This window comes from Streptoverticillium olivoreticuli subsp. olivoreticuli, assembly GCF_003391135.1.
GTDB lineage: Bacteria > Actinomycetota > Actinomycetes > Streptomycetales > Streptomycetaceae > Streptomyces > Streptomyces blastmyceticus.
This window is the reverse complement of sequence record NZ_CP031455.1, coordinates 285,888-400,268: the sequence shown is the minus strand read 5'-3', so window position 1 is coordinate 400,268 and position 114,381 is coordinate 285,888. Positions and strand designations below refer to the sequence as shown.

The window sequence follows — 114,381 nt, the reverse complement described above, 5'->3', positions numbered from 1 at the left end:
AAGGTATGGCGACGCTGTGGGTATGACCGAGGATGCTGGACTTCGCGCGTGCGAGATCGGTACGAGAATGGCAGCAGAATTAAGGGAGTTGGCCATGCTCAGCTTGATCGCAGGACGCAAAGTCGCTTTGGGGCTGTCCGCTGCCGTACTGGCCGGCGGCGGAATCTTCGTGGTCTCGGCACCCGCAGGAGCGGCGGCCGCTACCGGACAGGCGGAGGTCATCGATTCGCCGACAGGGGTTCCAAGTGGCTGTATAACCTGGAAGGACTCTCGCGGTCCCGGGCACGGAGACCGTCGGCACGCCCAGTGCTTGGGGGCGGCTGTGCTGGTGGAGATCTATTGCAACACAGGCACCTCGTTGAGTGCCTCCTATCGTCCTGACTACAACAAAGCGGAATGTCCGGGATACGGTGGCAAGGAAAGGAGCTTCAATATCGACGTGCTGAGGTGAACAGTCGGCTCCGGGCATGGGCTGGAAGCGCTACGCTTTCGGGCTGCCCGGAACTTCCGCCGACAGGCCCCGCCGAGCCGCCTGTCTCAGCCCTTCCAGCACCCGCCTGAGCGCGTCCGCCCACCGGACGCTGAGCATGTGGCCGTCTCGTGCGCGAGCACCTCGGCCGCCACCGTGCCGGAGAACCTGGAATTGCGGCCTCGAGCCGGTAGATCCGCTGCCGCCCCGACCACTCCTCCGAGACGAGGCGGGCCTCCCGCAGCACCTTCAGATGCCTTGAGAGGCTGGGGCAGCGTCAGAAGCCTTCCTTGGAGCTGGTTCATGAACGTCGACCACTCCCGGTCGCTCATCTCCATGCTCATGCCTTGTCCTTCTACGTTCCTCAGGTCGAAAGACGGGTTCTTATCCACCTGGACTCCGAGCGGGAGATCCTTGTGATCAGCGGTGACTCCGCCGGCAGGGCGGTGCTCGCGGACAATCTGCGCGGCATGGCCTCTGCCGAGGACGGCGGTCACCTCGTCGAGTACCCCGGGTACGACTACCTCGTCGAGGAGTCTCGGCCGTTGGCGGTCAGCAGCCCGCACGGGGGCATGCCCCCCCGGTGAGCTGGTGGCTGCTCGACGCGAAGTTCTTCCGCCAGCAGCCGGAGGACAAGCCGCGGGCCGCCGCCGCGGTGGACGCCGGGTACCCGGACAACGAGGGCCTGGTCATCGACCTCGAGACGGGCTACCAGGGGCGGATGAGGACGGTGCCGACCTTGCCGGGCCGTACCGCGTGTTCCACGGCCTCTGCCAGGTCGCCGAGACCGTAGGTGGCGGCTACGTCGAACTGGTCCTTGAACGCCATCGCGATCAGCTTCGCGGCGGCGACGTCGGATGCCTGCCTCTCGGCGGAGGTGTCTGACATCCAGCGGCCGATGCTCCTGCCGCGCAGCGTCAGCGATTTGTGCAGCAGCGTCGACGCGGGCAGTGAGATCGGCTCCGCGGCCATCTGCCCGTAGCAGATGAGCTTTCCGCCCGGCGTCAGCAGGTCCAGAAGGCTCTTGGCGAGTTTTCCGCCGATCGGATCGAGGGCCACGCTCACCGGACGGCCGCCGGCCGCGCTGCGGACGTCATCGGCCCAGCCTGCATGCTCCGTCGCCACCACCGGCACGTCCGGGAAGCGTTGACGCAGTTCCGCGGCACCGCGTTCGCTGCGGACGGCGTTGACGATCGAGATGTTGTGGGCCAGGCACACGGCCGTCAGCAGTCGTCCGACCGACGAGCCGGCGGCGGTCTGCAGCAGAACGCCGTCGTACCCGATGGAGGCGTGTGCCTCCGCCTCGCGGCGCAGCATCACGGCGGTGATCGGGTTCACGAGCATCTGCGCGGCGGCCTCGTCCGGCACTTCTGCCGGTACGGCGGCCACCACCCGGGCGGCCGCCATGATCCACTGGGACCAGGCGCCCGGGTGCGGGAAGACCGTCACCCGCGCGCCGGGTTCGACCCCCGGTGCCACCGATGTGTCCGGGCCGATGGCCTCCACCACGCCGGTGGCCTCGATCCCGGCCGGGGCCGGTTGTCCGCTGTTCCCCGGATACGCCTCGACGGCCTGGAGATCACCAGGGTGCACGGGGAAAGCGGTGGTGCGGACGAGTACTTGACCGGTCTGCGGCGCTGCCGGCTCCGGTTCCTCGATGACGGTCAGGACATCGGCGGGCGACCCGCCGCGGCTGTAGACGACACGACGGCTCATGACGCTCCTCCTGTGTGTGCTGGGCGTGCGTGCCCGGGGCGGCCGAGGTCTGGGTCGTCAGCCAGCATCCTGAAGCAGGAAGTGCCGTGCGCTGAGCGGGCCGTCGAGCTGCATCAGCCGCCCGCCCTCTCGCAGACCACCGAGGTCCAGTGCGGCGAACCCGAACTCGTCCAGCAAAGCGGCCACGGCCGCCTTCGCGTCGGCGTCGTCACCCGCGTAGAAGACCACCTGGCGGCCTTCCTCATGCCGGGGGTCCCCGGCGATGAACGCGGCGAACAGGGTGTTGAACGCCTTTACGATCCGCGCTCCGGGAAGGCGCTCGGCGACCCACTCGCTGCCCGTGAGATCACCGACGTCGTACCGGCCCCGCCAGGGGTTGGCCGCGGCGAACTGATTCGTCGTGTCGACGACGATCTTCCCGGACCAGTCGGTAAGGCCGGTCAGGTCCGGTACGGCGAAGAATGGCACCGCGAGGAAGACGAGGTCCGGCTGCGCCGCCTCCTCGGCCGTCACCGCGTGGGCCTTCGGCCCCAGCTGTGCCACGACGGCCTCGAGTGTCTCCGGGCCCCGGCTGTTGCCAATGAGTACCTCATGTCCGTGACGGACGGCCTTGTCAGCGACGGCCCGGCCGACCTCTCCCGCGCCGAGAATGCCGATGGTGCTGTGTGCGGTCATGCTGCTCATCCTTGATCGTGTGTCGGCAGCCGTTCCGGCTGCCCTGCGGAGCGCGGGCGGCAGGGTGAACCTGGCGATGCACTACAGCGCGGGCAGGGGTGGCGCTCGACATCGTCGGCTTCGGACGCGAGGGCGGTTTGAGGGTCCGTCACGACCCCGGATGCTGTCACAAACATTTCCCAGAACATGCCTGGTTCCACTTTTGAGTGAGAAGCTGTCCCATCTCACGAGATCTTGTCTCTGTCTCACTTAACCTTGTTCAGTTCGCATTCCGGGGACAAGGTCAAGTGAGACTGTCCGTATCGGCCTCGGACTCCAAGCCGCGCGGCGCCCTGTCGGGCCGAACGGGTGAGGCCCGGAGCTCAGTTCCTCGTCGACGGTGCTGGGGTGTCCGCCGGTCCTGCCACATGCACAGGTTCCAGTACGAAGACGGGGATCACACGATCAGTCTTCTCCTGGTATTCGGCGTACGGGGGATACGCGGCCACCGCGCGCTCCCACCACTCGGCCTTCTCGTCCCCAGTGATCTCACGGGCCGTCATGTCCTGGCGTACGGCCCCGTCCTGGAGCTCCACGTGCGGGTCGGACTTGACGTTGAAGTACCAGAGCGGGTGACGGGGGAAGCCGCCCTTCGAGGCCACCGCCGCGTACTGCCCCTCGCGCTCCACGCGCATCAGCGGGATCTTGCGGATCTTGCCGCTCTTCGCGCCGCGCGTCGTGACGATGACGACGGGCAGGCCCGTGTCCCAGAGCGTCGTTCCCTGCGTGCCGCCCGAACTCTCATACAACTCGACCTGCTCGCGCACCCACTGCGCCGGACTCGGCTCGTACTCGCCCTCAAGAGGCATCGTGGTCACCCCGTCGCCGCTCACGGATTATGTTGCGCAGTCCACCACAAGCCTACTGCGGAGGCGAGACCGCCGTTCCCGCTCTGCCGCCAGACACGGACAGAGACCGGAGCCGGGTCAGGGCGCTGCTTTCCGGCGGTCGGCAGCCCCGGAAATGGGCCTGGCCGACAATTTCAAGTGAGACGGCAAGGTTCCGGTGTCTCACCCGACTTTGTCTCTCCGCAGATCAGGGCGTCGCATGGCGGCAAGATCGAATGAGACGGGACAGTGGCGAGCTACGGCCCCTGCGCGACTCGGCTGTCCCGTCTCGGTCGATCTGGTCCGATTGCTCAGGGTCTCCAACGATCTGGTCTGTCGGAGGCCGCTTCGGTCCATTCTCAGTGAGCACGGCGAATCTTCAGGAACGATGTCTTACAGGTCGACCAGCCACCCTGAAGCGCATGTTGGGCCGATGTCACCTGGAACTTCTCGAAGTTCTAACACCACATCAAGTCGCTGACGATGTTGACTAGTTGGCGTCGACAGGGCTCCTCAGATCCGTCGAGGGGTGATAGCCCAGTAACGGTTAGCCGTGGCAGGATCGGTACGGGTCGACACCGTGTCGACCGGAAGGAGGAGACATGGCCGAGGACAGCAAGGTGACGGTGTCCGCCAAGGACAAGACTCCGTCCGACAAGTACGCAGGCACCGAAATCAAGATCGACGGCGAGGAGCACATCATCATTCGCGAGGATGAGGTCCCGGTAGCCACCGACACCGAGTGATACGCCCACGCTTCGGCGCGGGCTGATCTTCGCCCGTGCTGGAACGGAGTGCTGTCCAGCTATGCGAAGGGCCCCGTCGGTCGCCTTGAGTTCTAGCGGTCGTCGCAACACCCCAGCTCGGGGAGTGCGATGGACTTCGAGGTCCGGGACCGTTCGGTTGTCCGGGGTCGTCGGTCTTTGACCGAAGAGCGGCGCGTCTACCTTCAGCTCGTGCAACAGGGCGTGAGCAGTCAGGAAGCGTGCAGGATCGTCGGGGTCAACTACCGGACGGGGAAGCGGCGGCGGGCGCGGATGCCCGAGCGGCGCGGTCTCGTCTTCGGCGATCGGCCCGCTGTTGACCGTCCGCCGAGAGGTGTCGGCGGGCTCGGGCGGTGTGTCGATGCGCACCGCCCGAGCAGCACGGTGCCTATTCGGGCAGGGGGAGGTGTCCGATCACCTTCTGGCCGACGAACGCGGACATCCGCACGGCGTGGTAGGCGTAGTCGCGCATGGTGTCCTCGTAGGTGCCGATTCCGTCGAGGAGCGGTTTGTCACCGCGGGCGATGGCGAGCAGTTGGTCGCCCAGGGTGTGTGCGTCGCGCAGCGCGGTGTTGGCGCCGATGCCCAGGGCCGGACTCATGGCGTGGATCGCGTCGCCCATGACGGTGACGTTGGAGGGCTCCCAGGCATCGACGGGTACGCAGCTGCGGCACTTGAGGGCCTGGACGGTGGCGGTGTCCCACAGCCGGACCGTGTCGACCAGGGCCGGGTGCCAGGTGGCGACGCGCTGAAGGGCGTACGCCTTCAGCGCGTCGGGGCCGGCGGTGAACAGCTCGTCGTCGGGGAGCATCCGGTCGGCGAGGGAGTTGAAGATGCTCAGCGCGTAGTCGGCGGTGGCCTCACGCTGGAAGCCGGGCTCCTGCTCCGCGATCAGCGGCGAGGTGGGGTCGGTGCGCTCCAGCGGCCCCAGGGTCAGCCCGGTGAAGTCGGCGTCGTAGGCCAGCGAGAAGGCGTTGAACATCTGCGCCGGCAGCTTGGCCTTGGCCTCGTCGGTGAGGCGGATCTTCGCGGCGATGTGCCGCGAGCCGAGATCGGCGACCCTCACCTGGGGCAGGCGCTGGGCGCGCACGGAGGAGTTGATGCCGTCCGCGGCGATGAGCACGTCGGCCTCGACCGTGGCCCCACCCTCCAGCAGCACGGTGATCGTCGAGTCGGGATTGGTGCGGTAGCCGGTGACCCGGGAGCCGAAGTGTACGGCCTTCTCCAGGCCGAGGTAGAGGATGCGGCGCAGGGTCGAGCGGCACACCACCAGGTGCTCGGGAATGTCGGTGGGCACCCCGGTGCCCTCGGTGGCCGACTTGTCCCGGCCGGGACGGAGGTTGAACTGCTCGTCGAACAGCAGCATGTCATCGCTCGGCATGCCGCAGGTCGCCAGGAACAGGTCCCACAGGCGCGGCTCCAGCGCCGCGTGCAGCGCGGAGGTGCCGGTGGAGTTGATGTGGATCCGGTACCCGGCCTCGCGCGCCGCCACGTCGGCGTCGCGCTCGTAGACGGCCACGTCCAGGCCGTTCCGGTTCAGGTAGTGGGCCAGCGTCAGCCCGGCGAGCCCGCCGCCGGCGATGACGATACGCATTCCAGACACAGTACTCCCAGTGCAGATTTCTTCTCGTACTCGGAGCACACCAGGACTCCCCTGAAGGGGAGGACGTTGACGCAGCAGAGCGGAAAACCGGTGACTGCGGTCCGGACTACCAACCGGAAAGCAATTTCGTGTGCCCTGGAAGCGTACACCGAAATCCTGTCATTAGTAGCGGATCGGGCCTGTGATATGCGAGTTTCTCGCCGACCTCGCACCTCCTGCGGCGACTGTCGAGCCAATGACGAGTCCAGCCTTGACGAATCGATGGAAGTCTGGTCAGGGAATAGGCGATTTGGCCATCCCGGGAATTTCTGCTCGCATTCGCACAATTATTTTTCGGCGCATATCGGAGAGAGTGGAAAGGTTTTCCCCGCCGGGAGCCGAGCAGGAACGGAAAGGAAAACCGGCTGCCCCGGCGCTCTGCTCGTCGAGCTCGTCAGACTCACCGGGCAGGTCACCAGGTGTCACGCCGGGGCTGCGGCTGTCTCCCCCCCCCGCGGGGTGCTTGGGCCGGGCACCGTCGCCCGGACGGACAGGTCCAGATCGAGGCGGGTGTTCATGTCCAGCCCGAACCGGCCGTACGGGTTCACATGCGTCCTGTCCCGTCGCATTCCAGGTGACAGGTGGCATCGCCCTGAACTGCGCAGTTGCCAGTTAGATGGGGAGCCCAGCCCGCCCAAATCTCAGTCGAGTTGGCTTTCGCGGAAGTGGGGATCTCCCGGTCGGCAGCAGGCGGAGGGCCGGGCTGGGTCCGTGGTCAGTGCTGACCATGTGTGTGGCGGCGTGAGCTCGAACGGGCTTGGCCGAGGGGATGCGCGTCATGACGGCCGAGCTGGTGATTTCAGCGGATAGGGGAAGCATGTGCGAGGGCGGGCTCGATGGCCGACTCGTGTCGGCGGTACGGGCAGGGGATGGCGAGGCGGTACGGGCCCTGTTGGAAGAAGGCGCGAGCCCCAACGCGGTGGACACCGACGGGCTGCCGGTGCTGTGCGCGGCTGTGGCTGCGTACGACGCCCCGGTGGCCGAGGCGTTGGTGCAGGGTGGTGCAGACCCCGACCGGACGCTGCCCGACGGGACCACCCCGCTGTGGCGTGCCGTTGACGGCGGCTCCCCGGCGGTTTTCTCGGCGGTACTGGGCGACGAGGCCCGGCTGCGGCTTCCGGAAACTGTCCGTGAACAACTCCTCGCCCTGGCTCGCAGCTGGTACGAGACGGGCGCGGCCGAACAGCTGCGGCGCCGCACCGGTGCGCCGGGCCCCGCCGTGACGACCCCGGTCCAGGATGGTGAGGACGTTTGGGAGTCGGTCGACCAGATCTCCTTGGGCGGCCTCGTCACGCGGGCCGGACACGGTGCCATCCTGACCTCGCTGGAATGGGCCTTCCGCATCCTCACCCCAGTGGACGAGCTGATCGCCCGCGCCGCCGAGCAGCCCCATGAGGACCATGTGATCTGGTGGACGGTCTCCTCAACCCTCAGTCAGCGCCGCAGTTTCGAGACTTGGTCGGCGGTGGTGGCCCATCGCCACCACCCCGACCCCGCGCACCGCCGCGTCGTCGCGCGCTACCTGTGGATGCGGGGAGTTACCGACTGGGCCTCGTCCTACGCGACGAAGGAGAGCGAAATACTGGCCGCCTGGGCGGCTGAAGAGACCGACAGCACGGTGCTCGCGGACGTACTCAACGCCTTCACCGAGTATGAGCACCCCGGCCAAGAGGCCGTCGGCCTGCGATACGCCGGCCATCTCGATCCCCGCGTACGCCGCGAAGTCCCCGTCGCCCTTTCCGGCAACGGCGCTCCCCTCACCCGTGCGGCCAGGGCCGCACTGCTTTCCCTCACCCGCGACCCGGACGCCACAGTAAGGATCAACGCGTGCCGGGCCTGCAAAGAAGACGACAGCCTCCTCCCACACGTCACCCAGGCGCTACTGCTCCTGGCCGAAGACCCGGACGCCGACCTGCGGGGTGCGGCGGCAGCTGAACTCGCCGCCTCCCCAGACCACAGCCCCGCCGTCGCGGACGCCCTGTGGGCGCTGCTCGACGAGGACAACCAAACCGTCCGTCTGGAGGCCGCCTACGGCCTCGCGCGGCGCGACGATCCGCGCACCGCCAGGGCCATCGAGCGAGTCGGTTCCTTCACCGGCCGCTTCGAGCACGATCACCGTGCCAACGCGCTCTGGGACTGGACATGGCAGAGAACGAACCCGTCCGCAGAGTGACCACCCTGGTCCCCGGCGGATACCGCAAGATCCAGATCAAAGTGGCCACCATGATCACGAAAGGGCGCGTGAACCTGCCAACTGAACTGCGACAGGACACCGATTGTCCTGTCGCAGTTCACTTGGCAGGCAGAGGGCTGCTGACCTGCTAAGGTGCCACGTCGTTTGAGAACATCGCCCCCGGCGTTCTCAAACGACATGGCTCTCGCGGAAGTCTGCTGCCGGTTCAACGACGACGGTGCGGACCCGCGGCGAGGCCCGGCCTTCTGCTGCTGTAGCCGTACTCCCCCCGCGTACTCGGTCGCGGCGCCTTGCTGCGGCGATTTATGCTCACTCGCGTGCGTCGGAGGCCCCTCACGGGGGACCTATCCTCGTTCAGCCCAGCATCCTGCCAGGAGGTGCGTCCATGATCACGGCGACCGTACGCGAGTGGTACGAGGAAGAAGGCTGGGGAGTGCTCGACTCGGCTGAAACGCCCGGGGGTTGCTTCGCGCACTTCAGCGACATCGAGATGGCCGGCTTCCGCACCCTCGACCCGGGTCGGCAGGTCCAGCTCGAATGGGAGGCCCCCGGTTTCCAGCAGGACGGCTACGATTTTCGCGCCCGCCGAGTGGTTCCCTGACACCTCGGCCGTCGGTGGTCGCAACACGAACCACCAGTCCATCGCCACAGAAACCGAGGGTGACGGGTGCAGTGAGAACGAGGCCAGCAAAGTGAGATCAAACCCTACGATCGAAGGCAAAACCTCCGCTCCGGCCGCGTGCCACTGAGAATCCGACACATCGCTTGAGACTGCGTGAGAATCCGCCAGCTTCAATGCGACAGGACACGTCCGGAACAGGGGTGCCGTTAACGAATGGCGAACCAAGTGGCAAGTAGCTGAGCGTGATGTTCTCGGGGTGGAGTCGCTGGCCGTATGGAACGGGGCGCCTGTACCCGGACACCGCCGAGGACACCGACGGCGAAGACAGAGGTCCGAGAATCCCGTGGTGCTCGCGCTTCTCCTTTGATTGCCCGGTAAATGAACCGCGCGAGGAGCGGCCGACCAGCGGAGTTCCAGGTGGCGCTCGCCGCTCGCGTTGCTCATGCTGGTGCCGGGGTCACGAGAGAGGTCTTTCATGGCTCCTGCGGATGCCCGCGCTGACGGACCGAGCGTGGCCGAGGCGGTTTTCGCGGTACTGCGCGACTTCGATGTCACACGGGTGTTCGGCAATCCGGGCTCCACCGAGATGCACATGTACCTGCATTGGCCCGACGATCTGGAGTACGTCCTGGCGCTCCAGGAGGGCAGCGCGGTGGCGATGGCCGACGGTCTGGCGCAGCGTACCGGCCGGGCCGGGGTCGCGATCGTGCACTCGGCGGCCGGTGTGGGCAACGCGCTGTCCGGCGTGATCGCCGCGTGGCGAAACCAGAGTCCGCTGGTGCTGCTGGCCGGACAGCAGACGCGGGCCATGCTGCCCACCGAGCCGTATCTGTCCGCGCTTGATGCGGACCAGTTTCCCCGCCCGTATGTGAAGTGGGCCGTCCAGCCCGCCCGTGCCGCCGATGTCCCCGGTGCCGTCGCACGTGCCCTGCTGACCGCGCTCACCCCGCCGTGCGGGCCGGTGTTCGTCTCCGTCCCCGAGGACGACTGGGCCGAGCCGGCCACGCCGGTGCCGGCCCACACGGTCGTCCCGGTGCTGGGCGCCGAACCGGCCGCCATCGCCCGTTTTGCCCGAGTCCTCGCCGACGCCCGGCATCCGGCCCTGGTGCTGGGCCCCGCTGTGGACGGCGACGGCGCCGCCCTCGACGCGGTACGGCTGGCCGAGCGCCTCGGCGCCGCCGTCTACGGTGCCCCCTGGAGCTCTCGGGCCAGCTTCCCCGAACGCCATCCCCTCTTTCAGGGCTACCTCACCGCGACCCGCGAGGAAGTGGTCCGGCGCCTCGACGGGCATGACGTCGTCCTCGTCATCGGCGCCCAGGTCTTCACCTACCACGTTCACACCGAGGGCCCCTTCCTGCCCGCCGGTGCCCAGTACCTGCACCTGACCGACAATCCCGTGCACGCGTTCTCCGCCCCGGTCGGGGAGAGCCTGATCTGCTCCGCCCGCACTGGCATCCAGGCCCTCCTCGATCAACTGCCCGACCAGCGTGCCCACCGCACACCCCTCACCGCGCCTCCGCGCCCCGAGCCCGCCCCCCTGGCCGCACCGCTTGAGGCGTCCGCCGTCCTGCACCTGCTGCGCGAGCTGGTGCCGGCCGCCAGCCCGGTGTTCGAGGAGGCGCCTTCCTACCGGCAGGAGATCCGCGCCCACTTCCCGATGGAAGCCAGCCAGTACTACAACGCCTTCAGCGGGGGCCTGGGCTGGGCCCTGCCCGCCGCCGTCGGCGCCGCCCTGGCCGACCCCGGCCGCCGCACCCTGTGTCTCATCGGCGACGGCTCCCTCATGTACTCGGTCCAGGCCCTGTGGACCGCCGCCCGCCACCGGCTGCCCCTCACCGTCGTCGTCCTCAACAACAGCGAGTACGGCGCGATGAAGGAATTCACCGCCCTCTTCGGCATCGATGCCTTCCCGCCGCCGATCCAGTCCGCCCTCGACCTGCCCGCCCTCGATCTGGTGACCCTCGCCACCGGCCTCGGCGCCACCGCGAACCGCGCCGACGACCCGTACCGCCTGCCCGACACCCTCACCACCGCTCTCACCGCCCCCGGCCCCACTCTCGTCGATGTCCCGGTACAGGCCCTGCGCGGCACCGGCCCCCTGTGACCCCTTCAAGAAACGTTTAATGAAGACCGCCGGACAGGCCGTCGCGGGCCGCCCGGAGCCTTCAAAAACTCCTTCAAAAACCTGGGTGGTTCAAGAACCGCACGCGCGTCCACCGGCGGACAGAAACTCGACCGGCAGATCGACGCCCTGAAGGCGGCCGGGTGCCGGAAGATCTTTGCGGACAAGAAGTCCGGCAAGAACGACCTCCGTCCCGAACTCAAGGCATGCCACGCCTTTCTCGACGCCGGGGACACCCTCGTGGTCCCCGCCCTGGCCGCTACGGCTGGTCCCTCCAGGACCTGATCAACATGGTGGCCGAGCTCCGCCGCCGCGAGATCGGCTTCACCTCGCTGCACGAAAACCTGGACACCACCATCCCCGGCGGCCGGCTCGTCTTCCACGTCTTCGCCGGCCCTGGCGGAGTTCATCCGCGAACTCATCGTCTCCGGCACCCGCGAGGGCCTGGCCGCCGCCCGCGCCCGCGGCAAGGTCGGCGGCCGGCCCACCGTGGTCGACGAGAAGATCCTCAACATGGCCCGGGACCTGCTGCCCAACCCCGAGCACTCCATCACCGCGATCGCCAAGATGCTCGGCGTCTCCCCGGGCACGCTCTACAACCACATCCCGGACCTGCGTGAGCTGCGGGCCAGCCGCATCCCCGCGCAGCTCGAAGGCGGCAACCGGTGATCCCCGGGTACCACCGGGCCAAGGGAGGGCGCTTGCCCTGTCGGCCACGCGCTGCGACATCACCCCGTACTGCCTGGCGCGAGCCGCCTGATCTGCGCAGGTCCAGGAACCGCACGTCGTCCGGCCGACCGCAGAGACCAAGCCCTGAGCCCGGTTCCGGCTCACAGCTTGAACAGGCGTACGGCGTTGTCCCGGCCGATTTTCTGGAGGTTGGGTTCGCCGAGTTCGATGGCGTCGTACCAGTTCGCTGCTTCTTCCATGGATTCGAAGGGGTAGTCGGTGGAGAAGAGGATGCGGTCGGCGCCCATTTCGATGATGGCGTCCGCGAGTGACGGTGTGTGGAAGTTGCCGCTGGTGGTGACGTAGAAGTTGTGGTGGAGGTAGTGCGCGAACTTCTGTTTCACCGCGATCCCGCGCGGGGACATCGGGATGCGGTGGTCGGTCCGCCAGATGTTGTACGGCAGGAGTTCGCCTAGGTGGCCAAGGATGACCTGGACCTTGGGGTAGGTGTCGAACAGTCCGCTGCCCATCAGGCGCAGGGCGTGGGTGCCGGTCTCCACGGAGAAGGCCCAGGCGGAGCCGAGGAGCCAGGGGTGTCCTTCGTAGATTTTCTGCTGGTCCTCCAGCGGGTCCCGCGGGTGCAGGTAGACGGGGACGTCGAGGCGCTGGACGGTCTCCCAGAAGGGCCAGTACCGCCTGTCGTCCAGGTAGACCGCGGTGCCGGGGTCGCCGACCTGGGAGAAGCCGTTGACCAGGGCGCCGACGAAGCCGAGGTCGGTCACGCAGCGTTCCAGCTCGGCGCAGGCCGCGTCCGGGTCCTGCATCGGCAGTGCGGCAAAGCTGGAGAACCGGTCGGGGTGCTTGGCGACTTGCTTGGCGGCGTGGTCGTTGAGGCGGCCGGCCCAGTCGACGGCCTGCTTGCTGTCGTACATGCTCTGGATACCCGGCGCGAGGAGGGAGACGATGTTCCGCTCGATGCCCAGGGCATCCATCTTCCGCAGCCGGATGTCGTTGATGTCCAGCAGCTGCTTGCGGGCTTCCGGCCAGGTCTCGGGGGTGAAGTGTTCTTCGGACTGGCCCACGATGTCCGGGTCGGTGGCGCCGAAGTGCTCTTCGAGAGCGATCTTGTTCCGCATCATGACCACCTTGAGAAGCGCAACGCAGTCCCCCTCCGGACTTTCCTATGGTGTCTACAGCCGAGCGGATGCCGCAACCGATCAGTAATCGCCCCGCCCGCTGCTCGACGGCGTCCGGCACGGTAGCGCCGCCTGCACGGTGGACGGCGATCATTCGCTGTCCACGTGACAGATGACAGACTGGCCTGTCATGTCGGGCTCACAAATGGGGCACTGAATCCATGACGGTCGAGTGCGCCGGTGCCGGTGGTACCGAGAGCCGATCCGGGCGGCTGCCCGCTCGGAGGCGATCTACTGCGGCCTCTCATGTACGGGCCGGGCACGACGCGACCGGCGCCGCTGGGGCGCGGGAGCCGCGATCGGGCTGTACATGATCCTCAACGGCCCCGATGCGATCGCTGTGCGCTGCCCCGTGTGCGGCCGCCGCTTCCTGCCAGGCCGCGGACACCGCCGCGACGCCGTCTTCGACCGGCCGGCCTGCCGCATCGCCGCACACCGCGCGCGCAGGTCCCGCAAGCCCCTACGCGAAGGCGTTACACCGAACTCGCCGGTACACAGCACCGTCGGCCCACTGACCAGCACAGACACGCTCGGCTGGCAGGGGACGGCCCGGTCGCGACCGGGAAGAAGGGCCCCCTTCATCTCTGATCATGTCCGCCCGTTGCCCGGAAGTGGATCACCTCATTGAGCTGAACGAGTGAACACCGCACACGGCACACCGGCGGTAACCCGCCGCCGACCCCGGGTGCGTCGGACGGCACGGAGAAAGGGGCGGGCCCGGTGGGGCGGGATCTTGGGCTGGACGCGGTGGTCGAGCACTTCACGCTGAACGTCGACGAGCTGGACTGGCTGCGGAACAAGAGCGGGGCCACCCGCCTGGGCTTCGCCGTCCAGCTGAAGTTCCTGCCCTTCCGGTGCCGCTTCCCCAAGACCCGCATCGAGCTGCCCGCGGACGCGGTCGCCCACGCGGCCAACCAGGTCGGTGTCCCAACGGCAGACATGGCGCTGTACGACTTCACCTCCCGTACGGCCAAGCGGCACCGCAGCGAGATCAGGGAGCTGACCGGCCGGCACGAGTGCTCGGTCACCGACCAGATCAAGCTCGCCTCCCATCTGGTCGACGAGATCTGGCACGACGAGCGCCGGCCCGAGCAGGTCCGGGCCGAGCTGTACCGGCAGATGCGCCAGGCCCTGTCCACGCTGGACACGGCCCTGCCGAAGCTGCCGTGGGTGACCATCGACGGCAAGCGCAAGAGCGGGGCGATCAAGTTCACCGAGCCGGAGCCGCAAAAGGAGCCGAAGAATCTGGGGCGTCTGAAGAAGGCGATCCGCAAGCGGCCGCGATCGCCCGGTTCCAGGCATGCCAGATCCGTTCGATCTCCGCCCCCGGGAACGGCGGCATCCCGGCGCTGTTGTCGGCCGCACGCTTCCGCTTGCCCTCCAGGCCTGCTTCGCGCGCTTCGCGTCCCGTCCCAAGGCGGTTCCTCCTCGCCGATCAGCCCCCAGCCGACCAACGAACACCGCCACACCGAGAGTGTGAGCCCACCACCCGCACAGCCCAGACCCGAGCAAACCGCCCGTAACAGAGCCCTCTTCGAACCGAAGGCTACCGGCGGGTTACTTGTCGCTTGGTCGGCTGCTCGTTAACGGCACCCCAACTTGCGGTTGTCGGAGGCGCACGCGGTGCCGGTGCCCCACCACATCTCATCCCGGACGGCGAAGGTGGCGTTCACCAGCTTGCGCAAGGCCGCGCGCATGTTGGCGCGGTTGACGAACAGGTGCCGCACCCGCCGCAGCGTCGGCTCGCTCTCGCCGTGCTTGCCGGTTACCGCGACCCGCTTGATCCCCATGTTCGTGCCCAGCCCGAACAGGATCAGCAGTAGTCGGCGCCGCAGCACGTCCTTCGCCGCCTTGTCCTCTCGTGCTGCGGCCGGGCAGACGTCAGACTTGCCTTGCGCTGCTGCCTACTTCGGGCAGTGGGCCGCACCGGGCGGAAACCAGGGGGAGGTTCGGTGAAGGTCGGTTCCTGGAACGAGTGGGATCCGCTGAAGCATGTCGTCATCGGCCGGGCGGACGGCACCATGGTGCAGGCTCCCGAGCCGGCGGTCGTCCGGGACTGGCCGGAGCACGGTTTTCCGCGCGGTACGTACGGGTCGTTGCCCGAGGAGATGACGGCTGCCGCGAACGAGCAGTTGGACGGCTTTGCCCGCGTCCTCGAAGAGCGCGGGATCCGCGTCGACCGGCCCCGGCCGTTGGACTTCAGTCGGCCGGTCGCCACCCCTGAGTGGTCGCAGCAGAGCATGTTCGGTGCCATGCCGGTCCGGGACGTCCTGGTGGTGATCGGGAACGAGCTGCTTGAGGCGACCATGTCGTTTCGCAGTCGCTGGTTCGAGTACCTGGCTCACCGGCCGTTGATCGAGTCCTACTTCCGCGCCGACCCCGGCATGCGCTGGGAGGCGGCCCCCAAACCCCGGCTGACCGAGGCGTCGTACCGGCCGGGCTTCTGGGAGGAGTACGACGCCCTGCTGCACGAGGCGCAGATTGCCCGGGTCAGGGCCGGGGAGCTGGTGCTGACCGAGACCGAGCCGCTTTTCGATGCCGCCGACATCGCCCGCTGCGGCAAGGACCTGTTCGTCCAGCAGTCCCTCGCCACGAACGCGGCCGGGATCCGCTGGCTACGACAGCACCTGCCGGAGCACCGTGTGCACGGAGTGACGTTCGGCAACGCGCACCCCATGCACATCGACGCCACCTGGGTGCCGCTCCGTCCGGGACTGGTTCTGCACTGCGCCGAGCGGCCCGCCGAGGAGGAGCTGCTGCACCATCTCAAAGTCAACGACTGGCAGGTCGTCCACGCAGCCACCCCCGGCCGGGAGGCACCACCACCGCTGTCCGCATGCAGCCGCTGGCTGTCGATGAACGTGCTGGTATTGGACCCCGCAACCGTCTGCGTGGAAGCGAGCGAGACCGCACAGATGGAGCAGCTCGACCGGCTGGGCTTCGAAGTCGTCCCGATGCCGTTCTGGAACGTGGCCCCCTTCGGGGGCGGACTGCACTGCGCCACGCTCGACGTCCATCGTGAAGGCGTGCTGGAGGACTACTTTCCCCGGCGGTCCGGCAGGTTCTGAGGCCGAGGGTCAGCGGCCGTGGTGCACGTCCTCGGTGATGCAGGTGGTGTCGCTGAACACGGCGACGTTCGGGTTTCCGCAGTTGTTGCTGTGACCGGTCGCGTTCCAGGCGGCGACATTGGACAGCAGCCCACTGTCCACCCGCTCGCTGCCCGACCGGTCATGGTCGGCATGATCGTGCCTGGCCCGACAGACCGACTTCACTTCCACGCTGCCGATAGGTGCTCCACACTGATTGGCGTGCCCCGTGCTGGTGCTGCTGCCCACCACCGACAGGACACCACTGACGATGTCCTCATTGCCCGCGCCCTTGCCCCCGTCCGCATAGGCGGCGCTTCTGCCTCCGCACAGGGTCATTGCCGAAAGTGCCAGTACGGCCAGGATCCTGCCGCCACGAGCCATGGGTAACCGCCTCTTTCCTCGAGCATCCCTGAGCCAAGCGGACCGCCCTGCGCGGTCCGCTTGCACTAACCTCCGAAGATCCGAAAAGACACGCCACTGCGTGAGCTCCTTCCGCCAGCAGCGACGATCACCCACCGGTCCCCACGTCACTCACCCGGCGCGGTGGCCAGCGGTGTCCATAAGGCGCGCACTGAGCGCATCCGTCGGCTCCTGAGCGGGGAGCACAACCGGCCGCGCGGGGGCCGCAGGTGGGGAATGGGCTGCCATACGTGGGAAAAGACCTTGGCCGCCGACATTGGCTCGCCGGTTCCTGCTCGCTGTGGCCGGAGGCCTTCTACGATCCGGTGCATGCTGGATCCCGAGCTGCTGGAACGGATCACCGCGCGGCGCGCGGAACTGGACGAACTCGAAGAACAGCCGGCCAAGCGGCTGGCGGAGATGCGGGCCGAGTGGGACGAACTCGCCGTAGCCGAACGGGTCCTTGAGCGGATGAGTGAGCAGCTCGCCGACGAACGCGCCTCGGCGGAACCGATGCCCGGGCGGCAGGTGCAGGAGTTTGCCGGGTCTTCGAACTTGGGCGGTGTGTGTCGGCATGTGCGCTGACTGACTGTCACAATCCGTGACAGTCGGGGTGGTTGCCGGTCCCGGATGCAAGGCGCCCGTGGTCCTGGGTGATCATTTCTGTTCTCTACGCAGAAGGATCACTGGGGAGCCACGGGCTTGGTCAACGATACGACCTTGCTGCTGGACCTCGACGGGGTGTCCGTCATACGGGTCGAGCGGTGCGAGGACGGTGGCCACCGGGTCCACCTGGCCACAGCGGACGTCTCGGCCCGGGCCTGCCCGGCCTGCGGGGTCTTCGCGTCCCGGGTGAAAGGATCCGCCACCACCCGGCCCCGTGATCTCCCTTATGGGGAGCGCGGGTTGGAGTTCTTCTGGCACAAGCGGCGCTGGTTCTGCCGCGAGCCGACCTGTCCTCGCGCATCGTTCACCGAGCAGATTCCGCAGATCCCGGCCGGCGCCCGGCTGACCGGGAGGCTACGGAGTACGGCCGGACATCGGATACGGGATGCCGGCTCCACAGTCATCCAGGCCGCCCGCGATCTGCGTCTGTCCTGGCCGACGGTGATGGACGCCTTCCCGGCAGTTGCCCACGAGGTCGTCGAAGCGCCGCTGCCCGAGGTCGGGGTGCTGGGCATCGACGAGACCCGCCGGGAGCAGGACCTTGAAACGGGCAAGTGGCAGCTGGTCCGGGACCGGTGGCACACCGGGTTCGTCGACGCGCTCGGTGTCGGTGGCTTGCTCGGCCAGGTTGAGGGCCGCACCGTCGCCGACGTGCTGGCCTGGCTGTCCACCACGCCCCTGACCTCGCGCAACAACATCCGGCATGTGGCCATCGACATGTCGGCCACCTACCGGGCCGCGATCCGCACCGGCCTGCCGAACGCCGTCGTCGTGGTCGACCACTTCCACATCGTGCAGCTCGCGAACAAGATGCTGTCCCTGGTCCGGCGCCGTACCACCGCCGAAATCCGGGGTCGGCGCGGACGCGCCACCGACCCCGAGTGGAAGGCCCGCCGACGACTCCTGCGCAACCGCGAGGACCTCACCGACGAACAGTTCGCGAAGATGTGGAACCCGCTGCTGGCCGAAGGGAAGATCGGCCGAACCCTGCTGACCGCATGGATCGCCAAGGAGTCCCTGCGCAACCTTCTCGCCCTGGCCCGCACCGGCGCCAACCGGCACCAAGTCGACCACGCACGATGGAAGTTTCTCACCTGGTGCGCGGACGCCGACATCCCCGAAGTCCGCACCCTCGCCACCACGGTCGACCGCTGGTGGCCCGAGATCGCCGCGTTCATCGACAGCGGACACAGCAATGCCAAGAGCGAGGGCATCAACCGCGTGATCAAGCTCGTCGCCCGTGCCGCCTTCGGGTTCCGCAACGCTGCCAACCAGCGCCTACGCACACGCTGCGTCACCACCCGCCGAGCCCGCGGACACCTCCGCACCGCTCACCTACGAAGATCCGCGAACCGCGCGATCCCGGCCAGTGTTGTGGCGCCGCCGAGGACTGCGAGCAGGCGCAGAGCGAGTATGGCCCCCAGCCGGTAGCGGCGGCCCCGCACGCGTTGGGGACCGGGGATCCGGTCCAACACCTGGGCCAGCGAGGATAGGGCCGGCAGATCGGCTGGCGGGGGCGGTAGCCAGGCAGTGGCGCCGCAGGACTCTGACAAGGGAGGATGGCATGCGAACGCGCCCCTCATTCATGGGCAAAGGCTTCGACCACCTTGATCGTTGCTGGTCGTGTTCATCGTCACAGGGATCCGCCCTGTCTGCATCACCGTACACATGCGCGACCGCCCGATCTCGTCGGCCGAGAACACGTCTGTCGCGCCTCGTCCGCCAGGCCCGGTCAGGAAGGTCGAATTATGGGCTGGGTGCGTATCTGCGGGACGAGAGAGCTGTGTTGTTCTGGCCGAATCCGTTCAGCGGTAATTCCGGAAGAACTACCTCCCTGTTGACCCGGTGAGAGACTGACCTGACGATTCATGCACGCTGGGCTGACCTGGCCGGCGCGCATTTTGATCGCTTCGAGCTTTCTTGTTTCCTCACGATTGGGCATTGCCGTTCGGGCTATCTGCGAGCGTGACGAGCACCTCGCTGTCTGCTGTCCGGCCGCACCGGGTGAAGCACTGCGGTGCCTGGTGACGGCTGGGGCCACCGAGAGGAAGGGCACATCATGAAGGAACCCGTATGGGTGAAGCCGGAAATTCTTCCGATTGAATTCTCGCCGGACCAGCGGTGCTCATGCGGCTGTTCCGGCGGCGGAGGCGCCGGCTCCGGCAACGCCGAGGACGAGTCCGAGCTCGCAAGCTGACGCTTGGCTGCCTTCTGTATGCCGCAGGCGGGGTTTCGACCCGGTTCGGAACCCCGCCTTCCTTCTCATTGGGATCTTGTTGGGGTGGTCGATGAAGCTGCTGGAGCAATGGGATGAGCTGGTTGTCCCCGAAGACCTGGTGTACTTCCGTAACTCCGAAGGCCATGAAGGCCACTTGGTGACCAATCCGGAACTGGCCGCCTGGTGCCTGCTGACCGCTCCAGAACTCAAGGTCCTCCAAGCACTCGCCCAGCCCGGAGCAGGCCTGCCGCAAGGAACCGCCCCCGCCGAGGCCGAGCGGACCCTGGCCAGGGTGATACTGAAGTTCATCGTGTACCTGCCCGGCCGCCGCCCAAAGGTCCGCCCGCCCGATCCGCAGCTCAGCACGGTCTACTACGCGATCACCGACGGCTGCAACCTCCGCTGTCCGTACTGCTACGCCTCGTCGGAGAAGTGTCTGCCGGGGGAACTGTCCACGGAGGAATCCCTGGACCTCATGGACCAGATCGCCGCGATGGGCGTACGGACGGTCATCTTCACCGGCGGAGAACCGATGCTGCGCAAGGACCTCTTCCGGGTGGCCGAGTACGCGCGCGGGCTGGGACTGGCCGTCAATGTGATCTCCAACGGCACTCTGATCCGACGGCCGGAGACCGCGCGGCGGATTTCGGGGATCTTCCACACGGTCACGGTGAGCATGGACGGCGGTACCGCTGAGACGCATGAGCAAACGCGCGGCAGGGGCACTTTCGCCCGGACGGCCCGAGGGCTGCGCCTGCTGAACGATGCCGGTGTCATCCCGACCATCAATCATGTAGTGACGCCCGACAACGTCGATGTGCTGGACAAGCTCTGTGAATTCGCGGCCGATCTGAAGATCCGGCAGGTGCGGTTGATGTATCACTCCGACCTTGGCAGGGCCGCCTCGGACGAGTACGACTTCGGCTGGACCGAGTTCCAGAAGATCGAAGAGTTCATCTGGACGAACCCGATGGCCAAGAATCTGCTGCCTGACGGCCCGAAAGGGGCAAAGCCCTGTTCCATCAAAGGAAACTGCGGCATGGGCGGCAACGAAATCTACGTCAACTCACTGGGCGACGTCTATCCATGCAAGCTCGTCACCAAGCCCCTGCACAGAGCCGGCAATGTCCGGCACCAGCGGCTCGCCGACCTTTTCACCTCCCCGCTCCTGGAAAACCTGCGCGGAAGCAACGTATTCAGTGGCGAGAATCTCCGGGACTGCCGTCACTGTTACATCCGCGCCGCCTGCGGTGGCGGCTGCCGCGCCTATCACATGGCCGAGACCGGGGACATCCATCGCAACGGCCGACACCTCTGCCGGATCCTGCGCCGCTCAATGATCACCAACTGGTGGGTGGCAGCCGGGGCGACCGGACGGCAACTTGCGGAGCACCGCGATGAGATGTTCCGGCCCCTGCTGGTGCGCGACGACAGTGTCCATCCCGTCCACGAGGACTGGAAGACAGGCGGCCGCCGCCTCCTCCCGATCGTGCCGGCGTGAACTGACTGAAGGGGGATCGCTGATGCGTTACCGGATAGCCAGTGACGTTGTATGGATCCCGGACGACGGCGAGGTACGGCTGTACGACGCAGGCTCGGGCGAGTTCCAGGCTCTCAACACCACCGCGGCCGAAGTGTGGCTACTCATCTCCGAGGGCTGCCCCGCCGATGACATCGCCGGAGAGATGGCCCGCCGCTACGCCGGTACGGCTACCGAGCGACAGACCCAAATCAACCTGGACGTGAGGAAGTTCCTGGAGTCGCTCCTCAAGCAGGGGCTTGTACTGGCCGACGAGGGAACGGCATGAACCAAGCGGTCCAGGCACGGAACCTTGTCAAACGCTACAAGTCCATGCAGCGCAACGCCGTGGACGGCCTGACTTTTCACATCGCTGCCGGAGCCGTCATCGGGCTGCTCGGGCCCAACGGCGCAGGAAAGACCACACTGATCAAGCTGATCTGCGGTGTCACCGTCCCCAGCCAGGGCAGCGTCGAGGTGTTCGGCGCCAACCCTGCGGCCCACGGCGGAGCGGCCAAACGCGGCATCGGCGTCGTCCACCAGTCTGGGCCCTTCGACATGATGCTGCCCGCAATCGACAACCTGCGCATCGCCGCCCGGTTCAAGGGGCTGCGATGGCGGGACATACGTCACCGCGTGGACGAACTACTCGCCGCGTTCGGACTCGACACGGCTGTCTCCCAGCTGACCTTCACACTCTCCGGCGGCGAACTGAAACGTCTGCAGGTGATCCGGGCGCTGCTCGGCGACCCTTCACTCCTGCTGCTCGACGAGCCGTCCGCCGGGCTGGACGTCAACGGCCGCCGGCAAGTGTGGGCACTACTGGACGAATTGCGCCGACAGTATGGCACTACCGTGCTGTGGACCAGCCATTACGTCGAAGAACTTGAACGCAACTGCCAGCAGGTATTGATCGTCAACCACGGCCGACTGGTGAAGTTTGCCGCCCCACGCGACCTCGCCGAGCAGTTCGGCGGCCATGCCGCACTGCTGAGCCTGGCCCGCCCGCACGACACCAACCGCCTGGCAGCCCTGCTTGGACAGCCCGAACTGCAGGTGACCGTCAGCGGTCGACGAGTCGAGGTGAGCGGCCGCGACGTACGAGCCCTACTGCCCACACTCCTCACCGCCGCGCGGGCACTGGGCATCGGCATCGACACGATCGAATACCGCACCCCGTCCCTGGAGGACGCCTTCCTTGAACTCGTGGGGACCGGCCATGACACCTGATGCCGGCCGAAGTATTCGACGCTCCCTGCTGCACAGCGACGCCGCCGCCGTCATGTACCGCGAGTACCACTTACTCACCCGCAACCGCACCAACCTACTGCTGGCCATCACCCCAAGCGCGGTCTACCTGCTGCTCTTTGCGACCTCGCTGTCCCGGCTGATTGGGCACGTGCAGTACGGCGGGCAGGTCATCGACTACACCGAGTTCGCCGTGCCCGCCCTGCTGCTCTCCTCAATGCTTGCGGCATCCACCACCGTCGGCACCTCGCTCTTCCAGGAACGTCTGGGCCGGATGGACATCGAACTCTGGTCGCACCCACTGCGCCGCAGCAGCTACATCACCGGAAAGATCCTGGTCAGCACGGTACTGATCCTGGTTCAGAGCCTGGCAGCCCTCGGCGTGGCGCTGATGGTGTTCACCTTCCACTGGCCAGCCGGCCACTGGGCGGCGGTCCTCTGCGGAACAGCCGTGGCCTCTATGGCCTTCAACGGCCTCTACCTGCTGCTCGCCTCGCTGTTCACCGACTTCCAACGCTTCACAGTGACCATCAACGTCGTGGCCCCCGTACTGCTCTTCGCCAGCCCGTCCTTCTATCCCGCAGCCCAGATGGCACCCGTACTCCAGTGGCTGTCGTGGGCCAACCCCGTCACCTACGGCATCACCTGCATCCGCGACGGAGCCCTTTTCGGCTTCGGTGAGGCATGGCCCTGGATGTTCCTGCTCCTAAGCATCGCCGCGATCACCTATCTGCTCATCGGGCATTCCCTGATGGCCCGTTCTGCCGAACTCTGACGGACATGGGCAACCTTCGCTGAACCCTCCACACAGTCACGCACCGTGACGAGCCGTGAGGACGTGAAGTCGGGCGCACCGCTCAACTTTGAAGACCCAGTTTGCCCACCTCGTCGGCCCGTCCGCCCAGCCGCTCGTCGCCCTCAGCAAGGCGGCTCTCGCCCACGGCATCACCCAGGCGTCGATCGTGCTCGCCGCTATCACCACGGCAGGAGTGATTCTCGTGCCCCTGTGGGCTCCCGGCAGGCGTCCTCAACTGGGCAACGGGGCCTTCCTGTAGGAGATGAGGAAATTTGTCTACTCGACGAATCTGATCGAGTCGACCAACGCACGGCTGCGGAAAGCCACCCGAAACCTTAGGCACTTCCCCTCCGAGCAAGCGGTGTTGAAGGTCCTCCATCTCGCCGTCCGTGAGCAGATCCCCCCCCGAAGCGCGCGATATCAACCACGTCGCGCCACGCTGGAAGAAGGCGCTGAACCAATGATTGCAGAGTGGGGTTGACGGGTTCGAGGATGCAGCAGGTAAGGGATCGATGACTTCGTCATTGCGGGCGCTTGCATTTTCAAGATCTAGTGGTCCGGGCGAAGAGTGGACCGTTCAGACACCGCAGCACCCGTCGGCGTGGGGAGAGGAAAACCAACATTCGAGTGTTCGGCGATTAAACCCTCCGGTGTATCCATGGCTTCCAAGAGCAAGAGCGATGGGCGGACCCCTAAGAACATGGACCGTTGAAGGAGACGATTAAAGGTGGCCCGTAACGCAGCTGTGCCCATCAGTTGGTGTCTGTCTGAGGGCGAGCCGGTACTCGGCCGTTCTACGGTGCTGTCGGTGCTGTTGGGGGAGCGGGTGGCTGGCCGGGGTTGCCTCTGGAGACTGGCTGTTGCCGCCAGGCGGTGGGTCGCGGCGGCCCCCCCGCTCCCTTCAGCCAGGGCGGAGCTCCTGGTTGAGAGAGGTGGTCGGAAGGCTTTGAGTTATGAGGCTCACAGCCTGTTTTCCCTGGTAGACACATTGATTTGTGAGGCTGTGAGCTGTGAGAAGCCTCGGCTGGTGGCACTCTGGCTGCGGTATGGCCGATACCCCAGGGCGTGGCCGTGCCTGACGATCCGTCCGGGGCGGCGGCGCAGGGGGAGAATGTGGGGCTATGCATAGCCGACGGCGAGGCATCTTTGCTGTTTGACATAAAGCTAAGCCCCAAACTGGTAAGGAAGGTGATGTGGTCGGCGGATTGGAGGTGCGTCACTCCATGAAACGGTCGACCTTCCAACGTTCGCTCGATCGAGGGGCACAGTAAGGGTGCCCTGCTGGGTGGTAGTCACCACGTCCGGTGTTGTTGCTCTCGCGCATGAGGATTTGGTCGCCCGGCGGGGTGATCTCCATGCAGCTCTCTCCGCCAGTCCCGGAGAAGGAGGATTTTCGTCACTGGATCTTTGTGCTCATTCTGTGGTCTATCGCAAGTCTCGGGTTATATGGTGGATGAACTGTCTTGACTTTTCAGTGTAGAGCGCGGCCCGTTCAGTGATATCGAGCAGTTTTCGATGCCTCTGAAGCCCCATCTCGGCCAGATTCCAGGCTCGCCCGTGGGCCCGGATCTATTTGGGTCACTGAGTGTTTTTACTCTTGAGAGTGAGGGCGGTTTGGGTCTTGAACTCCGAACCCTGAACATGTCTTATACGGTTTCGATCAGTGTAGTTGAGCTTGATTCTGACGGGAATCTCGGATCGGTCGAGGTCAGCTGCCGAGGGTTCGCCAGGATTTTGTCCGGGGGCGGGGGATCCCGTGTTGGTCCAGGAAGTTCTGGAAGGCGGTCGGCGGTCGTGGTGAGCGGGGTTCCTCGACTGCTGTCAGGCCGCTGAGCCGCTCGATATTCACGGCGATTGCCGTGAATACGTGTTGCAGATGGGCTTTGGGCTGTCCCCGGAAGTGGCAGTGGCGCATGCAACCAGATCGGGGTGCCGTCCGGCCGCGCCAGGACTTGGACGTTCATGCCGTGGTGACGGTGCTTCATCGAGTAGTACGGCTCGTCGACGGCCACCCGATCCGTCCTGATCAGGGTGTCGGCTGATCATCGGCGTCGTCGTCCTGGCCGCCTCCGCACATGACAACGCCGCCGGCACCGTACTGCTCGACCAGGCCGCCGAACGGTGCGGGATGCGTCTGGAGAAAGCCCTGGACCAGGGTTTCAAGGACGAAGTGGTCATCCGCGCGGCGCGTTGTTGGACATTGTTGTCGAGGCCGTCCGCCGCAACCGGGCCGACCAGGGCGAAGACTTCGTCCCCTGCAGCCGATGCGATGGGTGGTCGAGCAGGTCAACGGCACGTTGCTGCTGCACCGGCGCCCGGCCCGCAGATACGACCACCGCCCCGACAACTCCGCCTCGCGCGTCTACCGGGCCTCCACCGCGAACATGGTCCGCCGCCTCACCACCCCTGCACCGGCCTGGCGTGACACCCTCGGGATGGCCGCGTGGACATCGCCGAACTCCTGAGGGATCTCCAGGCGCGGCGCGATGAGGCCACCACCCGGGCCGGTGAACTGCGCGACCAGATCGACTACTTCACAGCCGCTCTCTCACCGGGATCGGGGCACGTCTCGCGGATCTGGCCACCACCTGGAAGGTCATCGCCGAACTCGAGGCGACCGGGTACTCACCGGATCCGGCCGAGTCCAGCACGGCCTACCAGGCCATCGTGAACGTCTTAACCAACACCCCGACCAGGCATTCAGAGTCCGCGACCGCACGAACTTCTCGGCATGCCCACCGACGACCCCGCCCTGAACGTCAACCGCAGCCGCCTCGGATGCCCCACCAGCCAGGGCTTCCTCACTCAACCCGGATGAGGCCGCTACCAGAAACGGATTTAATGTCCTCTCATATGGCCGGAATGCTCCTCTCGATATGTCATGTACGCATTGACCCTGTAGCGCCATCGCGGTTGGATCTCTGCGGTCCTCCAGTGGGGAACTGGAGGAGAGACGTGTCCTGCCTGGGGGGAAAATGAGGAAAAACGCGAACCGGAGCACCAGCAGACGTGTGCGGGCCGCCCTGAGCATGGCGGTCGCGGTCTGTGCGGTCACGGCGCTGCTGCCCGCAGCCGCCTCGGCCGAGCCCACGGCCGTGGCGGGCGGTCTCGGAGCCGGTGTCGAGAGGGTCAGTGTCGCGGCCGACGGCACCCAGGCCGACGGCAACTCGGCCGGCGCCTCGATCACGTCCGACGGCCGCCACGTCGTCTTCTCGTCGTCGGCGAAGAACCTCACCCCCGGCGGCACGACGGGGGGCGACCGGGTGTACGTCCGCGACCAGCGGACAGGGCAGATCAAGCAGATGGGGGACCTGACCCCGCTCCAGCCCCCGGTGATCAGCGGTGACGGGGAATACGTCGCCTATTCGCTGCGGTGGATGAAAAACGTACGGGTTCGCCAGTACGAGGTGAGCACTGGAAGGACGGCTTCCGCCGACTGCTGGGCTTACAGCTGCAACCAGCCGTCGCTGAGCGCGAACGGCCACTCCATCGCCCTGGCCATCCTCATCAAGCAACCGTCGTCGCCCGAGCGCCAGCGCATCGAGGTTCAGGACTGGAACAGCGGCGGCGTCAAGGTGACCGTCGCCGAACTCGACCACACCTCCCCGTCCCAGCCGTCCATCAGCGGCGACGGCCGCTATGTCGCTTACCAGGACGGCGAGGCGGGGGACGTCTTCGTGTGGGACCGGACCAGCGGCACCACCTCCGGCCCGATCGAGGACTCGTCCGCGGGGGCGACACTGGTCCAGCTCAGCAACGACGGCAGCAAGGTCGTCTACCTCTCGGGCTCCGACACCTACGTCTACGACGTGCACTCGGGCTCCGCCCAACTGGTGCCGAATGCGCGGGGCGTGGCCATCGATCCCACCGGCCGCTATCTGCTGTACGCCCCGAACGGCACGAACGGACCGTCGCTCACGCTGCGAGACCTGCAGACAGGCACCGACGAGATCGTCTCGAACCAGCCCGCCTCGGCCGAGACCAACGCGGTCAGCGCCGGTGGGCACGACGTGGTCTTCCAGTCCACGGCCGGCGACATCGTGCCCGGCGACACCAACGGCAAGTCGCACATCTACGTCCGCCACCTCTTCTGACCGCCCCGGCACCCGCAACGGAGCAGGCGGCCGAGGAAGGTCCCACTCGGGAACCCGGCTCGGCTGAGGATGGAGCGTGATGTCCTCAAGCGATCGGTGGTCCTGTGGGTCCAGGAGGCGACTGGTGAGCGTGGCCGAACTCGTCATGCTCGGCGTCCCGCACGGGTTGGCCGAGTACGTCTCAGGGTCTGATCTGCGCCCCGAAGATGTGAGCTGAACTCCTGCTGACGCAAGGCCGGTTGTTTCCGACAGGCCCTACTGTCCCTGGTGCGCCTGCGTACGAACGAGACACTGTCGAAGCCGGAATTCGGCTGACGCCGCGTATGTCCTGCCCCTCATACCGAGAGGGGCAGGACACACCACCCCGGCGGTCCGGGACCCGGCGGTGGCTCCGCCTCAGCATTATCCAGGGCCTGGACCGGAGCGGGCCGCGGGCAATGGGTCCCGTGCAGTGGTGACCGCCACTGGTATCACCGAGGACGGCGGCCGGAAGGTCCTCGGCGTGATGGTCGGCGACAGCGAGACCGAGGCATTCTGGACCGATTTCCTGCGTCGCCTGCACGAACGCGGCCTGAGCGGAGCCGTCTGGCTCCTCGCCGGTCATGACACGGGTCTGGTTGCCGCGATCCGCAAGGTGATGATCAGCGCTGCCTACCGTCTTTCCCCGGCCGCTACGTCCCCGAAGGCGGCATGGATGAGCTCTACCCCGAACTCCCTGAAAGCGCCCCAGCTACCCAACACCACCAACACGCGCACTAGCTGATCCCCTACACCACGACAAGGGACACGATCCGTCGTCACTCTGTACTGCGTACTGCAGTTGCGTTTGAGGTGACGAAGGCGCTGGTGGATCGTTGGTCGGGGCATGACTGTGGACTCAGTGGACTCATCCGCACAGCGTTATGGCGATGTGCTGTTCTCCTCCGGATGCGACGGCGAGCGGGAGCGTCTGGGCGGCATGGCCTGCGGATTGGACCCGGTCAGCCAAGACGTGCTGCTGGGGCTCGGTGTCGGGTGCGGCTGGCACTGTCTGGACATCGGAGCGGGGACGGCACCCTCAGTCACTGGCTGAGCTGGCAGGTGGGGGCACGGGTCACTGTGGTGGACCGCGACACGGCGTTCCTCCAAGAATGCTCCGGCGAACTGGACGTGCTCCAGGCGGATATCACCGATCCTGGATTCCAGCCGGGCCAGTTCGATCTGGTGCACGCACGCCTGGTGTTGATGCATGTACATGAGCGTGAAGACCTACTGCCCCGGATGCTCTCCTGGCTCAAGCCGGGCGGACTGCTGGTGCTCACCGACGCCGTCATGCTTCCCGGAGCGCAGCTGCTGCACCCGCACTACCGCGAAGCGGTGACAGGGCACTTCCGGATGATGGCCGAGGTGATCGGCAGCGACCTGCACTTCGCGAACCGGTACCCGCAGGCGTTTGCCGGTTTGGGGCTGACTGCGACCGGGACACACGCGTACCAGCCAGTTGTCGGCGCGGACCATAGGTTCACCGAGTTCGTCGAGGGCACCCTGCGCCAGTCCCGGCACTTCCTCCTCACCAACGGCATGCGGCCGGCCGCGCTCGACGAGGTACTCGACTACGTGCGCCGGCCCGACACCCGGGAGCGATTTTTCGAACTGCGCACGGCATGGGGACGCAAGCCGCTCCCCTCGCCCCAGGGTCAGTACCCGGACCACCCCTGACGCATCCCCGACAGCCCTGACGTACGAACACCCCACCTCCCAGCGAAGGTTGCCCTCGTGCACCAGACGGCCCCCGCCGTTCCCTCACCCCTTCGTTCCCACTCGGAGAACCTGGACCCACGCATCGCACAATTCACCTCCCCGGCCACCCGCATACTGCTGGCAGGAGACGGCCTGACCACGGTGCTCCTCCAAGCCGCGTCACAAGCGCTGCTGGACATCCGCACCGACGCCATCGAGCAGACCCGCGCGAACGCCCTCGGCGACACCGAAGCGGTGTCCGCACTGCACCTGCAGGATCAAGAGCTGTGCTGGTTGCGCCACAGCCGCCTGCTCACGCCAGGCGGTGCGACGATTTCACTCAACAAGGTCGTCGCGCCGACAGCACGTGACCCCCGTTTGGACGCGGCCATGGGAGACCCGGAACGGCCCCTCGGATTCGCACTGAGCCGGGCCGGGCTCACCACAGTACGGCGACTGCACAACGTCGGCCGTGCCCGGTGGCCCGCAGGCGGCGATCAGCTCTGTGCGTTCAAGACGTACACCATGCACGGCCCCGGGGGCGTACTGGTCTTCGTACACGAGAGGTACAGTCCCGACTGGTTCTCTGCGGCCCCCGACGTCCCGGCAGGCTGATGGACTGTCAACGGACGTGCTCTGGCTCTTCGGAGCTTTCGTGAAGCGGCCTGCGGCTGGTCAGCGCGCGAGCAGGATGCGTCTCCGGAGAAGGCCGAAGCCGACCCGGGCGTTGTGCTGGCGTTTGAGGAGCTCGATTCTCGTGACGTTGCCTTCGACGGCGCCGGAGTTCAGGGGGAGGGTGAGGCCGGCGGTGACGGCGTCGAGGTCCTTTGCGGAGCCCGTTGGTGAAGGTGCAGGTTTCCTTGACCTGGGATTCGTCGGCCTGGGCGAGCCAGGCGCCCAGACGGTGCCCGTCGCGGCGGCGGATGGTTCCGTGCCTCCAGCGGCAGGCCACGCAGGAACAGGGCGATTCCGTCGACGGGATGACGGCAGATGCGGACAGGGGTTGCAACGGCATGGCAGGGCTTCTTGTGCGTCCGGATGGTTTCGTCACCCCTGGACTACCAAGAGGCCCTGCTTCTGCACGCAGCTGTCGCTGAACCGGCCCACCCGCCGAAAACTGTGGACCAGCTTGTTCACGGACACTCAGGTGGCCAGCGGGATCAGTATGAGGAGCGGGATGAACAAGGTCCATTGCGGCAGGGTGAGGACCGCTGAGCCGAAGGCGTCCAGGTCGATGGCGAAGAATACGCCGGTGAACGCGGCGGCGATGAACCAGACATAAGCCAGAAGTGGCCGCGCGGTTCGGCGGTCGGCACGTGCGGCCCAGGCCAGAGCCACGGGGAGCGAGGCCAGTAGCAGGGTGCATAGGTGCCAGAGCACGCGGAAGAGTTGTTTGACCGGGGCGTCGAGGTTTGAGTGGACCAGGGGGCCGACGAACTCCGGGGTGCCGCCGAACAGGTGGAGGGCGGCGATCGCCGCGGCGATGGTGGCCGCCGTCCAGAGCGGCCATCGGCGGGAGGTCGCGGTGCTGATGTCGGGCATGAGGGTCTCCAGAAGTGATGGGATCTGGCCGGCGTCTGTCGGCCGTGGCACTCGGCCCGGGCAGACGGGTGGCTTGCCAGGGGTAAGCCGTCGGCGTATCCGTGCGGGCAGCGGCGAGGCGGCGGCGCGAAGTCCTGCGAGATGGAGCAGTCCGGTTGTCAGCGCGAAGCCGGAGAAGGCGAGCTCTCGCAGTGGAAGAGATGTGGGGGAGAGTGCTCTGGTCGGGATCTCGGGGAGCAGGGCGAGCCCGCGGAGCAGATAGATCGCGGTGATCACCGTCAGTGCCGGCGCGAGTCCGGGCAGCAGGCGGAGCAGCCCGGCCGCCGACCACGCGTATGCCGCCGCGACGGCGAGCAGCGCGGCTATGCCGACCATGGTCACGGTCGGGATCGGTGACTGATGGTCCGCCAGGCGGGCGAGGTGTTCGCCGGCGCCGAAGTACCGGAATCCAGCGCCGCCGTAGAACGGCAGCGCGAGGTGCAGTACGCCGACGGCCAGGCTCAGTGCGCCGGCGGCTGCGAGGGCTCGGGTGCGGAGGTCGTCTCGATCGGGCTTCGTCGGTGCCGGCGGATTGGGCATGGTGTCTCTGCACCTCCTGAAAGCGAGGAAGAGTTCTAGAATCTGGATTCTAGAACATGTCGCCTACCATTGGTGGCATGGGTCGCCCGTCGAAGTTCACCGAGGATCAGTTCCTGGACGCCGCACTGCGGTTGGTCTCCGCCGGAGGGCCCGACGCGGCGACGGTCGCAGCTGTCGCCGGGGCCCTCGGGGCACCGGTAGGCTCGGTCTACCACCGGTTCGACTCCCGCGACCTGCTCCTGGCGAAGCTGTGGCTGCGAACAGTGCGACGGTTCCAGTTGGGGTTTCTGCAGGCCCTCGCGAGCGACGATCTGGACGAGGCGGCCCTGGGCGCGGCGCTGCACGTGAACACATGGGCGCGTGGGCATCTCGATGAGGCACGCGTGCTGCTGCTCTACCGTCGCGAGGACCTGGCAGCCCGTTGGCCGGCCGAACTCGGCGACGAGGTCGCCACGGTCAACGCGGCCGTCTTCGACGCACTGCACGACTACGCGTCGCGCCGGTACGGAAGCGCGGATCCGGAGCACGTCCAGCGGGTGACCTTCGCGGTGGTGGACGTGCCCTACGCGGCCGGCCGCCGCCACCTCCTCGCCGGTGAAGCGCCGCCGATCCTCATCGACGACTTGGTCGCCGTCACCTGCCGTTGCGTGCTGGCCGATCGCGATTGACCCGCTCGGCTCGGTGGCGACCTCGATTCACGCTGCCTACGCCCAACACGACAATGGCCGCAGATCTCACCACGGCCGGGCCACCCCGCCGCCGGCGTCACCGGCCACGAGTCCCGCCGCGTTCAGGGGGTCCAGCCAAGGTAAGCCGAAAAGGGGCAGCGGGATGATCTTGGAGCTCCGAGACGGCGGAGGGAGAGGCTGCCGGCGTTCTCATAAACGGGGGGGGCCTTTGCCCGAGCAAGATCAAAATGGGCCGTGTGGAGATCGCGGAACACCGGATCGGTTCGCAGAACTCGTTCTCTCGCAAAGGTGAGTTCGGGGCACTTCTGAGAATCGTTTGTGACAGCATCCGTGGGCATGACGGTCCCTCAAGAGGCTTCCCCGAGCGACGCCGACGACGTCGAGCGCCACCCCTGCCCCCGCTGCAAGGCCGACCCCGGCTCGCCAAGCTCCTGCGCGTGCCCACCCCCGCCGACCGTGGTCCCGGCCAGCCGTGGCGCCCCGGCACCCCGGTCCCGCTCGCCCTCGCGCCGGACACCCCGACCGCCGACATCCGCATCGGGTACGCGCGCTGCTCGACGCTCACCCAGGAACTCCAGTCGCAGCTCGACGCCCTCGCCAAGCACGGCATCCCGCGCGACAAGGTGTTCTCCGAGAAGATCAGCACCCGGGTCCGCGTCCGGCCCCAGTTCGAGGCCGCGCTCGCGCTGGCCCGCCAGATCAAAGCGCACGCCCCGCACTGCCGGGTCATCTTCACCGTGTACGAGATGAAGCGCCTCGGCCGCGACGCCGCCGAACTCACTGCGCTCGCCGACCACCTCACGGCCCACGGCCTAGTCCTGGAAATGCTCGCCGGGCCCCTGCCCGGGATGTACGACCCGGGCGGCCCCGGCCGTCTGCTGTTCGCGTTCTTCGCAGCGATGGCGGAGACCGAGCGGGAGAACATCCGCGAGTCGACCCTCGAAGGACTCGACGCGGCAGCCCGCAAAGGCAAGCACGGCGGCCGGCCTCCGTCATCACCGAGGACATGCTGCACACCGTGCTCCGTCGCCGCGCGAACGGAGAGTCGGTCAAACAGATCCAACCCGACCTGATCATCCCCACCGGCAAACGCAAGGGTCAGGCCCCCAGCGTCGCGAGCATCTACCGCGCGCTCGCCGAGCACGAGAAGCAGGAGGCGTACCCCGAAGCCGTCGCGGCAGCGCACGCCGACTTCGCCGGCCTCCAGGACGCCGACGGCATTCCTCGCCCCCGCCGGATCCGCATCCGACGCCCCGGCGACCCGCTCACAACCGAAGAAGCCGACCTCCGCCAGCGACTCCAGACCAGCCTCGCCCGAACTCAGAGACCGCCACCCGGGAACCATGATCGTTCTCAGCGCCAATCACTGTACTGATGTTCCCCAGCCCCGTATACGAGCGCAGCGGCACATGAAGGGGTATGGCAGGTTGCACAGCAGCACGCCCGGGACACAGCCGAGGCGCAAATGCGCCCTGTCGCTCACGGACATGACGGTTCTACGCTGCCGGTGCCGGGAGTCCTCCGAGCAGCGGACGCCCCCGGATCCGCCTGACCGCCGTCAGGATGTTCTCCCATGTGTTTCCTTGGGCTGCGAGGGAAGTGGAGCAACCTTCGTCACTGCGGCGCACCAATGTGGGATGAAAGAGGCTCACGGAAGGAAGTTTCATGACCTCTCGTAAACGTATTGAACCGTCCAGTGATGTCGGGGCATTAGCAGCACAATCTTTACCTGCCCAGGCAGTCACACACGTCACCCCCTCCACCCCAACGGAAGTAAAGATCTATCTCTGCACCGGGCCCGGCCATTGCCTCGCGGACCTTGACAGTGAAGGGAGGCCGACATACAGCGAGAGTGGAGCGGAGATTACAGCAAGAGCCAAGCCCGATGGCTCTGGAGATTTCGGCCTGACACTTCCGGACGGAAGGGTCATACACAGCGCGCTTAAGCCGGGCGTGCCCGTGTTTTCCGAGATAGGCGACCCCGCATCGTGGATGGGTTTCTCCGTGACGGACGGGAAAATCTCGTACGTTTTTCTCGAGGTGCGGGAAGTAAGTCCCTCGGACAGTCACTGGAGCGTTGACGTGAGCTCCACAGGCGCCGCGATCAATGCATACACTTCACCTAAGGGCGGGATTTGGGAGGGCTTCCAGAAGGACCACCCCGAACCTCCTCCGCCTCCGCCCCCGCCGGAGAAGCTCCCGGTCGTGTTCGTGCACGGCATGAACGACGACGCCTCCGCCTTCGATAGCATGAAGCAGGAGTTCAGGGAAGCGGGCTGGAAAGACGAAGACCTCTTCGCCTGGGCTTATGGCGAGTGGAAAGACTCCAACTTTACGAACGCTCAGCGCTTCAAGCAAGCCGTGAACGCAAAGTTCGGTACCAGCAGGCACTTCGAAATCGTCGCTCACTCCCTCGGGAGCATTCCCACCCGACTCGCTCTCGTGCAGGATCCTGAATTCCGGTCACGGGTGAGGACGTGGACCTCCATCGGCGGCCCGAACCGGGGCGCCGGCCAGAACTACTGGAAGACAATGGGGCTTCACATTGTCTGCTCCAGTGACGGAAAAGCGACACAATTCGGGAAGGATAATTTCCCGGATTATGTCAGCGACTCAACCTGTGAGCTCGAGCTTCCCCTCATGGGTGACAGTCTCATGAATACGCTGAACCACACCCCCAATGTCGGGCCGACCCCGGGTCCCACTGATTACGAAGAAATCATCTCAAGGAGCGATGGCACAATCGAGAACGACGCCAGCGAGCTGCCCGGAGCCTCCAACAATCACATCTGGTATGTCGATGGGGTTTCTCACGGGCAGCTGCCGCGGGACGCTGCCGTGATCGCTGGCGTGGTGAGGAGAATCAAGGGAGATCTGCCCCAGCCTCCGCACAACCCTCTCGCTGTCACCGGTTCCGATATCCGTAACGTGGGTGAGGGCGTGAATCTGTATTCTCTCTGGGGTACAGCTGACACGGATGCGGGGGAAGTCGAGGTGCACGTCGGCCGTGCGGAGCGCACCGTCGTCGTCAACGACGGGGAGTGGCGTGTCGACTTCGGATCAGGCGGACCGCGGAGCCTGTCCGGGAGCTTCAGCGGTACCGTCCATGAGCTGCGACGACCGCAACGCACCCAGCCGTTCAAAGTGTCATGACCTCGAAGCTGTAGTCCCGCCGACGCGGTGCGCGGGGCGATAGGGCGGAGCCGGGACCTGGGCGAATTCGGGGTCTGTCCGTCCTGACGAGGTGCCGCCGGATCAATGGGTCTGGCGGCACCTCGCACGTTCCGGGGCCCGCCATTGGGCGGGGCCTTTCGCGTCGGTTTCTCCCGGGTGCCGCCTCAGGCTCCCGCCCGGACGCCGACGTCAGCGGACCCACTCATACGACTCGTCGTCGTGCCATCCGGCGTTGCGCTCGTCGACGTTGAGCAGGTCGTTCACCTCGTCCTCGGCGAGGGCTTCGCCCTGGCCGTCGATGGCCCTCATGATGCCGGAGCCTTGAAGTTGGCCGCATCGCCTGGCGCGCTGCGCGGACCGGGTACGGCCGCGGGCAGGGGCAGTTCGAGGCGCTTGTTCATGTCGAGGCGGAAGGTGCCGTAGGGGTTGATGTTCGACCAGAACAGCGCGGTGAGCCCGCGCCGGTCCTCGGCCGTGAGCCTCGATGCCCAAGCCGGTTCGGACAGGACCTGCTGGAGCAGGAGGGTGTTGACGTGCACGAGCGCGGACTGGAGCAGGTGGAGGGCCAGCATGCTGGTCTCGGCGTGTTCCTTGTCCGGTCCCGTCAGGGCGCCGTCCTTGCCGTAGTGGATGACGGTGTTGGCGCTGTTCCAGTTCTCGACGACCTGGAGGCCGGTGTGGATCTCGCGGCGCAGGTCGGGGCTGGCGAGGTAGTCGCAGGCGAAGATGGTGCGTACGGCGCGGCCGAGTTCTTCGAGGGCGGCGTAGGCGGGGTGCTTGGGGCCGCCGCGAGTGAAGCGGCGCAGGACCTGTTCGGCCTCGGCGGTGCCAGGCGCAGGGCGGTGGCGTACTTGACCATCTGGTCGTACTGCTGGGCGATGAGGTCCCAGTGGATGGGGCGGGTGATCGAGCCGCCGAGGGCCGGCCAGCCGTGAGGGCTGTCGTCGGGCCGGTACAGGCGGATGCTGCCGATGTTCTTCAGCCTCGGGAGCAGGTGGAAGTTCAGCAGCTCGGTGAAGGCGAACCCGACCACGGACGCGCGCCCCTTTTCGCTTACCAGTTCCGGACCCCCGGTAACGGTGGAGCAGAGCGCTGCGGCGATGGCGAGGCGCGGGAAGCGCGAGCCGCTGAGGGCCAGCCGGAGCATCGGGGAATCTCTGCCGTGACGCGGACTCCCGGCCGCGAGACGTAGCCCCCGGGGCAGACGGTTCGTTGCACAGGTCATGACCGAGTATGTCGAGAGCGAGCTCTCCCTCTGGGATCCCGAGCGTGACCTGTTGGCCCTGCCCGGGGCGCCAGGGGCGTCGCATCCGCTGGGCGAACGGGTGCTGTCCGCGTTCGAAGAGGTCCGGTACCGGGTCGTGGCCGAACGGCTGTTGAAGGTGGGCAAGCCGTCCTCGGGCCGGAGTCGGGACCCGTTTCCTGCGATGCCCGCAGTCACGGTTCTCAATCCGTCGGCCGAGCCCGTCCTTCGGCAGCGTGTGCGGACGGTCGTGGAGTGCCTGGAGCGCCTGGTCCAGCGCTATCCGGGTGACGCCGAACTGCAGGACTTCCTGGACGTTCCGCCGGTGTTGAACCGGTGGATTCTTCAGCAGGCCGAGCCGGAACGACTGCGGGTGGACTTCTGCCGCCTGGACCTGCTGGGTGAAAGCCTGGGCTCGGTGCGCGTGCTGGAGTTCAACCCGAGCAGTCCCGGAGGTGTCATCTCCGCGGGCATGATCCACCGTTTCTGGCGCGAGTCGTCGTTCGGCGACCTGCTGGCACAGTGGGGTGTGCCCGAAGCCCCGATGGAACGTCCGGAGTGGTTCGCGGACTGGTTGATCGCGTACGGGCGTGAGCATGGCGTCCGCGAGGAGGACGCCCGACGCGTCGGGGTGTTCCGCTCGCATTGGAGTACCCAGTTCGAACTCGACCAGGTGTGCGCGCAGTTGCTGCGGCGCGGACGAACGCCGGTGGAGCTGGAACCCGATGACACAGAGGGGGCGAAGGCCCTGCGGTTGGGATACCTTAAGTACATTCCGGTCGACCCCGCCGAGGTCGGGCACTGGGAGACGTTCTGCTCGCGCTTGGTCGATGGGGACCTGGTGGTGCCGAACGCACTCGGCGAACGCTGGGTCGCGGAGAACAAGCTCTGTCTGGCGGCCCTGTCCGATCCCCGCTTCCGGCGGCTGTTCACCCCACGGCAGTGCGCGGCTCTCGACGCGCTCGTACCGTACAGCCGCAAGCTCGGCGACGGTCTACGCGAGGAAGAGGCTGTCACCGACCGCGAACGTCTGGTGATGAAGGCCCCTTACAGCTGTCGCGGCGAGTCCGTCGTCATCGGCGCAGACACCCCCGCGGACACCTGGGCCGGCCTGGTCCGGGACCCGGCGCACCGCGGCTGGCTGCTCCAGGAACGCGTCGTGGCATCCGAAGTCGAGACACAGGACGGCACTTACTTCCGGGACCTGGTGGTGCCGGTGCTGGCCGGCCGGGTCATCGGCTACGCGAGCCGCATGAACCAGGGCCACCTCCTGAACGGGTCGCGTGGCGGCGGGGATCCCGCAGTGTTCGCTCCGCACGAGCTCTGCGACGCAACTCCGTGCCCGCCCGCCGCGGTGCCCATCGGGAGAGTGTGACGATGAACGTCGAAACGAGCCACGGACCTCCGGACGGCGTGATACCAACTGGAGCGGGCTGCCTGACGGAACAACGACGGCGCCCGCCCGTGGATGCGCCCGGGCGGGCGCAGACGGCCGTCCCCGTCCCCGTCCAGCATGGCGAAGGCACGGCGCAGCTGCTCCAGAACTCCAGTAACAGCACCCATCGTCGCTTCTCCTCAACTTCCGCTTACCGCGGCATACAGATCACCCGATCGGGGTCACATGAAGATCATCTCGTTGCGCCCTTTTCGGCTCACCCCGGCTGCACGCGAGGCTGTACTGCGGCGGTGACGGCAACCATCAGGCGCCAAGATCAACCTCAAGTCCTCCAGGCCGACGAAATCCCCGGCCCCCGGGCCGAGACGGAGACCGTCGCAGGGTGCCGGTCTTCTGTTGGGATTACTACTCGGACCCCTGGTCACGAGATCCCGTCCGATCGATTCTGATCGGACGGGATCTTTCCGTGGTGGGGGCTTGTTCAAGGTGGTGTTCGAACTCGAGTGTGCCCGTCGGGAGTCGGTCGCCGGTCCGTGGCGCGGCGGTTCGGGGGGTGGTCCTGCGAGACGGTGGGTGGCAGAACGCACGTTGTCGTGGATCTTCCAGCGGCGTCGATGCGTACGCGACTACGAGCGGTTGCCCGAGCGCCACGAAGCCATGGTCAAGTGGTCCATGATCATGTTGATGGCGCGAAGGCTGGCCTGTACTACCAAGCACCCCTAACGATCAGTGTTCACAGGCACTGAGATGGGAAAGCACCATCCGGCACAGCACGCGCACCGACGACCTCATCGAGGACGGGTCGCCGAACGCCGGGAACCCGAAGCCTCAGACCCTCGGCTGGGTGAAGCGGATCCGGTTGCCGAAGGGGTCGCGAAGTCCGCAGTCGGTGCCGTACGGGCGGTCGGTGGGTTCCTCCGTGAACTCCACGCCCCGGCCCAGCAGCGTCTCGTACGTCTTGCGGCAGTCGTCCGTGGTGAGGATGAGCCACCCGCCCATCGCACCCTTGGTCACCAGCTCGCGGACCTGCTCCGCCGTCTCCGGGGACATCGCCGGAGCGCCCGGCTTCTCCAGCAGGATCTGGCGCTCCGGATGACCGGGAACGCTGACGGTCAGCCAGCGCATGAAGCCCAGGTCGACGTCGGCGGCGACCTCTAGGCCGAGCTTGCCGACATAGAAGTCGAGGGCCTCGTCCTGGTCCAGGACGTATATCTGCGATTGCGTGATGGCGTTGAACATGTGCATCACGCTACTGCGCGAGCGGGACGAAAACTTATCCAGAACTGCTCGGTCGACGGACGTCCCGGGCAGGACGGACGCTCAGTCGCTCGGTCGCGTCCACGCCATCGCGAAGCACGTCGGCACGCCCGCGGACACCGCTTCCTTGCGGTACGTCCTCGGCGACCGCCCGACGATGTCGCGGAACGTGCGGCTGAAGGTTCCCGGGCTGCCGAAGCCGACCTGGAAGCAGATGTCCGTCACACTGCGGTCGGTCTCCCGCAGCAGGAACATGGCACGCTCGACACGGCGGCGCTGCAGGTAACGATGCGGCGTCTCACCGAACGTGGCCCGAAAAGTACGCGCGAAGTGCGCCTCCGACACATGGGCGATCCGGGCCAGGGCAGCAACGTCCAGCGGCTGCGCGTAGGCGCGGTCCATCGCATCCCGCGCCCGGAGCATGCGGCGGTTGGTCTCTTCTGCAGCGCGACTCACGGCACCATCACATCATGGTTCTCTGTCGTCGAAGACAGCGTCAGTCCGAGGAACACCGCGCGCGGATCCTGTCGATGAACGCCGGCGCCGACGGCGGCCTGAACGGCTTTGCCGTCGGGGGCGTCATCACCGGCGAGGCCACCCCTGCGGATCAGTCTCAGAGATCGGCTGGGTGGCGACGGGACCCTGTTTCCTGGGTGACAGCGCTGCCGGGGCAGGAAATCTCTTCGAGGGCTCGTCGGAGTTGCTCGAGCTTCGGCGGCAGCAGGTGAACCAGGCCGTACTGGTGACGTCCGCGGTTGTAACTGCGAATGAGGCCGCTTTGTTGCAGCGGCATTCCCGGGACCCTGTGCGTATGCCGACCGTCGTCACCGGCGGCTCCCGCATGGTTGTGGGCCAGCGACACCCAGAGCGCAGTAGCACTTCCTTGCAAGGGCTCGGTCAGCGTGGCCCGGACGGGCAACCAATGGGCCAGGGCTTCTCTGCACAACGGCGACAAGGCAACCATTTCGTCAACTGATTCGAAACCGGTGCCGTGTTGAGGTCGGCGAACGACGCGAATTTGGCTGCGGTCGTCGGTGAGGTCGGCGAGGCGCTGGGTCACCAGTTCGCCGGTGCGTGCTCGGGTGTCGAGCACCACGGCCAGGACGGCGATGAACCGGGCATGCCCGGGGGACTGGATTATCCGAAGGTCATCGTCGAGCCGGTGTCGCAGCGCGGCCAGGTCCCCCTTTCCAGGAGTTGGCCGCAGCTCGACAGGCGCCGACCTGTCCCGAGGCATCGACGGAAATCCTGCCGCGTCCCGGATCAGATCCAAACAGTCCAGCCGTGCGCTATTGGTCGCCGAAGCGGTCGGAGGCTTTTCCCCGTTCACCAAGCGGCTGCGCAATGCGCCGGTCTCGGCGACACGAACGTAATCCCACAGCACCGCGTCATCAAGGAGATAGCTCAGATCGCGGCGGGCTCTGGTGGGCAACACGCCATCCTCCAGTGCTGCCGCAATCTCCTGGAACACCATCCCCAGTTGGCGCCGCCGTGAGCTTCCTGACCGGATGGGAAGGTTTTTGAGAGCTACTAGAGAGGGGCAGTGGTCACCACCACCGTTGTCGAAGCGCAATCGCAGCCTCCCAGCCTGTCGAATTCCCTGTGAGGATGATAGGCGTTATGCGCTCGTTACCGAGGTGTTCCGGGTGTGACGGCAGCCACGAGGTATGGCCCCGGACCGCTCGGAGCAGCAGCGAGATCGCATGGCCCATGCGCATGGCGTATTACGGGGGCTTGTCGCGGTGTCAGAGTTAATAACAGGCCCCATGCGCGCGCGCCTCCGGAGAGTGGCTGCTCCGTCACTACGTGACGGTTCGTTGAAGCGTTGCTCCGCAACGCAAAGATGGAGGAACCCTCCGGGCTCCTCCATGTGAGGACTTGCTGCTCCGTCACTACGTGACGGTCTTGTATTGATGAGGATGCACGGAGGACACCTCCCGGTACAGTCAATCGCAAGATCGCCCCATGCCGGTCAGCCCACGTGACGGCGGCCGTGACGGGCATGCCTGCCATCGCGGGTCGACCAGCCGGGGGCGCTGATGACGGCTGCGGCACAGGCGAAGCCGACAAGGCAGCCGAGCGTGTTGGACAGCAGGTCGTTGATGTCCGAGGTGCGCCCGGAACGGACGAGGTACTGCGTCGTCTCGACGGCGAGGGATCCGAGCAGTCCGAAAAGCCCTGCTGTGAGCGGACGGCATCCGAGCGTGGCGAAGAGAATTCCGCCAGGGAGAAACAGGGCCATGTTCAAGAGGAAATCCACGACGTCGGCGGGGTTGCTGACATCGAGCAGGGAGAAATTGACCGCCTGGCCGCCACCCGACTGTGTGCCGAAGGTGAGGCTGACGACGCCGGCGGCCCACAGCCATACCAGGCTCAGAAGCACTCGCTGCGAGGTGTGGTGGGTCCGGGTGGCCGCGTAGGTTATGGCGCCGCCGACGGTGCCAAGAGCCAGGGCAAGAACGAAGAAAGGCATACAGAACCCTACAAGGTCGGCTGAGAAGTTCGGCGAGATGTCGAGTCAGGTCGGAGCGGGGTGTGGGCGTTGTTGTCCTGTCGGAGCGCGTCCGGCAGATGCTGAATCACGATTTCCGACGCTGTCGCAGCCGGTCTCACGTCGTAAGCCGCGGGCCCGTGCTGAGGAACTTGTGCGCTGGCTCGCACGGTCGGACGCACGTACTGCTGTCCGCGCCGTGCCACAGGCCGCCAAGCCTTTCGGCCAGGCGGCCTGTACTACTTCAGTCGGCCCCGGTCAATGGGTGGCATCAGTTCTCCTGTTTCGCGCCTCCTTGGCCGGCCCAGGGGTGCAAGGACTTGCACTTCTTCGCAGCCTCCTCGAGCCCCGAGAGATTCGAGCCATCGGACTGGAGTTCCTGGCCGTCTCCGCCGGCATAGCCGTTCTCGCGCAGGCACCGCTGGTACTTCTCCAGCTTCTTCTGGACTTCCGCCTCGGACAGCCGGCTTTTGTCCTTCTCCGAGCCGCTGGAGCTATTCCCCTTGGGCTGCTGACTGCTGGTGTCGTCGCCCCCGCCCTCGTCACCGCCGTTGTCCGGACCGCAGGCCGCAAGTGCCAGGACCAGGAGCGGGGCGGCCGCCAGGAGGCGCCATGTGGTGTGCACGTTCACTTTCCTCCGGTCGTGGTGACCTGGCCCTTGCGCAGGGTCAGGATGCGGTCGGAGCGGGCGGCCAGTGTCTGGCTGTGGGTGATGACGATGACGCACTTGTTCTGCTCGTGGGCGAGGTTCTGGAAGATGCGGATGATGCCGTCGGCCGTGTCCTCGTCGAGGTTTCCGGTCGGTTCGTCGGCGAAGAGGACGTCCACGTCGCAGGCCAGGGCGCGGGCGATGGCGACGCGCTGCTGCTGGCCTCCGGAGAGCTTGAGGACGTTGCGCCGGGCCGTGTCGTCGTCCAGGCCGACCTGTGTCAGTAGTTCCATTGCGCGGGCCTTGCGGGTCCCCGTGGCGGGCCTGGTGCCGGTGATCTCCATGGCGGTGGTGACGTTCTGAAGCGCTGTCATGTACGTCAGCAGGTTGTACTGCTGGAAGATCGTCGCGGCGTGTTTGTTGCGGTAGCGGCCCAGGCCCAGCCCGGAGAGGTCCTGCCCGTCGAAGCGGATACTGCCCTCGGTAGGGCTGTCCAGCCCGCTGGCCAGGCTGAGCAGGGTCGTCTTGCCGCTGCCCGAGGGGCCGAGGATCGTGGTGAAGGTGCCGCGCTCGAAGTCGAGGTCGATCTTGCGGAGCACGGTGGTCCTGCGGCGCCGGCCCTCGTAGGTGTGGCTGACGCCGGAGAGCCTGAGGACGGGCGGCCGCGGGGTGCTCATCGCGCTGGTCACGGTGGTCACTTGCCCTTCGTGAGGATGGTGCGGGGGTTGAGCCGCAGGACGGAGGCGGCGGGTATCGCGGTGGCCAGCAGACCGATGCCCAGCCCCACACCGGCGACGGTGCCGAGGGCCATGGGATCCAGCCGTACGGTGATCTTGTCGATGGGGTCGGCGTCCTTGGTCGGCTCGTCGTCGTGGTCGATGCCCTCGTTCAGGCCCGTGGAGCCCGGGGGCGGGGGCTGCCAGGAGTCGATCTTCCGCTGTGCGGCGGCGGCTTCGCTGCTGAGCAGGGCGTCACTCGCCTTCTGCGTCAGGCTTCCGGCGAACGCCGCGCTCAGGGCGATGGCGAGCGTGGCGACGACGACGGTCTCCACGGCCTGCTGGGCGATGAGTTTCCACTTCTTCTCGCCCATCGCCAGCAGCACACCGAACTCCTTGCGGCGCTGTTTGACCGCGAGGGCGGTGAGCAGGCCGAGGACGATGGCACCGGCGACGCCGATCAGCCACATGGCCGCGTTCGCGGACGAGGTGATGCTCCGCAAGGGGCCCGTCATCTGCTGGACGGCCTTGTCGTTGATGCCGAGCTTGAATCCGTCGAGTGCTGAGCCTGCGGTCTTCTTCGCTTCCGTCTTGAAGGCGTCGAACGTCTCGGGGTCCTTGAGCCGGAAGGTCGCGCCCCCGAGCTGTGCGGGCTCCTTCTCCCCGCCGGAGTTGAGTGCGGCCAGAGCGGTGGCCGGGACGATCAGCCGGTCACCGGGGAACTGCTGGTACTCGGGGTCGGGCTCGTCGGAGGGGTCACGGTAGATGCCTTTGACGGTGAAGTCGGCCCGTCGCTTGCCCTTGGGGTCGTTTTCGCCGAGCGTGATCCTGCCGCCGACCTTCAGCCTGTTCTTCTTCGCCAGCCGCTCCTCGATGAGGATGACGTTGCGGCTCGTGTCGGCCGCGGTGATCGGCTCTCCGGACAGCAGCTCCCACTTGCCGCTGCTGAAGTCGGGCAGGAGCGAGGAGTCAAGGACGCCGTGCGCCAGGGTGAAGTCGGCATCCATGCCCGGGGTGAGGGGCTTGTCGCTCGTGGTTTCGGCCCCGTCGAGGAGCCTGGCTCCATTGAAGGACTTGTAGTTGTACTTCTCCACCAACGGGGACGTTCCGATCTTGTCCACGGCGTCCGCGCTGATCTGCGGAGCCGTGCCTGGACTTCCGCCGCTGCTCAGGCTGTCGAAGTCCATTCCCAGGCTGACCTCGGCGCCGAGTTCGCGCTTGGTCGCCTCCCCGGCTTGCGCGGTGGCGTCCCTGATGAGGACACCACCGAGGACCATGGCGGAGATGACCAGGAAGGTCCCCAGCATGATCAGGGTCTTTCCCTTGCGGGACCACAGACTCAGGCCCGCGCGTTTGATGAGGTTCATGACTGTTGGCCTCTTGCTATTCGCTGTCGGTGAGGATCGAGCGGGGGTGCAGGCGGAGAATGCCGATGCCGGGGACGACCGTGGACACCAACGAGATGCCGAGTCCGATCCCGGCGACCCTGCCGAGATCAGCGGGTTCCATCCGGACCTCCGGGGGCCCGGGGGCGTCGACGGAGTCGGTGACGTGCCGCTCCCGGGGCAGGAGCGCTTCCCCCGCCTGCTGGGCGAAGTACTGGCCGGACAGTGCCGCCATCGCCAGTGCGGGCACGGCGACGGCCGCCACTTCGACGGTGTGCTGGGCGATGAGCTTCCACTTCTTCTCGCCGAGCGAGAGCAGCATCCCCAATTCGTCGCGCCGTTCCTTGATCGTCAGCATGACGATCAAGCCAAGGATCACCGCGCCGGCCAGGGATATCAGCCACACGAGGACGCTCGCGAAAGCGCCGACGCGCTGGAGCGGGCGCACCTGGTCCCGGTAGGCCTTGTCGTTGACGTCGAATCGCAGGTCTCCGCCGCCCAGCAGGCGGGATGCCTCCGCGTGCAGCTGTCGTGCCTTCTCCGGCGAACTGATCTTGAAGACGGCCTCCTGCGGCTTCGTGCCGAAACCCAGGGAGGAGACCGCGGTGAGCGGGGCATACACCTGGTTCGCGGTGATTTCGCTGGGGGCCACCCACTGGGACGGGACCGGGTGGGGGTCCTCGTAGAGGCCGACGACCTCGAAGGACGCCTTGCGCTCGCCGCCGGGAGAGGCCAGCGAGACCGTATCGCCGACCTTCAGTTTGTTCTTCTCGGCCAGGCGCCGCTCAAGCAGGACGACCTTGCGGTCCGCGTCCTCCACGGTGATGCCCCGGCCCGAGACGACCTTGGCACGGCCGGTGGCGAAGTCCAGCAGCATCCCGGATTCGCGGATACCGCTCAAGCCCAGCCCGTCCTGGCCGGCCCCGCCCTCCGCCCCGCCCGGCTTCGGCGCATCCGACGTGACAGGAACCAGGCCCGGCGGCCTCGTCACCCCGCGCAACATCGGGTTGTACCGCTCCACCAGTGGCGAGGAGGCCACCTTGGCGACCGCGTCCGTGGTCAGCCCGCTGCCGCGGATGGTCATGTCCACACCTATACGCCGCTGCGCCTGGGCCTCCTGCCGGGCAGTCGCACCCTGCAGCAGGAAACCACCGAGCAGCAGTGTGCAGATCACCAGGAAGATCCCCAGCAGAAGGGCTGTCTTCCCCCTCCTGGCCACCAGGCTCAAAGCCGCGCGCTTGACGAAGTTCATGCCCAGAGCGAAGCAGGCCGGTCTTTGCAGTGAGATAAGGCCCGTTACGGCGGCATAAGGACACGAAGGTCGGGCAGCCCACCCCGCGGCCGGCGGGCTCCACGGTGGGGAAAGGCACTTATCCGGCCGCAACCCGGTGTCTGCTTCCATGGCGTATATGAGGATTTTGGTAGCCGAAGATCACCACGTACTCGCGCGAACCGTCGCCACGGGCCTGCGCAGGCAATCGATAGCGGTCGACCTCGCCGCATCGGGTGACGAGGCCGAGCGTATGTGCTTGCGCACCGACTACGACGTGCTGATCCTCGACCGGGACCTGCCCGTGATGACGGGCGACGAGGTGTGCAGGCGGCTGCGCGAGCTGGAGGACCCGCCACGCATCCTCATGCTGACGGCAGCCGGGGAGACCGAGGACAAGGTCTACGGACTGGAACGGCTCGGCGCCGACGACTACCTCGCCAAACCCTTCGACTTCGCCGAACTGGTCGCCAGGGTACGGGCCTTGGCCCGACGAGCCCCCAAATCGCCGCCCGTCATCCTGCGGCACGAAGGCATCGTCCTGGACCGCGCCCGATGCGAAGTCCACGTCGAGGGCGAAAAGGTCGAGCTCACCCCGAAGGAGTTCGCCGTGCTCCAGATGCTGATGGAGGCACGCGGCGACACGGTTCCCCACAAGCAACTGGTGCGCACCATCTGGGACGAGAACCTGGACCCACGCACCAGCGCGGTCCGCGCCACCGTCAGCCGACTGCGCGGAAAGCTCGGAAACCCGGACGCGATCTCGGCGGACACCGGCGAGGGGTACCGCTTGTGCGGCTGAAGCACCCTGGCCGGATACGCGTCCCGCACCCGGCCGCCTTCCTGCGCGCGCTGCCTTTCCGTACCCGGCTCGCCGCCGCTTTCGCCGGGCTCTTCCTGCTGGCCGGGGTGATACTGCTCGCGTTCGTCATCGCGCTGGCCGGCTACGGGACGGCGCAGCAGGTCCAAGGGACGGAGGTGACATCGCTGCCGGGGCTCGGCACGGACGGCGGGACACCCGCCCCGGCGAGTCCGACGGCTCCCGGGGCACCACGACCTCCCTTCGGCAACGACCTGGACGACGGCATCGCCATCAGACTGGTCGACCAGACCGTGAGCGCGGTGCAGGAAACGGCCCTGCACCAGATGCTGCTCTGGTCCGGGATCGGCCTGGTCCTCATCGCCCTGCTCGCGGGCGTCATGGGCTGGTGGCTCGCCGGGCGGGCACTGCGGCCCGTCGCCGCCGTGACGGACACCGCCCGCAGGATCAGCGAGCAGAACCTGCACGAGCGCCTCGCCCTCACCGGCCCCGACGACGAGCTCCACAAGCTCGCCGGCACCTTCGACACCATGCTCGACCGGCTGGAGAAGTCCTTCGAAAGCCAGCGCCGCTTCGTCGCCAACGCCTCGCACGAGCTGCGCACTCCGCTCGCCGCGCAGCGCGCGAGCCTGGAAGTGGGACTGGCCGATCCGCTCCCCGACGGACTGGCCGATGTACGCGAGGACCTGCTGGCCACCAACCGCGACGCGGAGAAGCTGATCGCCTCGCTGCTGCTGCTCGCCCGCAGCGACCGTGGCCTGGCGGAGACCGAGGAGACCGACCTCACGGAGGAGGCGCGACAGGCCGTCGGGGAAATGCGGATCCTGGCGGACGAGGAGGATGTGTCCCTGACCCTGACGGCCGACGACCCGCTGTCGGTTACGGGGGATCCGGTGCTGCTGCGTCATCTGGTGACGAACCTGGTGCGCAACGCCGTGCAGTACAACCGGAGCGGTGGGAGCGTGTCGGTCCGGCTCACCGGCCGTACGCTGACGGTCGCCAACACCGGACGTCCCGTCGCCCCGGACCAGGTGGCCCAACTCTTCGAACCCTTCCGCCGCCTCGGCCAGGACCGCGTCGGCACCTGTGGCCATGGCCTGGGCCTGTCCATCGTCAAGTCCATCGCGGACGCGCACGGCGCAACCGTCACCGCATGCCCCGCGGCGGACGGCGGGCTGACCGTCGCAGTCACCTTCCGCGGCAGCTGAGCCACCCGCATCGGCGAGGGCCTATACGCGCCTTTGGGCCCAGGTGGCGACGGAGGACAGGGCCATGCACAGCAGGATGTAGATCGAACCGAAGACGATCACCATCGGGATGAAGGCGTAGACGCCGTTCACGGGCGGGGTCTGCTGGGCGAATGCCTTGCCGACGAACAGCAGCTCCTCGTAGAGGATGATGAAGCCGAGCGAGGTGTCCTTGAGGGTCACCACGAGCTGGCTGATGATCGACGGCAGCATCGTACGGACGCCCTGCGGCACGAGCACGGTCGTCATCACCTGGGTCTTGCGCAGGCCGATCGCGTAGGCCGCCTCGCTCTGCCCCTTGGGTATGGCGTTGATACCGGACCGGAAGATCTCCGCCTGCACCGAGCCGTTGTAGAGCGTCAGCCCGATGACGAGCGCCCACATCGGTGCGGACGTGAAGACGGCCGCGTACAGCAGGAAGATCATGATGAGCAGCGGCATCGCCCGGAAGAACTCCACCACAGTGGTGGCGGCCCAGCGCACCGGAGCGTGGTCGGACAGCCGGGCAGTGGCCAGTACGGCTCCCAGCACGAGCGAGAGGACCGCGGCGACGGCGAACGTCTTGAGGGTGGTCAGCAGGCCGTCGACGATCCGCTGCTGGGTGTCGGCGTACTCGTAGACACTCCAAAGGCCGCCCTGGAACTGCCCGGTGTCGTTCAGCCGGTAGACGGTGAAGGCGACGAGCCCCAGGAGCGCGGCAGTGGCGATGACGCCGTAGAGGCGATTGCGTGCCCGTGCCCTGGGCCCGGGGACGTCGTACAGGACGTTGCCGCTCATCGGGCCACCGCCAGCCGGTTCTCCAGCAGCCGGAAGAGGCCGCTGATGGTGAATGTGATGATGATGTAACAGAGCGCGATCCACAGGAAGATCACGTAAATGTCGTAGCCCGCGGCGGCGTTGAGGGTCTTCTGCACCGAACCGAGCTCGACGACGTTGAAGCCCGAGGCGATCGCGGTGTTCTTGGCGAGCGCGATCAGCAGGCTGCCGACGGGCGGGATCGCGGTCCGGGAAGCCTGGGGGAGCACGATCTGCGTCAGCGTCTGACGGAACGTCATCCCGATCGAACGCGCGGCCTCCGCCTGGCCCACCGGAACGGCGTTGATGCCGGACCTGACGGCCTCACAGATGAATGCCGAGGTGTAACAGCCCAGGGCCAGCACGGCGAGCCAGAAGGAGTCCCAGCCTTTGAGGCCGAGCGCCGGCAGCCCCAGGGTGACCGCGAGGAAGAGCAGCACCAGCGGGGTGTTGCGCAGGAGCGTCACCCACGCCGTGCCGAACACACGCAGTGCGGGCACCGGAGAGACACGGAATCCTGCGACGAGGGTACCCAGCACCAGGGCGAGCAGTGCACTGAGCGCCGTCAGTTCGACGGTGCCGATGAAGCCTTCGCGGAACATCGCGAAGTTGTCCGACAAGACGTTCACATCAAGTCTCCGGGAAACGCGTGGTGGGCATCAACGGCCGCCGGGCACGGGGCACGGGGATTCCCACGGTTCTGAAGGGGCGGAACCGTCCGTACGTCAGTACCGGTCGACCGCGGGCGGAGTCGGGGCGGCGGCACCCGACAGGCCCAGGGTGGCGTCGTACGCCTTCTTCCAGTCACCGTTCTTCATGTGAGCCTCAAGGGCGTTGTTGACCGCTTCCCGCAGTACCTTGTCGTCCTTCTTCAGACCCACGCCGTACGGCTCCTCGGAGAAGGTGCTGCCCACGACCTTCAACGCGCCCTTGTTCTCCGCCGCGTAGCCCTTGAGGATCGAGTCGTCCGTGGTGACGGCGTCCACCGTGCCGTTGACCAGATCCTGCACGCACAGCTGGTAGCCCTGCTGCGCCTTGGCCTCGGCGACGCCGTACTTGGGCTCCTTGATCCGCTGGAGCGGCGTGGAGCCTGTGACCGAGCAGACCTTCTTGCCCTTGAGGTCGTCCGGGCCCTTGATGCTGCTGTCGGCCTTCACCAGCAGGTCCTGGCCGGCGACGTAGTACGGGCCGCCGAAGCCGACCTGCTTCTTGCGCTCGTCGTTGATCGTGTACGTGCCGACATACAGGTCGACGCCGCCGCTGGCGATCTGGGTCTCGCGGGCCTCCGAGGGCACCGTCTTGAACGTGATGTGGTCCTCGTCGAAGCCGAGGTCGGCCGCGATCATTTTGGCGATCTCCACGTCGAAGCCGGAGCGCTTCTTGGTGCCGGGGTTCTCGAAGCCGAGGCCGGGCTGGTCGGCCTTGGTGCCGATGGTGATCTTCTTGCCCTTGATCTTCTCGAGGACGGACGATCCCTTGACGTCGACGGACGTGTTCACCGGGTACTTCGGCAGCTCGGGCGAGGAGGTGCCGTCGCCGGCCTTGTCGGACTGGTCACCGGGGTTGCCCGACTTGCCGCAGGCGGTCGCGGTCACGGCCAGTGTCAGCGTCAGAGCAGCCGCGATGGCGGTGTTGCGAAACTTCATGGGATTTCCTTTGTCTCTGTGCGGCGACACGGAGGTCGATGCGGAGGGGAGCTGCCGGCGAACGGTTTGTCGGCTCAGTGGTGGAGGATCTTCGACAGGAAGTCCTTCGCCCGGTCGCTCCGCGGGTCGCTGAAAAACTGCTCCGGTTGTGCTTCCTCGACGATGCGGCCGTCCGCCATGAAGACGACGCGGTTGGCGGCCGAGCGGGCGAAGCCCATCTCGTGGGTGACGACGACCATCGTCATGCCGTCCCGGGCGAGCTGCTGCATGACCTCCAGCACCTCATTGATCATCTCCGGGTCGAGCGCCGACGTCGGCTCGTCGAAGAGCATCAGCTTGGGCTCCATGGCCAGCGCCCGGGCTATCGCCACCCGCTGCTGCTGACCACCGGAGAGCTGCGCGGGGTACTTGTCGGCCTGGGCGCCCACCCCGACCCGGTCGAGCAACGTCCGCGCGGTGGACTCGGCCTCCTCGCGGCCCTTCTTGCGGACCTTGACCTGACCCAGCGTCACATTCTCCAGCACCGTCTTGTGGGCGAAGAGGTTGAAGGACTGGAAGACCATGCCGACGTCGGCGCGCAGCCGCGCCAGCTCCTTGCCCTCCTGGGGCAGTGGCCGGCCGTCGATGGTGATCGAGCCGGAGTCGGTGGTCTCCAGCCGGTTGATCGTCCGGCAGAGTGTCGACTTCCCGGACCCCGACGGACCGATGACGACCACGACCTCGCCGCGCGCGATCGTCAGATCGATGTCCTGGAGCACGTGCAGGGCGCCGAAGTGCTTGTTGACCTTGTCCAGGACGACCAGTGCGTCCGTGCCGGGCCGGCTGCCACCGGCTTGGTGCGGTGGGATGCCTGGCGGCTGCAGGTGGTCTGACATCTGGACTCCCGTCCCGGTTGCTCTCGTGCTGTGTGCCTCGTGAACTGCTCGGTGCACAAGGAATCGTTGATCATCTGGAATGGTCTGCACGCTCATGCGGGAGGCATGGCGATGCGGCCCGGGTCTTCTTCAGTGGCCGCCGAAACTCGCCGTAGAACTACGGAAACGACCGTCCCGGGAAGCGTTGCGGAAGGAATTCACGTGAAACGCCTCGGCGAGGCCGTCGTGGAACCTTTCCGGCCTCCTGGCCGGTGCGGGTCGGAGCACGGGGCGCTTCATGAGAACACCCCTCCTCGCGACGGGTCAATAGGCCGCCGAAAGCAGGCCTGTTCCGTCGGCCACCCTCCGTCCGTGGCGGCGGTTCAAGGGGAGATCTGCGTGAAATTCCCGATCCGGGCTCTCGAAAATGAGGACTGCTTTCGGATTATCGTGAGGAAAGTGCGCGGTGCGACGGTCGGTAGGGTTCCCCGAACTCGGAACACTCTCGGTCACGGCATGCCGACGTGCTGTGGGCCGGAGGCGGCGTCGCCAAAAGAAAAAGTCCGTCCAGGCCGTGAGGGGAATACGGCCTGGACGGTAGCGAGGTGCCTTACCGAGCTGGGCGGCACTGACGCAGGGCTTGCCGGGACATGTTCACGGCTCGATGTGGATCGAGTAATGGACGTCGTAATCCCACGTGGAGATGCCGACACCGCCCTGCTTGAACCCCCACACCCGGCGCGTGATGCCGGCCGTGCGTCCGAGGTCGGTCACCGGGATGTCGATCGAGAGGCTGCCGAGGAGGTCGTCCGGGTCTGACGCTTCGATGATGCTGTTCAGACCCTTGTCGACGAGTCCCACGACGACCTTGGCGGCCTCGCGGGCGATGGGGACGCCCACCTTGGCGACGATGGGGACCACGATGAGACCGAGAGGCCCCGTCAGACCGACGGCGGCGGCACCCGCCAGAGTGGGCACGAGGGCGGTGGCCGCGTGCTGGGCAAGGGCATCGGCGATCGCCTTTACCGCTTGGCGGTACCCCTTCTCGTTCCAGTCCTTCCCGAAATCGCTGTCCCAGGCCGTCAGATCGATGACGAGGTTGCCGGACTCCGGGAGCTCTCCCTCGAAAATGACCCGCTGCGCCGCGTCGAACGCCAGGTCCTGGCCTTCCTTGATGTCCATCGGCTTCGTCAGGATCGCCCGAGCGCCAAGATCTGTTGCCACGGCTCCGGAGACGTAGAACTCGTCCGCGCCCACGATGTCCTCGGTGTCGCGGCAGACGACCCGATCGAGGACAACCTTCAGCTTCATACCCTGACCCCTTATCTGATTCACTTCGATGTCGCGGTACCGCGTGGCCTGCGAGAAATATGAGCGGAGAGCTGCTTACGGCTCGACATGGATGGAGTAGTGCACGTCGTAGTCCCAGGTGGAAATACCGGCGCCGCCGCCCTGCTTGAATCCCCACACCTTGGGCATGACGCGGGGCTCGCGCCCGATCTCGGTCACCGGGATGTCGATCGAGAGGGTGCCGAGGAGATCATCCGGGTCGGCCCCCTTGACGACGGACGTCAGAACCTTGTCCACGATGTCCACGACCACCTTGGCGATGTCCATGGCCATGCGAGCGTCCGCGTCATCGGCCGGTGTCTTTCCGCTGACGGCGGCAGCCGCAGTCTTCGCGGTGGTGGCCGGAGCCGCCTTCTCGCCGACGACCGGGGCCTTGCCCGTAGCGGCCGAGGCCTTTTCGGTGCCAACAGCCGGTGCCTTGTCGGCGCCAACAGGGGCCGTGCTGTCGGCCGTCGGGGCCTTGCCGGCGGTGCGGATGGCGTCGAGGGCCTCGGGCGCGCGCTCGGCAAGCTTGTCGCCGATGGACTTGACCGCCTTGTGGTACCCCTTCTCCTCCCAGTCCTTCCCGAAGTCGCTGTCCCAGGCGTTCAGGTTGATGACGAGGTTGCCGGACTCCGGGAGCTCTCCTTCGAAAACGACGCGCTGCTTCGCGTCGAATGCGAGGTCCTGGCCTTCCTTGATGTCCATCGGCTTCGTCAGAACCGGCTGCGCGCCGAAGTTCGTCGCCACGACTCCGGAGACGTAGAACTCGTCCGCGCCCACGATGTCCTCGGTGTCCCGGCAGACGACCCGATCGAGGACAACCTTCAGCTTCATACCCTGACCCCATTTCCCATCGACTTCGGCTGCGGGCAATTGGTATGGTCCGCAGCGCAACTGACTGCCTTTCGGACGCTACAGACCGCCGTATCCAGTGCGGCCATCCGTAAGTTGATCCATAGCTGTCCGTCGATGACACGTGAAATGTTCCTTCGGAACTCGAACAGCTCCGTCCGGCCCCCGGTCCTGACCGGCCCTTCCTCCCCGGCTCGGCAGTAATCAACGATCTCTCGTATCCGTCAACCATCGGAGAGGAAAGAGCAGCCGGCCGACCGGCAGTGTGGTCATGATCGGTTCGCTTCCGACCGTCACGAATTCCCTCAACGTCACGTGTCGACGGGTGTGTTCACCGCTCGCCGCCACAACCGTCGTTCACCAGACCGCCGACCGGCTCACCACGGAGGTATTCATGATGCCCGTCGGCTCCCTGCCCGTCGCCCGGGAAGCGCAGCCGAACGGTGCCGGAACCTGGGCGGCGTCCTCCGACGGCCCGCCTCCCGCCAGCGAACCGGCGGGTGTCGTCGAGGAGACGCTCAACGACCTCTTCACCCCGGTCGTCGACGTCATCTTCGGCGTCTTCTTCACCGAAGTCACTTTCCTCGACACGTCCTTCCCCTGGATCGTCGCCTGGGTCGTCCTGGCCGGCGCGGCCTTCTCCTGCTACTTCTTCGCCGTACAGATCCGCTGGTTCGGCCACGCAGTCGCACTGGTGCGGGCGAGCAAACGCCGACAGGCCGTGAATGCCGGCGATCCCGGCGAGGTCACCCCCTTCCGGGCGCTGAGCGCGGCGGTCTCGGCGACCGTCGGGCTCGGCAACATCGCCGGCGTCGCCATCGCCATCACCATCGGCGGGCCGGGCGCCGCGGTGTGGATGGTCGTGGGCGGGATGCTCAGCATGGTGGTGAAGTTCGTCGAATGCACCCTGGGCGTGAAGTACCGCGAGGAGCTGGCGGACGGCACGGTCCACGGCGGCCCCATGCAGTATCTGCGCCGCGGCCTCGCCGAGCGCGGACTACCGTTGCTGGGACGCGGCCTGGCCGGCGTCTACGCGGTCCTCATCGTGCTCTTCGCCACCCTGGGCAGCAGCATGTTCCAGATCAACCAGACGCTCGAACAGCTGCAGAGCGTCACCGGAGGCACGAGCAGCTGGCTGGCAGGTCCGGTCCCGCGGCTGAGCTTCGGCATCGTGGCGAGCATCCTCATCGCCGTGACGCTGCTGGGCGGAATGAAGTCGATCGGGGCACTCGCCGGCCGCTTGGTCCCCGCCATGACCATCGTCTACCTGGGCGCCTGCCTCACCGTCATCGCCGTCAACCTCGGGTCGGTCCCCTCCGCGCTGTCGTCGATCGTCATGGGCGCGATCAGTCCGGAAGGTGTGATCGGCGGCGTCACCGGAGTCATGGTTGTCGGGTTCCAGCGGGCGGTCTTCTCCAACGAGGCGGGCATCGGCAGCTCGCCGATGGCTCATGCGTCGGTACGGACCAACCACCCCGCCACCGAGGGGTTCGTGGCCATGCTGGGTCCGTGCATCGACACGGTGGTCGTCTGCACCGTCACCGCGGTGACCATCGTCATCGCCAATCCGTCGAGCTACGTCGAGGCACGCGAGGCGATCGAGGGCGGGCCGCACGCGCCCACGGGGGTGACGATCACTTCCGACGCCTTCGCCACCGTGCTGCCCTGGTTCCCCTTCGTACTGGCCATGGCCGTGATCCTCTTCGCCTACTCGACGATCATCACGTGGGCCCACTACGGGGAGCGGGGCTGGACCTACTTCTTCGGGCGGGGCCGCGCGAGCGTGCTGGTGTACCGGTTGCTGGCGGCCTGCTGCACCATCGCCGGCTCGCTGCTGACGCTGGGCGCGGTGCTCGAGTTCGCCGACGCCCTGCTGTTCGCGCTCGCTCTCTTCAACATCATCGGGCTCTACCTGCTGGCACCCGTCGCACGCAGGGAGTTCGACGCCTACCGCAAGCACCTGCGCTCCCTCCAGCGCAAACACAAGGACCGGCACTCCTCGTAACCGGCCAGCCGCCCGTAGACCGGGGCGCATCCCTCGGTCGCCGCGCGGTCAACTCCTGCCTCTCTCGGCAGGACTGTCCGGCTTCTAGGCTCAACTCAAAGGCCACAGCGGACGCTAGGAGAAACCGAAGGTGATCATACGGGGGTTCAGCCGGCATACCACCGGGACGGCTTTCGCGTCGTCCACGGTCGCGCTGGCCCTGCTGGTCACCTCACTGTCGGACGGGGGCCCGGAACCACGACAGACGGGCGCCGGGTTACCCGCCACCACCCCGGACTGCTCCCCTCCCGGCACTGAGGGGTGTGAAGAGGAAACGGGTCAGGAGACACCCGAGGAAACGCGACAGAAGGGAAAGCCGAGCTCCTCGCCGAGCAGCGGCAAACCACCGGGCAGCGGCAGTCGGCCCGGCAATGGCCGACCCCCTGCCTCCGGTGGCCGGGGGAGTGGAAACAACGGGAGCGGTGGTGGCAAATCCTGGGCACACCCGATAAGCGGCCGGGCCATGAGCGCCGCCTTCGGCAACGCGGGCGGGCGGTGGGCACGCGGGCACACCGGTGTGGACTTTCCCGCACCCGTTGGAACGCCTGTGTCGGCCGCGGGCGGCGGCACCGTGGTCAAGGCCGGATCCCGCGGTGCCGGGGACGGAGCGGCATACGGCAACGCCATCGTGATCAAGCATGCGTCCGGAACCTACTCGCAGTACGCACACCTTCTCAGAGTGGATGTGAGGGTGGGCGACACCGTCCGGGCCGGCCAGCGGATAGCCCTGTCGGGCAACACCGGAAACACCAGCGGACCGCATCTCCATTTCGAGATCCGCACCAGCCCGAATTACGGCAACGTGACCGACCCGGTCCATTTCCTGCGCAGCCGCGGCGTCTCCCTGTGACCGCTGTCACTTTGTGAACTCGGGTCCGTTTACCCCGGCAGGGGAGTCGCGGCCAGGGTCCTTGGCCCCTTCCGGAAATTCCCAGGACAGCGTCGAATCAGGTGGACGGTACATTAGCGATTAATTCTCATGATCAATGAGGAGTCCCCCCATGCCCGCCGTTGTCACAGACACCGTCCGCAGCGACGCGCCACCAGGTGAGGACCGCTCCTTCTTCGGCCAGCCCAGGGGGCTGGGAGCGCTGTCCGGGCTCGAGGTGTGGGAGCGGTTCTCCTTCCTCGGCATGCAGGCGATCCTGGTGCTGTACTTCGCCGACACCGTGGCCGCGGGGGGCCTCGGAATGGCACCCGGCGCGGCCGCTTCGGTCGCGGCCGCGTACGGGACCCTCGTGTATCTCGTCTCCGTCGCCGGCGGCTGGCTCGCGGACCGCATGCTCGGCACCTACCGCGCTGTGCTGTGGGGCGGCATCCTCATCGCCTGCGGGCACTACGCGATGGGCGTGCCGACCGGTGCCGCCACCTGGGCCGGGCTCGGGCTGATCAGCGCGGGCACGGGACTGCTCAAGCCCAACGTCTCCACCATGGTCGGCCAGCTCTACCGCGGCGACGACCAGCGCCGCGACGCCGGCTTCGCCATCTACTACATGGCCATCAACATCGGCGCCTTCCTCGGCCCGCTGATCGCCGGCTGGCTCGGCCAGAACAAGGGCTGGCACTGGGGCTTCTCGGCGGCCGCGGTCGGCATGACCCTGGGCCTGGTCCAGTACGTCATGGGCCGCCGCAACCTGCCCGGCCGGGGCGGTGCGCCCGTCGGCATGCTCCCGCCGCAGGCGATGCGCAGGGCCCGGCGGCTGATCGCCTACGGGCTGCTGACGGCCGCGGCCCTGGGCGTACTCCTGGGCGTTGCGGGCGTGTTGACGCTCGGGCACGCGGTCAACGCCCTCACCCTGGTCGCCGCAGCGGCACCGGTCCTCTACTTCACGGTGATGTTCAAGAGCCCGCGGGTGACCACGCAGGAGCGGGGGAGGCTGCGCCCCTACCTCGTGCTGTTCGGCGCCTCGGTCGTCTTCAACATGATTCTCTTCCAGGCGTACTCGACGATGATGCTGCTCGCGACGGACAACGCCGAGACCTCGATCCTGGGCTTCGACTTCCCCTCCACCTGGTTCGCCTCCGCGCTCGGTGCGTTCGAGGTGGCACTGGCACCGGTCGTGGCCGCGGTCTGGGTACGCCTGGGGCGCCGCCAGCCGCACGCCTCCAACAAGATCGCCCTGGGTGTGCTGCTGGGCGGCCTCTCCTTCCTCGTGATGGTGGTGCCGACCTTCGGGCGGAGCGGCGGCGACTGGAAGATGGCCGCCTGGTGGGTCGTCCTGTCCTACCTGCTGCTCGGCCTCGGCGACGTCCTGCTCCAGACCACCGGCCTGTCCGCCAGCACCAAGCTCGCCCCGGCGGCCTTCGGCAGCCAGACCATGGCCGTGTGGTTCCTGTCGATGGCCCTCGCCAACGGCATCCAGGCCCAGGCGGTCAAGCTCTACGGCGAGATCCCCACCCCCTTGTACTTCGGCCTCAACGCAGGCATCGCCATCGTCGGCGGCCTGGCCGTACTGGCCGCCGCCCCGTGGCTCAAGCGCACCATGCACCCCGTTCACTGAAGGACCCGCCCGTGAAGATCCGCACCGCGTTCCCGTACGAGACCACCTGCGAGGACGTCCGTATCCCGCTCCCGGACGGCACCCGCCTGTACGCGCGCATCTGGCGCCCGGTGACCGAAGAGCCCGTCCCCGCGCTGCTGGAGTACCTTCCCTACCGCCTCGGCGAGTGGACCGCCCCGCGCGACGCCCAGCGCCACCCCTGGTACGCGGGCCACGGCTACGCCTCCGTACGGGTCGACATCCGCGGCCACGGCAACAGCGAGGGCGCGCCCGGCGACGAGTACGACGCGACCGAGCTCGCCGACGGCGTCGCGGTCGTCAACTGGCTCGCCGCACAGCCCTGGTGCACCGGCAAGGTCGGCATGTTCGGCATCTCCTGGGGCGGCTTCAACGCCCTGCAGATCGCCGCCCTGGCCCCCGAGCCGCTGAAGGCGATCGTCACCGTCTGCTCCACCGACGACCGTTACGACAACGACGTGCACTACATGGGCGGCTCGGTCCTCGGGGTCGACATGCACGCCTGGGCAGCCACCATGCTCGCCTTCACCTGCCGCCCGCCGGACCCGGCACACCTCGGCGAGGAATGGCGCCCCCTGTGGCTGAAGCGCCTCGAAACGCTCCAGCCCCCGATCCACACCTGGCTCGCCCACCAGACCCGCGACGCCTACTGGCGCCACGGCAGCGTCTGCGAGGACTACTCCGCCGTCCAGGCGGCGGTCCTCGCGGTCGGCGGCTGGCACGACCCCTACCGGGACACGGTGCTGCGCCTGGTCGAGCACCTGCCCGGCCCGGCAGCCGGCCTGATCGGCCCCTGGTCGCACCAGTACCCTGACCGCGGGCTGCCGCCCGGCCCGGCCATCGGCTTCCTCCAGGAGACCCTGCGCTGGTGGGACCAGCACCTCAAGGGCGAGGACACCGGCATCATGGCCGAGCCCAAACTCCGCTCGTGGATCAGCGAGTCCCACCCACCGGCCACCACCTACCCCGAACTGCCCGGCCGCTGGGTGGGCGACCTCGTCTGGCCCTCACCACACGTCACACCCACCTCGTACCCCCTGCCCGGCGCCCCTGCCGAGGTGAACTCCCCGATGCACACCGGCCTGGACGCGGGCCGCTTCTTCCCCTTCGGCAACGACGCCGACCTGCCGCCGGACCAGCGCGACGAGGACGCCAAGTCGGCCTGCTTCGACTTCCCCGTCCCCAAGGACGGGCCGGTCGAGATCCTCGGCCGCCCCCGCGTACGGCTGCGCCTGCGCTCCCACGCCCCCCGCGGCCAGGTCGTCGCCCGCCTCTGCGACGTCGCACCGGACGGCTCCTCCACCCTCGTCACGCGCGGCGCGCTCAACCTCTCCGCCCGCCACGGCCGCGACCGCGTCGAACCCTGGCCCGAAGGCGCGGTGGAAGACGTGGAGTTCGAGCTCAACGCCATCGGCCACGCCTTCCCGCCCGGCCACCGCATCCGCCTGGCCGTCTCCTCCGCGTACTGGCCGTGGATCTGGCCCCAGCCCGGCAGCGCGGGCTTCACCCTGCATCCCGACGGCAGCACCCTGGAACTCCCGGTCCGCACACCGACGACCGACGCGATCGCCTTCGCCGAGCCTGAACAGTCCGCCCCGCTGAACGTCGTCCTGCCCGAGCCGGAGCAGCAGCGCCCGGAGCGCCGTATCGTGCGTGACGTCGCCGCCGGAACCTGGCATCTGGAGGTCGATCCGCACTACGGCGGCACCCGCGTCTACCCCGACGGCCTGGAGTTCACCGAGGACGCGCTGGAGACCTACACCGTCCACGAGCGCGACCCGCTCTCCGCCCGCACCCGCTCGGACTGGATGATCCGCCTGCACCGGCCAGATCTCGGCTGGGACGTGACGATCCGGACCCGCTCGGAGATCACCGCCGATGCCGAGGACTTCGTCACCGCGAACGAGGTGACCTGCTGCGAAGGCGACGTGACCGTCTTCCACCGGACCTGGGACAAACGCATTCCTCGCACGGCGGGCTGAGCGCCTTCGGGGTGGCAAACTGTCACATAACCACCATGTTCCGGTCACTGGACCGGAAAAGTATCCATCAAGGCTGATTCCATGCCGCAGTCCCCCCGTTCCACGCGCCACAGACGGCCTCCTGCCCGGCGCGGCCGAAGGCGGGCGCGGGCACGCGGGCCCCGGCGTGTCCTGCTCCTCTCTCTGCTTCCGGTCGCGGCCCTGACTTTCATGGCCAGAGAATTCGGCCCCGGCGGCGGCAAAGCGTCCTCACCCGGTGCGGCATCCCCGGAGGCGCCCGAGGAGCAGGCCGGGACGCCCGAGCCGAAAGCCACCCCGACCACCATTCCCTCCTCGGGCACAGGGGTGTTCACCCGCGCGAAGGGGCAGGGGAGCGGCAAGGGCGGCGGCGAGCAGCTGCTCCGCTATCAGGTGGAGGTCGAGAACGGCATAGGCATCACCCCGGGCGATGCCGCGTCCGAGGTCGACGACATCCTGGGGCATGAGCGGGGCTGGACCGCCGAGGGCAAGTGGAAGTTCCGGCGGACACCGGGCGACGAATTCGACTTCATCGTGCGGGTGGCGACACCGGAAACGGCCGACAGCATTTGCGGTGAATACGGACTGGACACGGGCGGGGAGGTCAACTGCCGTGTCGGCAAGAGCGTGGTGGTGAACCTCAAACGGTGGTTGCTGGCCACCGAGACCTACAAGGACGACATTCCCGCATACCGGGCGCTGATCATCAATCACGAGGTGGGGCACTTCCTCGGATACGGGCATGTGGGATGTCCGGGCAAGGGGAAACCGGCACCGGCCATGATGCAACAGATCAAAGGACTTGAGGGGTGCGCCCCCAATGTCTGGCCCTTCGACGTCCGCGGCAGACCGATCACCGGACCCGAGAGGCCCTGAGCCGCGCACCCCGGTCATCCGGGCGGCTCAGGGCTCGGGCTCCGCCGGAGCGAGCTCTCACGTCGCGGCGCGTGCCGCCCGGATGAAGGACGTGATCAGCTCCGGGTCCTTCACACCCCGCTCCCGCTCCACACCACTGGAGACATCCACGCCCCACGGGGTGGTGACACGGACCGCTTCCCCGACGTTCTCCACGGTCAGGCCGCCGGCCAACAGCCACTGCCCGGCGGGGGGCTCGAAGTCCGGGGAGGACCAGTCCCAGGGCTTGCCCGCGCCGGGGGCGGGAGCGTCGAGCAGCAGGAGATCCTCGCCGAGCTCACCGGTCCGATGCCGCTGTCCCCGCGCGGCGACCGCCCGGATGAGCGTCCGCCCCGGCCTGTGCAGGGCCGTGTAGTACTCGCCGCCTTCGTCACCGTGAAGCTGGACGGCCCGGACCCCACTGGCGTCGGCCAGGGCGCGCACCTCGTCCAGGGACTGCCCTCGGAAGACACCCACGGTCAGCACATCGTCCGGCACGGCCCGCGCCAGGTCCCGTGCGGTGACGGCATCGACGCGGCGCGGGCTCTCGGTGAGGACGAACCCCACCGCGTCGGCACCGGCCCGCACGGCGGCCTCCACATCCGGAGCCGTGCGCAGACCACAGATCTTGATGAACAGAGAGGTGCTCACCGGTCACCCCGCCCGCCCCGGCCCGCGGCGACCAGACCGGCCACCGTGAGAGCCGTTTCCTTGCCGGTCACCGCGGCTTCACCGACCAGGACCGCGTCCGCTCCGGCCGCCGCGTAGGCACGCACGTCCTGGGGGCCCCGCACACCGGACTCGGCCACCTTCAGGGCCGGTTCGGGCAGCAAGGGCGCCACGCGGGCGAAGGTGCCCCGGTCCACTTCGAGCGTCTTCAGGTCGCGGGCGTTCACGCCGATGATCCGGGCCCCGAGGGCGGCCGCCCGTACGGCTTCCTCCTCGTTGTGGACCTCGACCAGCGCCGTCATACCGAGATCCGTGGTGAGCCGGTAGAGCTCGGCGAGGTGCTCGTCGCTCAACGCCGCCACGATCAGCAGGACCATGTCGGCCCCGCATGCGCGCGCCTCCCACAGCTGGTACGAGGAGACGATGAAGTCCTTGCGCAGCACGGGAATGTCGACAGCGCCCCGTACCGCGGCCAGATCCGCCAGAGATCCCCGGAAACGCCGGCCCTCGGTGAGCACACTGATCGCCGACGCTCCGCCCTGTGCGTACTCGGCTGCCAGGCGCGCGGGAGCGGGGATGTCGGCGAGCTGCCCCTTCGAGGGGCTCGCACGCTTCACTTCGCAGATCACCGCCACGTCGGGGCCGGTCCACAAGGAGAGGACGTCGCGGGGAGCGGGGAGCCGGCCGGCCTCCTCCCGCACCACGAACAGGGGCTTGGCCTCCTGCCGCAGCTGGGCGTCCTGCCGGGCGCCTGCCACCAGTTCATCGAGCCATGTCACGAGCCATCATCCTTACCCTGTTCATCGGCGTACGCCGGGGCAGAGTACCTCCGAACCGCACCGGCCCCGCGGCGGCTCAATTCAGGTTGTCGCGGGCCCAGGCCGCCAATGCCTTGGCGCAGTCGTCGACGGACTCCCGCCATGTTCGGGCAGCGCCTTCCCCGGCCTCGTCGCTGACGTGCTTGACGAGCCGTACGGGGACATCGAGCTTCTTGGCGACAGCTGCCAGGGCATAGCCTTCCATGTCGACCAGGTCCGCGTGTGCGGCGAGCCGTTCACGTGCCGCCTCGTCGGAGATGAAGCTGTCTCCGGTGGCCAGGACCGGCCCGCTGTCACCCACCTGCAGGGGCGCTCCGTACGTCCGGCCGGTGAGCGTGTAGAGGAATGCCGTATTGAGATCGTGCTGAATCACACGGCTCACTTCGTGGGTTCCCTGCAGCCCGTCCCGAAGCGCGCCCGCGGTACCGAGATTGACCACTGCCGACGGCAGAGGTCCCCGGCCGAGGACAGCCGCGAGCGCGGCGGCGGCGTTGACCTTGCCCATGCCGGTGAGCAGCACCGGCATGGACCCGTCGAGATGGGCCGCCTCTTTCTCCACGGCCAGCACGAGCAAGGGCCGGTCGGGCTTTATCGCACCACTCAGTCGCATACGCACAGGCTAGGACAGCGATCGGCCACCGCCATGGCCGAAGGGTGATGGGGACCGGCCGAACGGAGACTGTTCAGGGGCTTGTGGGCGCACGCGCAAAATGCCGCCACGCCAGCCGGGCAATGTTGATTTTCGGCATCCAAAGTTGATGTCATCAGGAACGATGGTGGCGCATCGGTGGAGTTTTCTTTTCAGCGGCTCTTTTCGTTTGACAGGCCCAGAGCGTCATGACAATGATCCAGGTAACGGTCCTCCGCCCGTCGACGGCCCCGTCGAATGTCCTGCGATCCGTGCCGAGTTGACGGCAAGACAGGTATGGGTACACGCGGAGGGCCGCATCCACTGCTTCGGTGGATGGTCCACCCGCTTTCTTCGCTCCTGCCCGGAGGAGGGAAAGCGCGGGCTGTGAAAAAAATTCCCCGCCGAAATTCTGGAAGAAAGAGGACTGGATGGCGAACTACCTGGCCCCCGGTGTGTTCATGGAAGAGGTCGCGGGTGGCTCTCGTCCGGTGGAGGGCGTGGCCACCTCCGTGGCCGCCTTCGTCGGCTTCGCCGAACAGGGACCGTTGAACGAGCCGGTCCGGATCACCAACTGGAACCAGTTCACCAAGACTTTCGGTGAGTTCACCGACGGTTCCTACCTCGGATACTCCGTCTACGGGTATTTCGCCAATGGCGGCGGGACCTGCTACGTCGTACGCGTCGGCACTCAGGCGGCTGCTGAGGCCGGGGCCGATGGCGAGGCCGCTGTCGAGTCCGGGACCGGGACTGAGGCCGGGACCGAGGCGGATGTCACCGATGCGGATGTCGCCGGCGCCGCACCGGCGGTCCATGCGCTGGGCGGGTTCCAGGTGGCCGCACTGCCCGCCGCTGCCGGGCGTGACATCTCGGTGGACATCCAGCGCAAGCCGTCCGGTCAGGACACGGGCGTGGGGACGGGCCCCGAGACGGATTCGGACACGGGCGCGGATACCGGCACGGGGGTCAAGGCGACCCGCGTCGGTGGCGACAAGCCCAAGGCGGGCAAGGCCGCCAGGGCCGCGGACGGTGCCACCGCGGACTCGGCGGACATCTACACCCTGACGGTCAATGTGGACGGCTCTCCGGCGGAGACCTTCGAGGTATCCAGCGTGAAGACGTCGCCCCAGTACGTGGTGAGGCAGGTCCGCAAGCGCTCCAAGCTCGTCGCGTTCGAGGAGGGCGGCGCCCCCGGCGATGCGCTTGAGCTGCCCGAGCAGTCCTCCGTAGCGCTGACGCCCCCGGCTGCTGATGCCCCCGCTGCCGCGGACGCCGCCGACACCACCGACGCCGCCGATGCGACCGACACCACCGGGGACGCGGTGGGTCACTACATCGGCGAGGTGAGCAGCCGCTCCGGTCTGTCGGGCCTGGAGGCGATCGACGACGTGACCATGCTGGTCGCCCCCGACCTCATGGGCGCGTACGAGCGCGGCACGCTCGACCGCGAGCAGGTGAAGGCCATTCAGCTGGCCATGATCGACCACTGCGAGAACATGGCCAACCGCATGGCCATCCTCGACCCGCTGCCGGACATGAGCCCTGCCGAGGTCCACGAGTGGCGGCAGGACGAGGCGGGCTTCGACTCGAAGTTCGCGGCCTTGTACTACCCGTGGGTCCGGGTGGCGGACCCGTCCACCGGCAAGGGCTTCATGATGCCGCCCTCGGGCCACGTCGCGGGCCTCTGGGCCCGCAACGACGAGGCCCGCGGTGTGCACAAGGCTCCGGCGAACGAGGTGCTGCGCGGAGTGCTGGACCTCGGCATCCAGGTCACCAAGGGCGAGCAGGAGCAGCTCAACCCGGCGGGTGTGAACTGCATCCGCAGCTTCCCCGGACGTGGCATCCGGGTGTGGGGTGCCCGCACGCTCTCCAGCGACCCGGCCTGGCGCTACCTGAATGTCCGGCGCCTGTTCAATTACCTCGAGGAGTCGGTCTACCTCGGGTCGCAGTGGGTCGTCTTCGAGCCGAACGACGAGCGGCTGTGGTCCACGATCCGCCGCAATGTCACCGCGTTCCTCACCAATGAGTGGCGCCGGGGCGCGCTCTTCGGCAGCACTTCCGCCGAAGCCTTCTACGTCAAGTGCGACGAGGAGACCAACCCGCCGGAGGTCATCGAGTCCGGGCAGGTCGTCTGCGAGATCGGCGTCGCCCCGGTGAAGCCGGCCGAGTTCGTCGTGTTCCGGATCTCCCAGGAGTCGCTGGCCGGGGCAGCAGCCGGAGAGTAATGCCCTGGCCGGTTCTTTCGATTTCCGTCCGCGTGAAGACAAGGGGAAACAAGGTGCAGAACAACAAGCTTGGCAGTACGGTCCGGAACGATATTTTCAGGATCCAGATCGATGGCATCATGCTGGAGACTCTGAAGAGCGTCAGCGGGCTGAGCCTCGAGGTGGAGGTCGTCACCAGCTATCAGGTCAGGGGGGCCACCGGAGCGCACTTCGTCACCAAGACTCCGGGGAAGATCACCCCGCCCAGCATCACTCTCGTCCGGGGCATGGACCAGAGCAAGGACCTCACCGAGTGGATCGGGATGTCCCGGGCGGACAAGGTCGACGGTGCGAAGAAGAACGTCACCATCGAGCTCATGAACAGCGAGGGAACCGTCAAACGCACGGCCACGCTCTTCGACGCCTGGGTGAGCAAGTGGAGTGCCGGCGAGCTCACCGCGGCGGAGAACGGGGCCGAGGTGGACGAGACGGTCGTCATCGAGTGCGACAGGATCGCGTTCACGTGAGACGGAGGCGCGTGACCGAGGGGACTCCCGCGAGTCCGGCGGGGGAGTACTTCTCGGATCCCACGCCTCCTCCGCCTCGCACGACCGAAGCTCCGCAGGCCGGGTTCGCCGAATTCCGTACGGAATTCCCCTTCATGCTGCCCCGTGGCTATATGGACGCGCAGGGGGTCGTGCACCGTTCGGGCATGATGCGGCTGGCGACCGCGCGCGACGAGCTGCTGCCCCTCGGCGATATGCGCGTGCGGGAGAACCCGGCCTATCTGTCCGTCGTTCTGCTCGGCCGCCTGATCACCCGGCTCGGCAGCATGACCGAGGTCGACGCCAGGATCGTGGAGCAGATGTTCGCGGTGGACCTCGCGTTCCTGCAACGGTTCTACGAGAAGATCAACACCGATGGCTCGTCGCTCGCCTCGACCGTGTGCCCCGACTGCCGGCACGAATTCGAGATCGACATGGGGAGCCGCCTGGGGGAATGAAGGCGTACGCGGCCGACGATCTGCACGCCGAGATCGCGTACCTCGCCTTTCACCTGCACTGGCCCCACGCCGAGCTGCTCGATCTGGAACACATCCACCGGCGGCGCTACATCCGTCAGATCGGGGACATCAACCGGAGTCTGACAGACGGGAATTGAGACATGCTGCACTGGGTACTCGGGGCGCGCCATCCGGTCGCCGACGGGGCATCGGCCGCGCCGGAAGCCGACGGCGGCGACGCCCTGCCCACCACCGTGCGTGTCCCCGTGGTACTGCCCGGAACCGTGGGCCTCCTGGCAGCCGGCATGCGGCCCGTGACCGAGGTGCGCCGGATGACCGCGCGGTTGCCCGCGTGGCGGGACCCCCGGCTGTCCGGGAAACAGTTCACACTGATCGACCCGGAGCCACCCCTGATCTTCAGAGCGGCCACGGAGACGCGGAACACCACGGAACTTCTCCGTCGCAGGGGCACGGCGGAGCTGCTGTGGCCGGCCGACCAGCAGCCGCGGGGCGAGCCGCCGGACGGCGTGCCGCCCGGCGTTGCCGACAGCCCGGTGGCGCAGCCTCGCCACCGGGTCGTCATCCCGCTGTTCCCTGTGCGATCGACCGTCCACGCTGCCGCAGCGGGCACCGCCGGGACAGGCGCGACCGTGATCGAACTGCGGCCGCGTGCGGGGGAGTTCCGCACCACTCAGGTGTCCCGGATCACCACTTCGGTGCCCGGCCGCCTCTCCGGCACAGCGGCGATCGCCATGACGGCGGGGGCGAACGGGGGCGTCCCCGGTGGCCTCCTTGCCGAAGAAGGGATGAGCAGTGGCTGAAGAGGTACTGGCTGTACACCGATTCTCCCTGTCGATCGACAAGAACCACTGGGGGTTCTTCACCCAATGCACGGGACTGGCGTGTTCGGTCGTCCTGGACGAGTTCAGTGACGGCGGGGTCAACGACTCCCTCCGGTATCTGCCGAAACACCTCACGTACCCGCCGCTGACCCTCACCAGGCCATTGACGGCGGACGCCATGAGGACCTGTGAGTGGGTGCAGGAGACAGCGCGCAAGGCACAACGCATCACCATGGGGATCGCGTGCCTGGATTCCAGAGGGAAGACGGTCCTGCAATGGGATCTGCTGAACGCCATGCCGGTGGCGTGGCGCGGCCCGATCCTGGATGCCGGTGGAGGCGGTAAGCCGATGGAAGAGGTGGAGATCATCCACGAGGGCTTCATCAGCGGTCTGCCCGGCACCGCGAAGGGTTGATTCTTGAGTGGCGGTCCCAGGAGGGAGGAAGCATGTCGGAGGCCGGTCATGACAAAATGGTGGGCGCGGTACTCGAGTTCTACGCGCCGCCCAGCGGTGGCGGTGCGGACCCCGGCGCGCTTCTCGAGGAGATCCCGCTCCAGTTCAATCCGGCCGAGCTGGCGCTGGTGAAGGAAGCCTCTTGGGTACGTCACAGCAGCCGCTCCGCCCCGCACGCCGCCGTACCTGAGTTCACCGGCAGCAAGCCGCGCACTCTCGCGATGACCGTCATACTCGATGACCCGGATCCTCAGAACAGTTCGGTCGACGAGCGGGTCTCCAAACTGCTGGAGTTCTGCGCGCCGACCGAGGAGAGCCTGCACGCGGAGCAGCCTTCGCCGGCCTGGGTGAAGTTCCGCTGGGGTGCTTTCGAATCGGTCTCGTTCGTCTCGTTCCTCTGCGCGGTCAAGGCGACCTACACCCGCTTCTCCGCTCAAGGGAATCCGCTGAGGGCAGTGTGCGAGATCTCTCTGGAAGAGATCGGCAGCGTGGCCAAGGGGCAGAACCCCACGTCGGGATCGCCGGCGTTCCGGCAGTCCTGTGTGTTCGTCCGGGGGGACTCACTGCAGTCCGTCGCGGCCCGCAACAGCGGTCGTCCCGCGGACTGGCGCCGTATCGCGGAACTCAACGACGTGGACGACCCATCGAAAATAGAACCCGGTCGGGTACTGCTGCTGCCCGGAGGCACCGACCAGTGACCGTGCCGGAACTCCGTCGGCACACCAGAGGAAAGGGCCGTACATGGCCGAGCGCCACACCGCCGGGCTGAGCGTATGGGTCGACGGACGCCGCTTGCCGCCGACCTTCGACACCGCGCTGGCCTGGGCGTCCGTAGCGGAGAACAGCCGCACGTCGGCCGCCGCGGAAATCGGCTTCCGGGACCCCTACCGGGCCGCCTTTCTCGCCGGTTCCGGGATCGGGCTCGGAAGCGCTCTCAAACTGATCGCCGTCACCTCCGAAGGCAGCCATGACCTCTTCGAGGGCGAGGTCACGGACTGTGAGGCGCGAGCGGCGCACACCGGGGTCTTCACCGTGATCCGGGCCGAGGACCACGCGCACCGGCTCCGACGCGGCACCAGGACGCGTGCGTGGGAGAGCATGTCGGCGGGCCGGATCGCCGAGGAGATCGCGAAACTCGCGGGTCTGCGGACCGGAGAGATCGACAGCACCTCGGTGACGTACGAGTTCCTGACACAGCCCGCCATGTCCGACTGGGACTTCCTGACCCACCTCGCGCGCGAGAACGGCTGCGACGTCTTCGTCCGGGCGGGCGAGCTGCACTTCAAGAAGGCGGCGAGCGCGTCGGACGCGCCCGCGAAGGGAACACCCGCCCGACAGAGCCCGTTCGCCCTGGAATTCGGCCAGAACCTGCTCAAGATCACCTCCGCCGCGACACTGCGCGACCAGGTCACCGGGGTGTCGGTACGCGGCTGGGACCCCGAGCGCAAGGAAGAACTCGTCGCCGACCGCGCACCCACCACGACCCCCGCCCGCGACACGGCGTGGCAGGCGGACGCCCGCGCGGTGCGCGGGGAGCCGTTGCTGCTCCCGGGCCTGCCCCGCTCCACGCAGTACGAAGTCGAGCAAGTCGCCGACGCCATGGCACAGGAGATCGCCGCCGGACTCACGGAACTGCGCGCCGTGGTACGCGGGGAGCCACGCCTGCGACTGCGCTCGGCGGTGTCCGTCACCGGACTCGGCAAGCGGTTCGAAGGCTGTTACACGGTCACCTCCGTCCGGCACGACTTCCACCCGGACGACGGATACCTGACCGAGCTCACGGTGAACGAGGGCGCCGACCGCACGCCCGGCGGACGCCCCGGCGACCACGAAGCGGGTCTGCGCCGTTTCTTCGGCCTGCACACGGGCAAGGTCGTCAACACCCAGGATCCGACGAAACAGGGCCGGGTCAGAGTGAGCCTGCCCTGGCTCGCACCGGAGCAGCCCGAAGGTGACAAGCAGGCGTACGTGAGCACGTGGGCCCGCACCGTTCAGCTGGGCGGCAGCAAGGGCCACGGCGTGGTCCTGCCGGAACAGGGCGACGAAGTGCTCGTCGGTTTCGAACAGGGCAGTCTGGACCGGCCCTACGTCATCGGCGGGCTCGGCAACGGCGTCGACAAGCTCGCATCGCACAGCCTGGACCTGCACGACTCCACAGGCATCGGCAACCGCCGGTCCTTCGCCTCCAAGGAAGGGCACCGCCTCGAACTGCTGGACGCGGGTGCCAAGGGCATGGGCGCCACGCTCGTCACCGGTGACGGCAAACTGCAGATCCAGCTCGATCAGCACAGCACTCTCGTCTCCATCCAGAGCGACGGAACGGTCGAGATCACGGCCGGGCGGGGCATCACCTTGAACGCCGGACAGGCACCGCTGGAACTCCGCGGCAAGACGATCGACTTGAGCGCGACCGGGGGCATCAAGGTGTCCGGCGCCAAGGTCGAGCTGGCCGCGACCACCGACATGCAGGTGTCCGCGAACGGGGCGGTGAAGGTCAAGGGCGGTGCGCTCACGGAGATCTCCGCCACCCTCGTCAAGATCAACTGATGGCCGGGTGCTGCCGCATGAACCACGACAACGGCCGCCACGCCGGAACAGGAGAAATAACCGTGCCAGCCGCCGTGCGCGTCGGTGACGCCACCTCGCACATCCCCAACCCGACCCCGGTCCCTGTTCCCGCCGGGACGGGTGCCGTGACCGGGCCACCCATGGCCGCCGACGTCCTGATAGGCGGCCGGCCCGCCGCGGTGACCGGGGCCCTGTCGAGCTGCGCCTTCCCCGGGCACGTACCGCCGCTGCCCCCGATGCCGCTGGTAGTCCTTCCGATGCCCGGCAAAACCGTGCTGATCGGTGGCCGGCCCGCCGCTGTGACGGGAGCCAAACTGCCATGCGGCGCGGCCGTCGTCGGCGGCTGCCCCACCGTCATGATCGGCGGCTGAGGGTGCCCGACCTCTTCACCGGCCGGGGCTGGGCCTTCCCGCTGGGCGTGAGCGCCTCCGGCGGCATGGCGATGGCGGAGGGCTCGCACGACGTCGAGCAGGCGATCCGCCTCGTCCTGGCCACCGAACCGGGCGAGCGGCCCATGCGGCCGGAGTTCGGCTGCGCGATCCGGGACAAGGTCTTCGGCTCCTTCGACGCCTCCACCAGCGGGGCGATCGTCCAGGAGGTGCGGCGGGCCCTGGAGCGCTGGGAGCCCCGCATCGTCGTGGACGACGTCGGCGTCGTCGCGGCGGCCGAGTACGAGGAGGCCCTGCTCATCCACATCGGTTACCGCCTGGCGAGCACCAACAGCCGCCGGAACCTGGTCCATCCGTTCTACGTGATTCCCGCCCACGAGAGCGAGAAGCCGTCCCCCGAGCACGCTCTTGACGCCCCCCGGAGGGATTCCGATGTCTCTGCCTAGCCCCCACCTGGACGACCGCCGGTTCCAGGATCTCGTCGACGACGCCAAGCGCTTCATCCAGCGCCGCTGCCCCGAGTGGACGGACCACAACGTCTCCGACCCGGGGGTCGCGCTGATCGAGGCGTTCGCGCAGATGGTCGACCAGCTGTCGTACCGGCTCAACAGGGTGCCCGAGAAGATCCACCTCGACTTCCTGAACCTGCTGGGCGTCCAGCCGACGGCGCCCCAGGCGGCGCGCACCGAACTGACCTTCAGGCTCTCCGCCCCGCAGGACACGGTCGTGACCGTACCGGTGGGCACCGAGGTCGCCACGCCCTGCACGGGAAACGCGCCCGCCTGCGTGTTCACCGTCGACCGGGAACTCGAGATGGTGCCCTCCGCGCTGCTGCACATCGGTACCGCACCGGCCGGACAGGCCGCCGAACTGGCCACGGAGGAATTCCTGGCGGGCGAGCCGGTCACCTGCTTCGCCGAGCCGCCCGTTCCCGGCGACGGCCTGCTCATCGGCCTGACCCAGGCCGTGCCGCGCTGCGCGGTCACCCTGCGCGTGGACTGTTCGATGGCCGGCGCGGCCATGGGACCCGACAGGCCGCCGCGCATCTGGGAGGCCCTGTGCTGCGAGGGCTGGGTGACGTGCGAGATCGAGAGCGACAGCACGGCCGGACTCAGCCGGACCGGCGAGATCGTCCTGCACGTCCCGGAGGGACACGTCCTCCACCTCGTCGGGCACCGGCGCGCCGGATGGCTGCGCTGCCGGGTGACCGAGGCGGCGCCCGATCAGACGCCGTACCCCTCCTCGCCCGAGGTCAGGTCGGTGGAGGCGTACACGATCGGCGGGACCACCACCGCCGTGGCGGGCGAGACGGTCCCGCACGACGAACTCGGCATCTCCGACGGAACGCCCGGCCAGACCTTCACCGCTCATCAGACGCCCATCGTCTCCGGTTCCCTCCGAACGGTGACCGTCGACACCAAGTCCGGACCGCAGAGCTGGACGGCGGTGCCGTCATTCGCCGACTCCGCCCCGGAGGACCGGCATGTGACGGTCGACGAGGTGAGCGGCGCCGTCCGCTTCGGCCCGGCGATCCGCCAACCGGACGGCGGAGTACGCCAGTACGGCGCCATCCCCGAGATCGGCGCCCGCATCACAGCCGATGCCTACCAGCGCGGCGGCGGCCGGACGGGCAATGTCGCCACCTCCACCCTGTCCGTCCTGCGCACACCACTGGCACTCGTCGCCAGGGTGGAGAACCGCGACAGCGCGTCCGGTGGTGTGGACGCCGAGTCGGTGGACAGCGTCCGCCAGCGGGCGAGCCGATGGCTGCGCACCCAGGACCGGGCCGTGACCGCACACGACTACGAGACGATCGCGGCCACCGCGTGCCGCGAGGCGGGCCGGATCGAGTGCGTGGCCGAACCCGCGGAATCGCAGACCCCGGGCCTGGTGCGCGTCCTGGTCGTTCCCCAAGTGGAGGACATACGCGACGAGGAGAGCCGACGGAGCCTGATGCCGACACAGACGATGCTGACGTCGGTCACCAGGGCCATCGAGGCCGCACGCCCGATCGGCGTCATGGTCTCCGTCAGCGGCCCCGCCTACCAGGGCGTCACCGTCGTGGCCGAAGTCGAGGCGGTGACCGGCGCCGACAGCCGGGAAGTACAGGAGAACGTGCTGCGCGCACTGCACGAATGCCTCAGCCCCCTGCCCATCGCGCGGGACGGCCGGCCAGGCTGGCCGCTCGGCCGGGCGCTGCGGCTGAGTGACCTGTACGCCGTGACAGCGCGCAGCGAGGACGTGGAGTCGGTCATCGCGTTGGAGATGTACCCGGTGGACATCGACACCGGAGAGCGGCAGCCCGCCACGGACCACATCGACGTCGGCCCGGCCATGTTGTTCCTCTCCCACCGACACCAGGTCGCGGTGAAGAAACACCTCTGAAGGTCCCGGACCGCCTGACGACTGACGGAAGACACCATGCACGGACATCCCCGGCCCTCGGGACCGGCATCCCCGAGGCACACCCCGGCTGTGCCCCCGCTCGTACCCGGGAGCCGGTCACTGCGGGCCATCCTGCCGGAGAGCTACCGGCAGGGAGACTTCGCCGACCGCTTCATCGCCGGGTTCGACGACACCCTCGCCCCCGTGATCACCGCACTCGACTGCCTCGACTCCTACTTCGACCCGCGAACGGCACCCGATGACTTCGTCACCTGGATGCTGCGCTGGACCCATACCTCTCTCCCCGCCTGCGTCGGAGCCACCGGCAGGCGCAACGCACTCCTGCTCGGCCGGCGCCTGCACGGGCTGTGCGGCACCAGGGCAGGGCTCGAACTGTTGGTCCGCGAGGTGGTCGGAGGCCAGGTGGAGATCACCGAATCAGGCGGCACACACTGCACCGTGGTGCCCGAGCCCCCCGATACGGCGCAGGGCCGAGAGGCGTGGGCACGGGTGCGGGTCGTGCTGCCGCAGGGCATGCCGTCCGGGCACGCCGGAGTGGTCGAGGACATCCAGAACCTGGTGAGGCAGTGGATTCCGGCCCACGTCACGGCCGACATCACGGTCCAGGACGGTGCGGCCCCACCGTGGCGAGCCACCACGGGGACGACCAGGTGAGCATTGTCCAGCAAGTCGACGAGGCCCTCGAAACGGCGCTGCTGCAGGGCCCGTTGAGCGGGGGCAACGCACAGGTCGTCTTCGACACACCGGACTCCGACTGGACCGCCCGTCGCTCGGGACCGTGCGTGAACGCCTTTCTCTACGGGATCGAGGAGGACGCCGCCAGGCGTCAGTCCGGTGAGAGCAGCGTCATCGACGAGCAGGGTGTGGTGGTGGGCCATGGCAGCCCGAGCCGTTTCTTCCGCCTCGGCTACGCGCTGACCGCGTGGGGCCAGTCACCCCAGGACGAGCACCGCATGCTGGGCACGCTGCTGGAGTGGTGCGTACGCACCGAGAACCTCATGCCGTACGCGGACCGGACGACCGGGCGCAGTCTCTCCCTGAAACTGCGTGAGAACGCCGAAGGCACGGAGACGCCCGTCTCCAGGCTCTGGACCGGCCTGGGCACTCCCGCCAGGCCGGCACTCGACCTGATCGTGACAGTGCCCGTCGACAGGCCCGACAGCGCCGTGACCACCGAGCCCGTCCGCGGGCTGGCGCTGACAGCCCGTCCGATCGGCCCGCGACCCGTCCAGGGCGCCCTGCCCATGACCCGTGGCGCGGCACGGCCGCGGCGCAACGTCGAGGAGATCACGTGACCTCAACTCTCTGGGAAAGCCGGATCGCCGAGCTGGAGGACCGGCTACGGCGCCTGTATGTGGCCAGGACGTCGAACACACCCGTACAGTTCACCGACGACTGGCTCGAGGCGGCGTACGACGGCTACGAACAGCCCGCCGTCTACGGCAGGGAGGATCCCTTCTCCGAGCTGTGCCGCGAGTTCCGGTTGAGCCCGGCCGAGGCCGACCTGTTCGTCACCGCCGTACTGCCCGACGTCAGCTCCGACTGCGCCGCCGCGTTCCGGATGCTCGGTCCGTCCTCCCGGCCGACTGCCGCCATGGGACTGCGGCTCATCGGTGTCACCCCCGCTTCGGCGATCGCGAGCGGCCTGCTGCGAGAGGACGCCCCCCTGTTGTCCGGCGGACTGATCGTCTTCGACGATCCGTCAGCCCCCTTCACCGAACGCTCCCTACGGGTTCCCGACCGGGTGCTCAGCCACCTCATGGGAGGCACCGGCAAGACCGACGTGTGCAAGGGAGCACGCCTCGGGCCGCTTCCCCTCCTGCCGCACATCCCGCAGGACGCGGACATCGACGCACTCACCACACAGCTCAACGCGGATCCAGCGGCAACTCTCTACCTGCGCGAAGACATCACCGGCGCGGCACTGCCCACCGCGAGCACCGCCCTCTACGCCACCGGCCGGACACCTCTGCTCCTGGACCCCTTCGACCTGGAGCACACAGGGAAAGAACTGCTGGACGGCATCCTGCTGGAAGGACGCCTGTCGCAAGGCGGGATCATCGTTCCCGTCTACGCCGAGGCGGACGACCCCGCCGTCCCCGTCCTGAGCCGACTGATCGCGAGCCTGGCCCGCAGCCCGCTCCCGGTGCTGATGTACGGCAGCGACGTGTGGCAGGAGAGGCTGTGGAAGACGGTTCCCCGAGCCACGTTCGATCTCCGTGGTGACACCGGCCGGACACATCCCCTCAGCACGGCGGCAGGCGCGGTCGTCGACATCGCCCGACGCGACGCCGCACTCCACGGCGGGACGCTCGCGCCGCAGACCGCGCGAGCACTCGCACGCAGCCATGCCACACGCAGCCTCGAACAGTTCGCCCAGCACGTCCGACCGCAGGTGGACCGCCAGGACCTGGTCCTGCCCGATGACGTGCGAGACCGGCTCGACATGCTGGTCCTCCGCGTCCAAAAGCGCGAAGAGGTGCTCGGCGGTCTCCGGCTGCGGCGCGGCCGCGGCCGGGGGACGACCGCGCTCTTCGCCGGTGAATCCGGCACCGGAAAGTCGATGGCCGCGGAGGCGGTCGCAGGGGACCTGGGACTCGACCTCTATGTCGTCAGTCTGCCCGCCGTGATGTCGCAAAGCTTCGGCGAGACCGAGAGGAACCTCGACCGGATCTTCTCCGCGGCGGAGGCACTGGACTGCGTCATCCTCTTCGACGAAGCGGACACCCTGTTCTCCAGACGCGGCGCGGTCAAGGACGCGAACGACCGGCACGACAATCTGCGGATCGGCTACATCCTGCAACGCCTCGAAAGGTTCGACGGATTGGCCATATTGACCACGAACCTGCGAGCCAACGTGGACAGCGCGTTCATCCGCCGGTTCGACGAAGTCATCGAGTTCACACCCCCGTGGGCAGCGGTGCGCGCCGAACTCTGGCGCAGGCATCTGACCGAATTCGCGGACGCACCCTGCGACATCGACGCGATCGCCCGGGAATACCCGCTCGCGGGCGGTTCCATCAGGTCCGCCGCGGAAACGGCGGCGTTCGCGGCAGCGGCCGCCGGGCGGCCCGTCTCCGCCCCGGACGTACTCGAGGCCGTCAAGACGGAATACGGAAAGCTCGGCCGGCTCTTCTCGCCCCGAGCCGGCTCGTAGCCGCTGTCCGGACCGGTGTCACATGAGCCGCCGCGTCTTCCGCCGCCTCGCCGGGCGTGCGCCGCCGCGCCGGCTCTGACGCATGCTCAAGCCGTACCGGTCCCAGCCTCGCTCGAACGCGGTTGTCCCGCCCCATACTCCGAACCTCTCGGGCGTCTCGTCCGCGTGCCGGCGGCAGATGGCCAGCACCGGGCAGGAGGAACAAAGAGCCACGGCCTTCGCTATGTTCTGCCGCCCCGTCGTCTCCGTCGCGAAGAAGACGGCGGGGTCCGCCCCCGTGCATGCTGCGTGCCGCATCCATTCCGGGCCGGCGGGCATCGGGACACCTTCGGTGTTCGGATCTGACTTTTTCTCGGCGTACGTCATGATTGCATCGTCGTTCTCGATCAAGGCCGTTGACCTGTGGCCGCTTACGGTCATTCGGAGCCAACCGTAAGCCGGTGAATTGTGGAACGCCGCTCGCCGAAGGGCTAGGAAACAAGAAGAAGGTTTACGCGGGGTCCGGATTGCGCGGCTACCCGACCTAAGTAGTGTCGCCCGCAACATCCGGAGCGACCAGTCAACCTCTGATCTCCCGCGGGGAGCGCCCTGGTGGGTAGTTTCGTCAGCACGGCCGGTTGACCCAGATACCCGGTCCGCACTCAGCTGCACGCCCCAATATGTCGACGCGCGGAGCGCGGCTCGACTTTTTCGCGAAGAGAAAGCACGTCAGTCTCACCATACGGAGTGAAGAACATGTCAACCGGATTCCCCGGAGCACATTGCTTCGGGTCAGGGAAGTCCAACGAGCACATCACCCGGCTCGGCAAGCTTCTGATCAAGCGCGGTGGCAAGCGCTTCTACCAGCAGGCCGCCGGGCCCCGTTGGGGGAACGCGGACCTCGACGCCACACGTGCGTTTCAGCAGGCGCAGGGCTGGACCGGGAGTTCGGCGGACGGCATCCCCGGCCCCCGGACATGGGACTACCTGGTCAATGGCAAGGGCAAGGACATACCCGGCAGCTCCTCCTCTTCGTCTTCCGGGTCGGGGAGCAAGCCCTCCGGTGGCGCGGTGTCGTCCCCGGTACCCGGTCACCGGGTCAGCTACGCCTTCGGTGTGCGCAACGCCCGTTATTCGAGCGGCTATCACACGGGTGACGACTACGCGGCACCCACCGGAACCCCTGTGGTGGCCGTCCGCTCCGGCACCATCGCGTGGTCCGACGCGAACGGCAAGTCCTACGGAAGCTGGATCGGCCTCAACGCCGACAACGGCCGCACCTACGTCTACTGCCACCTCTCCGCCCGGAGCGTGTCGGCCGGCCAGGCGGTCAAGGCGGGCCAGACGCTCGGCAAGGTCGGGACGACCGGCAATGTCACCGGAGCCCACCTGCACTTCGAGGACCGCCCGCGCGGCGGGGGATACGGACAGGTCCGCAAGCCGACCTGGTGACACCGACACACTGATGCGGCCCGCCTGTCGCCCAGGCGGGCCGTCGGCGTATCCGGCGCACGGCTTTGCCTTTGCCGCGTCTTCGGTGCGCAGCCGACAAGGCGCTGTTTGCCGCGGGTTTGAGGGGGTGCCGCGGTGGGTGAGGAGGTCGCGTAGGGGCCGTGTCGGCCCTTGCTGACCTGGCCCTGAGGGCAGGTGACCTGCCGGCGGTCGAAGTCGATGCGGAAGTCGTCCGGTCGAAACCTTCGTTCCTGCGGTGTTGGCGGGTGGGGTTGCCCGGCAGCGGCCCGCTGACGGTGACTTGGTGTTCGTGCTCGGCTCGTTAAGGTGGACCAGAGGTGTAGCCGTCCTCCTCCCCGACAGAGTCAGGTCCTTACTCCTGCTCCTGCGTGACGAAGCGGGTCAGCAGATCGTGCAACTGCTGCTGTTCGGGCGCGTCGAAGACGTCCAGCAGTTCCAGCATCGACGCGCGGTACAGCCCACCCGCTTCCTGCAGGCGCTGAGCGCCTTCGGCGGTGATCGCGATCTCGTATGCCCGGCGGTCACCCGCTGCCCGCCGCCGCTCCAGCAGGTGGCGCTGCTCCAGGTCGTCGACGATCCGCACCAGTGTGGACTTGTCGATGCCGAGCGCGGCGCCCAGTTCACGCTGGCTGCGCACCGGGCCGGCCTGGACGGCGGCCAGCACGTTGGCGTGGTGCAGCTCGATGCCGGTCGGCCGGGCCGCTTCGTTGGCCTTCGCGCGGGCGAGCTGGTGGGCGCGGAACATCAGCAGTCCGAGGGCCATCGGGTCGATTGATTGAGCCATGGGCACAATGATACCGTCCTAAGACTGTCTCACATGAGATGATCTCAGGAGGGATGAAGCGTGCGTGTTCTGATCATCGGCGCCGGCCTGGCCGGCCCGTGCCTCGCCCACGGCCTGCGACGGCACGGCGTCGACGTGGAGCTCTTCGAGCGGGATCCCGCCATCGACGCCCGCGCCCAGGGATACCGGATCCACATCAACGGCGACGGGGACGCGGCGCTGCGCGCATGGCTGCCCGCCGAGGCGTACGAGCAGGGACTCGCCACGTCCTGCCGGGTCGGCGGCGGCGTCAGTGTGACCCGTCCCGACCTGCGGCACTTCACTGAAATCGACCTTCCCCCCGATGCCGGGGGCATCACCGCGGACCGGCTCACCCTGCGTCGGATCATGCTGCGGGACCTGATGGACGCGACCCGGTTCGGTGCGGGGTTCTCCCGTTACGAGCTGCTGGACGATGGAACCGTACGGATCTTCCTCACCGACGGCTCCACCGCCGAGGGCGACCTGCTGGTCGCCACGGACGGAGTCAACTCCGGCGTCCGGCGCCAACTGCTGCCCGGCTTTTCGGCCACCGTGCTGGACGACCGGCTGATCTACGGCCGCACGCCGCTGACCGCTCAGGCACGGGAACTGGCACCGTCCCCGGCGCTCGAAGGTTTCCTGGGCGTGGTCGGTGCGGACGGACGCCGCCTCGCACTGGCCGCCCAGCGGTTTCGCCGCAGCCCGACCGACTTCGGGCTGCCAGCGGCCGATGACTACATCATGTGGGGTGTGACCGCCCCGGCCGGCGTCTACGGCCCCGAACTCTTCCAGTTCGGCGCAGCGGATCTACTGGAGCTGGCGGCAAGAGCCATAGCGGACTGGGACCCCTCGCTGAGCGCGCTGGTCCGGCTGGGGGAGCCCGGGTACGTCGTGCCCGGGAGCATCTACGTCTCCGAACGCCCCGAACCGTGGACACCCACGCCGGTGACCCTGGTCGGCGACGCGGCGCATCCGATGGCCCCGGCCGGGATCAGCGCCGGAGTCGCGCTCCACGACGCGGGCCTGCTCGCCTCGAGACTGGTCTCGGGCGCACCGCTGCTCGACGCTGTCCGGTCGTACGAGACGGAAATGCTCGAATACGGCTTCGCCGCGGTCGCCACGGCCACCCGGAACTACGCGGGTGACTATTAGAGGCTGTGTCCGACGGGTCGTGTCGTAGGAACTGAAAAGTGTCATCTACTTCGTTTCGTGACGCTTTGGTCTGCGGTGGCGGGGCTGGGCGAGGATGGCTGGTTGATGGCCCTTCGAACGCGAATTCAAGGGGTAGCTCTGCTGCGGGATTACCCGGGTGGGTGGTCCCGCAGGTGAAGGCATCGACGTGAAGGAGTGGTGAGACGTGGCGGACAACCCGGTTCCCGCAGAGCGCATCCAGGAGCTGCAGGCGATCGTGGACAAGCACGGGGGCGACCGGATCCAGGGCCTGTCGTGTGACGACATCAAGGCCAAGCTCGACCAGTACTACGGGGATGCCGTGAACGACTTCGCCGCGGGCGCGAGCTACCTCTTCTACTTCTTCCTGGCGCTGATCAAGCACTGCCCTTGCCTCAGCGAGGACCCGTACCACGTCAAGGACCCGTTCACCGACCCCTTCCAGCTTCAGATGGGCGCGTTGCCCTGGGACAACCGCGGCTCCAAGGTCTACCTGGGAGAGGCGGCGAACGATCCGTACCTGTACAGCAACAACACTGCCCGCAAGGGCGCTTACGACCCGGCGAAGGACCAGCGCACCATCTTCCGCGTTTCACCCACACCCCTGCGGGTCGGGAACGCGAACCTGCAGGCATACCACCTCATCGCCCAGGACGGCCGGCACGCGGGCAAAGCCCTCTACAGCTTCGTGGGGGGATCGGGAGAGCGCGTCATCGGCGCCAGGGAGTTCGACCTCGACAATCCGGAGCCCGATCCCTCCGTCGCCGACCTGTGGACCCTCAGCGCCGAGTACACGGCCAAGAACAACAACGAATGCGTGGGGAGGGCCATCGACAACTACACCGGCGACGGCGTGCGGACAGGCGTCCTGGACGTCCCGGACAGCAAGGGCGGCCGATCCATGATCATCTGGGATCCCTGGAACGGCAACTGCAACGAGACCTGGCATTTCCGGCCCACTGGCTACACCGACTGAAGGCTGCCCGGTGGATCACTGACGGATCCACAGCCGGATCGCGGCCACGGCCACCGTGCCGCGTTCCTGCTGGGCGTGCATTCACCGAGTACTTCGCTGGTCGCGACGTTCAGGGCGGCGAACAGGTTAGTGGTCCCGTGGCGGACGTAATCGGCGGTCCGTTTCCCGCCCGCCGCGAACGCCGCCGGCAAGAGGGGCTGGGTCCGGTCCAGGGCTTGGATGCCGGACTTCTCGTCCACCGACAGCACTACCGCGCCACCCGGCGGATCGAGGTACAAGCCCGCGACGTCAACGACCTTGTCCGCGAAATCCGGATCCGCCGACAGCTTGAACGTGCCCTGCCGGTGCGGCTGGAGGTTATCCTCCCGCCAGACACGGGCGATGTACTGCCAGGACACGGTGATGCCTTCCCATCAGCGATCCACCGTCCGAGCCGAGATCCCCAGCAGTACGATCCGCACACGCAGGGCCACATCAGCCGAAAGGCCGCGTGAGTTGGCCAACTCACGCGGCCTTGCAATCTGTTCATCGGAGAGACGGCGTATCACGCCAAGCCCAACGAGACAGAGGGCATCAAGTGACGGTGCAAGGATCACGTGACGCTAGTTGTCGTCGGACTCGCTATCGGTTAGGGACTTTCCGCTTTGGCTCAGCTTGAATTTGGGCTTCTGCGACACGTCCACGTCCTCCTCTTGGAGGTTCTGGCCCACCTTCCGTGAGGCTTCCTCCTGCCGCTTCTGCTGTTCCGACCTGTCGTCGGGCCGGTCATTCTTGCCCATGGCGTAGCCCTCTCATGAGTACCGCACTTCCCCCGGAGTCAGGGTTCCACGAGCGCGCCTCCTCCGCATCTTGAGTAGCTACAGCCGCCGAGAACCCAGTACGTGTTTCCCGCGGTGGTGCTCAATGCGGCTCGATCGCCGAAAATTTGATACCCGTACACGGCCGGATAGAGACACCTCCGCGCCCGAGACCCCCAAGGAGACGCCTTTGACCACCGCCCCCGCCACGCCCTCCGCCGAGCCTGCGCGGCCTCGACTCCGATGAACCCCTGCGGAAATCCACTGAGCCTTGATTCACCGAACAACAGATGCTGTGGGGTACGGACATGAAGACGCGGATGCCTTCCGAGCTGGGACGATGAGGCCTCCTGCGGATCCGTATCCGTGGAGCGAGAGAACACCCGCGAGATGCAATCTCCCATGCCGATACGGCGGTCTGCGGGGGTCCAGGTCGGCCGTACGTCACAAACGGAGAGACCAGCGCCGGCCGGTCACCCAGCGGCTCGGCTCCTTCGAGGATGGCGCTTGCTGTAATGGCGAGTGGCAAGGCCGAGCAGAATCCCCCACACCAGGAACGACATGTCCCAGACGAAGAGATGCCACAGCAGCGCCGTCCAGTTGGGCGGTGTGTCTGGGACGACCAGATCCAGGGCCACCAATGCCTGCACAGCGATCAGGATGCCACCGTAGGCGCTCAGCGCCACCGTGCCCACCCGGCCGAGCGTCAGCAGCAGTCGCCGTGGGAGTCGGCGACCCCACCGCTGGACGAGCGCCAGCGACAGCAGTCCGCCGACGCCCTTGGCCGCTCCGGTGAGCCACACGCCCGCGATGAGCGATGAGTCCCGTTCCCGGGCGAGCTCCTCCAGCTTGCCACCGAGCGTCTCCAGCAGGGCGGTTCCTCCAGCAGCCCAGTAGAAGCTGACCAGAGCGAACCCGAAGGCAATCGCCGCGCCTGCATAGCCCGTCCAGGAGCCGGGGCCACCTGGGGAGGCATCGGCCGTCGCCTGCCCGACGGCTTCTCCGGAATCCGCCACGCCCGTCCCCTCTCTCGCCATGCCGGCCGGCTCACGGAGTCCTTGGCCGTCAGCATCCCCGGACGTAGCCTCTGCCCCTCCTTGGGTGACAAGGAGGGGCAGAGCCGTACCGGCCAGGTTGCCGACCAGTCCAAGTGTGAAGGATTGGTCTCGCGTGTCACTGTGCGGCGGCGGCCGACGGCTATGGCTGGCTCGTCGGCTGCCGCTCTCACCGTTCCGTGGTGGGGCGGCATCGCGTCAGGGCGACGCCGGAGGGTTTACCAGTGGCTGTCCTGGATGGGCTCCAGACGCCACTTCTGGTTGTCCCAGCCCACCCAGTCCCACTGCTGGACGATCGTGCCGTTGTCGTTCTTCGCGTCGCCGCCGTCGACATCCAGGACCTTGCCGCTGTGCTTGGCGATCAGGCGGTAGTAGCCGTCGCCCACTGGCTCGATGTGCCACTTCTGGTTGTCGCCGTCCACCCAGCTCCACTGGTGGACACGCGCACCGTTGCGGGTTTCGCCCGGCCCCCCGCTGACGTCCAGCACCTTGCCGCTGTGCTTGGCCACCAGGCGGTAATAGCCGTCGCCCACCGGCTCGATGCTCCACTTCTGATTGTCCCAGCTCACCCAGTCCCACTGCTGGACACGCGCACCGTCGTCGTTCTTCGCGTCGCCGCCGTCGACATCCAGGACCTTGCCGCTGTGCTTCGCCACCAAGCGGGCCCTAGCGGGGATATCGGACCGCGGCCGCCCATCGGGAAGGCTTTCGTCCAGCGCCCGGGCCAGGGCGTTGAACTCGCCGAGCCAGATCCCGTCGCCGTGCGCGGCTTCCTGGGCGGAGCCACGAACAATATGCATGTAGTCGCCGTTGTAGCCGTGCGTGTTCAGCAGCATGCGGATCTCTGTCTCGATCAGATCCTGCAGTTCCGGATCTTTGACCCGATCGCATTTGTTCAGGAGAACAACGAGCGGCACGTCGGCCGCACGGGCCTGGCGCACATGCTCGCGCGTCTGGGGCATGACGCTGTCCATCGCGTCGACGACCAGAACCGCACCGTCCAGGGACTGGGTCTTCAGGAGGTCGGGGACGTCGCCGGCGGGGCAGTCGAGGTGCCTGTAACGGCGCAGGGGCGTCTCGTACTCGAAACGACGGATGCTGCTGCCGGGAATCGCCTCCCCTGCCCCTGTCCGGCGGCCCGCGGCCTTCGAGATCCTGACCAACGCGCTGGCCGTCGTAGTCTTGCCATGCCCGGCATGGCCCAAAGACGCGATGGTCGACTCGGGCTTGGCGCCCTGGAATCCGTCGGCGGCCACGGCCGCTCCTCTCTGCCGACTGCGTACACAGCAGCGGCCGCGACATGATCCCTGGCCCACATGGCACCCACAAGATCACCAGAGCCTTTCAGGCCACCTGACCGGCCTTCCGGCAGCTCGTTGACGGACGCACCTGGTGCACAGCCCTGGCCGCAACCCGCTGGAACCCGTCGGACACGCCCTAGAAGAGTTACGCGATGACCGCCTCGTCCCTAAGTGCTACGCACTGGGCGTATTCCAGCTCGGCGTGAGGCGGCCTGGTGGAGAAAGAGGATGGCTTGACCAGGGCGGTGATGCGGGCAGTGGAGCGGCGGGCTTCCGCAGCAGGCGCCGGCCCTTCAGCGCCGCCGTGGGAGACGTTCACCGCCCGCTGACCTGCGGAGAGGTCCTCCCGGATACCACGGAAGGGCACCCGGACCGCGGAGCCGACGCCTTGGCAGTGCCTGTACGTGGCGGATGTCGCCCGGAACGTGGTCATGTCGCCCCACCGTGAGGGCGGTCGGCACCTCCACGGCCTCGGCGACGTACCGGTAGACGGCGGCGATCCCGACGCCGAACCCAGCCGCCGGACGGGCGTAGGTGTCCTCACACCGCAGATGGGCCAGAAGTAGCAGGATCTGCCGACCAGCGGGCAGCCACCGCTGGCAGATGCCTTGCTCCCGGCGCCGGCCGATCAGCCGCTCGATGAGGAGGCGAAGAGGTGTTGCTGGACAGATTGACACCGGATGGGTGGACAAGCACGCAGAAGCTCCTGGCAGGACGGCTCGGATTCGACACCTGCTCGCCTGCCAGGAGCTTCTCCGCGCCCGGAGCCACTCACGGACTCAATTACCGCCCTGCACAGTCAGGTTGGAAGAGGCGGCCTGGTAGGTCACTTGAACTCCACATCGGAGCACGAGTAGAAGGCCTCCTGGCTCTGGAAGGAGCCGTCCGGCTTCTTGAGGCCGTGCCAGATCGTGTAGATCATGTGCTTGCCCTGCTTCTGGGGAAGCTGTGCATTGAAGTTGAACGCCTTTCCGCCCAGGAATCCAGGTGGCGCGGTGACGGCGGCGGTGTTGTCGGCGCTGAGGAACGGGGTGTCCTCGAGATCCGACCACTTCAGTGGCTTCGTCGGGTCGTAGCCGTCCTTGGTGAGGTACATCTCCATGCGGTACGGGTTGTGCAACGCGCTGACGTCGTACTGGAAGGTGTACTCCCGACCGCTCGGCAGCGTGGTCGAGGGGAAGTCGGCGCGTGGCAGGTCCAGGCCGGCGAACTGCTGGTTGGCGGCACTGCACAGCTTGCCGTCCGGGACGTGGGCGCGGTGCTGGGGGGAGGAGGACGGGGTGGAATGGTCCATGGCCTGGCCTTGAACGATGGACTTCCAGTCCCCGATCTGGTCGCTGCTGACCGCCAGCGCGGCCTTGCACGCGGGGTTGCCCGGTTTCCAGCCCTCCTTGGCGCACGCGACGGCACGGCTGACCGGGTTGGCCGTGGCACCGTGTGCCGAGGCCGGACCGGCGGTCAGGGTGGTCAGGGCGAGTGGGACGACTCCGAGAACGGTGAGGGACACGGCGGTGCGGCGCTTGCTCATGATGGTGGCTCCTGGTCTTCCTGGGCGTGGTCAGCTGCCGGTGGTGACGGTCTTCTCGGCGGAGAACGCGCCCCATGTGCCGTCCCCGAGCCGGGCCCGGATCTTCACCTTGTAGGTCTTGCCCGGATTGGCTCCGACGAGCACCTCACGGGACGCCGTACGCACGGGAATCGGCAGCACCGCGTCACCGGCCCCCCATATGAAGGTCTGGGCGAGCTTCCCGTTCAGATACACCTGGTAGGTGGTGATCTGGCCGTGCCCCTGCGGGACGCCCCAGCCGAGGTCCAGGTAGTGCTGCGTGACGTTCCCGTCCTGCTTGTGGCTCGTGGCCGCAGTGAAGTCGGACGGGGCGCTGCCGCCGCTTCCCCCACCGCCGGTGGTCTTGACGGAGATCTCGTCGGTCGGGTCGGACTCCTTGCCGGAAGTGCTGACCGCGGTGACCTTGAACTTGTAGGCCGTGTCCGGGCTGAGGCCGCCGACCGTCGCGGTCGTGGCGTTGCCATCCGCCTCCTGCACTTTGGTTCCGTCCCGGTAGATCCGGTATCCCGTGACCGGGACGCCGTCGCTCGCGGACTGCCAGCGCAGGGAGACCTGGTTGGGTCCCGCGGCCGTGCCCTCGAGCTTCTTCGGCATGGTCGGCTTCTCGTTCTCGTCGCCCGGCGCCGGATGCGTCCTGAGCGAGACCACCTTGCTGAACGGAGAACGGTTGCCCGCCGCGTCCACGGCACGGACCTTGAACCTGTAGGTGGTGTCCGGCTTCAGCTGCTCGATGTTCGTCATCGTGAGATCACTGCCAACAGTCTTGACCAGCTTGCCGTCCTGGAGGATCTCGTACTTGTCCACTCCGGAGCCCGAGTCGGTCGACGGCTTCCACATCACATGGACGGTCCGGTGGTCGACGACGAAGGAGCCACTCTCCACGGGAGCGGTGGGCGGCGTGGTGTCCTCCGGCCCTCCGGAGTCACTGCCGCCGAGTGTGCAGCCCGTGATGCGAGGAACAGCTTTTCCAGACGGGTTGATGCCGACACTGACGGTGCGTTCACCCCTGGCCGGGATGTTGCCCCGGTCCTCGATCGGTGTGACGGTGACGTGCTTGCCCTTCTGCCGGAGGTCGAATGCCCAGGGGTTGTCGATCGTGGCCTGCCCCTCGGACAGTTCGAACTCCAGCTTCCAGTCCTTGGCGTAGGCGTTCCCCTCGTTCCTGAGCGCGAACTTTCCCGTCGCCCACCACTTGGTCGCACCATCGGCGAGACGGCAGGTGGTGCTGAGATCGGTCTCGGATCCGGCGCTGGCGGTGAGGGGGATGGCCAGCGCGCCGAGCCCGACGGCAACGGCCGCGCACGTGAGAACAATTCTCTTACGGGACATCAGAACCTTTCCGAAGAAGCGACATGATGCGGCAGGCCGGACGCACCCGTGCTCCGTCGGAACGTGACGTGTTGTCAGGCGACTCCCGAGTCGATCCCACCAGTTGAGTCCAGGCTCCCGAAGTCGGCAAAATGTGACACCCCGTCACCGATTCTGCTGTCGGACACGACGACCGTTGACAACCAATGGCTGGAGCAGCCGTGTGAGGTGCTTCTCCGCGGCCCAGAGCGACAGCCGGTGCCGCTACCGGCTCTCCTCTTGACCGTCGGGCGGTACGGAAGGCAGCGCGAACGTGACGGTGAGGCCGCCTCCCGGGTTGGCAGTGGCGGTGACCCGGCCCTCGTGGGCCTGGGCGATGGCCTGGACGATCGACAGGCCCAGACCTTCGCCCCGGTCGCTACGGCGGTCCCGGCCTCGCCCGCGCCGAAAGGGCTCGAACAACCCCTCCACCTCGGCAGGTTCGACAACCGGACCGGTATTGGAGACGGTCAGGCGCGCCGAGCCCACCCGCACACGTACGTCGCCGCCCGGAACGTTGTACAGGACGGCGTTGCACAACAGATTGGCGACCAGTCGGCCGATCATGACGCGGTCGCCGTGCACCGGACACGGACCGCCTTCGACGACCGGGCGCACGGCGTGTTCACGGGCGTTCTCCTGGACGGCGTCGAGCTCTTCGTCGACGACCTCACGCAGGTCGAAGGTCTCGTATCTCTCGATGCCCCGCTCCCCGCGAGCGAGAGTCAGCAGACCGTCGATGATCCGCTCGCTGCGCCGGTTGGCCGCCAGCAGACCTTCGCGTACCTCCACGAGTTCGTCCGGGCTCGGATCCTCCAGCCCGATCTGGATGGCGGCACGCTGACCCGAGAGGGGGGTGCGCAGTTCGTGGGAGGCGTTGGCGATGAAACGCTGCTGACTCTTGAAGGAGGTCTCAAGGCGTGAGAGCAACGCGTCGAGGGTGTCGGCGAGTTCCTTGAGCTCGTCGCTCGGGCCCTCCAGAGCGATGCGCTCGTGCAGGTTCTGCCGCGAGATGCGGCGGGCCCTGGCGGTCATGGAGTGCACGGGCCGCAGGACGCGGCCGGCCGTCCACCAGCCGACGGCGACCGCGAGGACGGCGCTGATCAGCAGCGCCAGGGCCGACCAGATCAGGACCTGCTGGGAGGCGGCCGCGCTGAGGTCGTCGGTGAGCGCGATCACCCCGTTGGTACCGTCGGGTTCAGGACGGCCTCCTGCGCCCGTCCCCGGAGAGGGACTGGGGGAGGGGCCGTGTGGGGACGGCACGAGCGTGACGCTGCCGGCCAGACGACGGGCGGATGCCTGGGTCCCGGCGCGGGACAGCACGTACACGAGCCCCAGCAGCAGGGCTCCCAGTGCCACGAACACCGCACCGAATGCAAAGGCGATACGGCTGCGGACCGTACGGCCGCGCAGCCACCGCACCGGCCGGAACGAATTCACAGGCGGTAGCCGACGCCGTGGACGGTGGTGATGAGCGGTGGGTCGCCGAGTTTGGCGCGCAGCTTGCTCATGGTCACCTGGACCGCCGTGGTGAACGGGTCGGTGTGTTCGTCCCACGCCTGCGCCAGAAGGTCCTCCGTACTGACCGGCGCCCCCTGGGCCGTGAGGAGGATGCGCAGGACCGCGAACTCCTTCGGCGTGAGCTTCAAGGGGCGGCCGTCACGGGTGGCGGTGCGGCATATGGTGTCGAGGGCGATCCCGCCGCGGTGCAGGACAGGAGGCGTCATCGGCGTGCTGCGGCGGCTGAGGGCCTTCACCCGCGCGATCAGTTCGGGGTACTCGAAGGGCTTGGCCAGATAGTCGTCGGCTCCGAGGTTGAGCCCGTCCACCAGGTCCTGCATGCCGGACGCGGCGGTGAGCATCAAGATGCGGGTGCGCGCTCCGGACGCGGCCAGTCGGGCCGCGACCTCGTCGCCGTGTGTACCGGGCAGATCCCGGTCCAGCAGCAGGACGTCGTAGTCACCCACTCCCAGGCTGAACAGGGCGGCATCCCCGTCGTGGACGGTGTCCACGACGAAACCGTGCCGGGTCAGCCCGCGGGTGATCATGTCGGCCGTCATCGGGTCGTCCTCGGCCACGAGAACGCGCATCGTCGGTTCCTCTTTCATCCTGTGCGTTGTTCATGCTGCCCGCGGGCTGGTGCTACGTCGCGGCGAGTGCCGCCGTCGGCGCGAGGCGGGCCGCCCGTACCGCCGGGTAGAGACCGGCGACCCCGCCGATGACGAGGGTCGCGCCGATTCCTCCGGCCATCACCCAGGGCGGCACCACCGTCGGCCAGCCCTGCGAGAGCGCGTAGACGGCTGTCACACTGGGGCCGATGACGACGCCCGCACCACCGCCCAGCGCGGACAGCAGCAGCGATTCGGTCAGGAACTGCGCGCACACCTGACTCCGAGTGGCACCGAGCGAGCGGCGCAGGCCCACTTCGCCGCGCCGTTCCAGCACGGAGATGACCATGGTGTTGGCCACACCGATGCCCCCGACGAGCAGGGCGACCGAGCCGAGACCGACGAGCAGTCCGGTGAAGGCCTTGTCGCCGGCCTGCTGGGCGGCGAGCGCGTCGGAGGGGCGGGAGACCGCCACCACGCTGGGATCCTCCGGGTTCGCGGTGGCGGCGAGCAGCGGGCGCACCGCGTCCACCTCGGTCTTGACCGCCCGGGTGTAGATGGTGGTCGGATGCCCGTCGAAGTCCAGGTCCGACTTCGCGCTCTCCCAGCCGACCAGGGCGGCCGTGTCGAGCTCGGGAGCGAGCGGCGCTGGTGCCAGGACACCGGCGACGGTGAACCACCGGCCGCCCAGCCAGACCTGCTCCCCGGGCTTGGTGACGCCGAGCCGCTTCGCGGTCTCGGCTCCCAGGACGGTGGTCGGGAGCCTCGCCGTGGCGTCGTTGAACCAGGTACCGCGGGCGATCTCCGCGCCGACGGTCTTCAGCAGGTCCGGCCGGGTCGCCAAGGCACTGATGCCCCCGGACTGCTCGGAGGGGATCCTGTCATTGCGGTAGGTCTTCACGCCGCCGATCCTGCCGATGGCGGACGCGGTCTCCACGTCCTTGATCCGGCGGATCATGTCGGTGGCCTGCTGCGGTAGTTCGACCTCGCTGCCGTCCATGCTCCGACCGGGCGCCGTGGTCAGCAGATTCGTGCCGAGCGCGTCCAGCTTGCGGTCCAGTTCGGCGCGGCTGGAGCTGGAGATGCCGACCGTGGCCACCATGGCGGCGATGCCGATGGCGATGCCCAGCGCGGACAGGAAGACCCGCACCGGACGGGTGCGCAGCCCGAAGCCGCCGACACGCACGACGTCCCGGGGCGAGAGGCGCGAGGGGATCAACATGCCCCCTCCAGCCGGTTCGCGGGGGTCGCCGAGTCGTATCGCACGCGGCCGTCGAGCATGGCGACCTGCCGCGGCAGGCTCTCGGCGATGTCCTGGTCGTGAGTGATCACGACGACGGTCGTGCCCGCCGCGTTCAGCTCGTGCAGCAGCCCCATGACGGCCTTCCCGGACGTGGAGTCCAGCGCGCCCGTCGGTTCGTCGGCGAGGAGGAGAGCCGGCTCGCCGACCACGGCCCGGGCGATGGCGACGCGCTGTTTCTGGCCGCCGGACAGCTCGCCGGGCCGGTGGTCCAGCCGGTCGCCCAGCCCCACGCGGTCCAGGACGGCTGCCGCGCGCTCGCGTCGCTCCCGCAGGCCGACGCCGTTGTACAGCAGTCCGTCGGCGACGTTGTCGAGGGCGCTGACGCCTTCGGCCAGATGGAAGTTCTGGAAGATGAAGCCGATGCTCTGGGCCCGCAGTGCCGAAAGCTGCCGGTCCGACAGGCTCGCGATGTCGTGGCCGTCGACGGCCACCCGGCCGGAGGTGGGCCGGTCCAGCGTCCCGATGACATTCAGCATGGTGGACTTCCCGGAGCCGGAAGGGCCGACGATCGCCGCCGACTCGCCCCGGTGAACGGTCAGATCGACACCCGAGAGCGCGATGACCCCGGGGTACTCACGCGTCGCGCCCTCGAGCTCGACGACGGGAACGGCCGTACTCACGTCGGCACCGCCACCTTCATGCCGGGGCGCAGGTCAGTGCCCTTCACCTCGACCCGCCCGTTGCTGAACATACCGAGCTCGACGGGCACGGTGCGCGTCGTACCGCCCCCGGTGACCTCCAGGCCGTACCCGCCGCCGGTGCGTGCCACGAGCGCGGTGATCGGCACATGGAAGACGTTCTTGCGGACCTCGCTGGTGAAGTCCACGTCGACGGTGGCGTTCCGGAGATCCCCCAGCGCCTTCTGGTCCTCGATGGCGATGGACACCTTGACCTCGGACTTCTTCTTGTCATCGGCCCCGGACTCACCGCCACCGCCCGGGCCGTCGGACGCGTCGGGCGACACTGTCTCGACACCGGTGATCCGGCCCCTGACGGACTTGCCACCGGGCAGGATCACATCCACGCTGTCGCCCTTGCGAGCCAGCTTCTGGTCGGAGAGCGGCAGCATGGCGGTGACCGATCGCCCCCTGCCCGTATAGGTCAGGATCGCCTCGGCCGCCGGGCCGCCCTTCTGCGCCTTGAGCTCTCCGACGCGGATCGTGCCGGAGACGAAGACGACGAGACCTTTTTCGACCGTCCCGGTCGCCCTCAGGCTCCGGTCCTTCTGCCAGGTTCTCACCGCCGCGGTCGTCTCCCCGGTGTAGGTGTCACCGTACGGGGCCGTGTAACCGAGTGCCCGCAGGTTCTCGTTGAGTTGCTTGACGTCAGGGCCCTCGTGGCCCTGCTTCAGCTCCCGGTACATCGGTGTGTCCCCGTACAGGGCGGTGACCGGGCGGTTGTCCACCTTGTAGAGGGTCTCGCCGCGAGAGATCGTGTCACCGGGCTTCGGCAGCCAGGTCACCGTGCCCTGCAAGGTGCCGCGCAGGGGGGTCGGCGTCCCGTGGGTCAGGCTCGCGGGCATGGTCTTGGCGGCGGTCAGGTCCCCCTTGGTCACCGGGGCGGTGGCGGGCGGTGCGCTCCGCGTGCCCGTCGTTCCATCGCCGTCGCTCCCGGAGAAGATCATGGCGGCGCCGATGGCGCCGAGGACCATGACGGTCCCGACGCCTGCCGCTACGGTGCCTCGACGGCGGGGCTTGCCTCGTTCCTTGGCCGTCTTCGTCACTTCGCGGAGACATCCTGCCGTTTGACGTCCTTCATGTACTTGTGGCACTCGGCATCCGCGTCCTTGAAACGCTGGGTGTCCTGTGTACCGTCCTGCGGGAAGGCCAGGGTGCCGTTCTCGTCCGGGTCTGGGAAGTCCGGGAGCCCGTTCTCGCGCATGCACTTCGAGTAGTTGCGGGCATCCAACTCCCACTTCTTCTTCTTGGAGTCCGAGACCTGGCTTTGCGGGCGGAACTTCTCGCACTTCTTCGAGGCGGCTTCCATCTTCAACTCGTCGCCGCCTTGCATCAGTGCCGGCTCACCTGGCTTGGGGTCCTCGACCTTGACGCCCTCCTCACGCATGCACGATGCCCACTTGAGTTCCTTGCTCTGCTCGCCGTCCCCGGCCTTGTCCTGTGCGCCGCCACTACTGCACGCGGTGAGCAGCAGTGCCGCGGCCAGCGCGCTCGCTGCCGCGACTCGGGCGCGCACTTTGGTCTTGCGGACCATTCGTCCTCCTTCGGGTCGTGGGCGGCACCTCTGCCGCCTTCTGCCCTTTGAGGAGTACAGGTCCGGCCCTTTCAGCAACCTTTCGCTGTCCCGGGGAATCATCGGGAATCACGAGGGACGGACGCGGTGACGGCTCGCGAGAGGCGGTGACCCGGACCGTAACTTGCCGTTCGCCCAAGTCCGGGCCACCGCTGGGGTGTGACCGTCCCGGCCGTGTGAGGAGGCGCTCACGTGGCCGGGACGGTCTGCGCGCTGGGGGACCGACATGCCGCCGAGCGCGCTGGGCCCACTACCCAGCCTCCAACCAGCAGTGGGCCGCACGGGTACGTTACGGGCGCCGCGGCCACCGGTGCGTCAACCAAAGTATGCGAGAGGAAACGCAAGTTGATACCCGAGCGGAGATTCCCGATTTCGTAGTGCCTTGTTCCCGATCCACCTTGATTCTCTCCGTGTGACTGTTCCATGACTGCACTTCACTTTCCGGCCCGCGTGTGTTTGCCTCGACTTGAGGACCATTGCCAAGAGCGTCGTCCTCGTGAAGCGAATGGCGGGCAGCGGAGAGAGACGAGAGCGAATTCATGGGCGCACCCGAGAAGCGGAAGGATCGCCTTGTCCTGACAGCGGTGGCGGCCGCTGTGGCCATGGGCGTATTCGGGGTCTTCTCTCTCATCACCCAGGGTGCGGCGGACGGGGGCGCGGACCGGGACGACAAGGCCACCCGGAACACCAGTCATCCGGATCCAGGTGTCGATCCCGAGATATCCCGCGCGTCCGAGGGCGAAGGGAAGTCCGTCAACCTCACCCTCGACGACGGCCCGGATCCGACCTGGACCCCCAAGGCCCTGGACCTGCTGGAGCGGCACGACGTCAAGGCCACGTTCTGTGTGACGGGCCCCAACGCCCGATCGAATCCGGACCTGGTGAAGCGGATCGCGGCCGCCGGTCACCGGCTCTGCAATCATTCCGTGAGCCACGACGTCACCATGGACCGGAAAGATTTCGCCTACCAGTCACAGGAAATCCTGGATGCGAAGGACATGATCGACCAGGCGTCCGGCGGGGAGAAGATCTGGTACTACCGAGCCCCTGGTGGTGCCTTCACGCCTCAAAGCCGGAAGCTCGCCGCAGAAAACGGTATGCGGCCGCTCGGCTGGAACGTCGACCCCGGAGATTACCGACGCCCCGGTGCCGATAGAATTGTCAGCAGGATCAAGAGCCAATTGGCAATCGGGCCCACCGTTCTGCTCCACGACGGCGGCGGGAACCGCTCACAGACTCTGGAGGCCCTGGAGGAACTGCTCCCGTGGCTGAAGGAGCAGGGCTACGGATTCAGCTTCCCGAAGGCGTGATGTGCCATGAGTGACGCGCGAAGTCCTCAGGAGGCCCAGCGGAGGAGCGCGGACCGAGTGGCGGGCCCGTAGGTTCCGTCTTCGTCGTCCTTGACCTCGTCGGCGACCGCCGCCCAGGTCTGGAACCTGCGGACGGATTCCTCGGTCTTGTCGTCGAAGAGCCCGTAACGATGGCCGTGATAGAGGCCGAGCCGATGGAGCATGTGCTGCATGGCCTCCACCGCGGGTCCGCTGTCCCCCTGCTTCAGGACGCCGATGGTGTCCAGGGACGACAGCGCTGGCGAGGGCGTCGGGTGTGCGCTCTTGCGCGCCTTGTCCGCGGCAGACGGGGCGGCGGACCGTGGCGCGTTCGCCCCGGTACTGGATCCCGCGGCGGCAGTCGGACCGGCGCTCGCTCTGCCAGGACCCCTTGTGCGATCCGGCGCTGGACGAGTACGGGTGGGGCCTGCCGGCTCAAGAGTTCTCTTGTCGCCCCGCGCCGTTCCGCTCGTGTCACTGTCGGGCAATTCAGGGCGTTGCTTGCTCTGAGGGGAGAGGACGGAAGCGGACGAGCCGTCGAGCCCGCTGATCGCCCCGACGACGAGCACGGGGATGGCTATCACGCCCAAGGCGGCGAGCACCAGGACTCGTCGGCCGCTCAGCAGCGACGTCCGCCGGTGCGAAGCGGGTTCCGGCACGGTGCGGCAGAGCGGCGCGACCGGCTCGGATGCCGACATGTCGTCGTCGGGCGGGGTGTGCCGCTCGTGGTTGCTCATGAGGTGTAGCTCCCGTATCAGGCCGCCGAGGCGACGGGGACGAGCCGGCGGTGGCGCGAGGTGACCGCGACGGTGCCACGGCTGGTGATCGCCCCGGGACAGCGCTATTTTCTGCCGCGCGGAGAAGGAACTCACGTCCCCGATCGGCCCGGTGGGGAAACGAAGAATTACCGTGAGGTCAACCATCGGCCATGGACGAATCCACTTCGGTGCCAGTGGGACGGGTGATCCCGAGCAGTAGGCTCCGGCCATGTGGTGTCCGATGTGGGGAGCCTGAGCAGCTGATGACCGACGCTGCGGTGGAGATGGGCCTGCGAGCCCGTCTCGTCACGGATACGGGACACGGATTCCCGGTGGACCTGCGCCTTCAGTACCGGAGGGTCGCACCGTACGAGGTCGGCGTGGAAGTCCTCAGAAGCGGTGAGACCTACTGCCGGGCGCTATTCGCTCGTGAACTGTTGACATACGGCATCTCCCAGGACGTGGGGAAGAGCACCGTTCGGGTTCGTCCCGGCACGGGGACCAATGAAACGCGCCTCAGGATGGCCGGCGGGTTCGTACGGGAGGGGGACACGCCCCTGGCACCGGTCGTGGAAACCCACTCCCTGATCAGATTCCTGGGGCATACGTACCGGCTCGTTCCCCCGGGGACGGAGGGAATGAACTTCGATGAGGAGCTGGCCGACCTGCTGACCAGTCGGTGAGACCGAGCCGTACGCGGAACGCGGCAAAGGGCCGGTCCCTGAAATTTCCGCGTGGAGGGATCTCCATGTGTATGCATATTGCATCAATCGGAAGATCGACTTTGCGAGGGGCTCCCGGCGACTCCGGGGCCGATCGACCGGGTGATCACTGCCGTTCGGGTATCCTTCCGAGGGCGGCAGCACCGGCCATTACACGAGGTATCCGTCCCTTTGTCTCGGCCGCCCGGCTTGCTCGCTCGGGTTTTCTGTCGCACCCACGTGTCGTGAGAACTTCGCTCGACATCATGGAGACTTCCGCGATCTTCCGTGTCAGGCCCCCTGGAAGTTGCTCGGAACAATGGCATAAGGTTTGCCGTGCCTCATCTGACGGTGTGTTTGGTCAGCTGAATTTGGCTGGCCCCGGGACGGATGTCCGGGGGTGTCGCCCCTGTCGCAGTGAAGGAAGCGCCGGTGCCGATCCGCGTTCTGATTGTTGATGACCAGAGTCTGATCCGTTCCGGGCTGCGTTCGGTGCTGGAAGCGGACGAGGGTATTGAGGTCGTGGCCGAGGCGGCCGACGGCGCGGAGGCCGTCAGTGCCACCCGGGAGCACCGGCCCGACGTCGTCATCATGGACCTGCGGATGCCGCACATCGGAGGCGTGGAGGCCACGCTGCAGCTGATGCGGCTCGAAGACGTCCCACGGGTGCTGGCCCTGACCACTTTCAACACCGACGACCTGGTGATCGAGGCGCTGAAAGCGGGAGCGGCAGGGTTCCTGCTGAAGGACCTCAGGTCGGAGGAGCTGATCGCCGCGGTACGGACGGTGGCCGCCGGCGGCACCGTGCTCTCACCCGAGATCATGACCAAGCTGGTCGGCAGGGCCCAGGCGCGGATGCCGACCGGCTCCAGCGGCCTGCGGGAGAAGATTGGCTCCCTCACCGACAGCGAGCGCGAGGTCCTGGCCCTCATCGGCGCGGGCTACACCAACCAGAAGATCGCCGAAACGCTCCACCTCTCCCTCGCCAGCGTCAAGACCTACGCCTCCCGCATGCTGGCCCGCCTGGGACTCGACAATCGCACCCAGGCCGCCATCCTCGCCTACGAAGCCGGCCTCGTGGACACCGACCGCACCCCCAACACAAGGAAGTGACCGATCGCCCTGCCGGGCGGTCAACCTTTTCCGTCGGCCGATCAACCTCGGTTTGAGAATTCACCATTCGTTCACGCTCAGGTGGGCTGCTCCAGTGCGAATACTGGAGCGCGTCTCCCCTGAAAGAAGCTTCCGTATGTCTGTCCCTACCGCCGGCGGGGCCGAGCTGATGGTGAAACAAGCTCCGCTGCGCCATGGTGCCCGGCCGTTCCTGCACCGCCTGCGGTTTCCGGGGCCACGCGGGCTGGACGCCGCAGCCGCTCTGTCGGCGCTGGTCCTCACCCTGCTCGCGGTCTCCGGCGAGTACGGCACGGGGCTGGTGTCGGGCTATGCCATGTCCATGGCCGTGGCCGCGGGGTACGCCGTGACCCTTCTCGTGCGCCGTCGGGTTCCGGAAGTCGCGGGAGTCGCCAGTGTCCTGGCGACGCTGGCCACGGACGACACCACACCACTGATCTTCAGTACGTGGGCGCTGGCCCGCCATGGAAGGCACGCCCCTTTCGCGTCGGTCGGCGCCATCGCCCTGGGGTACTACCTGACCCGGCCGTTGGTAGGGGAGTCCCTCTTCTCGGGATCGGTCCTCTACCACGTAGGCGTACATGTGGTGCTCGTCGCGGTGGTGGCCCGGGTGCTGTGCGGGCAGGAGCATCGCAACATGTTCTTCCGCCAGCAGGTGCGACGCTTGCAGGGAACGGTCGATCAGGCCGCCAGATACGCGGTGCTCGAGGAGCGCACCCGACTGGCCTTCGACATGCACGACGGGATCGGCCACCAGGTCGCGGTCGTGAGCATGCAGGCAGCGGCGGTCAAGGTGAACGCGCACAAACCCGAGAAGGTGCTCGAGGGTGTGCACGTGATCGAGGACGCCTCACGGGCGGTCATGGCCGAGCTGCGGGAAATCCTCGACATGCTCCGCAACGATCCGGGCGACAGCTCCCCGCCGGTCCGCCTCGCCGAGGTGGGCTACCAGGTGTTCCTCGAATCCCTGGTACGCAATATGAAGGCCATCGGCGTAGATGCCGTGTGCTCCATCGAAGGCGCTCCTGTCCCTCTTCCCCAGCAAATCCAGTCCGCTCTCTACCGCATAGGGCAGGAAGGGCTGACCAACGCGGTCAAGCACGCGCCCGGGGCCCTCATCCAGATCTCGCTCGGTTTCCAGAAGGACTGGGTGGCCCTCTCCGTCGAGAACGGGCCGCCGACCAGCAAGAGTGCCGCGCTCGGCGGAAGCGGTACGGGACTTGAGAGCCTGTACGCGCGGGTGTGCCGTCTCGACGGCCGCTTCCAGGCGCAACCGACAGCTGCCGGAGGATTCATTCTCCGCGCCTGTCTGCCGCTGCCTCCTGGAGAAACCCGACCATCCTTGGTCTCCCCGGACGGAGCCGGCAGAGACCAAGGATGATGGCGCCCTGGGCGGAGGGCGGGACTTCCCTCAGACCTGGTAGCGGTCCGCGGCGAAGAGCCGCAGGTTGTCCCGGACCCAGTCCGACGTCCGGGCCAACCCCTCCTCCAATTCGACGCGCGGGACCCACCCCGCCCAGTCCCGCGCCCGCGAGTTGTCCGAGAGCAGCCGCTCGACCTCACTGCCCGCGGGCCGCAGTCGCGTCTCGTCGACGACGACCCGGGCCGGCCGCCCGGAAGCCCGGATCAGCGACTGGGCGAGATCGCCGATGGAGATCTCGCGGCCGGTGCCGAGGTTGACGGCGTGCCCGATCGCCCGGTCGCACTCCGCCAGCGCGAGGAATCCTTCCGCCGTGTCGGTCACATAGGTGAAGTCCCGTGTCGGTGTGGTCGATCCGAGCCGGATCTCTTCCGCGCCGGAGTGCAGCTGGGCGAGGATCGTGGGGATCACGGCGCGTGCGGACTGCCGGGGTCCGTAGGTGTTGAAGGGCCGCACGACCGTCACCGGCAGCTCGAAGGAGTGCGCGTAGGACAGCGCCAGCATGTCCGCGCCGATCTTCGACGCGGAGTACGGCGACTGCGGCTGCAGCGGGTGGTCCTCACGGATCGGCACGGTGAGCGCCGTCCCGTACACCTCGCTGGTGGAGGTGTGCACCATGCGTCGCACGCCGTGGCGGCGGCAGGCGGCGGCGACGTTCTCCGTGCCGGCCACATTGGTCTGCACGTACGCCTCCGGGGAGGCGTAGCTGTACGGGATGCCGATCAGCGCGGCGAGGTGGAAGACGGTGTCGCACCCGGCGACGGCGTCCATGACGCGTCCGGCGTCGCGGACGTCACCGGCGAGTGTCTCCACGGGCGAGCCGGGCCCGAGGTAGCGGGCGAGGTGGCCGCGCTCGGCGTACGGCTTGTAGTGCACGAGCACCCGCACGTGCGCGCCGCGCTCCACCAGCAGGTCGACGAGCGTGGACCCGATGAACCCTTCGGCCCCGGTGACGAGGACGGTACGGCCGTGCCAGCTCTGTGTGTTGGCAGTCGAGGACATGAGAAGTTCCTTTCGGATGCGGAATGTCACCCCTCGGCGATGCTGAGAGGCCGAATGACGCGGACCGTTCGGTACACCAGTCGTCCGTGCCATGGCCGCGAGATGCCCCGCAGGGAGGCCCGGCGTGTGCCGAACCGACCGCTAGGAGTTTTGGATCGGAGCTCCGCCTTCGGCGGAAGGCATGGGTGTGAAGTCCGCGAGGCGCAGCACCCAGGCCGCCATCAGGTCGGCGGCGATCGCGTGCGTGCCCGGGTCGGCCGCCGCGCTCATCGCGGCCAGCCGCGCCGGGTCGGCGAGCAGCGGCCCGATCAGCTCGGCGAGCCGGTCGCCGTCCGTCTCGCCGTCGGGGAGCAGCAGCCCGGCCCCGGCGTCGGAGAGCACACGGGCGTTGTGGGTCTGGTGGTCGTGGGGCGCGTGGGGGTACGGGACCAGCACCGCGGGCACGCCCACGCTCGCGAGTTCCGCCACCGTCGCCGAGCCCGCGCGGCACACCACGAGATCGGCCGCGGCATAGGCGAGGTCCATCCGGTCGAGGTAGCCAACGGCGGTGGCGACGCGGTCGCCGCCCTCGGCGGTCAGCCGGGCCCGGGTCGCCTCCAGGGTCTGTGGACCGGTCTTGATCACGAGATGGACGTCGGGCCGTCCGTGCCACCGCGCGGCCAGCCGTACGGCGGCCTCGGTGAGCCGTGTGGCGCCCAGGCTGCCGCCGTTGAACAGCACCATCCGTGCCTGCTCCGGTACTCCGAAGGCCCGTCGCGCCGTTTCGCGCAGCCCGGCCCGGGTTGTCCGGTTCAGCTGCGCGACCGCGCCCATCAGCGGCATCCCGACGGTTTCGGCGCGTGCGCCGGACCGTGTCGCGAGGTGTTCGCGGGTCCGGTCGAAGGCGAGCGCCACATGGGGAGTGAGGGAGGTGGCGAAGCGGTTCGCGCGCCCCGGCACCGCGTTGGATTCGTGAACGAGCGCCGGTCGGCCGGCGAGCCGTGCACCGAGGACGGCGGGTGCGCTGGGATAACCCCCCATGCCGACGACGACTTGAGCACCTTGTTTCTCGATGACACGACGTGCCTGCATGCCGGAGCGCAGCAGATCGGCGGGCAGGAGAAAACGGCGCGAGCCGAGCGAGGGGTCGAAGGGAATCATGTCGACCGTGTGCAGCTGGTATCCGGCCTGGGGTATCAGACGGGTTTCCAGGCCGCGTTCGGTCCCGATGAAGCTGATGACCGCGTTCGGCACGGCCCGGCGGACCGCATCGGCGACCGCCAGCCCGGGATAGATGTGTCCGCCGGTCCCGCCCGCTCCGACGACCACCGAAAGTCTGTCGTGTGCTGTAGCCATGGCCGCAGGGTGACAAAGCTCGCTGAGAGATATTTAAGAGAATTCCTCGTAACTCCCCATGACTGCCGGAAGATTGACGGTCCGCTTCCTTTGGGTGGCCCTCGGGTCGGCCCGTCAATGGAACAATGGCTATACGGAATCAACTTATGGCTGTTTCGGCCCGAGCGCATTGATGCAGTGCGGCGAAATATTCAAGGCCGAAGGCCGGACAGAGTCGGAAGTCCGCCGATGAACGTGCCCTGGACGGCTGGTTGAGACTTTTGCCACAGGCCTGGCCGGTGGGTCTGACCGGATAATGCACTGAGACGCGCGCGAAAGCGCAGGCGGCGGGGCTGGGCGGCTTCGGCGGCAATTCGGCGGCGGATTCTTAGAAGGCTCTCAGAAGCCGGAGCGCATTCTTGGCGCATGCTTCCTGTCCGGTGCGCGGTGTTGCCGGCCGGACACAGGCCGGCCGAAGGGGGACAGGGAGGGGGCGTGTCCGAATAATCAGCAGAGGACTGAGGAACGCATGGCTGATGACAGCAGGGGCGGACGCCGTCGGCGCAGTGTGCAGGGTGGCCGCCGCCGCAAGCCGCGAACCCGTGGCAGGGGATGGCGAATAGCCGCCTGGACGGGAGCGGGCGTGGTCCTCGTCGGAGGTGCGGGTGCAGGGTTCCTCTGGTACAAGTTCAACGGCAATCTGCACGCCGTCGACATCGACGCGGCGCTGGGCAAGGACCGTCCCGCCGATGTCGACAACGGTTCGCTGGACATCCTCGTCCTGGGCTCCGATTCCCGGGCGGGTGCGAACAGCAAGTACGGCGCGGACGAAGGCGCCCGCTCCGACACCGCGATGATCATCCATGTGTACGCGGAGGGCAAGAAGGCCAGCGTGGTGAGCATCCCGCGTGACACGCTGGTCCCGCGACCCGAGTGTCCGACACCGGACGGCAGGACGAGCCCGGCGGTCCAGCGCGCGATGTTCAACGAGGCGTACTCGGTGGGCGGCGCGGCCTGCGCGGTCAAGACCGTCGAGGCGATGACGAAGATCCGTATGGACCACTACATGGAGGTCGACTTCGCCGGCTTCCAGAAGCTGATCGACAAGCTCGGCGGGGTGGAGGTCACCACGACCAAGCCGATCCGTGACAAGTGGAGCCACCTGAACCTGGAGCCGGGCACTCACACCCTCGACGGCGAGCAGTCCCTGGGCCTGGTGCGTACGCGCCACGGTGTCGGCGACGGCGGTGACCTCGGGCGGATCAAGCTCCAGCAGGCGTTCATCAAGGCCCTGCTCGACCAGGTCAAGCACGTCGGCTTGTTGAGCAGCCCCTCCAAGCTCTACGGGCTCGCCGACACCGCCACCAAGTCGATCACCACGGACAAGGGGCTCGGCAGCGTGGACAAGCTCCACGGCCTCGCGAACAGGCTCAAAGGCATCGGTTCCAGCGACATGCACATGGTTACCCTGCCGACCACTGCGGACGCCAAGGACCCGAACCGGCTGGTGCCGCTCCCCGCGGCCGACGAGGTCTGGAAGGCGCTCAACGCCGACCGGCCGATCCCGGACTCGGCCCTCAAGGGCAGCGCGGGCAGCAAGACCGGTGCCGACGGTGTCGTGAAGTGACAACCTGCCCGTTTCGCCGAGGGTGCTGGGCTCCTCTTCGGCAGCAGGGTTCAGACATCGGGTATCTCCCAGCCTTTCGCCGGCTCCGGAGCCGGGGGGAGTTCCTGCTCGGTCCAGATGGTCTTCCCTGTCGCGGCCGGCCGGGTCCCCCACCGGCGGGAGAGCTGGGCGATGAGAAAGAGTCCGCGTCCGCCCTCGTCGGTGGTCCTGGCATGGCGCAGATGCGGTGCTGTGCTGCTTTCGTCGGAGGTCTCGCAGATCAATGTCTGATGGCAGATGAGCCGCAGGCGTATGCTCCCGGCGCCGTAGCGGATGGCGTTGGTGACCAGTTCACTGACGATGAGTTCAGTGGTCATCTGCAGGTCGTCGAGGCCCCACGCGTGAAGCTGCTCGGTCGCCAGAGCGCGGGCGTGGGAGACGACGGCCGGATCACGGGGCAGTTCCCACTGGACGATCCGGTCGGTGCCCAGGGCCTGGGTCCGGGCGATGAGGAGAGCCACGTCATCGCTGGGGGGCAGGAGGGGAAGGGAGTTGATGACGCCTTCGCAGATGAGGTCGAGGGGGCGATCGGCAGGGGTGAGGTCCTGGATGAGCCGGTCGACAGTCGGCTCGTCGGTGTCCGCGTCCGCGTGGAGAAGCCCATCGGTGTAAAGGGCGATCAAGGTGCCGTCCGCCAGCTCGATTTCGGTGTTCTCGAAAGGCAGGCCACCCACACCGAGCGGAGGACCGGGGGGCAGCTCGGGCACGGTCACGGCCCCGCCGGGGCCGATGAGCACCGGCGAGGGGTGGCCGGCCGAAGCCATGGTGCACCGGCGGCTCGTGGGGTCGTAGACGAGGCACAAGCACGTGGCGCCCAGACTCTCCGTGCCGGGAGGGGTGTGCTCGGCCAGACGGAGGACGAGATCGTCAAGGCGAGCGAGAAGCTCGTCGGGAGGCAGGTCCATGGCGGCGAGGGTGTGGACCGCGGTGCGCAGCCGGCCCATGGTGGCGGCGGCCTGGATACCGTGTCCGGTGACGTCACCGACGACCAGCGCGGTACGGGCTCCGGACAGCGGGATCACGTCGAACCAGTCGCCTCCGACGCCGTCGCCGGCGTCCGCCGGAAGATAACGGGAGGCGATGTCCAGGGTCGTCTCCTCGGCGAGACGGTAGGGCAGAAGGCTGCGCTGCAAGGTCACGGCGATGGAATGCTCGTGGACGTACCGGCGCGCGTTCTCCAGGCAGAGTGCGCCGCGAGCCATGATCTCCTCCGCCAGGAGGAGATCGTCGTGTTCGAACGGATCCTGCCGCTCGTGACGCATCAGGATCGCCACCCCCAGGGCCGTGCCGGAAACCCGCAGCGGGACCACCATCGCGGAACCCGTACGGCTGCCGGAGCCCGCCTCGGGGCCGCCGCCCCGGGCGAGGCCGATCTCGGATCCTGAGGTGAGCACCGCGTGGCCGGTGGTCTGGCTCTCCACGACGGGGGACGGGGACGCGTATCTGACCGTGTCGCCCGTTGGTACCACCGAGTACGGACACGGCAGCCGCACACACTGCTGACCCGCGCGGATGAGCGTGGCGGCGCCCCCGATGGGGTCCCTCACCGGATCGCGGCCATGGACCGCCCAGTCCCACAGATCGACCGTGCAGCAGTCGGCCAGACCGGGCACGATCGCATCGCAGACTTCCTGCGCGGTACGCCAGGGGTCCAAGGTGCGCCCCAGGCGGGCACCCACCTCGTTCAGCAGCGTCAGACGCCGCCTCGCCTGCCAGCGGTCGGTGACGTCCAGTGCCATGAAGCCCACGCCGACCTTGCCGCTCGTCGTGTCCTGAAGTCGGAAAGCGGACATGGAGAAAGCGCGTTCGCGAAACGGATCCCTCCGGACACGTCCGTGGTAGACGTGATCGATTTCAGGTTTTCCCGTGTCCAGCACCCGTCGCATCCGGTACCGGGCCGTCCGGAGGGCCAGCTCGGGCTGGAGTTCGCCCCAGCGGCGACCGATGGCCTGCTCACGGGGGACGCCGCCGCCGCGTTCCAGAGCGCCGTTGACCCACACGTACCGGAGGTCGTCGTCCAGCACGGCCATGGCCACGGGCGACTGGGCGAAGAAGTCCTCATGGAAGGCTGTGCTCGGCTCCTGCCGGGACCACGGCTTCACCGGGGTGCCCGTGACGAGCCAGTACGCCCGCTCCGGAGGAGCCAGCAGCCGTGCTACCCCCGCGAGCACCCGGAGCTCATGCCCGTCGCGGTGCCGGAGGGACAGCAGGCACCGCGGCGGGGCCGTCCCCTGGTGTTCCACGGCCATGGCCAGAGCCTTCGGCGCCAGTTCCGGTGCCTTGAGCAAGCTTTCCGCGTTCCGCCCCACGGCCTCGTCCGCGGAGAAGCCGAGCAAGCGCTCGGAGTCGGTGCTCCAGCCCGCCACGACACCGTGAACATCCACCATGACGACGACACCCACGTCGACGGCGTCGTCCGGCCCTTCCACGCCACGGTCATCGGCTCTGCCGGGGGTCGTCACTGCTGCTCCTCCCGTCCACGCCGTGAGGTGCCGCTTTCACTCCCTCGCCTTCCGCGGGTCTGCGTCCGCGGCCGGGGAGGGCACGGCCCGCGGTTGCCGCCGCAACCACGGGCGAGCCTCTGGCATCGGTTCCGTGAGGGCACAGCCAGTGCGGAGCAGCGCGAAAGACGCGTGGCCGACAGAAACAGTATGGCTTTGTCATCGGCACCGCGCACGCTTGCGGGCCCTGGGCCCGGGGCGAGGCATGTGGACATGAGCCGTGGCCGTCGACGTGCCAGTGCCGGTTGCTCACACTGCGTGACTGCTCGGCGCGTCGAGGAAATACGTCGCCGTACGACGGACACGCGGCGGGGCATATCGATGGCCTGGCCGGTGGGGCGGTCGGTGCATCGCCCCACCGACCAGGCCTCGGCGCGTTCGTCATGGCGCCCCGCGCAGGATGTCCCTCAGCCGAACGGCAGCCAGGAAGCGTAGTTCTTCTTGGGCTGTGTGGGCCACTGGCCGAATTCACGACCGGCCCATGCCTCGATCTCCTCCGTGCTGAAGGAGCTCAGCTCGCGGATCACATTGCGGACAGAGCCCCTGATGAAATCACGCCAGTAGGCGTCGATCTCGACAAGGGGATCCAGGGTCCAGCCCTTCCCCTTGATGAAGTCCCACATGTCAAGACCGCGAGTGGGAGCGATCTTGCCGAGGAGGAAGGAATCCCGGTTCTCGTCGAGCTGCTCGTGGACCAGGACCCGGGCCTTCTGCACGGCGCCCTTGCGGGCCGCCTTCGCCAGCTCCGGCCGCCGCGCGGCAAGCTGGGCCAGCTCTCGCGCCTGCTCCGCCTGGTATCCCTCCAGCGCCTCTCGGTACTCGGCCGAGTCAAGACTTCCTCGGCACTGCCGCTGAAGCCCCTCCAAGTACAGCTCGTACTTGGCGTTCACCCCCTCGACGGCGTCCCGGTAGGCGTTGTCCATGAAGTCGTCCACCTCGGCCACGGCCTGCCGCACCGAGGACTTGAAGGACTGGATCTGCTCATCCGGCAGCGCGGGATTGAGCATGAAGACATCCGCTGCCGTGTACAGGATCGCGGGAACGGCAATGAGGAGACCGACTGGACCGAACCCGGGAACCAGCGCTACGGCACTCCCTGCGACGGCAGAACTGTCCACGCCGACGTTGATCGCGTGAGTTCCCGGCTTGCCCTTGTGGTAGTTGATCGACGTGTTGACGAGACCGCCCACGTCCGCCGCGAGGCCCAGTGGCCCCGCGACCTTCTTGCCCAGCTTCCCGAGGAACTTGACCAGCTTCTCCGAGTCGGCACGCTGTCCCGCCCGCAGAGCCTTCTCCAGGACCTCCGAACCGGTGGACATCAGACCGGACGCCGTCGATCCCGTGCTGAGAGCGGTGGTGCCACCGCCCAGGATGACGGTCTGCCAGTCGTCCGCGGTAACGGCCTTGGAGAAGGCGTGGACGTTGGCGATGGTCCCGGTGAACTGGGTACCGAGCTTCAGCGCCCGCCCGAAGCCCTTGAAATCGATCTTTTCGAGGCCCTCGTCCGCCACCAGCTGCGCGATGGCATCGGCGGCCCGTGCGAGACCTGCCTGCGCGATGGGGTCCGTCGGCCCGCCGCCGGGAGGGAGAACGGCCGGCAGATGCTCCGGCGGGACGATCTGCACGGGGGAGGCGTCCACGTGCTCCCAAGCGGGCCTGCCGACATCAGCCTGACCGGCGCCGAGTTGGAGGTTCCCGGGCCCGCTGGCACCGCTCTTCCGCACCTCGATGAGCGCCCGGCCCTCCGGCACCTTGCCCGAAGGCGGCTGGATCGCGTACTCCTCGCCGTCTGCCAGGACGGTGTATTCCGCTACGAAACCGCCTCGCTCCGCCCGGGTCGTGACGTCGATGTCGACGGCGGCACCCGCACTGCCAGGAGAGCACCGCACCACAAGGGAGCCCTGGCTGTAGATTCCCGCGAATTCGCAGCCGACTCCGCTGTCGTTCACGACACTGTCAGCTGGGATGGTGCCGATCGGCCGGGTATTCTGCACGGTTCTCTCTCCTCATCAATGCCTGCCAAACGGGGCGCCGAACACCTGAGTTGGCGCTGGGTTTTATTGCAGCATTGAGAGAAGGGACCGGGAGCCGTCGAAATGTGATACCTCGTCACCCTGTGGTCGTTCGGGATCGCCAGGTAACCGGTGGTCGGACGCCGGGACGAAATGATGTGCGGTATGGGATCAGCTCGGGACAGGGATCGCCCGCGTTCTCGGCAAGCGTCGCCCGCTTCCACGGAACACCTCGCGCATCGGCGTCGCGCGGCAGCTGTGCACGTGGGGCGGGCCCGCCCGGGTACCGGGGCAGGGCGCCGCCGGACCCTCGCAAGCGCGGGCGACGATACGAAGCGCGGGGCTCTCCATCCTCGCCTGTACCACCAACTCCGCATCCTGCGGAGTGGCGATTCGGGAGTTTCCCTCACACGCGACCGCTGCCGGAATCGCCAGGACACTCTGTCACTCCCATCGCGAAATCTTTCGATTGCCTCTGCAATGCGCGGAGTTGCGCTCGGTTCACTCCGGCGGCAATGAATCGTGGCCGCGGGGGCGAGGTATCACCGGGGGACAGGCATTCGGCCATCGACTGCGCTCATCCGGCACGGACCAGCTGACCATCTCCGGCTCCGGGATCAGCAGATCGCCGATCTCGCAGTCGAGGACCACGCAGATGACATCCAGGTCCTTGAGCTTGAGCGAGAGGGGCTGACCGGACCACAGCCCGGACATCTTCGCGGACGAGATCACCAAGCCGTACTCGGCGAGGCTCCGCTGGAGATCGGTCGCTTTCCAGATGCCCTTCTTGGCAGCAACCAGCCGCAGATTCCAGTGCATTGCGGGAGTCCTTCCAGTCGTTTGCGGTCTGCTGCGGCCGAGCCGGGGCAGCGGCGGACCAGGGCGGGGTGTCTCGTAGGGCTCTGCACAGCCGTGCCCGGGCGCCCGGGCGGGAGGTTGGACGTAGGCGGTGGGCGACATGCCCTTCGGCTGTCCGCCGACTGCTCGCATCGCCGTCTACGCACGGCCTGTTGTTCTTTGAACGCGGCGCGAGACCGAGTCGATGACGACGGCTGCGAGCAGCACCGCGCCGGTGATCATGTATTGGATGGCGGAGGCGATGCCCAGCAGGGCCATGCCGGAGGCGATGGACTGGATGACGAGGACGCCCAGCAGGGCGGACCATGTCTTGCCCCGGCCGCCGAAGAGGCTCGTGCCGCCGATGACGGCCGCCGCGATGGCGTTCATCAGCAGGCTGCCCGCCCCGGAGGACTGGTTCGCGGCGTTGATCTGCGAGGCCAGGAACATCCCGCCGAGCGCCGCCATTGTCCCGGAGAGCGCGAACACGGAGATGCGGATCAGCGAGACGTTGATGCCCGCCCGGCGGGCCGCTTCGACGTTGCCGCCGAGTGCGAAGACTTTACGGCCGTACGAGGTGCGGCGCAGCACGAGGTCGAGGGCGACCACGACCCCGAGGAAGATCACCGCGGCCAGGGGGAGGCCCTTGTACTGGTTGAACAGCCAGGCCACCACGTAGGCGGGCACCGCCAGTGCGACCGAGCGCAGGACGATCTCGCTGAGTGGGCGGCTGGGGACGCCGACGGCCTTGCGTCTGCGCGCGTCGCGGAAGGAGAACAGGAAGAACGCGGCCACGCCCAGGGTCGCGAGTGCGTAGCCGGCGGAGATGTCGGTGAAGTAGTGGTTGGTGAGGGAAGCGATGAGCCCGGTGTCGTCGAGGTTGATGGTGCCGTTGGAGCCGAGCACCTGGAGCATCAGGCCGTTCCAGCCGAGCAGGCCGGCCAGGGTCACCACGAACGCGGGCACGCCGACGCGGGCGAAGAAGAAGCCGTGCAGCGCGCCGATCACCGCGCCGGAGCCGAGCGCGATGACGAGCGCGAGCCATTCGGGCACGCCGTGGTTGACGTTGACCACGGCGAACACGGCGGCCGCCAGGCCGCTCACGGAGCCCACGGACAGGTCGATCTCGCCGAGGATCAGGACGAAGACGATGCCGACCGCGATCAGACCCGTACCGGCCGCGGTGACGAAGAGGTTGGAGAGGTTCTCCGGGCCGAGGAAGGCGGCATCTCGCAGTTGGAAGATCAGGGCGATGATGATCAGCCCGACCACCATGGGCAGCGAACCCAGCTCGCCGCTGCGCAGCTTGCGGCGGAACGTGTTCCAGTAGCCCGCCAAGCCTTCCTCCTGGAGGAGCAGGCGCGGGTCGACAGTGAACGCGGCCGCTGCGCCGCTGGTGTCATCGGCGAGAGCCTGGCTGTTGTCGCCGGTGTCCGTGGTCGTGGGCAGGTCGGTGCTCACTTCTCCTCCAGTGCGGTCCGGGCCTTGCGGCGGGTGACAGCGTTGTCGGTGGCACCGGTGATGGCGGAGATGATCTCTTCCTGGGAGGTGGTGCGCACCTCGAAGGTGCCGTTGTTGCGGCCGAGGCGGAGCACCGCGACGCGGTCGGCTACGGCTCGCACGTCGGCCATGTTGTGGCTGATGAGGATGACGCCGAGGCCGCGCTCCCGCAGCCGTTCGACGAGGTCGAGGACCTGCGCGGTCTGCTCGACGCCCAGCGCCGCGGTGGGCTCGTCGAGGATGACGACCTTGGGCTCGCCCAGCAGCGAGCGGGCGATGGCGACGGTCTGCCGCTGCCCGCCGGAGAGCGAGGCGACAGGGATACGGACACTGGGGATCCGGATGGACAGGGTGGCGAGCAGCTCGCGGGCGCGGCGCTCCATCTCGACCTCGTCGAGCACCCCGGCGCGGACAATCTCCCGGCCGAGGAAGAGGTTGCCGACGACATCGAGGTTGTCGCACAGCGCGAGATCCTGGTAGACCGTCGCGATACCCAGCTCCTGGGCGGTGTGCGGCCGGTCGACGGTGACCGGCCGCCCTTCCCACTCGATCACACCGTCGTCGGCGGGACCGACCCCGGCAATGGTCTTGACCAGAGTCGACTTACCGGCACCGTTGTCACCGACCAGGGCGACCACCTCACCGGGACGAATCTCCAGCTCTACGTCGGTGAGCACTTGCACGGCACCGAACCGCTTGGAGATTCCACGCAGCGCCAGCACGGGCGTAGCGGACATGTGCATCATCTCCTTCACCGCCTGACCGGCGGGGATGCTCCGCCCGGAGTGGAGGAAGCGGATTGTCGCCGGGCGGAGGATGTGAACGGGGGGAGAGCAAGTGGCGCCATGGGGAAGGCGCCATGGACTACTTCAGTCCGGCCTTGTCGCACTGCGCCTTGTACTTCGCGGTGCAGATCTCGTCCAGGTTGAAGAAGCCCTCCTTGCCGACGAACTCGCCGATGCCTTCCTTGGTCAGGGCGAAGGGGGCGACGATCACGGAGGGGATCTTCTTCTGGGAGTCGCTGTCGACGGTGGTCTGGGTGATCGAGTCGACGTCCTTGCCCTGGGCGAGGGCGACGGCCATCTCGGCGGCGGCGTCGGCCTCGGGCTTGTACGGCTTGTAGACGCTCATGAACTGCTCGTCCGCCAGGATGCGCTGGACCGCGGAGAGCTCGGCGTCCTGGCCGGTCACCGGCGGCAGCTTGTCGAAGCCCGCGCTCTTGAGGGCGGTGATGATGCCGCCCGCCATGCCGTCGTTGGCGGAGTAGACACCGACGATCCTGTCCTTGCCGAGCGAGGAGATGGCGCCCTTCATGTTCTCGTTGGCGTTCTCCGGCTTCCACTCCTTGGTGTCGTACTCCTTGCCGATCGTGACCTTCCCGTCGAGCACGGAGTGGGCACCGTCCTTGTACATCTTGGCGTTGGGGTCGGTGACGGAACCGTTCATCATGACGATGTCGCCCTTGGAGGCGTTGTCGCCCAGCTCCTTCAGCAGCGATTCGCCCTGGATCTTCCCGACACGCTCGTTGTCCACGGAGGTGTACGCCTTCACCGGACCTTCTGCCAGCCGGTCGTACGCCACTACGGGAATGCCCTTGTCGTCGGCCTTCTTCACCGAGCTCGCTATCGACTTCGCGTCCACCGCGTCGATGATCAGCGCGTCGACCTTCTTCGTGATCATCGTGTCGACCTGCTGCTGTTGAACCGACGCGTCCTGCTTCGCGTTGTCGTAGAGGACGGTGACGTCCGTGCCCGCGAGCTCCTTGATCTTCTTCTCGATCAGCGGCTTGTCGAACCGCTCGTAACGGGCGGTCTGATTCTCCGGCAGCAGCAGCCCGATGGTGAGCTTCTTGCCGTCCTTGCCCTTCTCCTTGCCGCCGCCACTCGACTCCGCGGCACTGCCGCAGGCGGCAAGACCAGCTGCCATTGATACGGCTGCCATGGCCACGGTCACACGACGCAGACGCTTGTTCATTCGCTCGGTACCTCCCTTAAGGGGCCGCGTCGTTGCGGCCAAGGTGGCAGGAAGTCAACCTTGCGTTCCAAGAAAGCGTCAAGAAGTGAACGCTTAACGACATGGCAACGGTGCTGCTCGTTATCTGTGTGAATTCAAGATCGCCTGTACCGGATTCTCGAAGGCTTCCCCTCGGGTTCCCGTGAAATCGTCGGCGACGCCCGCGAAAGGCAGGCCAGGAAGCTGCTGGATGCCTGGTTTCGAATGATCCCGATCCATGCGGCGCCCGCTGCGAATAACCTCACCGGGTCATCGCGCGGGACGTGGTATCGGATATGTCACAAGACATCCGGCCGGGTGCGGATCACGGGAGTGGAGGGCGACGGCAGCAATTCTGGCTATGCCCATGGGCATAGCCAGAAGGAATGGCGCGGCCCGGCATTCGCCGGGGGGAATGGAATGCCGGGCCGCTCGTCGGCAGAGGTCGTCAACCGCAGGACGGGAACTCACCGGGAATGACGACTGCCCCCTATGCCGACGGCGCCAGCCTGGCGGAAAGACAGGGCTTCGCGGAGGGCCGAAAGGTGATGCCTGGCGCCAAAGGTTGACCCCACGAGGGACCGGGCAGCGAGAGCGCTCTCACATGTACCGCAGGCCACCTTCACGACGCGCGCATCGCATCGCCGGACCGGGGCGCGGTGATGGCGAAGACCGCGCCCTGGGGGTCACTCAGCACAGCGGAACGCCCTCGGGAGGTGTCGGCGGGGGAGCATTGCACAGTGCCCCCGCGCCCCTCGCACTTCTCGGCGGCGGCATCGCAGTCCGTGACGCCCACGTAGGTCAGCCAGCGTGCCGGTGCGCGGCTGTCCACCAGGGTCATGCCGCCGCACGGCAGACCCTGGGCATGCCACTCCGTGTACCGACTGGGTGCAGGGGGCCCGGAGGCTGTCCAGCCGAAGACCTGACCGTAGAACCTGCGAGCTCGGTCGACGTCGTGTGTCTGCAGCTCGTTCCAGCACATGGAGCCGGGCAGTCCGATGACGTCGGCGCCCAGGAGCGCCTCGGGCTGCCAGACGCCCACCATCGCGCCGTCCGGATCGGTCACGACGGCCAGGCGGCCGAGGTCGTTGATTTCCGCCGGCCCCTCGACCAGCGCCCCGCCGGACTCCAGGACCGTGAGGACTGTTTCGTCGGCGTCGGCGACACGGATGTAGGGCAGCCAGGTCGGACGAGGGATATCCGGAGTACACGGACTGATCCCGCCGACCTTTCTCCCGTCCAGCGCGAACGTGCTGTAGTCGACCGACTCCGGGCCGGTTCCGGGCGTGGTCCGCCACTGGAAGAGTTCCTCGTAAAAGGCAGCCGAAGCGGGCGGATCCATGGCCGTGACGTCTGCCCAGCACGGAAGTGACATCTGGTTGTGGGTCTTCACGTTGCGCTCCGCCGGGGTGGGTGAGGGAGGCGCTGCGGTACTTCCCCGGTATGCGGCCGCCACGCTTTGTGTCCACGCATGTTTTATTTGCAGATGCGTGACAGGAGACCTGATTCTCCATGGCCGTGGGACGGTCAGAAGATCGATCCCACTGCGCGGGTTTCGTACGGAGCTGTCATTCGGTTCCAAAGACCTGATTCCGCCGGGAACCCGTCAATCCACATCAGTGGCGAGACAGGCCGCATGCCCAGCTCGATCTCGGTGATGTTCCTCGGCTGCTCGGCCTTGCACCGAATACCGCACAGCGGAAGCCTACAGTCACGAAATGTCCATTCCGCGACGACCAAAGTTGACTCGACTGCGGCCGATGGTTGATTTAAGGGTCACTGTAGGTTTCCCGATTGATTCCGATCGGGCGACGAGAATCGCATTTTCGCGGGAGACGATGGCCCTGCCGGTTGGAGCGCCTTCGCTCGACGGGAACCCGGTGCGGTGCCGTCGGTTCGTCGGGGCGTGCCGGCCGGCGATGCTGCTGCCGCGGTCGAACGGGTGCCGAGCGGCCCTGCGAGACACGTCCGACGCTCAGCAGGGCAGAGGTCGTTGACGGCCCGATGGCACCGGTCGGACTCCGTACTCCGCCCGACGCCCTCTATGAACTGAACTGAGAAGCATGCGCGTACCGTCCTCCCCTCAGCGCACCGTCGCTGTCGTCCTGGCCGCAGGCACCGGCCGGCGTGTCGGACCGGCCATTCCCAAGCAGCTCATCAAGATCGCGGGCAGGCCGATCCTCGAACACACCTTGCGTGCCTTCGAGGATTCCCCCGACATCGACGACGTCCTCGTCCTCACGCACCGGGACTTCCTCCTCCGAGCCGAAGAGCTGGTGGACGGAGCGGCGCTGCGGAAGGTGCGCGGCGTCCACGTCGGCGGGGCGACCCGCAGTGAGACCACCCGGGAGGCGCTCGAAGCCCTTGAAGGACATCTGGCCGAGGGCGAGGACCCGAAGATCCTGCTGCACGATGCCGTGCGCCCGCTGGTGTCCCAGCGTGTGATCACCGACTGCGTGCGGGCGCTGGACACGTACCAAGCGGTGAATGTGGCGATCCCGTCCTCCGACACCGTTATCGTGACGCGAGAGCACGGCGGCGAAGGGGAGTTCGTCACCGACATCCTGCCCCGTGAGCGGCTGTCCCGGGGGCAGACGCCCCAGGCCTTCCGGTTCTTCACGCTCCGCGCGGCCCACCGGATCGCCGCGGCCGACCACAGTTTCGGGGCGACGGACGACTGCTCCGTCGTGCTGCGCTACCTGCCCGCGGTCCCCATCCATGTCGTACGCGGCGACGAGCACAACATGAAGGTGACCCACCCGGTGGACATGTTCATCGCGGACAAGCTGTTCCAGCTCTCCTGCGAAATCGCGCCGGCCCATCGGTCGGAGTCCGCCTACCGGCGGTCACTGGACGGCAAGGTCGTCGTGATCTTCGGCGCCAGTTACGGCATCGGTGCCCGCATCCGCGAGTTCGCCGAGAAGCACGGTGCCCGGGTCTTCGCCTACAGCCGTTCCGGGACCGGTACGCACGTGGAACACCCGGAAGACGTCGCGGCGGCACTGACCGAGACCCGTCACAAGGCCGGCCGCATCGACTACGTCGTCAACACCGCCGCCCTCCTCGGGCTCGGCAAGCTGGCGGACACCGACGTCACCAAGATCGCCCAGGCCACCGCCGTCAACTACCTCGCCCCCCTCCACATCGCCCGCGCAGCCCACCCCTACCTGGCCGAGACCCGGGGGCAACTGCTGCTGTACACCTCCAGCAGCTACACCCGGGGCCGGGCGGACTACAGCATCTACTCCTCCGCGAAGGCAGCGACCGTGAACCTCACTCAAGCCCTGGCCGACGAATGGGCCGTGGACGGAATACGCGTCAACTGCATCAACCCCGAGCGCACCAGCACACCGATGCGGTGGAAGGTCTTCGGGCGCGAACCCGAGGACACCTTGCTGACGGCGGAGGAGGTAGCTCAGACCTCCGTCGACGTCCTGCTCTCCGGCCTCACCGGCCAGGTGATCGATGTCCGCAGGCAGGAGCCCGCAGCGCTGCCCAACCCCCGGGTCGCCACCCCCGAGTCGTGCGTACCGCCTGTTCACCGGGCCGCCGAGTGATGCGGTCCGTCATCCGCCCGGCCCGGGTTTGCAACCGCGCCGAGTCGGCCGCCGCTCTCGTGCTGGCGCTCAGCTATCCCCTCCTGGCACTCAGCGCCCTCCTGCCCGCGCCGTTGACCTTCATGGCCGTCTGTTGTGCCTCCTACGGGTCGGATCACATCCTGCGCCGACGGGGGAGCCACCTGATCGATCGCTTCGACAAGGCCGCGTTCGGCCTGGCACATCGATTTCTGCTGCGGCAGCTGCTGCTCGTGCTCCTGGTGGCGCGGATGGGCGACCTGTCCACGGTGTACATCCTGCTGGGGTGCCTCATTCCGTTCCAAGGGCTCCAGGCGCTGCACAACACGCTGACCACCCTCATCCGGATCCGCCGCAAGCTGCCGGTCGCCACCCGGAACATCGACCTGGGCGCATTGCGAATCCCCAACGCTCCACCGGGCTTCCTGCTGAACCGCTCCAAGGCGAAGGCGGCTCACCTCGACCTGCCGCTCGTGACCGGGGCGCTGCTCGCGGCCGTCACGGGTACCGGTGGATACGCGACAGCCGGCGCGGCCGTGACAGGGGTCGCGGCCCTGGCCCGCACAGCGGCGCTCGTTCCCTGGCTGCGCCCGGACCGCCTCCCGCCGCGCCCCGAGGCAGTGCTCGCGGAGATCGACGCGTGGCTCGGCGACCACCGGCCGCAGACGGTGCTCTACTTCTCGGGCTCGAAGGACTCTGCCCACCAGGTCAACATGTGGCTCGAGACCATGGCACATCAGCACGGCCGCCTGCTGGTCCCGACCGCAGTCCAGCCCTGGGACGGCGCGCCCCGTCGCCTCCCCACGGTCCTGTACGCCCCCACATGGGGAGGCCGGGACGGCCGTTCCAGCAACACGTCCCTGATGTCTACCGGTGAGAACATCGTGCGTCGGTTGCTGGAGGCCCCGCGGCCCGTTCGGGTGTTCTACCGGCCGCACCCGTCACCAGTACCCGCAGCGCTCGGGCCGAGGCGGCCCATCTGCGCATCACGGCCATGATCGAGAAAGCGGGGGCGCAGCGCGCCGCCGACCCGGCCCGGGCGGCACGGAGGGAGGCCGAGCGTGCCGAGGCGCGGGCCGAATTGGCCTTCCTCACTATGTGCCTGGTGTCTCTGACGGACATCGCCGGACGGACCCGTGACGAAGCCGAGGCATCACGGGTCTCCGGAGAGGGCAGGGTCAGAGCGGACGTGGTTGTGCGCCTGCGAAGGCTCTGGACCGAGACGTACTGGCGTGCCGTGGGCGACTGGCGGCATCATGTGGTCACCGCCGACGGCCCACAGCCGTACGACTGCTTCA

Annotated in this window: 106 protein-coding genes and 10 pseudogenes (1 of these 116 cut by a window edge); 61 read left to right on the top strand and 55 right to left on the bottom strand. The window is 67.6% G+C overall.

From position 1 onward, the window contains the following. Positions 1–94: 94 nt before the first annotated feature. Positions 95–451: a hypothetical protein gene (locus DXZ73_RS37810; RefSeq protein WP_162889958.1), complete on the top strand. Its 357-nt coding sequence runs from the start codon at positions 95–97 to the stop codon at positions 449–451. 193 nt (positions 452–644) lie between these two features. Here DXZ73_RS37810 and DXZ73_RS39060 read toward each other — a convergent pair. Continuing rightward, a pseudogene (locus DXZ73_RS39060) lies at positions 645–746 on the bottom strand (transcriptional regulator); the annotation flags it as partial. Positions 747–816: 70 nt separating this feature from the next. On the opposite strand from DXZ73_RS39060, the gene DXZ73_RS01750 reads away from it, so the two are divergent. After that, complete coding sequence (locus DXZ73_RS01750; RefSeq protein ID WP_205519083.1) at positions 817–1,056, top strand: Imm32 family immunity protein; 240 nt, start codon at positions 817–819, stop codon at positions 1,054–1,056. A gap of 121 nt (positions 1,057–1,177) precedes the next feature. Here DXZ73_RS01750 and DXZ73_RS01745 read toward each other — a convergent pair whose 3' ends face one another. From DXZ73_RS01745 to DXZ73_RS01730, 4 genes are all read right to left on the bottom strand, one after another. Beyond that, the gene (locus DXZ73_RS01745; RefSeq protein ID WP_116209282.1) at positions 1,178–2,185 is read right to left on the bottom strand and encodes a zinc-binding dehydrogenase; all 1,008 of its coding nucleotides are present in this window, start codon (positions 2,183–2,185) and stop codon (positions 1,178–1,180) included. A 57-nt stretch (positions 2,186–2,242) separates the two neighbouring features. Next, a complete protein-coding gene (locus tag DXZ73_RS01740) occupies positions 2,243–2,869 on the bottom strand; it encodes an NADPH-dependent F420 reductase (protein ID WP_425315809.1) in 627 nt (208 codons plus the stop codon). Beyond that, a complete protein-coding gene (locus tag DXZ73_RS40460) occupies positions 2,866–3,036 on the bottom strand; it encodes a zinc finger domain-containing protein (RefSeq protein ID WP_425315900.1) in 171 nt (56 codons plus the stop codon). Before DXZ73_RS40460 ends, DXZ73_RS01740 begins: the two co-directional genes overlap by 4 nt. A gap of 186 nt (positions 3,037–3,222) precedes the next feature. Beyond that, positions 3,223–3,708, bottom strand: coding sequence for a nitroreductase family deazaflavin-dependent oxidoreductase (locus tag DXZ73_RS01730; RefSeq protein WP_116215359.1), 486 nt, complete (start codon positions 3,706–3,708; stop codon positions 3,223–3,225). A gap of 620 nt (positions 3,709–4,328) precedes the next feature. Between DXZ73_RS01730 and DXZ73_RS01725 the strand changes: the two genes are divergently transcribed. Then, a complete protein-coding gene (locus tag DXZ73_RS01725; RefSeq protein ID WP_116209281.1) occupies positions 4,329–4,472 on the top strand; it encodes a hypothetical protein in 144 nt (47 codons plus the stop codon). A gap of 406 nt (positions 4,473–4,878) precedes the next feature. On the opposite strand, the gene DXZ73_RS01715 is transcribed toward DXZ73_RS01725, so the two are convergent. Continuing rightward, positions 4,879–6,084, bottom strand: a complete 1,206-nt coding sequence (locus DXZ73_RS01715) for an FAD-dependent oxidoreductase (RefSeq protein WP_116209280.1) — start codon at positions 6,082–6,084, stop codon at positions 4,879–4,881. Positions 6,085–6,910: 826 nt separating this feature from the next. Here DXZ73_RS01715 and DXZ73_RS01710 point away from each other — a divergent pair. The 5 genes from DXZ73_RS01710 to DXZ73_RS40450 all read left to right on the top strand — a co-directional run bounded on the left by DXZ73_RS01710 (position 6,911) and on the right by DXZ73_RS40450 (position 11,739). Next, complete coding sequence (locus DXZ73_RS01710) at positions 6,911–8,305, top strand: HEAT repeat domain-containing protein (protein ID WP_240351078.1); 1,395 nt, start codon at positions 6,911–6,913, stop codon at positions 8,303–8,305. Positions 8,306–8,711: 406 nt separating this feature from the next. Then, positions 8,712–8,927 (top strand): cold-shock protein, encoded by a 216-nt coding sequence (locus DXZ73_RS01705; protein ID WP_116209278.1) that lies wholly within the window; start codon positions 8,712–8,714, stop codon positions 8,925–8,927. A gap of 532 nt (positions 8,928–9,459) precedes the next feature. Then, on the top strand, positions 9,460–11,052 hold the full coding sequence (gene mdlC, locus DXZ73_RS01700) for a benzoylformate decarboxylase (RefSeq protein ID WP_205519082.1): 1,593 nt from the start codon (positions 9,460–9,462) through the stop codon (positions 11,050–11,052). Between the two features lie 81 nt (positions 11,053–11,133). Next, positions 11,134–11,355, top strand: coding sequence for a recombinase family protein (locus tag DXZ73_RS40455; protein ID WP_425315899.1), 222 nt, complete (start codon positions 11,134–11,136; stop codon positions 11,353–11,355). 204 nt (positions 11,356–11,559) lie between these two features. After that, complete coding sequence (locus DXZ73_RS40450; protein ID WP_425315808.1) at positions 11,560–11,739, top strand: winged helix-turn-helix transcriptional regulator; 180 nt, start codon at positions 11,560–11,562, stop codon at positions 11,737–11,739. 161 nt (positions 11,740–11,900) lie between these two features. On the opposite strand, the gene DXZ73_RS01690 is transcribed toward DXZ73_RS40450, so the two are convergent. Next, positions 11,901–12,875 carry an amidohydrolase family protein gene (locus DXZ73_RS01690; RefSeq protein WP_116215358.1) on the bottom strand — a complete coding sequence of 325 codons (975 nt, stop codon included), beginning with the start codon at positions 12,873–12,875 and terminating at the stop codon, positions 11,901–11,903. A gap of 780 nt (positions 12,876–13,655) precedes the next feature. Here DXZ73_RS01690 and DXZ73_RS01685 point away from each other — a divergent pair. Next, on the top strand, positions 13,656–14,522 hold the full coding sequence (locus DXZ73_RS01685; protein WP_116209276.1) for a DUF4158 domain-containing protein: 867 nt from the start codon (positions 13,656–13,658) through the stop codon (positions 14,520–14,522). On the opposite strand, the pseudogene DXZ73_RS01680 reads toward DXZ73_RS01685, so the two are convergent. Beyond that, positions 14,519–14,785, bottom strand: a pseudogene (locus tag DXZ73_RS01680) (Tn3 family transposase); the annotation flags it as partial. The gene DXZ73_RS01685 and the pseudogene DXZ73_RS01680 sit on opposite strands and share 4 nt — an antisense overlap. Positions 14,786–14,887: 102 nt before the next feature. Here DXZ73_RS01680 and DXZ73_RS01675 point away from each other — a divergent pair. Further along, entirely contained in the window at positions 14,888–16,003 is a 1,116-nt protein-coding gene (locus DXZ73_RS01675; protein WP_240351076.1) for a serine/threonine protein kinase, read from the top strand. Between the two features lie 9 nt (positions 16,004–16,012). Here DXZ73_RS01675 and DXZ73_RS01670 read toward each other — a convergent pair whose 3' ends face one another. Continuing rightward, a complete protein-coding gene (locus DXZ73_RS01670) occupies positions 16,013–16,405 on the bottom strand; it encodes a hypothetical protein (RefSeq protein WP_162889957.1) in 393 nt (130 codons plus the stop codon). A 348-nt stretch (positions 16,406–16,753) separates the two neighbouring features. Here DXZ73_RS01670 and DXZ73_RS01665 point away from each other — a divergent pair, with 348 nt between their 5' ends. From DXZ73_RS01665 to DXZ73_RS01630, 9 genes and pseudogenes are all read left to right on the top strand, one after another. Then, positions 16,754–17,008, top strand: a complete 255-nt coding sequence (locus DXZ73_RS01665) for a hypothetical protein (RefSeq protein ID WP_116209273.1) — start codon at positions 16,754–16,756, stop codon at positions 17,006–17,008. Between the two features lie 117 nt (positions 17,009–17,125). Continuing rightward, on the top strand, positions 17,126–18,520 hold the full coding sequence (locus DXZ73_RS01660; protein ID WP_205519081.1) for an ISL3 family transposase: 1,395 nt from the start codon (positions 17,126–17,128) through the stop codon (positions 18,518–18,520). 628 nt (positions 18,521–19,148) lie between these two features. Further along, entirely contained in the window at positions 19,149–19,286 is a 138-nt protein-coding gene (gene stsA / locus DXZ73_RS40445) for a StsA family sactipeptide RiPP (protein WP_425315807.1), read from the top strand. A 91-nt stretch (positions 19,287–19,377) separates the two neighbouring features. Then, positions 19,378–20,808: a StsB family radical SAM/SPASM domain sactipeptide maturase gene (gene stsB / locus DXZ73_RS01650; protein WP_116209271.1), complete on the top strand. Its 1,431-nt coding sequence runs from the start codon at positions 19,378–19,380 to the stop codon at positions 20,806–20,808. 22 nt (positions 20,809–20,830) lie between these two features. Then, positions 20,831–21,115: a PqqD family protein gene (locus tag DXZ73_RS01645; protein WP_162889955.1), complete on the top strand. Its 285-nt coding sequence runs from the start codon at positions 20,831–20,833 to the stop codon at positions 21,113–21,115. After that, positions 21,112–22,056 (top strand): ABC transporter ATP-binding protein, encoded by a 945-nt coding sequence (locus DXZ73_RS01640; protein WP_116209269.1) that lies wholly within the window; start codon positions 21,112–21,114, stop codon positions 22,054–22,056. Before DXZ73_RS01645 ends, DXZ73_RS01640 begins: the two co-directional genes overlap by 4 nt. Then, positions 22,046–22,849 carry an ABC transporter permease gene (locus DXZ73_RS01635; protein ID WP_116209268.1) on the top strand — a complete coding sequence of 268 codons (804 nt, stop codon included), beginning with the start codon at positions 22,046–22,048 and terminating at the stop codon, positions 22,847–22,849. Before DXZ73_RS01640 ends, DXZ73_RS01635 begins: the two co-directional genes overlap by 11 nt. Before the next feature lie 88 nt (positions 22,850–22,937). Next, the gene (locus DXZ73_RS38690; protein ID WP_205519406.1) at positions 22,938–23,129 is read left to right on the top strand and encodes a hypothetical protein; all 192 of its coding nucleotides are present in this window, start codon (positions 22,938–22,940) and stop codon (positions 23,127–23,129) included. A gap of 3 nt (positions 23,130–23,132) precedes the next feature. Beyond that, positions 23,133–23,334, top strand: a pseudogene (locus DXZ73_RS01630) (transposase); the annotation flags it as partial. 752 nt (positions 23,335–24,086) lie between these two features. Here DXZ73_RS01630 and DXZ73_RS40440 read toward each other — a convergent pair. Together DXZ73_RS40440 and DXZ73_RS01615 are read right to left on the bottom strand one after the other, a co-directional pair. After that, positions 24,087–24,254, bottom strand: a pseudogene (locus DXZ73_RS40440) (hypothetical protein); the annotation flags it as partial. A gap of 534 nt (positions 24,255–24,788) precedes the next feature. After that, positions 24,789–24,903, bottom strand: a pseudogene (locus tag DXZ73_RS01615) (IS5/IS1182 family transposase); the annotation flags it as partial. A gap of 5 nt (positions 24,904–24,908) precedes the next feature. Between DXZ73_RS01615 and DXZ73_RS40245 the strand changes: the two are divergent. From DXZ73_RS40245 to DXZ73_RS01585, 5 genes and pseudogenes are all read left to right on the top strand, one after another. Then, a pseudogene (locus DXZ73_RS40245) lies at positions 24,909–25,335 on the top strand (IS5/IS1182 family transposase); the annotation flags it as partial. 510 nt (positions 25,336–25,845) lie between these two features. After that, the gene (locus DXZ73_RS01600) at positions 25,846–26,964 is read left to right on the top strand and encodes a TolB family protein (protein ID WP_162889954.1); all 1,119 of its coding nucleotides are present in this window, start codon (positions 25,846–25,848) and stop codon (positions 26,962–26,964) included. Between the two features lie 442 nt (positions 26,965–27,406). Then, positions 27,407–27,622 (top strand): annotated as a pseudogene (locus tag DXZ73_RS01595) (transposase); the annotation flags it as partial. A 269-nt stretch (positions 27,623–27,891) separates the two neighbouring features. After that, positions 27,892–28,662, top strand: a complete 771-nt coding sequence (locus DXZ73_RS01590; protein ID WP_116209264.1) for a class I SAM-dependent methyltransferase — start codon at positions 27,892–27,894, stop codon at positions 28,660–28,662. A gap of 57 nt (positions 28,663–28,719) precedes the next feature. Beyond that, the gene (locus DXZ73_RS01585) at positions 28,720–29,298 is read left to right on the top strand and encodes a hypothetical protein (protein ID WP_116209263.1); all 579 of its coding nucleotides are present in this window, start codon (positions 28,720–28,722) and stop codon (positions 29,296–29,298) included. Between the two features lie 528 nt (positions 29,299–29,826). Here DXZ73_RS01585 and DXZ73_RS01580 read toward each other — a convergent pair. Continuing rightward, the gene (locus DXZ73_RS01580) at positions 29,827–30,804 is read right to left on the bottom strand and encodes a hypothetical protein (RefSeq protein ID WP_116209262.1); all 978 of its coding nucleotides are present in this window, start codon (positions 30,802–30,804) and stop codon (positions 29,827–29,829) included. Positions 30,805–30,881: 77 nt separating this feature from the next. Here DXZ73_RS01580 and DXZ73_RS01575 point away from each other — a divergent pair, with 77 nt between their 5' ends. From DXZ73_RS01575 to DXZ73_RS01565, 4 genes are all read left to right on the top strand, one after another. Then, on the top strand, positions 30,882–31,472 hold the full coding sequence (locus DXZ73_RS01575) for a TetR/AcrR family transcriptional regulator (RefSeq protein WP_162889951.1): 591 nt from the start codon (positions 30,882–30,884) through the stop codon (positions 31,470–31,472). A gap of 458 nt (positions 31,473–31,930) precedes the next feature. Then, complete coding sequence (locus DXZ73_RS01570; protein ID WP_240351070.1) at positions 31,931–32,566, top strand: recombinase family protein; 636 nt, start codon at positions 31,931–31,933, stop codon at positions 32,564–32,566. Further along, positions 32,500–32,868 carry a hypothetical protein gene (locus DXZ73_RS39050; RefSeq protein WP_240351068.1) on the top strand — a complete coding sequence of 123 codons (369 nt, stop codon included), beginning with the start codon at positions 32,500–32,502 and terminating at the stop codon, positions 32,866–32,868. The genes DXZ73_RS01570 and DXZ73_RS39050 overlap by 67 nt, the downstream gene beginning before the upstream one ends. A 290-nt stretch (positions 32,869–33,158) precedes the next feature. Then, complete coding sequence (locus tag DXZ73_RS01565) at positions 33,159–34,646, top strand: lipase family alpha/beta hydrolase (RefSeq protein ID WP_116209260.1); 1,488 nt, start codon at positions 33,159–33,161, stop codon at positions 34,644–34,646. 326 nt (positions 34,647–34,972) lie between these two features. On the opposite strand, the pseudogene DXZ73_RS39045 reads toward DXZ73_RS01565, so the two are convergent. After that, a pseudogene (locus DXZ73_RS39045) lies at positions 34,973–35,814 on the bottom strand (Tn3 family transposase). A 76-nt stretch (positions 35,815–35,890) separates the two neighbouring features. Between DXZ73_RS39045 and DXZ73_RS01555 the strand changes: the two are divergent. Beyond that, entirely contained in the window at positions 35,891–37,285 is a 1,395-nt protein-coding gene (locus tag DXZ73_RS01555; RefSeq protein ID WP_116209259.1) for a hypothetical protein, read from the top strand. Positions 37,286–38,134: 849 nt separating this feature from the next. Here DXZ73_RS01555 and DXZ73_RS01545 read toward each other — a convergent pair. The 8 genes from DXZ73_RS01545 to DXZ73_RS01510 all read right to left on the bottom strand — a co-directional run bounded on the left by DXZ73_RS01545 (position 38,135) and on the right by DXZ73_RS01510 (position 45,056). Then, positions 38,135–38,545, bottom strand: coding sequence for a VOC family protein (locus DXZ73_RS01545; RefSeq protein WP_116215356.1), 411 nt, complete (start codon positions 38,543–38,545; stop codon positions 38,135–38,137). Positions 38,546–38,626: 81 nt separating this feature from the next. Further along, positions 38,627–39,019: a helix-turn-helix domain-containing protein gene (locus DXZ73_RS01540; protein ID WP_205519078.1), complete on the bottom strand. Its 393-nt coding sequence runs from the start codon at positions 39,017–39,019 to the stop codon at positions 38,627–38,629. Positions 39,020–39,176: 157 nt separating this feature from the next. Next, positions 39,177–40,037 carry a hypothetical protein gene (locus DXZ73_RS01535; RefSeq protein WP_205519077.1) on the bottom strand — a complete coding sequence of 287 codons (861 nt, stop codon included), beginning with the start codon at positions 40,035–40,037 and terminating at the stop codon, positions 39,177–39,179. Between the two features lie 498 nt (positions 40,038–40,535). Continuing rightward, positions 40,536–41,036: a VanZ family protein gene (locus DXZ73_RS01530; RefSeq protein WP_116209256.1), complete on the bottom strand. Its 501-nt coding sequence runs from the start codon at positions 41,034–41,036 to the stop codon at positions 40,536–40,538. Positions 41,037–41,325: 289 nt separating this feature from the next. Beyond that, positions 41,326–41,679 (bottom strand): hypothetical protein, encoded by a 354-nt coding sequence (locus tag DXZ73_RS01525; RefSeq protein ID WP_116209255.1) that lies wholly within the window; start codon positions 41,677–41,679, stop codon positions 41,326–41,328. A 2-nt stretch (positions 41,680–41,681) separates the two neighbouring features. After that, positions 41,682–42,401: an ABC transporter ATP-binding protein gene (locus DXZ73_RS01520; RefSeq protein ID WP_240351066.1), complete on the bottom strand. Its 720-nt coding sequence runs from the start codon at positions 42,399–42,401 to the stop codon at positions 41,682–41,684. Then, positions 42,398–43,786, bottom strand: coding sequence for an ABC transporter permease (locus tag DXZ73_RS01515; RefSeq protein WP_116209254.1), 1,389 nt, complete (start codon positions 43,784–43,786; stop codon positions 42,398–42,400). Before DXZ73_RS01515 ends, DXZ73_RS01520 begins: the two co-directional genes overlap by 4 nt. Positions 43,787–43,802: 16 nt before the next feature. Beyond that, positions 43,803–45,056, bottom strand: a complete 1,254-nt coding sequence (locus DXZ73_RS01510; RefSeq protein ID WP_116209253.1) for an ABC transporter permease — start codon at positions 45,054–45,056, stop codon at positions 43,803–43,805. Between the two features lie 157 nt (positions 45,057–45,213). Here DXZ73_RS01510 and DXZ73_RS01505 point away from each other — a divergent pair, with 157 nt between their 5' ends. Together DXZ73_RS01505 and DXZ73_RS01500 are read left to right on the top strand one after the other, a co-directional pair. Next, the gene (locus tag DXZ73_RS01505) at positions 45,214–45,876 is read left to right on the top strand and encodes a response regulator transcription factor (protein WP_116209252.1); all 663 of its coding nucleotides are present in this window, start codon (positions 45,214–45,216) and stop codon (positions 45,874–45,876) included. Next, positions 45,867–47,102: a sensor histidine kinase gene (locus tag DXZ73_RS01500; protein WP_240351064.1), complete on the top strand. Its 1,236-nt coding sequence runs from the start codon at positions 45,867–45,869 to the stop codon at positions 47,100–47,102. The genes DXZ73_RS01505 and DXZ73_RS01500 overlap by 10 nt, the downstream gene beginning before the upstream one ends. Before the next feature lie 21 nt (positions 47,103–47,123). Here DXZ73_RS01500 and DXZ73_RS01495 read toward each other — a convergent pair whose 3' ends face one another. The 6 genes from DXZ73_RS01495 to DXZ73_RS01470 all read right to left on the bottom strand — a co-directional run bounded on the left by DXZ73_RS01495 (position 47,124) and on the right by DXZ73_RS01470 (position 52,602). Continuing rightward, positions 47,124–47,918: an amino acid ABC transporter permease gene (locus tag DXZ73_RS01495; protein WP_116209251.1), complete on the bottom strand. Its 795-nt coding sequence runs from the start codon at positions 47,916–47,918 to the stop codon at positions 47,124–47,126. Further along, positions 47,915–48,565 carry an amino acid ABC transporter permease gene (locus DXZ73_RS01490; protein WP_116209250.1) on the bottom strand — a complete coding sequence of 217 codons (651 nt, stop codon included), beginning with the start codon at positions 48,563–48,565 and terminating at the stop codon, positions 47,915–47,917. Before DXZ73_RS01490 ends, DXZ73_RS01495 begins: the two co-directional genes overlap by 4 nt. 96 nt (positions 48,566–48,661) lie before the next feature. Continuing rightward, positions 48,662–49,582: a glutamate ABC transporter substrate-binding protein gene (locus tag DXZ73_RS01485; RefSeq protein WP_116209249.1), complete on the bottom strand. Its 921-nt coding sequence runs from the start codon at positions 49,580–49,582 to the stop codon at positions 48,662–48,664. Between the two features lie 74 nt (positions 49,583–49,656). Then, on the bottom strand, positions 49,657–50,457 hold the full coding sequence (locus DXZ73_RS01480) for an amino acid ABC transporter ATP-binding protein (protein ID WP_275898560.1): 801 nt from the start codon (positions 50,455–50,457) through the stop codon (positions 49,657–49,659). Positions 50,458–51,090: 633 nt separating this feature from the next. After that, on the bottom strand, positions 51,091–51,747 hold the full coding sequence (locus tag DXZ73_RS01475) for a hypothetical protein (protein WP_116209248.1): 657 nt from the start codon (positions 51,745–51,747) through the stop codon (positions 51,091–51,093). Between the two features lie 75 nt (positions 51,748–51,822). Further along, on the bottom strand, positions 51,823–52,602 hold the full coding sequence (locus tag DXZ73_RS01470; RefSeq protein ID WP_116209247.1) for a hypothetical protein: 780 nt from the start codon (positions 52,600–52,602) through the stop codon (positions 51,823–51,825). Positions 52,603–53,014: 412 nt separating this feature from the next. Between DXZ73_RS01470 and DXZ73_RS01465 the strand changes: the two genes are divergently transcribed. The 5 genes from DXZ73_RS01465 (at position 53,015) to DXZ73_RS01445 (ending at position 60,059) form a co-directional block, all read left to right on the top strand. Beyond that, complete coding sequence (locus tag DXZ73_RS01465) at positions 53,015–54,625, top strand: alanine/glycine:cation symporter family protein (RefSeq protein WP_205519076.1); 1,611 nt, start codon at positions 53,015–53,017, stop codon at positions 54,623–54,625. Between the two features lie 214 nt (positions 54,626–54,839). Next, on the top strand, positions 54,840–55,514 hold the full coding sequence (locus tag DXZ73_RS40435; protein WP_425315898.1) for a M23 family metallopeptidase: 675 nt from the start codon (positions 54,840–54,842) through the stop codon (positions 55,512–55,514). 151 nt (positions 55,515–55,665) lie between these two features. Then, positions 55,666–57,165 carry a peptide MFS transporter gene (locus tag DXZ73_RS01455; RefSeq protein ID WP_116209245.1) on the top strand — a complete coding sequence of 500 codons (1,500 nt, stop codon included), beginning with the start codon at positions 55,666–55,668 and terminating at the stop codon, positions 57,163–57,165. Positions 57,166–57,176: 11 nt separating this feature from the next. After that, the gene (locus DXZ73_RS01450; protein WP_116209244.1) at positions 57,177–59,165 is read left to right on the top strand and encodes a CocE/NonD family hydrolase; all 1,989 of its coding nucleotides are present in this window, start codon (positions 57,177–57,179) and stop codon (positions 59,163–59,165) included. 210 nt (positions 59,166–59,375) lie between these two features. Further along, on the top strand, positions 59,376–60,059 hold the full coding sequence (locus DXZ73_RS01445; RefSeq protein WP_338059104.1) for a DUF3152 domain-containing protein: 684 nt from the start codon (positions 59,376–59,378) through the stop codon (positions 60,057–60,059). Positions 60,060–60,116: 57 nt separating this feature from the next. Here DXZ73_RS01445 and DXZ73_RS01440 read toward each other — a convergent pair whose 3' ends face one another. From DXZ73_RS01440 to DXZ73_RS01430, 3 genes are all read right to left on the bottom strand, one after another. Then, complete coding sequence (locus tag DXZ73_RS01440; protein ID WP_116209242.1) at positions 60,117–60,728, bottom strand: phosphoribosylanthranilate isomerase; 612 nt, start codon at positions 60,726–60,728, stop codon at positions 60,117–60,119. Continuing rightward, the gene (gene trpC, locus DXZ73_RS01435; RefSeq protein WP_116209241.1) at positions 60,725–61,525 is read right to left on the bottom strand and encodes an indole-3-glycerol phosphate synthase TrpC; all 801 of its coding nucleotides are present in this window, start codon (positions 61,523–61,525) and stop codon (positions 60,725–60,727) included. The genes DXZ73_RS01440 and trpC overlap by 4 nt, the downstream gene beginning before the upstream one ends. A 76-nt stretch (positions 61,526–61,601) precedes the next feature. Next, positions 61,602–62,174, bottom strand: coding sequence for a nucleosidase (locus tag DXZ73_RS01430; protein ID WP_116209240.1), 573 nt, complete (start codon positions 62,172–62,174; stop codon positions 61,602–61,604). 449 nt (positions 62,175–62,623) lie between these two features. Here DXZ73_RS01430 and DXZ73_RS01425 point away from each other — a divergent pair, with 449 nt between their 5' ends. The 14 genes from DXZ73_RS01425 (at position 62,624) to DXZ73_RS01365 (ending at position 75,215) form a co-directional block, all read left to right on the top strand. Next, entirely contained in the window at positions 62,624–64,417 is a 1,794-nt protein-coding gene (locus DXZ73_RS01425; RefSeq protein ID WP_116209239.1) for a phage tail sheath subtilisin-like domain-containing protein, read from the top strand. Further along, positions 64,417–64,923 (top strand): phage tail protein, encoded by a 507-nt coding sequence (locus DXZ73_RS01420; RefSeq protein ID WP_116209238.1) that lies wholly within the window; start codon positions 64,417–64,419, stop codon positions 64,921–64,923. Before DXZ73_RS01425 ends, DXZ73_RS01420 begins: the two co-directional genes overlap by 1 nt. A gap of 11 nt (positions 64,924–64,934) precedes the next feature. Next, entirely contained in the window at positions 64,935–65,399 is a 465-nt protein-coding gene (locus DXZ73_RS01415; RefSeq protein WP_205519075.1) for a hypothetical protein, read from the top strand. Beyond that, a complete protein-coding gene (locus DXZ73_RS37795; protein ID WP_162889948.1) occupies positions 65,396–65,557 on the top strand; it encodes a DUF6760 family protein in 162 nt (53 codons plus the stop codon). Before DXZ73_RS01415 ends, DXZ73_RS37795 begins: the two co-directional genes overlap by 4 nt. A gap of 3 nt (positions 65,558–65,560) precedes the next feature. Further along, entirely contained in the window at positions 65,561–66,220 is a 660-nt protein-coding gene (locus DXZ73_RS01410) for a hypothetical protein (protein WP_116209237.1), read from the top strand. Beyond that, entirely contained in the window at positions 66,213–66,656 is a 444-nt protein-coding gene (locus DXZ73_RS01405; protein ID WP_116209236.1) for a phage tail protein, read from the top strand. Before DXZ73_RS01410 ends, DXZ73_RS01405 begins: the two co-directional genes overlap by 8 nt. 32 nt (positions 66,657–66,688) lie before the next feature. Continuing rightward, a complete protein-coding gene (locus DXZ73_RS01400; protein ID WP_116209235.1) occupies positions 66,689–67,393 on the top strand; it encodes a LysM peptidoglycan-binding domain-containing protein in 705 nt (234 codons plus the stop codon). 43 nt (positions 67,394–67,436) lie between these two features. Beyond that, positions 67,437–69,242, top strand: coding sequence for a VgrG-related protein (locus DXZ73_RS01395; RefSeq protein WP_116209234.1), 1,806 nt, complete (start codon positions 67,437–67,439; stop codon positions 69,240–69,242). A 62-nt stretch (positions 69,243–69,304) separates the two neighbouring features. Further along, positions 69,305–69,634 (top strand): PAAR domain-containing protein, encoded by a 330-nt coding sequence (locus tag DXZ73_RS01390; RefSeq protein WP_205519074.1) that lies wholly within the window; start codon positions 69,305–69,307, stop codon positions 69,632–69,634. Positions 69,635–69,636: 2 nt separating this feature from the next. Then, on the top strand, positions 69,637–70,098 hold the full coding sequence (locus tag DXZ73_RS01385; protein WP_162889947.1) for a GPW/gp25 family protein: 462 nt from the start codon (positions 69,637–69,639) through the stop codon (positions 70,096–70,098). Next, positions 70,085–72,037 carry a putative baseplate assembly protein gene (locus DXZ73_RS01380; RefSeq protein ID WP_116209232.1) on the top strand — a complete coding sequence of 651 codons (1,953 nt, stop codon included), beginning with the start codon at positions 70,085–70,087 and terminating at the stop codon, positions 72,035–72,037. The genes DXZ73_RS01385 and DXZ73_RS01380 overlap by 14 nt, the downstream gene beginning before the upstream one ends. Before the next feature lie 90 nt (positions 72,038–72,127). After that, positions 72,128–72,712, top strand: a complete 585-nt coding sequence (locus tag DXZ73_RS01375; protein ID WP_162889946.1) for a hypothetical protein — start codon at positions 72,128–72,130, stop codon at positions 72,710–72,712. After that, the gene (locus DXZ73_RS01370; protein WP_162889945.1) at positions 72,709–73,353 is read left to right on the top strand and encodes a DUF4255 domain-containing protein; all 645 of its coding nucleotides are present in this window, start codon (positions 72,709–72,711) and stop codon (positions 73,351–73,353) included. Before DXZ73_RS01375 ends, DXZ73_RS01370 begins: the two co-directional genes overlap by 4 nt. Continuing rightward, positions 73,350–75,215, top strand: a complete 1,866-nt coding sequence (locus DXZ73_RS01365) for an ATP-binding protein (RefSeq protein ID WP_116209230.1) — start codon at positions 73,350–73,352, stop codon at positions 75,213–75,215. Before DXZ73_RS01370 ends, DXZ73_RS01365 begins: the two co-directional genes overlap by 4 nt. A gap of 18 nt (positions 75,216–75,233) precedes the next feature. Here DXZ73_RS01365 and DXZ73_RS01360 read toward each other — a convergent pair whose 3' ends face one another. Then, positions 75,234–75,605 carry a WhiB family transcriptional regulator gene (locus DXZ73_RS01360; protein WP_240351063.1) on the bottom strand — a complete coding sequence of 124 codons (372 nt, stop codon included), beginning with the start codon at positions 75,603–75,605 and terminating at the stop codon, positions 75,234–75,236. A gap of 345 nt (positions 75,606–75,950) precedes the next feature. Between DXZ73_RS01360 and DXZ73_RS40240 the strand changes: the two genes are divergently transcribed. Beyond that, positions 75,951–76,646, top strand: coding sequence for a peptidoglycan-binding protein (locus tag DXZ73_RS40240; protein WP_116209229.1), 696 nt, complete (start codon positions 75,951–75,953; stop codon positions 76,644–76,646). 373 nt (positions 76,647–77,019) lie between these two features. On the opposite strand, the gene DXZ73_RS01345 is transcribed toward DXZ73_RS40240, so the two are convergent. Beyond that, positions 77,020–77,451, bottom strand: a complete 432-nt coding sequence (locus DXZ73_RS01345) for a MarR family winged helix-turn-helix transcriptional regulator (RefSeq protein ID WP_116209228.1) — start codon at positions 77,449–77,451, stop codon at positions 77,020–77,022. A 60-nt stretch (positions 77,452–77,511) separates the two neighbouring features. On the opposite strand from DXZ73_RS01345, the gene DXZ73_RS01340 reads away from it, so the two are divergent. Both DXZ73_RS01340 and DXZ73_RS01335 read left to right on the top strand, forming a co-directional pair. Next, entirely contained in the window at positions 77,512–78,624 is a 1,113-nt protein-coding gene (locus DXZ73_RS01340; protein WP_116209227.1) for an FAD-dependent oxidoreductase, read from the top strand. A 205-nt stretch (positions 78,625–78,829) separates the two neighbouring features. Continuing rightward, positions 78,830–79,618: a hypothetical protein gene (locus tag DXZ73_RS01335; protein ID WP_116209226.1), complete on the top strand. Its 789-nt coding sequence runs from the start codon at positions 78,830–78,832 to the stop codon at positions 79,616–79,618. An 83-nt stretch (positions 79,619–79,701) separates the two neighbouring features. On the opposite strand, the pseudogene DXZ73_RS01330 reads toward DXZ73_RS01335, so the two are convergent. The 13 genes and pseudogenes from DXZ73_RS01330 to DXZ73_RS01275 all read right to left on the bottom strand — a co-directional run. Next, positions 79,702–79,995, bottom strand: a pseudogene (locus DXZ73_RS01330) (IS630 family transposase); the annotation flags it as partial. A gap of 225 nt (positions 79,996–80,220) precedes the next feature. Then, a complete protein-coding gene (locus DXZ73_RS37790; protein ID WP_162889944.1) occupies positions 80,221–80,397 on the bottom strand; it encodes a hypothetical protein in 177 nt (58 codons plus the stop codon). A 491-nt stretch (positions 80,398–80,888) separates the two neighbouring features. Beyond that, positions 80,889–81,431 (bottom strand): DUF3995 domain-containing protein, encoded by a 543-nt coding sequence (locus DXZ73_RS01325; RefSeq protein ID WP_240351061.1) that lies wholly within the window; start codon positions 81,429–81,431, stop codon positions 80,889–80,891. Between the two features lie 257 nt (positions 81,432–81,688). Then, positions 81,689–82,726, bottom strand: a complete 1,038-nt coding sequence (locus tag DXZ73_RS01320) for an RICIN domain-containing protein (protein ID WP_162889943.1) — start codon at positions 82,724–82,726, stop codon at positions 81,689–81,691. Positions 82,727–83,217: 491 nt separating this feature from the next. Beyond that, positions 83,218–83,467, bottom strand: a pseudogene (locus DXZ73_RS39030) (transposase family protein); the annotation flags it as partial. 130 nt (positions 83,468–83,597) lie between these two features. Next, a complete protein-coding gene (locus tag DXZ73_RS01310) occupies positions 83,598–84,299 on the bottom strand; it encodes a lytic polysaccharide monooxygenase auxiliary activity family 9 protein (protein WP_116209223.1) in 702 nt (233 codons plus the stop codon). Positions 84,300–84,329: 30 nt separating this feature from the next. After that, positions 84,330–85,667 carry a fibronectin type III domain-containing protein gene (locus DXZ73_RS01305; protein WP_116209222.1) on the bottom strand — a complete coding sequence of 446 codons (1,338 nt, stop codon included), beginning with the start codon at positions 85,665–85,667 and terminating at the stop codon, positions 84,330–84,332. Positions 85,668–85,910: 243 nt separating this feature from the next. After that, a complete protein-coding gene (locus tag DXZ73_RS01300) occupies positions 85,911–87,125 on the bottom strand; it encodes a sensor histidine kinase (protein ID WP_240351060.1) in 1,215 nt (404 codons plus the stop codon). Beyond that, positions 87,122–87,775 carry a response regulator gene (locus tag DXZ73_RS01295; protein WP_116209220.1) on the bottom strand — a complete coding sequence of 218 codons (654 nt, stop codon included), beginning with the start codon at positions 87,773–87,775 and terminating at the stop codon, positions 87,122–87,124. The genes DXZ73_RS01300 and DXZ73_RS01295 overlap by 4 nt, the downstream gene beginning before the upstream one ends. Positions 87,776–87,827: 52 nt before the next feature. Beyond that, the gene (locus DXZ73_RS01290; protein ID WP_116209219.1) at positions 87,828–89,015 is read right to left on the bottom strand and encodes an ABC transporter permease; all 1,188 of its coding nucleotides are present in this window, start codon (positions 89,013–89,015) and stop codon (positions 87,828–87,830) included. After that, positions 89,009–89,716 (bottom strand): ABC transporter ATP-binding protein, encoded by a 708-nt coding sequence (locus DXZ73_RS01285; protein ID WP_116209218.1) that lies wholly within the window; start codon positions 89,714–89,716, stop codon positions 89,009–89,011. The genes DXZ73_RS01290 and DXZ73_RS01285 overlap by 7 nt, the downstream gene beginning before the upstream one ends. Next, the gene (locus DXZ73_RS01280) at positions 89,713–90,819 is read right to left on the bottom strand and encodes a peptidoglycan-binding protein (RefSeq protein ID WP_116209217.1); all 1,107 of its coding nucleotides are present in this window, start codon (positions 90,817–90,819) and stop codon (positions 89,713–89,715) included. Before DXZ73_RS01280 ends, DXZ73_RS01285 begins: the two co-directional genes overlap by 4 nt. Beyond that, positions 90,816–91,307: a hypothetical protein gene (locus DXZ73_RS01275; RefSeq protein WP_116209216.1), complete on the bottom strand. Its 492-nt coding sequence runs from the start codon at positions 91,305–91,307 to the stop codon at positions 90,816–90,818. Before DXZ73_RS01275 ends, DXZ73_RS01280 begins: the two co-directional genes overlap by 4 nt. Positions 91,308–91,885: 578 nt before the next feature. Between DXZ73_RS01275 and DXZ73_RS01270 the strand changes: the two genes are divergently transcribed. Next, positions 91,886–92,656: a polysaccharide deacetylase family protein gene (locus DXZ73_RS01270; RefSeq protein WP_116209215.1), complete on the top strand. Its 771-nt coding sequence runs from the start codon at positions 91,886–91,888 to the stop codon at positions 92,654–92,656. A 26-nt stretch (positions 92,657–92,682) separates the two neighbouring features. Here the strand turns inward: DXZ73_RS01270 and DXZ73_RS01265 are convergent, their stop codons facing one another. Then, positions 92,683–93,411: a peptidoglycan-binding domain-containing protein gene (locus tag DXZ73_RS01265; protein WP_162889941.1), complete on the bottom strand. Its 729-nt coding sequence runs from the start codon at positions 93,409–93,411 to the stop codon at positions 92,683–92,685. Positions 93,412–93,695: 284 nt separating this feature from the next. Here DXZ73_RS01265 and DXZ73_RS01260 point away from each other — a divergent pair, with 284 nt between their 5' ends. The 3 genes from DXZ73_RS01260 (at position 93,696) to DXZ73_RS01250 (ending at position 96,645) form a co-directional block, all read left to right on the top strand. Continuing rightward, on the top strand, positions 93,696–94,115 hold the full coding sequence (locus DXZ73_RS01260) for an SsgA family sporulation/cell division regulator (RefSeq protein WP_162889940.1): 420 nt from the start codon (positions 93,696–93,698) through the stop codon (positions 94,113–94,115). A gap of 450 nt (positions 94,116–94,565) precedes the next feature. Further along, complete coding sequence (locus DXZ73_RS01255; protein WP_240351058.1) at positions 94,566–95,246, top strand: response regulator transcription factor; 681 nt, start codon at positions 94,566–94,568, stop codon at positions 95,244–95,246. 136 nt (positions 95,247–95,382) lie between these two features. Next, positions 95,383–96,645: a sensor histidine kinase gene (locus DXZ73_RS01250; RefSeq protein ID WP_116209212.1), complete on the top strand. Its 1,263-nt coding sequence runs from the start codon at positions 95,383–95,385 to the stop codon at positions 96,643–96,645. Between the two features lie 30 nt (positions 96,646–96,675). On the opposite strand, the gene DXZ73_RS01245 is transcribed toward DXZ73_RS01250, so the two are convergent. After that, positions 96,676–97,686 (bottom strand): SDR family NAD(P)-dependent oxidoreductase, encoded by a 1,011-nt coding sequence (locus DXZ73_RS01245; protein WP_116209211.1) that lies wholly within the window; start codon positions 97,684–97,686, stop codon positions 96,676–96,678. Between the two features lie 141 nt (positions 97,687–97,827). Beyond that, positions 97,828–99,021 carry a UDP-N-acetylglucosamine--N-acetylmuramyl-(pentapeptide) pyrophosphoryl-undecaprenol N-acetylglucosamine transferase gene (locus tag DXZ73_RS01240; RefSeq protein ID WP_116209210.1) on the bottom strand — a complete coding sequence of 398 codons (1,194 nt, stop codon included), beginning with the start codon at positions 99,019–99,021 and terminating at the stop codon, positions 97,828–97,830. Positions 99,022–99,529: 508 nt separating this feature from the next. Between DXZ73_RS01240 and DXZ73_RS01235 the strand changes: the two genes are divergently transcribed. Further along, on the top strand, positions 99,530–100,627 hold the full coding sequence (locus DXZ73_RS01235; RefSeq protein WP_116209209.1) for an LCP family protein: 1,098 nt from the start codon (positions 99,530–99,532) through the stop codon (positions 100,625–100,627). A 50-nt stretch (positions 100,628–100,677) separates the two neighbouring features. On the opposite strand, the gene DXZ73_RS01230 is transcribed toward DXZ73_RS01235, so the two are convergent. The 7 genes from DXZ73_RS01230 to DXZ73_RS01200 all read right to left on the bottom strand — a co-directional run bounded on the left by DXZ73_RS01230 (position 100,678) and on the right by DXZ73_RS01200 (position 110,901). Next, positions 100,678–103,128 (bottom strand): SpoIIE family protein phosphatase, encoded by a 2,451-nt coding sequence (locus DXZ73_RS01230; protein ID WP_240351057.1) that lies wholly within the window; start codon positions 103,126–103,128, stop codon positions 100,678–100,680. Positions 103,129–103,574: 446 nt separating this feature from the next. Beyond that, the gene (locus DXZ73_RS01225) at positions 103,575–105,161 is read right to left on the bottom strand and encodes a hypothetical protein (protein ID WP_116209208.1); all 1,587 of its coding nucleotides are present in this window, start codon (positions 105,159–105,161) and stop codon (positions 103,575–103,577) included. A 519-nt stretch (positions 105,162–105,680) separates the two neighbouring features. Then, positions 105,681–105,998: a helix-turn-helix domain-containing protein gene (locus DXZ73_RS01220; RefSeq protein WP_116209207.1), complete on the bottom strand. Its 318-nt coding sequence runs from the start codon at positions 105,996–105,998 to the stop codon at positions 105,681–105,683. Positions 105,999–106,175: 177 nt separating this feature from the next. Further along, positions 106,176–107,477 (bottom strand): sugar ABC transporter permease, encoded by a 1,302-nt coding sequence (locus DXZ73_RS01215; protein WP_425315806.1) that lies wholly within the window; start codon positions 107,475–107,477, stop codon positions 106,176–106,178. Continuing rightward, positions 107,474–108,262: an ATP-binding cassette domain-containing protein gene (locus DXZ73_RS01210; protein WP_116215345.1), complete on the bottom strand. Its 789-nt coding sequence runs from the start codon at positions 108,260–108,262 to the stop codon at positions 107,474–107,476. The genes DXZ73_RS01215 and DXZ73_RS01210 overlap by 4 nt, the downstream gene beginning before the upstream one ends. Before the next feature lie 118 nt (positions 108,263–108,380). Further along, positions 108,381–109,490 carry a substrate-binding domain-containing protein gene (locus DXZ73_RS01205; protein WP_116209206.1) on the bottom strand — a complete coding sequence of 370 codons (1,110 nt, stop codon included), beginning with the start codon at positions 109,488–109,490 and terminating at the stop codon, positions 108,381–108,383. Positions 109,491–110,130: 640 nt separating this feature from the next. Continuing rightward, on the bottom strand, positions 110,131–110,901 hold the full coding sequence (locus tag DXZ73_RS01200) for a VOC family protein (protein WP_116209205.1): 771 nt from the start codon (positions 110,899–110,901) through the stop codon (positions 110,131–110,133). A 670-nt stretch (positions 110,902–111,571) separates the two neighbouring features. Between DXZ73_RS01200 and DXZ73_RS01195 the strand changes: the two genes are divergently transcribed. The 3 genes in view from DXZ73_RS01195 to DXZ73_RS39020 are tightly spaced (each overlapping or abutting the next) and all read left to right on the top strand, a layout consistent with a single transcriptional unit that may run on beyond the window. Then, the gene (locus DXZ73_RS01195; RefSeq protein ID WP_116209204.1) at positions 111,572–113,065 is read left to right on the top strand and encodes a bifunctional cytidylyltransferase/SDR family oxidoreductase; all 1,494 of its coding nucleotides are present in this window, start codon (positions 111,572–111,574) and stop codon (positions 113,063–113,065) included. Then, on the top strand, positions 113,065–114,081 hold the full coding sequence (locus DXZ73_RS39025) for a hypothetical protein (protein ID WP_240351055.1): 1,017 nt from the start codon (positions 113,065–113,067) through the stop codon (positions 114,079–114,081). Before DXZ73_RS01195 ends, DXZ73_RS39025 begins: the two co-directional genes overlap by 1 nt. Then, positions 114,078–114,381: the beginning of a hypothetical protein gene (locus tag DXZ73_RS39020; RefSeq protein WP_240351053.1), read on the top strand. 368 nt of this gene lie beyond the right edge of the window; only the first 304 of its 672 coding nucleotides appear in the window; the start codon lies at positions 114,078–114,080; its stop codon lies beyond the right edge, outside the window. The genes DXZ73_RS39025 and DXZ73_RS39020 overlap by 4 nt, the downstream gene beginning before the upstream one ends.

Coding starts and splice junctions, on each gene's coding strand:
- DXZ73_RS01305 (WP_116209222.1), bottom strand. CDS start 85,667: ATGTCCCGTAAGAGAATTGTTCTCACGTGCGCGGCCGTTGCCGTCGGG.
- stsB (WP_116209271.1), top strand. CDS start 19,378: ATGAAGCTGCTGGAGCAATGGGATGAGCTGGTTGTCCCCGAAGACCTG.
- DXZ73_RS01535 (WP_205519077.1), bottom strand. CDS start 40,037: ATGGTGTTCCAGGAGATTGCGGCAGCACTGGAGGATGGCGTGTTGCCC.
- DXZ73_RS40460 (WP_425315900.1), bottom strand. CDS start 3,036: ATGTTTGTGACAGCATCCGGGGTCGTGACGGACCCTCAAACCGCCCTC.
- DXZ73_RS01515 (WP_116209254.1), bottom strand. CDS start 43,786: ATGAACCTCATCAAACGCGCGGGCCTGAGTCTGTGGTCCCGCAAGGGA.
- DXZ73_RS01705 (WP_116209278.1), top strand. CDS start 8,712: ATGATCACGGCGACCGTACGCGAGTGGTACGAGGAAGAAGGCTGGGGA.
- DXZ73_RS01265 (WP_162889941.1), bottom strand. CDS start 93,411: ATGAGCAACCACGAGCGGCACACCCCGCCCGACGACGACATGTCGGCA.
- DXZ73_RS01485 (WP_116209249.1), bottom strand. CDS start 49,582: ATGAAGTTTCGCAACACCGCCATCGCGGCTGCTCTGACGCTGACACTG.
- DXZ73_RS01480 (WP_275898560.1), bottom strand. CDS start 50,457: ATGTCAGACCACCTGCAGCCGCCAGGCATCCCACCGCACCAAGCCGGT.
- DXZ73_RS01715 (WP_116209280.1), bottom strand. CDS start 6,084: ATGCGTATCGTCATCGCCGGCGGCGGGCTCGCCGGGCTGACGCTGGCC.
- DXZ73_RS01275 (WP_116209216.1), bottom strand. CDS start 91,307: ATGGTCCGCAAGACCAAAGTGCGCGCCCGAGTCGCGGCAGCGAGCGCG.
- DXZ73_RS01665 (WP_116209273.1), top strand. CDS start 16,754: ATGCTGGATCCCGAGCTGCTGGAACGGATCACCGCGCGGCGCGCGGAA.
- DXZ73_RS01455 (WP_116209245.1), top strand. CDS start 55,666: ATGCCCGCCGTTGTCACAGACACCGTCCGCAGCGACGCGCCACCAGGT.
- DXZ73_RS01260 (WP_162889940.1), top strand. CDS start 93,696: ATGACCGACGCTGCGGTGGAGATGGGCCTGCGAGCCCGTCTCGTCACG.
- DXZ73_RS01740 (WP_425315809.1), bottom strand. CDS start 2,869: ATGAGCAGCATGACCGCACACAGCACCATCGGCATTCTCGGCGCGGGA.
- DXZ73_RS39025 (WP_240351055.1), top strand. CDS start 113,065: ATGCGGTCCGTCATCCGCCCGGCCCGGGTTTGCAACCGCGCCGAGTCG.
- DXZ73_RS01725 (WP_116209281.1), top strand. CDS start 4,329: ATGGCCGAGGACAGCAAGGTGACGGTGTCCGCCAAGGACAAGACTCCG.
- DXZ73_RS01580 (WP_116209262.1), bottom strand. CDS start 30,804: ATGCCCAATCCGCCGGCACCGACGAAGCCCGATCGAGACGACCTCCGC.
- DXZ73_RS01475 (WP_116209248.1), bottom strand. CDS start 51,747: ATGAAGCTGAAGGTTGTCCTCGATCGGGTCGTCTGCCGCGACACCGAG.
- DXZ73_RS01205 (WP_116209206.1), bottom strand. CDS start 109,490: ATGAACAAGCGTCTGCGTCGTGTGACCGTGGCCATGGCAGCCGTATCA.
- DXZ73_RS01495 (WP_116209251.1), bottom strand. CDS start 47,918: ATGAGCGGCAACGTCCTGTACGACGTCCCCGGGCCCAGGGCACGGGCA.
- DXZ73_RS01345 (WP_116209228.1), bottom strand. CDS start 77,451: ATGGCTCAATCAATCGACCCGATGGCCCTCGGACTGCTGATGTTCCGC.
- DXZ73_RS01310 (WP_116209223.1), bottom strand. CDS start 84,299: ATGAGCAAGCGCCGCACCGCCGTGTCCCTCACCGTTCTCGGAGTCGTC.
- DXZ73_RS01240 (WP_116209210.1), bottom strand. CDS start 99,021: ATGGCTACAGCACACGACAGACTTTCGGTGGTCGTCGGAGCGGGCGGG.
- DXZ73_RS01530 (WP_116209256.1), bottom strand. CDS start 41,036: ATGCCTTTCTTCGTTCTTGCCCTGGCTCTTGGCACCGTCGGCGGCGCC.
- DXZ73_RS37810 (WP_162889958.1), top strand. CDS start 95: ATGCTCAGCTTGATCGCAGGACGCAAAGTCGCTTTGGGGCTGTCCGCT.
- DXZ73_RS01400 (WP_116209235.1), top strand. CDS start 66,689: ATGTCGGAGGCCGGTCATGACAAAATGGTGGGCGCGGTACTCGAGTTC.
- DXZ73_RS01545 (WP_116215356.1), bottom strand. CDS start 38,545: ATGTTCAACGCCATCACGCAATCGCAGATATACGTCCTGGACCAGGAC.
- DXZ73_RS01235 (WP_116209209.1), top strand. CDS start 99,530: ATGGCTGATGACAGCAGGGGCGGACGCCGTCGGCGCAGTGTGCAGGGT.
- DXZ73_RS01575 (WP_162889951.1), top strand. CDS start 30,882: ATGGGTCGCCCGTCGAAGTTCACCGAGGATCAGTTCCTGGACGCCGCA.
- DXZ73_RS01710 (WP_240351078.1), top strand. CDS start 6,911: ATGACGGCCGAGCTGGTGATTTCAGCGGATAGGGGAAGCATGTGCGAG.
- DXZ73_RS01290 (WP_116209219.1), bottom strand. CDS start 89,015: ATGTTGATCCCCTCGCGCCTCTCGCCCCGGGACGTCGTGCGTGTCGGC.
- DXZ73_RS39050 (WP_240351068.1), top strand. CDS start 32,500: ATGCTGCACACCGTGCTCCGTCGCCGCGCGAACGGAGAGTCGGTCAAA.
- DXZ73_RS01640 (WP_116209269.1), top strand. CDS start 21,112: ATGAACCAAGCGGTCCAGGCACGGAACCTTGTCAAACGCTACAAGTCC.
- DXZ73_RS01510 (WP_116209253.1), bottom strand. CDS start 45,056: ATGAACTTCGTCAAGCGCGCGGCTTTGAGCCTGGTGGCCAGGAGGGGG.
- DXZ73_RS01690 (WP_116215358.1), bottom strand. CDS start 12,875: ATGCGGAACAAGATCGCTCTCGAAGAGCACTTCGGCGCCACCGACCCG.
- DXZ73_RS01430 (WP_116209240.1), bottom strand. CDS start 62,174: ATGCGACTGAGTGGTGCGATAAAGCCCGACCGGCCCTTGCTCGTGCTG.
- DXZ73_RS40240 (WP_116209229.1), top strand. CDS start 75,951: ATGTCAACCGGATTCCCCGGAGCACATTGCTTCGGGTCAGGGAAGTCC.
- DXZ73_RS01270 (WP_116209215.1), top strand. CDS start 91,886: ATGGGCGCACCCGAGAAGCGGAAGGATCGCCTTGTCCTGACAGCGGTG.
- DXZ73_RS01425 (WP_116209239.1), top strand. CDS start 62,624: ATGGCGAACTACCTGGCCCCCGGTGTGTTCATGGAAGAGGTCGCGGGT.
- stsA (WP_425315807.1), top strand. CDS start 19,149: ATGAAGGAACCCGTATGGGTGAAGCCGGAAATTCTTCCGATTGAATTC.
- DXZ73_RS01395 (WP_116209234.1), top strand. CDS start 67,437: ATGGCCGAGCGCCACACCGCCGGGCTGAGCGTATGGGTCGACGGACGC.
- DXZ73_RS01505 (WP_116209252.1), top strand. CDS start 45,214: ATGAGGATTTTGGTAGCCGAAGATCACCACGTACTCGCGCGAACCGTC.
- DXZ73_RS01250 (WP_116209212.1), top strand. CDS start 95,383: ATGTCTGTCCCTACCGCCGGCGGGGCCGAGCTGATGGTGAAACAAGCT.
- DXZ73_RS01645 (WP_162889955.1), top strand. CDS start 20,831: ATGCGTTACCGGATAGCCAGTGACGTTGTATGGATCCCGGACGACGGC.
- DXZ73_RS01465 (WP_205519076.1), top strand. CDS start 53,015: ATGATGCCCGTCGGCTCCCTGCCCGTCGCCCGGGAAGCGCAGCCGAAC.
- DXZ73_RS37795 (WP_162889948.1), top strand. CDS start 65,396: ATGAAGGCGTACGCGGCCGACGATCTGCACGCCGAGATCGCGTACCTC.
- DXZ73_RS01590 (WP_116209264.1), top strand. CDS start 27,892: ATGCGACGGCGAGCGGGAGCGTCTGGGCGGCATGGCCTGCGGATTGGA.
- DXZ73_RS01745 (WP_116209282.1), bottom strand. CDS start 2,185: ATGAGCCGTCGTGTCGTCTACAGCCGCGGCGGGTCGCCCGCCGATGTC.
- DXZ73_RS01210 (WP_116215345.1), bottom strand. CDS start 108,262: ATGATGCACATGTCCGCTACGCCCGTGCTGGCGCTGCGTGGAATCTCC.
- DXZ73_RS01635 (WP_116209268.1), top strand. CDS start 22,046: ATGACACCTGATGCCGGCCGAAGTATTCGACGCTCCCTGCTGCACAGC.
- DXZ73_RS01245 (WP_116209211.1), bottom strand. CDS start 97,686: ATGTCCTCGACTGCCAACACACAGAGCTGGCACGGCCGTACCGTCCTC.
- DXZ73_RS01470 (WP_116209247.1), bottom strand. CDS start 52,602: ATGAAGCTGAAGGTTGTCCTCGATCGGGTCGTCTGCCGGGACACCGAG.
- DXZ73_RS01600 (WP_162889954.1), top strand. CDS start 25,846: ATGAGGAAAAACGCGAACCGGAGCACCAGCAGACGTGTGCGGGCCGCC.
- DXZ73_RS01380 (WP_116209232.1), top strand. CDS start 70,085: ATGTCTCTGCCTAGCCCCCACCTGGACGACCGCCGGTTCCAGGATCTC.
- DXZ73_RS01195 (WP_116209204.1), top strand. CDS start 111,572: ATGCGCGTACCGTCCTCCCCTCAGCGCACCGTCGCTGTCGTCCTGGCC.
- DXZ73_RS01730 (WP_116215359.1), bottom strand. CDS start 3,708: ATGCCTCTTGAGGGCGAGTACGAGCCGAGTCCGGCGCAGTGGGTGCGC.
- DXZ73_RS01295 (WP_116209220.1), bottom strand. CDS start 87,775: ATGCGCGTTCTCGTGGCCGAGGACGACCCGATGACGGCCGACATGATC.
- DXZ73_RS37790 (WP_162889944.1), bottom strand. CDS start 80,397: ATGGGCAAGAATGACCGGCCCGACGACAGGTCGGAACAGCAGAAGCGG.
- DXZ73_RS01420 (WP_116209238.1), top strand. CDS start 64,417: ATGCCCTGGCCGGTTCTTTCGATTTCCGTCCGCGTGAAGACAAGGGGA.
- DXZ73_RS01555 (WP_116209259.1), top strand. CDS start 35,891: ATGACCGAGTATGTCGAGAGCGAGCTCTCCCTCTGGGATCCCGAGCGT.
- DXZ73_RS01410 (WP_116209237.1), top strand. CDS start 65,561: ATGCTGCACTGGGTACTCGGGGCGCGCCATCCGGTCGCCGACGGGGCA.
- DXZ73_RS01445 (WP_338059104.1), top strand. CDS start 59,376: ATGGCCAGAGAATTCGGCCCCGGCGGCGGCAAAGCGTCCTCACCCGGT.
- DXZ73_RS01220 (WP_116209207.1), bottom strand. CDS start 105,998: ATGCACTGGAATCTGCGGCTGGTTGCTGCCAAGAAGGGCATCTGGAAA.
- DXZ73_RS01670 (WP_162889957.1), bottom strand. CDS start 16,405: ATGGCTCGTGGCGGCAGGATCCTGGCCGTACTGGCACTTTCGGCAATG.
- DXZ73_RS01565 (WP_116209260.1), top strand. CDS start 33,159: ATGACCTCTCGTAAACGTATTGAACCGTCCAGTGATGTCGGGGCATTA.